Annotated in this window: 90 protein-coding genes (2 of these 90 cut by a window edge); 42 read left to right on the top strand and 48 right to left on the bottom strand. The window is 43.2% G+C overall.

The window, feature by feature from the left end:
- Positions 1–96, bottom strand: partial view of a cupin-like domain-containing protein gene (locus tag GVN16_RS15825; protein WP_166564885.1) — the start only. It extends 759 nt beyond the left edge of the window; the window shows 96 of its 855 coding nt (coding positions 1–96); its start codon is at positions 94–96; its stop codon lies off the left edge, out of view.
- Between the two features lie 312 nt (positions 97–408).
- Between GVN16_RS15825 and GVN16_RS15820 the strand changes: the two genes are divergently transcribed.
- From GVN16_RS15820 to GVN16_RS15810, 3 genes are all read left to right on the top strand, one after another.
- Positions 409–2,307, top strand: a complete 1,899-nt coding sequence (locus tag GVN16_RS15820) for a beta-N-acetylhexosaminidase (protein WP_166564884.1) — start codon at positions 409–411, stop codon at positions 2,305–2,307.
- 246 nt (positions 2,308–2,553) lie between these two features.
- Positions 2,554–2,853, top strand: a complete 300-nt coding sequence (locus GVN16_RS15815) for a hypothetical protein (protein WP_166564883.1) — start codon at positions 2,554–2,556, stop codon at positions 2,851–2,853.
- Positions 2,850–3,506 (top strand): ATP-binding cassette domain-containing protein, encoded by a 657-nt coding sequence (locus GVN16_RS15810; RefSeq protein WP_166564882.1) that lies wholly within the window; start codon positions 2,850–2,852, stop codon positions 3,504–3,506. Before GVN16_RS15815 ends, GVN16_RS15810 begins: the two co-directional genes overlap by 4 nt.
- Positions 3,507–3,609: 103 nt before the next feature.
- On the opposite strand, the gene GVN16_RS15805 is transcribed toward GVN16_RS15810, so the two are convergent.
- A complete protein-coding gene (locus tag GVN16_RS15805) occupies positions 3,610–4,239 on the bottom strand; it encodes a porin family protein (RefSeq protein ID WP_166564881.1) in 630 nt (209 codons plus the stop codon).
- Between the two features lie 28 nt (positions 4,240–4,267).
- Positions 4,268–4,984: an OmpA family protein gene (locus GVN16_RS15800; protein ID WP_166564880.1), complete on the bottom strand. Its 717-nt coding sequence runs from the start codon at positions 4,982–4,984 to the stop codon at positions 4,268–4,270.
- 369 nt (positions 4,985–5,353) lie between these two features.
- On the opposite strand from GVN16_RS15800, the gene GVN16_RS15795 reads away from it, so the two are divergent.
- Together GVN16_RS15795 and GVN16_RS15790 are read left to right on the top strand one after the other, a co-directional pair.
- Positions 5,354–5,623 (top strand): hypothetical protein, encoded by a 270-nt coding sequence (locus GVN16_RS15795; protein WP_166564879.1) that lies wholly within the window; start codon positions 5,354–5,356, stop codon positions 5,621–5,623.
- Between the two features lie 42 nt (positions 5,624–5,665).
- Complete coding sequence (locus GVN16_RS15790; protein ID WP_166564878.1) at positions 5,666–6,619, top strand: hypothetical protein; 954 nt, start codon at positions 5,666–5,668, stop codon at positions 6,617–6,619.
- 155 nt (positions 6,620–6,774) lie between these two features.
- On the opposite strand, the gene GVN16_RS15785 is transcribed toward GVN16_RS15790, so the two are convergent.
- Both GVN16_RS15785 and GVN16_RS15780 read right to left on the bottom strand, forming a co-directional pair.
- Positions 6,775–7,833, bottom strand: coding sequence for a PA0069 family radical SAM protein (locus GVN16_RS15785; RefSeq protein WP_166565061.1), 1,059 nt, complete (start codon positions 7,831–7,833; stop codon positions 6,775–6,777).
- 231 nt (positions 7,834–8,064) lie between these two features.
- The gene (locus GVN16_RS15780; RefSeq protein WP_166564877.1) at positions 8,065–8,541 is read right to left on the bottom strand and encodes a hypothetical protein; all 477 of its coding nucleotides are present in this window, start codon (positions 8,539–8,541) and stop codon (positions 8,065–8,067) included.
- Between the two features lie 261 nt (positions 8,542–8,802).
- Between GVN16_RS15780 and GVN16_RS15775 the strand changes: the two genes are divergently transcribed.
- Positions 8,803–9,711 (top strand): DUF4382 domain-containing protein, encoded by a 909-nt coding sequence (locus GVN16_RS15775; RefSeq protein ID WP_166564876.1) that lies wholly within the window; start codon positions 8,803–8,805, stop codon positions 9,709–9,711.
- A gap of 114 nt (positions 9,712–9,825) precedes the next feature.
- On the opposite strand, the gene GVN16_RS15770 is transcribed toward GVN16_RS15775, so the two are convergent.
- Positions 9,826–11,214, bottom strand: a complete 1,389-nt coding sequence (locus GVN16_RS15770; protein WP_166564875.1) for an ATP-binding protein — start codon at positions 11,212–11,214, stop codon at positions 9,826–9,828.
- A gap of 324 nt (positions 11,215–11,538) precedes the next feature.
- Here GVN16_RS15770 and rpoN point away from each other — a divergent pair, with 324 nt between their 5' ends.
- From rpoN to GVN16_RS15745, 5 genes are all read left to right on the top strand, one after another.
- Complete coding sequence (rpoN, locus tag GVN16_RS15765; protein WP_166564874.1) at positions 11,539–12,999, top strand: RNA polymerase factor sigma-54; 1,461 nt, start codon at positions 11,539–11,541, stop codon at positions 12,997–12,999.
- 13 nt (positions 13,000–13,012) lie between these two features.
- Complete coding sequence (locus GVN16_RS15760) at positions 13,013–14,455, top strand: sigma-54 dependent transcriptional regulator (RefSeq protein ID WP_166564873.1); 1,443 nt, start codon at positions 13,013–13,015, stop codon at positions 14,453–14,455.
- A 2-nt stretch (positions 14,456–14,457) separates the two neighbouring features.
- Positions 14,458–15,624 carry an ATP-binding protein gene (locus tag GVN16_RS15755; protein ID WP_166564872.1) on the top strand — a complete coding sequence of 389 codons (1,167 nt, stop codon included), beginning with the start codon at positions 14,458–14,460 and terminating at the stop codon, positions 15,622–15,624.
- A gap of 68 nt (positions 15,625–15,692) precedes the next feature.
- The gene (locus GVN16_RS15750) at positions 15,693–16,457 is read left to right on the top strand and encodes a mechanosensitive ion channel family protein (RefSeq protein ID WP_166564871.1); all 765 of its coding nucleotides are present in this window, start codon (positions 15,693–15,695) and stop codon (positions 16,455–16,457) included.
- A gap of 67 nt (positions 16,458–16,524) precedes the next feature.
- On the top strand, positions 16,525–17,970 hold the full coding sequence (locus tag GVN16_RS15745) for a hybrid sensor histidine kinase/response regulator (protein WP_166564870.1): 1,446 nt from the start codon (positions 16,525–16,527) through the stop codon (positions 17,968–17,970).
- Between the two features lie 3 nt (positions 17,971–17,973).
- Here the strand turns inward: GVN16_RS15745 and GVN16_RS15740 are convergent, their stop codons facing one another.
- Positions 17,974–19,221: a NupC/NupG family nucleoside CNT transporter gene (locus GVN16_RS15740; RefSeq protein ID WP_166564869.1), complete on the bottom strand. Its 1,248-nt coding sequence runs from the start codon at positions 19,219–19,221 to the stop codon at positions 17,974–17,976.
- A 367-nt stretch (positions 19,222–19,588) separates the two neighbouring features.
- On the opposite strand from GVN16_RS15740, the gene GVN16_RS15735 reads away from it, so the two are divergent.
- Positions 19,589–21,985 (top strand): alpha-L-rhamnosidase C-terminal domain-containing protein, encoded by a 2,397-nt coding sequence (locus GVN16_RS15735; RefSeq protein WP_166564868.1) that lies wholly within the window; start codon positions 19,589–19,591, stop codon positions 21,983–21,985.
- Between the two features lie 37 nt (positions 21,986–22,022).
- On the opposite strand, the gene GVN16_RS15730 is transcribed toward GVN16_RS15735, so the two are convergent.
- From GVN16_RS15730 to GVN16_RS15705, 6 genes are all read right to left on the bottom strand, one after another.
- Positions 22,023–23,468 carry an efflux transporter outer membrane subunit gene (locus GVN16_RS15730; protein ID WP_166564867.1) on the bottom strand — a complete coding sequence of 482 codons (1,446 nt, stop codon included), beginning with the start codon at positions 23,466–23,468 and terminating at the stop codon, positions 22,023–22,025.
- Complete coding sequence (locus tag GVN16_RS15725; RefSeq protein WP_166564866.1) at positions 23,455–26,607, bottom strand: efflux RND transporter permease subunit; 3,153 nt, start codon at positions 26,605–26,607, stop codon at positions 23,455–23,457. The genes GVN16_RS15730 and GVN16_RS15725 overlap by 14 nt, the downstream gene beginning before the upstream one ends.
- 9 nt (positions 26,608–26,616) lie before the next feature.
- Complete coding sequence (locus GVN16_RS15720) at positions 26,617–27,747, bottom strand: efflux RND transporter periplasmic adaptor subunit (RefSeq protein ID WP_166564865.1); 1,131 nt, start codon at positions 27,745–27,747, stop codon at positions 26,617–26,619.
- A gap of 182 nt (positions 27,748–27,929) precedes the next feature.
- Positions 27,930–28,259, bottom strand: a complete 330-nt coding sequence (locus GVN16_RS15715) for a hypothetical protein (RefSeq protein WP_166564864.1) — start codon at positions 28,257–28,259, stop codon at positions 27,930–27,932.
- 177 nt (positions 28,260–28,436) lie between these two features.
- Positions 28,437–30,005 (bottom strand): carboxypeptidase-like regulatory domain-containing protein, encoded by a 1,569-nt coding sequence (locus GVN16_RS15710; RefSeq protein ID WP_166564863.1) that lies wholly within the window; start codon positions 30,003–30,005, stop codon positions 28,437–28,439.
- 130 nt (positions 30,006–30,135) lie between these two features.
- Positions 30,136–33,063: an FAD-binding and (Fe-S)-binding domain-containing protein gene (locus GVN16_RS15705; protein WP_166564862.1), complete on the bottom strand. Its 2,928-nt coding sequence runs from the start codon at positions 33,061–33,063 to the stop codon at positions 30,136–30,138.
- A gap of 283 nt (positions 33,064–33,346) precedes the next feature.
- On the opposite strand from GVN16_RS15705, the gene GVN16_RS15700 reads away from it, so the two are divergent.
- The 7 genes from GVN16_RS15700 to GVN16_RS15670 all read left to right on the top strand — a co-directional run bounded on the left by GVN16_RS15700 (position 33,347) and on the right by GVN16_RS15670 (position 48,374).
- On the top strand, positions 33,347–36,373 hold the full coding sequence (locus GVN16_RS15700; RefSeq protein WP_229244200.1) for a TonB-dependent receptor: 3,027 nt from the start codon (positions 33,347–33,349) through the stop codon (positions 36,371–36,373).
- A 21-nt stretch (positions 36,374–36,394) separates the two neighbouring features.
- Positions 36,395–37,888 (top strand): RagB/SusD family nutrient uptake outer membrane protein, encoded by a 1,494-nt coding sequence (locus GVN16_RS15695; RefSeq protein WP_229244199.1) that lies wholly within the window; start codon positions 36,395–36,397, stop codon positions 37,886–37,888.
- Positions 37,889–38,098: 210 nt separating this feature from the next.
- Positions 38,099–38,650: a hypothetical protein gene (locus GVN16_RS15690; RefSeq protein ID WP_166564861.1), complete on the top strand. Its 552-nt coding sequence runs from the start codon at positions 38,099–38,101 to the stop codon at positions 38,648–38,650.
- An 82-nt stretch (positions 38,651–38,732) separates the two neighbouring features.
- Positions 38,733–42,026 (top strand): VCBS repeat-containing protein, encoded by a 3,294-nt coding sequence (locus tag GVN16_RS15685; protein ID WP_166564860.1) that lies wholly within the window; start codon positions 38,733–38,735, stop codon positions 42,024–42,026.
- Entirely contained in the window at positions 42,027–45,359 is a 3,333-nt protein-coding gene (locus GVN16_RS15680; protein ID WP_166564859.1) for a VCBS repeat-containing protein, read from the top strand. It begins immediately after the preceding gene.
- Positions 45,360–45,371: 12 nt separating this feature from the next.
- Complete coding sequence (locus GVN16_RS15675; protein ID WP_166564858.1) at positions 45,372–46,901, top strand: oligosaccharide flippase family protein; 1,530 nt, start codon at positions 45,372–45,374, stop codon at positions 46,899–46,901.
- 21 nt (positions 46,902–46,922) lie between these two features.
- Positions 46,923–48,374 (top strand): UDP-N-acetylmuramoyl-L-alanyl-D-glutamate--2,6-diaminopimelate ligase, encoded by a 1,452-nt coding sequence (locus GVN16_RS15670; RefSeq protein ID WP_166564857.1) that lies wholly within the window; start codon positions 46,923–46,925, stop codon positions 48,372–48,374.
- Here the strand turns inward: GVN16_RS15670 and GVN16_RS15665 are convergent.
- Positions 48,371–49,363 carry a YpdA family putative bacillithiol disulfide reductase gene (locus GVN16_RS15665; protein ID WP_166564856.1) on the bottom strand — a complete coding sequence of 331 codons (993 nt, stop codon included), beginning with the start codon at positions 49,361–49,363 and terminating at the stop codon, positions 48,371–48,373. The genes GVN16_RS15670 and GVN16_RS15665 overlap by 4 nt on opposite strands.
- Before the next feature lie 453 nt (positions 49,364–49,816).
- Between GVN16_RS15665 and rseP the strand changes: the two genes are divergently transcribed.
- Together rseP and GVN16_RS15655 are read left to right on the top strand one after the other, a co-directional pair.
- Entirely contained in the window at positions 49,817–51,145 is a 1,329-nt protein-coding gene (gene rseP / locus GVN16_RS15660) for an RIP metalloprotease RseP (RefSeq protein WP_229244198.1), read from the top strand.
- 46 nt (positions 51,146–51,191) lie between these two features.
- A complete protein-coding gene (locus tag GVN16_RS15655; protein ID WP_166564855.1) occupies positions 51,192–51,701 on the top strand; it encodes a DUF6702 family protein in 510 nt (169 codons plus the stop codon).
- A gap of 9 nt (positions 51,702–51,710) precedes the next feature.
- Here GVN16_RS15655 and GVN16_RS15650 read toward each other — a convergent pair whose 3' ends face one another.
- Together GVN16_RS15650 and GVN16_RS15645 are read right to left on the bottom strand one after the other, a co-directional pair.
- Complete coding sequence (locus GVN16_RS15650) at positions 51,711–54,338, bottom strand: carboxypeptidase regulatory-like domain-containing protein (protein ID WP_166564854.1); 2,628 nt, start codon at positions 54,336–54,338, stop codon at positions 51,711–51,713.
- A 22-nt stretch (positions 54,339–54,360) separates the two neighbouring features.
- Positions 54,361–55,158 carry a GLPGLI family protein gene (locus GVN16_RS15645; protein WP_166564853.1) on the bottom strand — a complete coding sequence of 266 codons (798 nt, stop codon included), beginning with the start codon at positions 55,156–55,158 and terminating at the stop codon, positions 54,361–54,363.
- A 722-nt stretch (positions 55,159–55,880) separates the two neighbouring features.
- On the opposite strand from GVN16_RS15645, the gene GVN16_RS15640 reads away from it, so the two are divergent.
- From GVN16_RS15640 to GVN16_RS15630, 3 genes are all read left to right on the top strand, one after another.
- On the top strand, positions 55,881–56,222 hold the full coding sequence (locus GVN16_RS15640; RefSeq protein ID WP_166564852.1) for a helix-turn-helix domain-containing protein: 342 nt from the start codon (positions 55,881–55,883) through the stop codon (positions 56,220–56,222).
- A 259-nt stretch (positions 56,223–56,481) separates the two neighbouring features.
- Complete coding sequence (locus tag GVN16_RS15635; RefSeq protein WP_166564851.1) at positions 56,482–56,964, top strand: MarR family winged helix-turn-helix transcriptional regulator; 483 nt, start codon at positions 56,482–56,484, stop codon at positions 56,962–56,964.
- A gap of 37 nt (positions 56,965–57,001) precedes the next feature.
- On the top strand, positions 57,002–57,439 hold the full coding sequence (locus tag GVN16_RS15630) for a hypothetical protein (protein ID WP_166564850.1): 438 nt from the start codon (positions 57,002–57,004) through the stop codon (positions 57,437–57,439).
- A gap of 5 nt (positions 57,440–57,444) precedes the next feature.
- Here GVN16_RS15630 and GVN16_RS15625 read toward each other — a convergent pair whose 3' ends face one another.
- The 6 genes from GVN16_RS15625 to GVN16_RS15600 form a co-directional block, all read right to left on the bottom strand.
- The gene (locus GVN16_RS15625) at positions 57,445–59,106 is read right to left on the bottom strand and encodes a S41 family peptidase (protein WP_166564849.1); all 1,662 of its coding nucleotides are present in this window, start codon (positions 59,104–59,106) and stop codon (positions 57,445–57,447) included.
- 118 nt (positions 59,107–59,224) lie between these two features.
- On the bottom strand, positions 59,225–59,677 hold the full coding sequence (locus GVN16_RS15620) for a Rid family detoxifying hydrolase (protein ID WP_166564848.1): 453 nt from the start codon (positions 59,675–59,677) through the stop codon (positions 59,225–59,227).
- Between the two features lie 15 nt (positions 59,678–59,692).
- Complete coding sequence (locus tag GVN16_RS15615; RefSeq protein ID WP_166564847.1) at positions 59,693–60,025, bottom strand: L-rhamnose mutarotase; 333 nt, start codon at positions 60,023–60,025, stop codon at positions 59,693–59,695.
- A 30-nt stretch (positions 60,026–60,055) separates the two neighbouring features.
- Positions 60,056–60,838: an SDR family oxidoreductase gene (locus GVN16_RS15610; protein WP_166564846.1), complete on the bottom strand. Its 783-nt coding sequence runs from the start codon at positions 60,836–60,838 to the stop codon at positions 60,056–60,058.
- A gap of 17 nt (positions 60,839–60,855) precedes the next feature.
- Positions 60,856–62,418 (bottom strand): aldehyde dehydrogenase (NADP(+)), encoded by a 1,563-nt coding sequence (locus GVN16_RS15605; RefSeq protein WP_166564845.1) that lies wholly within the window; start codon positions 62,416–62,418, stop codon positions 60,856–60,858.
- A 5-nt stretch (positions 62,419–62,423) separates the two neighbouring features.
- Positions 62,424–63,260 (bottom strand): fumarylacetoacetate hydrolase family protein, encoded by an 837-nt coding sequence (locus GVN16_RS15600; RefSeq protein WP_166564844.1) that lies wholly within the window; start codon positions 63,258–63,260, stop codon positions 62,424–62,426.
- Positions 63,261–63,359: 99 nt separating this feature from the next.
- Between GVN16_RS15600 and idi the strand changes: the two genes are divergently transcribed.
- On the top strand, positions 63,360–63,881 hold the full coding sequence (gene idi, locus GVN16_RS15595) for an isopentenyl-diphosphate Delta-isomerase (protein WP_166564843.1): 522 nt from the start codon (positions 63,360–63,362) through the stop codon (positions 63,879–63,881).
- A gap of 3 nt (positions 63,882–63,884) precedes the next feature.
- Here the strand turns inward: idi and GVN16_RS15590 are convergent, their stop codons facing one another.
- From GVN16_RS15590 to GVN16_RS15580, 3 genes are all read right to left on the bottom strand, one after another.
- Entirely contained in the window at positions 63,885–64,529 is a 645-nt protein-coding gene (locus tag GVN16_RS15590) for a response regulator transcription factor (RefSeq protein WP_166564842.1), read from the bottom strand.
- Between the two features lie 2 nt (positions 64,530–64,531).
- Positions 64,532–65,329, bottom strand: a complete 798-nt coding sequence (locus GVN16_RS15585) for a sensor histidine kinase (protein WP_166564841.1) — start codon at positions 65,327–65,329, stop codon at positions 64,532–64,534.
- 651 nt (positions 65,330–65,980) lie between these two features.
- On the bottom strand, positions 65,981–66,535 hold the full coding sequence (locus GVN16_RS15580; RefSeq protein ID WP_166564840.1) for a hypothetical protein: 555 nt from the start codon (positions 66,533–66,535) through the stop codon (positions 65,981–65,983).
- A gap of 242 nt (positions 66,536–66,777) precedes the next feature.
- On the opposite strand from GVN16_RS15580, the gene GVN16_RS15575 reads away from it, so the two are divergent.
- Positions 66,778–67,074, top strand: coding sequence for a LytTR family DNA-binding domain-containing protein (locus GVN16_RS15575; protein WP_166564839.1), 297 nt, complete (start codon positions 66,778–66,780; stop codon positions 67,072–67,074).
- A 107-nt stretch (positions 67,075–67,181) separates the two neighbouring features.
- Here GVN16_RS15575 and GVN16_RS15570 read toward each other — a convergent pair whose 3' ends face one another.
- From GVN16_RS15570 to GVN16_RS15560, 3 genes are all read right to left on the bottom strand, one after another.
- Complete coding sequence (locus GVN16_RS15570) at positions 67,182–67,946, bottom strand: succinate dehydrogenase/fumarate reductase iron-sulfur subunit (protein WP_166564838.1); 765 nt, start codon at positions 67,944–67,946, stop codon at positions 67,182–67,184.
- 89 nt (positions 67,947–68,035) lie between these two features.
- Complete coding sequence (locus GVN16_RS15565) at positions 68,036–70,012, bottom strand: fumarate reductase/succinate dehydrogenase flavoprotein subunit (protein WP_310587438.1); 1,977 nt, start codon at positions 70,010–70,012, stop codon at positions 68,036–68,038.
- Between the two features lie 41 nt (positions 70,013–70,053).
- On the bottom strand, positions 70,054–70,833 hold the full coding sequence (locus GVN16_RS15560; RefSeq protein WP_166564836.1) for a succinate dehydrogenase cytochrome b subunit: 780 nt from the start codon (positions 70,831–70,833) through the stop codon (positions 70,054–70,056).
- A 320-nt stretch (positions 70,834–71,153) separates the two neighbouring features.
- On the opposite strand from GVN16_RS15560, the gene GVN16_RS15555 reads away from it, so the two are divergent.
- Positions 71,154–74,006: a gliding motility-associated C-terminal domain-containing protein gene (locus GVN16_RS15555; RefSeq protein ID WP_166564835.1), complete on the top strand. Its 2,853-nt coding sequence runs from the start codon at positions 71,154–71,156 to the stop codon at positions 74,004–74,006.
- A 74-nt stretch (positions 74,007–74,080) separates the two neighbouring features.
- Here the strand turns inward: GVN16_RS15555 and GVN16_RS15550 are convergent, their stop codons facing one another.
- The 3 genes from GVN16_RS15550 to GVN16_RS15540 all read right to left on the bottom strand — a co-directional run bounded on the left by GVN16_RS15550 (position 74,081) and on the right by GVN16_RS15540 (position 78,326).
- Positions 74,081–75,259, bottom strand: a complete 1,179-nt coding sequence (locus GVN16_RS15550; protein WP_166564834.1) for an acetyl-CoA C-acyltransferase — start codon at positions 75,257–75,259, stop codon at positions 74,081–74,083.
- 130 nt (positions 75,260–75,389) lie between these two features.
- Positions 75,390–77,798, bottom strand: coding sequence for a 3-hydroxyacyl-CoA dehydrogenase/enoyl-CoA hydratase family protein (locus GVN16_RS15545; RefSeq protein WP_166564833.1), 2,409 nt, complete (start codon positions 77,796–77,798; stop codon positions 75,390–75,392).
- Between the two features lie 33 nt (positions 77,799–77,831).
- Complete coding sequence (locus GVN16_RS15540; RefSeq protein ID WP_166564832.1) at positions 77,832–78,326, bottom strand: DUF4442 domain-containing protein; 495 nt, start codon at positions 78,324–78,326, stop codon at positions 77,832–77,834.
- A gap of 187 nt (positions 78,327–78,513) precedes the next feature.
- On the opposite strand from GVN16_RS15540, the gene GVN16_RS15535 reads away from it, so the two are divergent.
- The 8 genes from GVN16_RS15535 to GVN16_RS15500 all read left to right on the top strand — a co-directional run bounded on the left by GVN16_RS15535 (position 78,514) and on the right by GVN16_RS15500 (position 86,582).
- Entirely contained in the window at positions 78,514–78,879 is a 366-nt protein-coding gene (locus GVN16_RS15535; RefSeq protein ID WP_166564831.1) for a MerC domain-containing protein, read from the top strand.
- A 272-nt stretch (positions 78,880–79,151) separates the two neighbouring features.
- Entirely contained in the window at positions 79,152–80,183 is a 1,032-nt protein-coding gene (locus GVN16_RS15530; protein WP_166564830.1) for a rod shape-determining protein, read from the top strand.
- Positions 80,184–80,282: 99 nt separating this feature from the next.
- On the top strand, positions 80,283–81,134 hold the full coding sequence (gene mreC, locus GVN16_RS15525; protein WP_166564829.1) for a rod shape-determining protein MreC: 852 nt from the start codon (positions 80,283–80,285) through the stop codon (positions 81,132–81,134).
- Between the two features lie 8 nt (positions 81,135–81,142).
- A complete protein-coding gene (locus GVN16_RS15520; protein ID WP_166564828.1) occupies positions 81,143–81,661 on the top strand; it encodes a hypothetical protein in 519 nt (172 codons plus the stop codon).
- A gap of 10 nt (positions 81,662–81,671) precedes the next feature.
- Positions 81,672–82,862 (top strand): serine hydrolase, encoded by a 1,191-nt coding sequence (locus tag GVN16_RS15515; RefSeq protein ID WP_229244197.1) that lies wholly within the window; start codon positions 81,672–81,674, stop codon positions 82,860–82,862.
- Positions 82,863–82,912: 50 nt separating this feature from the next.
- On the top strand, positions 82,913–84,238 hold the full coding sequence (locus GVN16_RS15510; protein WP_166564827.1) for a vanadium-dependent haloperoxidase: 1,326 nt from the start codon (positions 82,913–82,915) through the stop codon (positions 84,236–84,238).
- A 214-nt stretch (positions 84,239–84,452) separates the two neighbouring features.
- Positions 84,453–84,887, top strand: coding sequence for an Hsp20/alpha crystallin family protein (locus GVN16_RS15505; RefSeq protein WP_166564826.1), 435 nt, complete (start codon positions 84,453–84,455; stop codon positions 84,885–84,887).
- A gap of 162 nt (positions 84,888–85,049) precedes the next feature.
- Positions 85,050–86,582, top strand: coding sequence for a trypsin-like peptidase domain-containing protein (locus GVN16_RS15500; protein ID WP_205748884.1), 1,533 nt, complete (start codon positions 85,050–85,052; stop codon positions 86,580–86,582).
- 64 nt (positions 86,583–86,646) lie between these two features.
- Here the strand turns inward: GVN16_RS15500 and GVN16_RS15495 are convergent, their stop codons facing one another.
- The 8 genes from GVN16_RS15495 to GVN16_RS15460 form a co-directional block, all read right to left on the bottom strand.
- On the bottom strand, positions 86,647–87,309 hold the full coding sequence (locus GVN16_RS15495; protein ID WP_166564825.1) for a porin family protein: 663 nt from the start codon (positions 87,307–87,309) through the stop codon (positions 86,647–86,649).
- An 88-nt stretch (positions 87,310–87,397) separates the two neighbouring features.
- The gene (locus GVN16_RS15490; protein WP_166564824.1) at positions 87,398–88,240 is read right to left on the bottom strand and encodes a hypothetical protein; all 843 of its coding nucleotides are present in this window, start codon (positions 88,238–88,240) and stop codon (positions 87,398–87,400) included.
- A 143-nt stretch (positions 88,241–88,383) separates the two neighbouring features.
- Positions 88,384–89,217, bottom strand: coding sequence for a translation elongation factor Ts (tsf, locus tag GVN16_RS15485; protein ID WP_166564823.1), 834 nt, complete (start codon positions 89,215–89,217; stop codon positions 88,384–88,386).
- A gap of 98 nt (positions 89,218–89,315) precedes the next feature.
- A complete protein-coding gene (gene rpsB, locus GVN16_RS15480; RefSeq protein WP_166564822.1) occupies positions 89,316–90,230 on the bottom strand; it encodes a 30S ribosomal protein S2 in 915 nt (304 codons plus the stop codon).
- A gap of 138 nt (positions 90,231–90,368) precedes the next feature.
- Entirely contained in the window at positions 90,369–90,755 is a 387-nt protein-coding gene (rpsI, locus tag GVN16_RS15475) for a 30S ribosomal protein S9 (protein ID WP_166564821.1), read from the bottom strand.
- Between the two features lie 32 nt (positions 90,756–90,787).
- The gene (rplM, locus tag GVN16_RS15470) at positions 90,788–91,231 is read right to left on the bottom strand and encodes a 50S ribosomal protein L13 (RefSeq protein ID WP_166564820.1); all 444 of its coding nucleotides are present in this window, start codon (positions 91,229–91,231) and stop codon (positions 90,788–90,790) included.
- A 386-nt stretch (positions 91,232–91,617) separates the two neighbouring features.
- Entirely contained in the window at positions 91,618–92,019 is a 402-nt protein-coding gene (locus GVN16_RS15465) for a nuclear transport factor 2 family protein (RefSeq protein ID WP_166564819.1), read from the bottom strand.
- Positions 92,020–92,228: 209 nt separating this feature from the next.
- Complete coding sequence (locus GVN16_RS15460) at positions 92,229–93,386, bottom strand: 2-isopropylmalate synthase (protein WP_166564818.1); 1,158 nt, start codon at positions 93,384–93,386, stop codon at positions 92,229–92,231.
- A gap of 213 nt (positions 93,387–93,599) precedes the next feature.
- On the opposite strand from GVN16_RS15460, the gene pyk reads away from it, so the two are divergent.
- Positions 93,600–95,054: a pyruvate kinase gene (pyk, locus tag GVN16_RS15455; RefSeq protein WP_166564817.1), complete on the top strand. Its 1,455-nt coding sequence runs from the start codon at positions 93,600–93,602 to the stop codon at positions 95,052–95,054.
- A 34-nt stretch (positions 95,055–95,088) separates the two neighbouring features.
- On the opposite strand, the gene GVN16_RS15450 is transcribed toward pyk, so the two are convergent.
- Complete coding sequence (locus GVN16_RS15450) at positions 95,089–95,985, bottom strand: sterol desaturase family protein (protein ID WP_166564816.1); 897 nt, start codon at positions 95,983–95,985, stop codon at positions 95,089–95,091.
- A gap of 210 nt (positions 95,986–96,195) precedes the next feature.
- On the opposite strand from GVN16_RS15450, the gene GVN16_RS15445 reads away from it, so the two are divergent.
- Together GVN16_RS15445 and GVN16_RS15440 are read left to right on the top strand one after the other, a co-directional pair.
- Positions 96,196–97,302 (top strand): alpha/beta hydrolase, encoded by a 1,107-nt coding sequence (locus GVN16_RS15445; RefSeq protein ID WP_166564815.1) that lies wholly within the window; start codon positions 96,196–96,198, stop codon positions 97,300–97,302.
- A gap of 19 nt (positions 97,303–97,321) precedes the next feature.
- Positions 97,322–98,791: a M17 family metallopeptidase gene (locus GVN16_RS15440; protein ID WP_166564814.1), complete on the top strand. Its 1,470-nt coding sequence runs from the start codon at positions 97,322–97,324 to the stop codon at positions 98,789–98,791.
- An 86-nt stretch (positions 98,792–98,877) separates the two neighbouring features.
- Here the strand turns inward: GVN16_RS15440 and GVN16_RS15435 are convergent, their stop codons facing one another.
- Complete coding sequence (locus GVN16_RS15435) at positions 98,878–99,510, bottom strand: DUF1080 domain-containing protein (protein WP_166564813.1); 633 nt, start codon at positions 99,508–99,510, stop codon at positions 98,878–98,880.
- Between the two features lie 552 nt (positions 99,511–100,062).
- Entirely contained in the window at positions 100,063–100,476 is a 414-nt protein-coding gene (locus GVN16_RS15430) for a hypothetical protein (RefSeq protein WP_229244196.1), read from the bottom strand.
- Between the two features lie 133 nt (positions 100,477–100,609).
- Here GVN16_RS15430 and GVN16_RS15425 point away from each other — a divergent pair, with 133 nt between their 5' ends.
- A complete protein-coding gene (locus GVN16_RS15425) occupies positions 100,610–101,461 on the top strand; it encodes a winged helix-turn-helix domain-containing protein (RefSeq protein ID WP_166564812.1) in 852 nt (283 codons plus the stop codon).
- 90 nt (positions 101,462–101,551) lie between these two features.
- Here GVN16_RS15425 and GVN16_RS15420 read toward each other — a convergent pair whose 3' ends face one another.
- Both GVN16_RS15420 and GVN16_RS15415 read right to left on the bottom strand, forming a co-directional pair.
- On the bottom strand, positions 101,552–102,610 hold the full coding sequence (locus GVN16_RS15420) for a phosphoglyceromutase (protein ID WP_166564811.1): 1,059 nt from the start codon (positions 102,608–102,610) through the stop codon (positions 101,552–101,554).
- Between the two features lie 57 nt (positions 102,611–102,667).
- Positions 102,668–103,231, bottom strand: coding sequence for an HD domain-containing protein (locus tag GVN16_RS15415; RefSeq protein WP_166564810.1), 564 nt, complete (start codon positions 103,229–103,231; stop codon positions 102,668–102,670).
- Positions 103,232–103,467: 236 nt separating this feature from the next.
- On the opposite strand from GVN16_RS15415, the gene GVN16_RS15410 reads away from it, so the two are divergent.
- On the top strand, positions 103,468–104,253 hold the full coding sequence (locus GVN16_RS15410; protein ID WP_166564809.1) for a protein-glutamine glutaminase family protein: 786 nt from the start codon (positions 103,468–103,470) through the stop codon (positions 104,251–104,253).
- A gap of 63 nt (positions 104,254–104,316) precedes the next feature.
- On the opposite strand, the gene GVN16_RS15405 is transcribed toward GVN16_RS15410, so the two are convergent.
- The gene (locus GVN16_RS15405) at positions 104,317–105,546 is read right to left on the bottom strand and encodes a hypothetical protein (protein WP_166564808.1); all 1,230 of its coding nucleotides are present in this window, start codon (positions 105,544–105,546) and stop codon (positions 104,317–104,319) included.
- Between the two features lie 82 nt (positions 105,547–105,628).
- Here GVN16_RS15405 and GVN16_RS15400 point away from each other — a divergent pair, with 82 nt between their 5' ends.
- Positions 105,629–107,143, top strand: a complete 1,515-nt coding sequence (locus tag GVN16_RS15400) for a glycosyltransferase family 39 protein (RefSeq protein ID WP_166564807.1) — start codon at positions 105,629–105,631, stop codon at positions 107,141–107,143.
- A 17-nt stretch (positions 107,144–107,160) separates the two neighbouring features.
- Here GVN16_RS15400 and GVN16_RS15395 read toward each other — a convergent pair whose 3' ends face one another.
- The 3 genes from GVN16_RS15395 to GVN16_RS15385 all read right to left on the bottom strand — a co-directional run bounded on the left by GVN16_RS15395 (position 107,161) and on the right by GVN16_RS15385 (position 114,844).
- Positions 107,161–109,722 (bottom strand): phosphocholine-specific phospholipase C, encoded by a 2,562-nt coding sequence (locus GVN16_RS15395; RefSeq protein WP_166564806.1) that lies wholly within the window; start codon positions 109,720–109,722, stop codon positions 107,161–107,163.
- A 317-nt stretch (positions 109,723–110,039) separates the two neighbouring features.
- On the bottom strand, positions 110,040–111,632 hold the full coding sequence (locus GVN16_RS15390; protein WP_166564805.1) for a SusD/RagB family nutrient-binding outer membrane lipoprotein: 1,593 nt from the start codon (positions 111,630–111,632) through the stop codon (positions 110,040–110,042).
- 26 nt (positions 111,633–111,658) lie between these two features.
- Positions 111,659–114,844 (bottom strand): SusC/RagA family TonB-linked outer membrane protein, encoded by a 3,186-nt coding sequence (locus tag GVN16_RS15385; RefSeq protein WP_166564804.1) that lies wholly within the window; start codon positions 114,842–114,844, stop codon positions 111,659–111,661.
- Between the two features lie 367 nt (positions 114,845–115,211).
- On the opposite strand from GVN16_RS15385, the gene GVN16_RS15380 reads away from it, so the two are divergent.
- Positions 115,212–115,343 carry the 5' portion of an HAD hydrolase-like protein gene (locus tag GVN16_RS15380; RefSeq protein ID WP_166564803.1) on the top strand. 615 nt of this gene lie beyond the right edge of the window, so only the first 132 of its 747 coding nucleotides appear in the window; it begins with the start codon at positions 115,212–115,214; its stop codon lies beyond the right edge, outside the window.

Genomic DNA, 115,343 nt, shown 5'->3' with positions numbered 1-115,343 from the left:
ATCCGTAAAAACAACGGGACGTTTTGGTTTAAGGTAATTTTCGATGAATTCCTCGCGGCTCAGATTACTTCGTCTGTCTATGGGTAATAGCTGCATAAAATATAATCATGAAAGTTCTACAAATAAGAAAAGTAAGATATTCATTGTACTCTGTACTTCTTTAAAAAACCATTCCGGTTAGAAAATGGTTTCAAGACAGCCTCCAATTCTTTTAATTTCCAAACTAAAGCGATCTGCTTCTTTTGTAAAATGATATTAGTCAACTTTTTCTTTAATTAACCTAATTAACGCAGCAGGAAGGGAATTGTTATTTTTAAAAAAATTTAAAAACTAGCCATTGCTTTTCGAAATAAATCATTATTTTTGGTTAACAAATTCAATCTTTACCCGTAATTATTTCAAGCATTCATGAAGAAAATTCAACTCATTGTCCTCTTGCTGGCATTTGGAGCAGCCCGTGCTCAGAATAATCCAATCCACATTATTCCTCAACCTGTCGAAGTTCTGACCCGGTCCGGGAGTTTTACTTTAAATAAAAATACAGTTTTTACATACGATAAGCCTGAGAGCAAGTCTTATGCTGAGGCCCTTTCACAAAAACTCAGCCTTGTGAGCGGCTTTAACCTGGCGGCAAAACAGGCTAATCCGGGGGCTGCCAATGCTATTGCGATAAGCCTCAATACTGCTGAAAATACACAGCTGGGAAGCGAAGGATACGCCCTGGAAGTGACACCTAAAACCGTAAAATTATCTGCCAATCAAACTGCCGGATTATATTATGGGGTTCAGACCTTGCTTCAGTTGTTTCCGAAAGAAGTGGAAAGCAAGTCGGTGGCGAAAGTGGCCTGGACTGTTCCTGCGGTTAAAATTACTGATTATCCGCGTTTTAGCTGGAGAGGGATCATGCTCGACGTGAGCCGTAATTTCTTTGTGAAAGAAGACGTCAAAAAATACATCGATGAGATATCAAAACTGAAATACAACGTTTTTCACTGGCACCTGACCGATGATGAGGGCTGGAGAATCGAGATCAAATCATTGCCTAAACTGACAGAAGTGGGAGCATGGCGTGTACCCCGTTCGGGCCATTTCGGCAGCAGGCTGCCTGCCCCTAAACCGGGTGAAAAAGCGACTGTCGGAGGTTTTTATACCCATGAAGATATCCGTGAGATCGTTAAATATGCAGCGGAAAGAAACGTGACCATTGTTCCTGAAATAGATGTACCGGGACATAGCATGGCGGCTATTGCGGCTTATCCTGAGCTGAGTACCAAAAAAGACCCGAAAACTTTTGTTAACCCCGGCATTTCAATTGCAGACTGGTACGGCAACGGTACTTTTAAAGTGAATTTTGAGAATACCCTTAACCCGTCGGATGAGAAAGTGTATGAGTTTCTGGACAAGGTATTCACAGAAGTGGCAGATTTATTTCCGGGCAAATATATCCATGTGGGGGGTGATGAATGCTACAAAGGCTACTGGGCGGCAGATCCGGGGTGCCAGGCACTCATGAAAAAACTGGGCATCAGACATGTAGAAGACCTTCAGGGATACTTTATGAACAGGGTGGAAAAAATACTTAAAAGCAAAGGCAAGAAATTTCTGGGCTGGGATGAAATCCTGGAAGGCGGCATCTCTCCTGAAGCGACACTGATGAGCTGGAGAGGTGTGAAAGGAGGAATTGAAGCCGCACATATGGGCCATGATGTGATCATGACACCGACTACATTTGCCTACATTGACTATAACCAGGGAGAGAATTCGGTTGATCCGCCTATTTATGCCGGTTTAAGACTCAGCAAAAGCTACAGTTTCGAGCCCGTTCCTGATGGGGTTGATCCGAAAAGAATCCTGGGTGGACAAGGCAACCTCTGGACGGAGCAGATTCCTACACTGAGGTATGCGGAATACATGACCTACCCGCGTGGATGGGCTTTGGCTGACATTTTCTGGTCGCCGAAGGAATCAAAAAACTGGGAGAATTTTGTAAAGAGAGTAGAGACCCATTTTGAACGTTCGGATATCAAAGAAGTCAATTACTCAAAAGCGATGTACGATGCGATTGTGAAAACTTCTGTCAATGACGGAAAACTGACGCTGACCCTTGAATCGGAAGTGCCGGGTCTGGACATTTTTTATTCTATTGATGATACGATGCCGGACCAGTTCTCAACAAAATTCGACAAGACTGTTGAGCTACCGGACGGGCCGATAACCCTTCGTGTGGTTACTTACAGGGCAGGAAAACCTATCGGACATTTAATTACTTTGAAAAGAGCAGAACTCGAGAGACGAGCCGGAAGATAATATTTGATTAGGTTAGATTGCAAAGCCGTTGTTGGGATCAGAAATGACTTGATAACGGTTTTTGTTTTTGGGAGAAATCTTAAAGTTTCTTAATATGCTCTTCAGCAGGATAATACCGGTTTTGCGAAGCGTATATTTATGGGAGAAAAGGGGTACGGAAGCCGGAGAATGCACGAAGGGAAAAGAAATGTTTTTTCGATGCCCGGCGGTCACGGCATATCCGTTTTTCCAACGCGACCAAAAACTATGAAGAAAATAAGACTGATCATTACCTTTTATTATAATTTCCTGTTTGTTTCTTCGGTAATCACCTACTGTTGTTATGATATCTTCAAAAGATATGGTGTGGTTACCTTCTCCTCGCTGTTCTGGTTCAAGGTATTCACACTCGGGATCATCTACTATTTTACGAGTTCGTATAAGCAGAAGGAGTTTTATTATTACCAGAACCTCGGTCTTTCAAAAAAGTTGCTGTTCACCGTTACCTTCAGTTTTGATTTCATCCTGTTTCTTACCATTTTATACCTACTTTATCGCAGCCAATGAAGCATATTCTTGAAGCCGATGGCATTTCCATGGAGTTCAGTAACAGGAGTATACTGTCAGATATTTATCTCAAATGTGAGACCGGCAAAGTGACGGGCCTGCTGGGCAGGAACGGTGCCGGGAAAAGCTGCCTGATGAGAATCATTTACGGTCAGATGAAAACAGACAACAGGTCTGTGAGATTTGACAAGGTTTATAATATCCTGGGGTGCAACTCCCCACACCTGATAAGCTACCTTCCGCAGTTTAATTTTATTCCCGGATCGTTGAGCCTCGAAAGGATATTTTCTGATTTTGAAGCAGACTATTCCGGTCTTGAAGCGTTTATGCCCGAATTTGCAGGGCGTCAGAAAACGGCCATTAAGACGCTTTCAGGAGGAGAGCGGCGGTTGATAGAAATGTATGTGATCCTGACCTCCAAAACCAGGTTTGTACTGATGGACGAGCCGTTCACCCATGTAATGCCCTTACACATCGATAAAATCAGACAACTGATCCTTTCTGAAAAGGAAAACAAAGGCATCCTGATTACCGACCACATGTTCAGGCAGGTGGTAGATATCTGCGACGACCTTTACGTGCTTGTCAACGGCAAAACTCACCTTACCAAAGATATAACTGACCTTGAAAGGCTTGGGTACGCACACTTGTGAGAAACACAGACAAGGGAAAACGGTTTTCTCTACCCGATACTCATTAAAAAAGCCACCGGGATCATCCCGGTGGCTTTCTGAGGTATATATTAACTTAAACAATTTAAAACGCAAACCCGACGGTGAAAAGGAAGAGGTTTCCTTTGGCGGCAAACTTTGAAGCAGTTTGCTGGTCGTTGTAATCAATGTTGAATACATCGTTGACATTTCCTTCATACCTCATATCCAGGTTGATTCTGCCGATATCAAACCCTACACCAGCCTGGTAGCCCAGGATGGCCTTACTGAAAGCCGGTTCATTTTCTTCATTGAAGTTATCTTTAAATTTACCATCCTGGTTGATCAGGAAAGTGGCTACCGGTCCGACATTCAATCTGACCACATCACCTATTTTACCCCCCACCAACACCGGGAAATCAAGATAGGTAGAACGATAATCAATGGTTTTTTTGGTGTCAAAAAGTGCACTTTCAAAGACGGTCAGTTTACCTCCTTTGGTTGATATCATGATCTCCGGCTGGATAAAGAATTTATTTCCGAAACGGGCAAATACACCCCCTGTGAAACCTACTGAACGGGTTTCGTCATTTTCAAAATAAGCCTGGCCTTTGCCGTCACTTTTAATCTGTGATAAATTGGCACCGAACTTGATCCCGGTCGTAATCTTCTTGTTTTGTGCAAAGGCACAGTTGACGCTCAATAGGGTAACGAAAGCAATAATGAGATTTTTCATGATTTTGAAAATTTAGTGGTTTATGTTATTAATTATTCTGTGAGACGGATTCTTCTGATTTAGCTGTTTTTTTCAACTTGTCGTTGGCCACGATAGCCATCTCCACTCTTCTGTTTTTGTCACGTCCCGATTCTGTGTTGTTGTCAAAAGAAGGAGCTGATTCTCCGTAACCTTTTACAACAAGACGGGTGCGTTTCACACCATTGGCAGATAAAAAATCAGAAACAGCGTCTGCTCTTTTTTCAGAAAGCCTCAGGTTATAGGCTTCTGTGCCTGTATTGTCTGTATGGCCTGCTACCAGAATTTCGGTATCAGGATATTCTTTTAATGTGGCAGACAGTTTCTCAAGACTGCTTTTAGACTTGGCTGATAAATTATAAGAGTCGGTTGCAAACAAAATACCTGAGTCCATTGTGATTTTGATACCTTCTCCCACACGTTCAACTTCCGCGGTATTGCCGAGTTCCCTTTCCAGTTTTTCAGCCTGCTTGTCCATATATCGTCCGATTACCGCCCCGCCGATGCCGCCGACAGCAGATCCGACAATGGCATAAACAGCTGGATTTTTAGATTTTGAGCCAATGGCCGCTCCGGCTGCTGCTCCTGCTCCCACACCGATGAGTGCTCCTTTTTGTTCTCTTGTCAGTTTTTTCAAAGAATTACAAGACGACATCAGGAAGATGGTGGCCAGTATCATCATAACTTTTGAAAAGCTATGGGTCGAAATTTTTCTTACAGTGGTCATAAGTGTTATTATTTAGGATATGAAAATTTTAGAGTCCGGGTAATGGTGTGTCGCAATTACCCTTGTTTATCAGAAGACATAATGCTTCCTCTGCATTCCCTGTTAAAACATCCGTTCCGCTGGAGTGAATTTTTGAATACTCTAAGCATCCAAATAAGGTTTGCCACGTACTAGTAGTAATAAGCTCTCAAATAATCAGTCATTTAGAAACAGGATGGTGTGGAATTGTGGAATTTCAACAAAAATCCACAAAGTGGGGAATTTGTTTCGCATTTTTTGGGGAAAAGGGCTGGGTTTTTCACAGGAACATTATTTTTTTCCCTTAAAGCGTAGACAATTTGATGTTTTGAGTTTTAAATCATAATCAAAATGAAGGCGACAGGAAGAATCTTTTTAGGACTTGGGATCGTATCGGCGGCAGTGGCTGTAGCTTCCTGGAGGAAGGGCCGGCAGACCCGTTACGAGTCAAGGGTGCTGAACAGAATCTCTGATTATAAAAATGATCCCGCAGCTTCCATTTATTATGACGAAGAATCCGACACATACACCATCTCCAGAAATATATTGAAAGGTTTTCTGGATAAGGTGACCGAAAAAGGAGAAATCTGGATTAATCGTCTGCAGAACAGAAAGGACTGACCACTAAAATAAATCACAATTTTAAATTAAACTAGCACAATCATGAACACGAATGAAAGTAACAGATCTGCATGGCTGATCGGAGCGTTAGGTTTAGCATTTACAGGAGCATTGGCCTACGGTGTTATAGAGCACCAGAACGCAAATGAGTACACTACGAAAAATACAGTTGCCAAGGCCAGGATTGATTCCTTAAATACTGTAAGAAACGAGTTGAGAGATGAAGTGGAGACGTATTCAGTGAAGTTGGTTGAGAAAACTAAGAATATTGACGAATTAACCGCAAAACTTGAAAGTGCTAATGCTTCAATTGCTGAGAAAAACAGGCAACTGAACAGGCTGAGAAATGAGTTCGCCGGGTTGAAAACGCTTTCTGAAGATCAGAAACAACAACTGGCCGCTGTAGAGACTCAGTTGGCTGAATTGACACAGATGAAACTGGCACTTGAAGAAGAGTTGAAAAATATTCCGATTCTTGAAGAAAATATTGCTCAGCAGAAACAACAGATCTCAGAATGGGAAACTAAATATGGTACGCTGACCAATGATTATAACGGATTGCAGGCTGAATTGAAAGAAGTGATTTATGAAGCTCCGGCTGACCACTTCAAAGTAGAATCTGCAAAAGGTAATGAAAAACTTACCGCCAAAGCGAAAAAGACAAAAAATGTTAAAGTTTCATTTACCATTCCGACTTACCTGAAAGAAAGGGTAAAAGATCAGCAAACGGTTTACTTAAGTCTTGTTAACGAGAAAATGGAGCCGCTGAAAAATTGGAATGAAGAAGTAAGTGTTAATTCAATAGAAAAAACTATACCGGTACAGGTGCATGCTACCCAGGTAGTAGATTATGCCCAGGGTTCAAATGTAGTCACCTTTGATGTGCCGGTTTCAGAAAAGCTTAAAGCGGGTGTTTACACCGCTAAAGTTTATACAAAAGATGACTACCTTGGTTCTGTGGAGTTCAGATTAAGGAACAGCTTTTGGTTTTTTTAGTAGTTAGGGATAGGGTCAACTTAAAACCACCTCATTTTATGGGGTGGCTTTTTTTGCTTAAAAACGCCGGATAAAAAATAACCCCGGAAAATTTCCCGGGGAGATTTAACATCTAACCCTAAAAAAACCTAAAGATTTTACCTTTAGTCATGTGGTTAAAACAAATTCAGTTGCCCGTCACGGATAAAACCCGAAGTATTCATAGGAGGGAGCCTCCGGTCTTTCATGTATCTTTCCCTGGCTATCCTGTGCATTGATTTTATGTTTTCAGCCAGCGGACCTTCTCCCGACATCCTCAATCCGAACCGTGAATCGTTGAGTTTGCCGCCGTGGCATTCCGCAATCTGGTGAAGCACTTTGTCGGCCTTGTCCGGAAAAGCCGTGCGGATCCAGTCTTCAAAGAGTACGGCAATAGAACCGTTCAGCCTTACCACCGTGTACCCCGCAAAAGCTGCCCCGGCATTTGCTGCGGCTTCAACCAGCTTCGGGATTTCATGATCATTCAGTCCAGGTATGATCGGGGCGGTCATGACGCCCACTGGAATACCTGCATCATACAGTTTTTTCATGACTTTCAGTCGCCTGTCTGCGGTAACCGTCCGGGGCTCCATGGCCTGCCGGAGTTCCTCGTTGAATGTGGTGATAGAGAAAAGTACCTGTACCAACCCCAAATCCGCCATTTTTTCAAGCAGATCAATATCCCGGAGTACCAGGGCGTTTTTGGTCAGCACACCGACAGGATTCCGGTATTTAAGGCAGACTTCAAGAATCTGCCTGGTGATTTTAAATTTCTTTTCTGCGGGTTGGTAGCAATCAGTATTTCCTGAGAGGCTGATGGGTTTACAGACCCAGTTTTTGGACATGAATTTCTTTTCTATCAGCTCTGCAGCATTCTTTTTGATCATTATTTTAGATTCAAAATCTATCCCAGCAGAGTATCCGTAATATTCGTGTGAATTGCGGGCATAACAATAAATACAGCCATGCTCACAGCCCTGGTATGGGTTGACATACAAAGCCCCCCGCATATCCGGACTGTCCGTCACGTTGATTACTTTTTTGGCATTTTCAACCAGGTATTTGGTTTTGATTTTCGGAGACGGGAACTCATCATCTTCCAGGTAAGCGTCCTCATCCGGCTCATACTGGTTCGCAAGAAACTTGTTGGCGGCATTGAATTTTGCCCCCCGTCCTTTGTGCCGGCTGTCTGAAATGTTCTCCAAAATTTATCCCTTTTTTGTGACTGCTAAGATAAAGGAATGATTTCATTGCTAAATTATTAACCATTATATTGCTAAATAAATAAGCATAAAAAGGAAGGTGTTTTGTTGGGTAATTTTTTGATTACCAAGTTGTTGTGGTTATTTGACGGAAGTTTGCAAAAAAAAATGAGAAGCTGTGTGGACAACTTCTCAGGTATATTGACAAAGACAAATTTAGTTAAATCATTTGAAGGGCAAACGGAGCGTCAGACCGACATCGCCTACAAACACACCGGGGTTCCGGACGATGTTAAAGACCGGTTTCCAGTCCAGACTCATGTTGAATGGAATTTCAGTAAAAGTATATTCAATCCCCAGGATACCATCGACACCGACAGTAAAGCCGTTGCGGGTTTCATCATACCACCATCCTCTGCCATGGTACTCATCCCAAACTCCAATATGCCCGCCGGCACCGTAATACCATCTGAATCCGGGAGTACTCAGAGCCCTGTCATGAACCTCATAAAGTAAGGCGGCGTTTACGCCGTTTCTGTATCCGCTGATAATCCCCTCAAGGGCTATTTTTGAATTTTTATTGTGTTTGATGCTTAGTCCGTACCCTCCGTTAAAACGGATACCCACTGCCGTTTTATACTGCGAAAACCCCGAAAATGAAATCAGCATCAGTAATGCGGCGATAGTTAAGTTTTTCATCATTGTACTGTTTATGGTTTATTAATAGTTTTCCTGAAAAGCAAAAAAATCATTCCATATCAATCCGATCGGCTTTAAATGATTTAAGTCGTAGAGATTTTTAGACAAAATTGCTCGTTTCTCCGCACCAATGGCTGTTGGACGGAAGGTACAGGTTTTTTGGATGGAAGATGAAAACGCATTTAAACTAAAGAAAACTTAAAACTCATGAAAAATTTATTTAAGAATCCTAAACTCTTTTTGATTGGATTATTCATTTTTCCAATGATTTCATGTGAGGACAATGGCGGAGATTTAAACCCGTCCGATCCTGACGCAAAAAAGGGAACGCTTGCCTTTTCTATTACAGATGCCCCGGTTGATAATGCTGATGTATCAGCGGCATTTGTGACAATTACTGAAATAAAAGTGGACGGAAAAGTTTATGAAGGATTTAAAGGACCTAAAACAATCGACATTTTGAGTTTACAAAACGGTAACTCATTACAGTTGGGAGAAGCCATGGTAGGAGCAGACTCTTACTCTAAAATTGCCCTGGTTATTGATACCGAAACAGACCAGAACGGGGCGAGCCCGGGTTGTTATATCGTTAAAGCCGGAGGCGTAAAGGATAAACTTGAGCTGGCCGGAAACGCTAAAAATGAAATAGAGCTTAACGCCAAGAACTTTGTAGTGGAATCAGAAGGAAAAACAGAGATCATCATGGATTTTGACCTTCGTAAAGCGATCAAACACAAAAATAATGACTATGCTTTTGTAACGGCCGGCGAGTTGAAATCTGCCATTCGTGCAGGAAACAAGCAGGCTACGGGTACTATCACGGGTAACATTTCTAACTTCTCTGCACTTTCTGGCCAGGCTGTGGTGTATGCCTACAAAAAAGGGTCATTCAACAAAGAAGTGGAGGCCAAAGGACAGGGAGCAAGTGAAATCAAATTCAGTAATGCCGTAACAAGTGCTAAAGTTGATGGAGGAGGAAATTTCAAATTATCTTTTCTGGAGGCAGGTGAATACGAGATACAGGTGGCAAAACCTGAGTCGGAGACGAACGCAAATCTGAACCTTAACCTGGTGCTGGACATTGAAAGTGCCATAGATCTGAAAAGCGTAGCCGTAAAATCCAATACCCAGACGAGTGTTTCTCTGAAGTTAAAAACAATTTTAGGCTTGTAATATACATAGATCAGCCACTAAATTCCACATCTTTTTCACACGACATCTTATAACTTTATAGCCATTCTTTATAAATTAGGCCGGGACTCAAGCTTGTGGGTTCCGGCCTTTCTTTTATTCAGCTTCCTGTTTCGGAAAATAAAGCAGAAACTTGGCTCCTTTGTCTTCTTCCCCGTCGGCTTCTATAAAACCGTTGTGGTTTTCCATTACCCGCTGACAGATCGATAAGCCGATCCCTGTGCCTGTGGTGGTCTGCTTGGTTTTTTCAAGCCTGCCGAAAATCGAGAATATCTTGTCTTTATACTGATTATTAAAGCCAATTCCGTTATCAGAAAAGGTCACAAGGTCATATTTATATTCCTCTGAACCTTCCCATTTTGAAAAATCCTGTCCTTTTATTTTAATCACCACCTTGCGGTTGGGAGAATGAAACTTCAGGGAGTTTGTAAATAAATTGGTAAAGAGCTGGTTGAGTTCAGATTCAAAACCCGTGATCACTGGCAGGTTGCTCATTTCTATTTTCACATGTTTTTCTTTGATCTCTTCTGCAAATTCTGATTTTACGTTTTCAATGACTTTGCTGACATCCACTTTTTCAGGGCTGATTTCCGAGCTCAGTAACCTTGAAAAATTGAGAAGGTCATTGATGAGGAATGTCATCTTTTCTGCAGAGTTATTGATTTTCTCAACAAGTTCTTTCGGCTCTTTTTCAAGTTTCTCAGCGTGCCTCTGGAGAAGCCGGTCGGTAAATATCCTGATCTTTCGAAGCGGCTCCTGAAGGTCATGGGAGGCTATATAGGCATATTGTTCCAATTCCCGGTTCGACCGGTTGAGGTGCTCAATGTTTTCTTCCAGCAATAACTGTGTTCTTCGTCGTTCCGAAAGCTCTTTGGTAATAAAATAAAAGGAAACGGAAATGAGGGCGATGGCAACAATAGAAGTTAAAAAGAGCAGCAGAGGGGTATATTTTCCCTGGTCTTCTTTGATCTTAAGGCTGTTCTGGATTTTATTGTTTTCATGATTTTCCATTTTAGTCAGTATCGTATTCAGTTCTTTACTGATGGTTTCATGTTTGGAATATAACTTACGTTGATCCGGCTTATATTTGGCGTTGAGGGTATCGTTGATGACCTCCATCATGAGGCTGTGGATTTTTTCTTCCGAATGTCCGTTGAGTTTCTCCCCGTAAGCATTCTGCACGGGGTCTTCCGTGGTGATGTCAAGCATTTTTTCAACCGATTTTCTCAGAAGGATTTTTTCAGAGAGAAAGGTGTCGTAAAATTCAGGTTTTTTCGTAATCAGGTAACTCCTCTGGCTGGCCAGAAGTCCCCTGTGGGCTGATTTGATTTCAGAGATGGTATTTAGAACCCTGTAGGAGTGATCCACGATTCCGGCATAATTCCTGAATGAACTGAACCGGTTATAGGTAAAGAAGCTCATAATGATCAGGATAGACAGGGAAATGCCAAAAATAAGGTTGATTATTTTTTTACTCAGAATCATAGAATCTTGTTTTTAGTAAGAAGTATTAAAACCTGGAATACTGTTTTTTGGTCTGGGTTTTCATTTTGATGAAAAAATTGCTCAGATTGGGAAATAAAAGACCCAAAAATACTCAATAGTTTCAGGAAAAATGACTACCTTTAAAACTCTCATTATTTGTAAAATGCTGATATTCAACAAGATGACTTTATATAAACGATCATCTGTCCGGAAATGGTATTTCTGGCCTCTGTTTTGAATAACTGATTTTATGGATTTGTGTATCAAAATTAACATAAATTCAGGAAAGATTCCTACGATTGTGTTAAACCTTACCATTAAGATATGTTGAATAATAGCCAGATTCAAACTTTAAAACAGACGCTTAAGATTAATCCTCAGCAGATTCAGTTTCTGAATTTTCTGTATCTTAACTCACAGGAGCTTGAAGAGTATGTGTCCAATGAACTGGAAGAAAATCCTTTCATAGTAGAAGACGGTAAGAAAACCGAGGAGATTGCCCCGGTGGAAGACTTCAGATCAGACGACGGACTCGAGAGCAGCAGCATGAAAGAACTGGATTGGGAAAACAGTTTCAGCCCTGAAGAATACGATTACGGTATACCTCAATACAAAACAGCAGATAATAATTATGATGGTGAATCTGACGACTACCGTTTCGAGGTGTCTGATGACAGCCAGGGCATAGCAGATGAAGTCAGACAAAACCTGATTGTGATTGACCTGACAGAAAGTGAAAAACAGATAGCGGATTTCCTTTTAAACTCTGTTGACGACAAGGGCTTTCTGAATGCCAGCGTAGAGCAGCTCACCGATGATATTTCTTTCTCGACCGGTAAGTTTTTCAATGAAGATGAAGTGTCAAAGGTCAAAAGCATCATCAACAGGCTTGATCCTGTAGGTTTTGCTTCGACTGATCTGAAAGAATATTTATTACTCCAACTGGCTGAAAAGCTCCGCCAGGGAGAAGAGGTGGAAGACGCCATTAAAGTCCTTGAACAGGCTTTTGAAAAGTTTGTCAACCGCGAGTATGCAGATCTTCAGGCTTCTTTTGGCCTGAAGGAAGAAGAGCTGAAAAACATCATTAACCAGATTTCGGCTTTATCGCCGTCTCCGACATTCGGGAAAGATACCAGCAAAGGTTTCTCAAACAACCCGACCATTATTCCTGATTACGTGGTGACGATTGAGAACGGCAAACCTTCCGGCCAGCTCAACAATCCCAAGAATTATTTCTTTGCCATCAACGAAAACTATGCAGAAGAACTGCTGAAGCACCCGGACTCAAAAACAAGAGAATACGTCAACAATAAAGTCAAATCGGCCCTGTGGTTTGTAGATGCCATACGCCAGAGAGAAGAAACCATGACAAAGGTGATCAAGGCTTTGGTTTATCTCCAGTCTGACTTTTTTGTTTCCGGCGAAAATCATCAGCTTAAACCCATGGTACTGAAAGAAGTGGCCGACCTTATCGGTATGGACATTTCGACGGTGTCGAGGGTAACCAGCTCAAAATATGCCCAGACCCCTTTCGGACTGATCAACCTTCGCCTGCTGTTCTCAGAAGGCATTAAAACCGATGACGGAGAGATGATCAGCAACAAGGAAGTTCAGGACAAGGTAATGAAACTGGTGGAAACCGAAGATAAGTCAAGCCCTTTAACAGACCTTGATATTCAGCAGATGTTAGAATCAGAAGGCATCACCCTGACCAGGCGGACCATCACGAAATACCGATTGTTTTTAAATATCCCTTCCTCAAAATTAAGACGAATACTCAATTAAAAGACCCCCGAGCATGAACAAATCTAAAATACTAGTCATTGATGATGACGTAGACATCTGTCTGCTGATGGAGAGATTTCTGACCAGAAATGGGTTTGAAGTCACCACGGCCCAGTCGGGAAAACGCGGACTGGAGATCCTCAACGATCTTGAGCCGGACCTTGTGCTGACCGATTTTAAACTCGGTGATATTAACGGGGCTGAATTGCTCAGAAAAGTAAAAGAAAAGTACCCTTCGGTGCCGGTGATCATCATCACGGGGTATTCAGACATAAAAGTGGCCATCAATGTCATGAAACAGGGTGCTTATGATTACGTGACCAAGCCCTTGTTTCCGGATGAGATCCTGATGACGATCAGGAAAGCGATGGAAAACAAACCTAAAGAAGAAGAAACTTATACTTCTGCCGGGGAGGTGGTTAAGCCTAAAGCCGTTAAGGTAAAAAACAGCAAGTCGGGATACATATTCGGGGAAAGCCTCGTGTCCAGGAACCTGATGAAGCAGATTGACCTCGTAGCCCCTACCAACTTCAGTGTGATCATTTACGGGGAAAGTGGTGCCGGTAAAGAGGCGATTGCCCGTGAAATCCATAACAGGAGCAACAGGAAGGACCAGCCGTTTGTGGCGATGGACTGCGGGGCCATGTCAAAAGAACTGGCCGGCAGTGAGCTTTTCGGACATGAAAAGGGATCGTTTACCGGTGCACTGAATCAGAAGATCGGACATTTTGAACTGGCCAATGGAGGTACGCTTTTCCTGGATGAAGTTGCCAACCTTTCTTACGATATCCAGGTCTCATTACTGAGGGTTGTTCAGGAAAGAAAAGTAAAAAGAATAGGGGGTACCAAGGAAATTGATCTGGATGTCCGTATCCTGGTGGCCAGTAACGAAAAACTACCTGAAGCCTGCCGGGCCGGTAAGTTCAGAGAAGACCTTTACTACAGGTTCAATGAGTTCAGCATGGAGGTGCCGTCTCTGAGAGACCGCGGTGAAGACGTGATGATTTTTGCCCATTTCTTCCTTGAAAATACCAACAGGGAGCTGAACAAAAATGTGAAAGGATTTTCAGAAGAGGTGGTTGACTGCTTTCTGAAATACCCGTGGTACGGAAACCTCAGGGAGCTCAACAACGTGGTAAAAAGGGCAACACTGCTGGCTGAGAGTGATACCATAGACACCCGCTGTCTGCCGTTTGAAATCACCAACCATACCAGACTGATGTTTGTCGACAACCTGAGCCCGGTAGCCCCGAGGCAGGAAGCACCGGTTCAGAAAGAACCCGAAGCGGTCGTTCCGCAAGCCAGACCTAACCTGAAAGAAGCGGCCAAGGAAGCCGAATATGAGATGATCTTCCAGGCCCTTAAAAAAGTTAATTTTAATAAAACAAAAGCTGCCAAATTACTGGATATTGACCGTAAGACCTTATATAATAAAATGAAAAATTTAAATCTCTGACCTTGAAAAACGTTACACATGCTGATACTCAGGGAGAACTCCCTGACAGACTGACAAAAGAATTATTTGATCAGTTGCCTTGGTTTGTGATGGTTTTTAACGTGCAAACCAATATGATGGTCTTTAAGAACAAGACCTATAATGACTGGTCCGAAACGACCGGAATTCAGACGGTTTTTGATTTACCTGTTTACTTATTTGATTTGTATCACAGGTTTCCGGAACAGGCTGAGGTGATACAGGAAATCAAACCGGCCGGTCACGGGAAGTTTATTTTTAAATGTAATTTCAGAAAAACGGAAGAAAACCTCCTGTTGATTACGGCAGAAGAAGTCAGCCAGATCGTTAATGACCAGGTGACGTTCAAAAAGAGCCATGAAGGGTTTTATACAACAGTAAAGAGAGAACCGAGACTAAAAGGCAAAGACGCCAGCCAGAAAATACAGGAGCTTAACCGTTCCAATTCCGAGCTGGAGCATTTTGCTTATGTGGCGTCACATGACCTTCAGGAGCCGCTGAGAAAAATCCTGGCGTTCGGGGAGAGGCTGCAGAAAAAATTTCAGGCGGAGCTTCCCGACGACGGCAAACTGTATCTTGAAAGGATGATGTCGGCCACACAAAGGATGCGGATCCTGATAGATAATCTGCTGACCTTGTCGAGAGTGTCCAGAAAACCGGAGGAGCATGAAGATATTGATTTGAATGACTTACTCGATGACATCAGAGTGGACCTGGAAATGCAGACTGCCGACAGGAACGGTAAAATAGAATATTCGGGACTGCCGGTATTACACGGAAACAGGACACAGTTGCAGCAACTTTTTCAGAACCTGGTCAGTAACTCGCTCAAATTCTCAAAATCCGGTGTGCCGCCTCATATTGTGGTCAGTTCCCGTCCGGCTGAGACTGCCGAGTTGACTGAAACCGAACTTGACAATGCCCAGGATTATAACTGCATCGAGATCAGGGATAACGGAATAGGATTTGAACAGAAATATGCAGAAACCATATTCAATGTTTTTCAGAGGCTTCATGGCCGTTCAGAATATGAAGGCACCGGCATAGGGCTGGCTATTTGTAAAAAAGTAGTAGAAAATCACAGAGGGAAGATTTCAGCCAGTTCTGTTCCCGACGTAGGAACGACCATCAGCATATTTTTCCCGGCTTAATTTTTCACGAACCATTAATTTACATGGATTATTTTCTGATATTAAAGCAACGACTTGAACAAATAAAAATGGGATTGATCAAGATGGTCCCGGAAATGATTCTGGCCACACTTTCTTTTGTTCTGATCCTGGTCATTGCCAGGATGCTCAAAAGGTATACACGACTTTACATTTTAAGGAAATCGGATGATCTTCTGCTGGCTAATTTTCTGTCAAAAACGCTTTTTACCGTCATCATTATTTTTGGCACAGTAGTGTCGCTGGGTGTGATGGGCTTGTCTGGTACTGTAACCAAAATCCTGGCCGGGGCCGGGTTATCAGGCTTTATCATCGGATTTGCCTTTAAAGACATCGGGGAGAATTTTCTGGCAGGGATATTACTGGCTTTTAAAAGACCTTTCAGAATCGGGGATCTCATTGAGACGAACGGACTAAGCGGCACGGTCTATGATTTTAAACTCAGGGAAACGCTGATCAAAACACCGGATGGCGTGGATGCTTTCATCCCCAATTCGATCATCATCAAAAATCCGCTGAAAAACCATACTGTCGACCACCTGTTCAGGAAAGAATTCAGCCTGGGGATAGATTACCGGGATGACATCAATAAAGCTGTCGAAATCATCAAAGATATTGTAAAAAACACTCCTGAGATTGAGAAAGAGCCGCGGGAAGCCCTGGTTCTGATATCTGAATTCGGTGAAAAGTATACGGTTATCAAAGTCCTTTTCTGGCTGAAAACGTCTATCAGCGGGGGCAAGGTACAATCAGAAATGATGCGTAGAACACTTGACAGACTGAAGGCCGAAGGGTATAATTTCGACAGAAAATAATGAATAGGCCGGCCGGACAAACTTCGGTGAATTGTTTTGCGTATTATTGTACTTTAATCAAAAAGATATGATCAAAGATGCCAAATCCCTGAGGGTTTTGCTGGTGGATGACGACGAGGATGATTATTTTCTGACGACAGATCTGTTGTCGGATATCAGGAATCTGAAGTTTGAAGTTACCTGGGCCAAATCTTTTAAGGAGGCTGTCGAAACCATCGCCCCTAATAAATACGACCTGTTTATCTTTGATTTTCTTTTGGGTGCCCAGACAGGCATTGACCTCCTGGAAATTACAAAAGCCAAGGGATGTGAGGAACCCGTTATTTTGCTTACCGGCAAAGGCGACCAGGACATCGACAACCTGGCTGTAGAAATAGGAGCGTACGATTACCTGGTTAAAAGCGACCTCAGTCCTGAAATACTGGCCAGAAGTATCAGGTATTCACTGAAGCAGGCTGATACCCTCAAAGCCCTGAAAGGAAGCGAGAAAAAGTACCGGACCGTTATTGAACAATCCAAAGACATTATTTTTATTGCCGACTCTGACTTCAATGCCATCAGCATCAGTAAGTCGGTTGAATTTCTGCTGGGCTATACCCAGGAGGAAGTATACGAACTGAGGTTTTTTGATCTCATCTCTGATGCCAAAGGCACCCAGGAGGTGAGTGAATTAATTTCGGCAGGAGAGGAGGTGATCAACTTTCCGGTGGTTATTAAAAGCAAAAGCGGAGAACTCAAGCATTGCATGCTTACCTGTGCCCTGGAAGACAGCCTGGAAAAAGACTGGTTTATTCACGGTATCATCATTGACCAGACCGACCGCCTGAAAGCCGAAAAGGCGACACTGCTTTCTGAAAAAATGGAAGCCACGGCCAGGTTGATGAGGACACTGGCACATGAAGTCAGGAATCCGCTGACCAATATTACCCTTTCTGTAGACAGCATAGAATCCGAGATTTCGGATGAATACCTGCTGACCTACCTGGAAATTATCAAGCGGAATTCATTGCGAATAGACGGGCTGATTACCGAAGTACTAAATTCTGCGAGACAAAAGGACATTGAACTGACCCCTACCCCGGTTCACCGGGTTATTCTTCAGGCGGTAGACGACGTGCTTGACAGGGCCAGGTTAAACGGCGTGTTCATTGCCAAGGAATTTGAAGATGTGGATACTTTACTGGCTCTTCATGAGGATAAGCTGAGGATCGCTTTCACCAATATCCTGGTTAACGCTATCGAGGCTATGAATGGAGTTCAGAACCCGGCCATCTCTATCCGGACGGAAAGGCAGAATAATCTCTTTAAACTGATCATCAGAGACAATGGCGTCGGGATGGACAAAGAGCAACTGTCAAGGTTATTCGAACCTTATTTCACGACCAAAAATAACGGTATAGGTTTAGGGCTGGCCGCTACGCTGACCATCCTGAAAGCCCACAATGTAGACATAGAGGTTGACTCAGAGCTGAACAAGGGCACGACTTTCAGGCTGACGTTTTCTTTGAAATAAACCTTAGAAAGAAAGCAGCAATCCGGCGATAGTGGCTGACAGATAACTGGCCAGTGTACCGCAGATCAGGGCCTTAAAGCCCAGCTTGGCCAGGTCGCTTCTGCGGCTCGGGGCAAGTTCGCTGATACCTCCTACCTGGATGGCAATAGAGCTGAAATTGGCAAATCCACACAGAGCAAAACTGGTGATTGCCAGCGTTTTCGGGTTAAGCGTATCTTTTAATTTAACGAGATCAAGGTAAGCTACGAATTCATTCACCACCATTTTGGTACCCATCAATGAGCCGGCTACTTCAATATCGGCAGCAGGAACACCCATTACATACGCAAAAACAGAGAAGAATTTACCCAGGATAAAATTCATGCTCAGGTCGGTTTGTCCCCAGCCGTAATATCCGACTCTCCACAAACCTGCGTCGATCAGGTAAATAAGGCCGATAAAGCCGATCAGCATGGCCATAACGTTCAATGATATTTTCAGACCTTCTGCAGCACCGGAGGCAATAGCGTCGAGCAGGTTCACGTGTGTTTTTGCTGTATTTAATTTTACTTCGCCCAGGGTTTCTGATTTCTGGGTTTCAGGCCATACGATCTTGGAGATCACCAGGGCTCCCGGAGCGGCCATTAAGCTGGCGGCAAGCAGATAAGGAGCAGGAACACCCAGGGAGATATAAACGGCCATGACACCCCCGGCAATACAGGCAAAACTACCTGTCATGGAAGAGAGTAATTCACTCATGGTCATGTTTTTAACGTATGGCTTGATCATGATCTGGGCTTCAACCTGACCTACAAAGGCACTGGCTACGTTAGACAGGGCCTCAGCACCACTGATGCCCATCAGTTTTTTCATGCCTTTAGCCAGGAGCGAAACGACACGCTGCATGATACCGAGGTGATAGAAAATGTTGACGATAACCGCAACAAAAAGGATTTTGGCGGTGACATCGAAAAAGAACACAAAGGTGTTTTCAGCTCCGAAAGCATCACCCATGAGGTCTTTTCTGTATAGCGGGCCGAATACGAACTCTCCGCCTTTTTCAGCTTTGGATAATACTTTATTGATGACCTGGCCCAGGTATTGAAAGACGGCCTGTCCGGTTTCGGTTTTGAGGATGAATACAGCGAGTACAAATTGTAATAATAATCCAATTCCAATGGTCCTGTAATTAATCGCTTTTCTGTTATTTGACATCAGGAAAGCTATTCCAAGAATAACTACTATGCCAATAAGGCCTGTAAAACGCTGCATCTGAAGTTTTGTTAAATTAAGTCCCGAAATAAACATTTTTTTCTCAGAAATTACGAGAATAGTCAATGTTTTTGTTGTTTTTCATCGCCATTCCTTCAAAAAACAGGTATAAAAGCCGATAAATTGTATTTTTAGAGTTGACCGCCGGATGGTATGTGATATTTATGGGCACGAAAAAGAGGTATTGATACGACTCTCTTTTTTACCGGAAGCACCACTTCGGGTTTCCCGAATACTTCTTGGATTTGTCCAGTTTCATGATCTGCACCTTATTAAATTAGGCGTTGACGTAGAGTTTGATTCTTGAATTGTTTTTATATTTACATCCGGCTGTTTTTCAGCGGCTTAATATTCAACCCCTGTTAAAATGAAAATATTACACATTACCCTGGCCTTTTGCCTGTTTTTCGTCATTAAACTTGCTGCCCAGAAAATAGCCCCGCCTGTATTGCAGCAAACCTGGGACGCCCACTGGATCAAAGTACCGGGTCAGCAGGACCTTGAGTTTGGTGTGTACCATTTCAGGAAATCATTTAACCTGACGACCCAACCCTCTGAATTTATCATTCATGTGTCGGCCGATAACCGGTATAAATTATATGTCAACGGAGAATTTGTGGGCCTGGGGCCTTCCCGCGGGGACCTCTTTCACTGGAATTTTGAGACACTTGATATCTCTTCGTATTTAAAGCCGGGTGATAATGTCATTGCGGCTGTGGTGTGGCAGTTTGGCAAGGAAAGGCCGATGGCCCAGATGACCTTCAGCACCGGGTTTATCCTGCAGGGCAATTCTCAGAAGGAAGCAGTATTAAACACTGATCAAACCTGGAAGTGTTACCGAAACAATGCCTACGCCATTCAGAAACCCCAGATGACTTACACTTACTATGTGGCCGGGCCCCAGGAGGAGGTCAGTTACAGTCAGTATCCCGCCAATTGGGAGATGAAGGACTTTGACGATTCAGCCTGGGCGTCTGCCCAGAAAACCAGTAAGGGCCTGCCTAAATACGGAGCCGACTGGACAGAAGCATTGCTGCTCGTACCCCGTGAAATCCCTGCGATGGAAAGGGAGGAAATTTCTTATAAAAAAATGAGGTATGGAAAAGGAATGAACGTGCAGGACGACTTTCCTTACGAATGGGCAAGACTGGACGTACCTGCCAACAGCAAGGTAGAAATCCTGATTGACCAGGAAGAACTGGTCAATGCTTACCCGGCATTTGAGTTCAGCGGAGGGAAGTCCTCTTCCATATCATTACAATATGCAGAGTCGTTTTTTATTGATGAGAAAAGCGGAGACTGGCGTGCGGAACAAAGGAAACCTAACCGCAACAGCGTAGGAGAGGGTTTCAGGCTGGTAGGCCCTAAAGACAAAATCTGGTGTGACGGCGGAAAAGGCAGGACCTGGGAATCGCTCTGGTACAGGACGTTCAGGTATGTTAAGCTGGAGATTGAAACCAAAGATGAGCCTTTGGTGATCACCAACTTCAGAGCTATCCAGACAGGATATCCGTTTAAAATGAATGCGAAGCTGGAATCCGGAAACCCGGAGATTGATAAAATGATGGCCATCGGTTGGAGAACCGCCCGGCTTTGTGCTACAGAAACTTACATGGACTGTCCGTATTATGAGCAATTGCAGTATGTCGGCGACTCGAGAATTCAGGCCCTGATCTCTTACTTTAACTCCGGAGACGACCGCCTGGCCAGAAATGCCATCAAACAATTTGACCAGTCGAGACTGGCAGAAGGTATTACCCAAAGCCGTTTTCCGAGCTACGTACCGCAGCAAATCCCTCCTTTTTCTTTGTGGTGGATCGGGATGGTTCACGACTTTTATAAATACAGAAACGATAATGAATTCGTAAAAAGCATGCTTCCCGGATCAAGGGAAATTCTCCGGTGGTTTTTTAAATTACAGAAACCCGATGGGACCTTAAACAAAGTACCTTACTGGAATTTTACAGACTGGTCTGAAGACCCCGACTGGCAGGCAGGAAGAGCCCCTTACACTGCCAAGGGAGAATCATCCGCCCTGGATTTCCAGTTGCTCTGGGCTTTGCAGAATGCCCTGGAACTGGAGCAGCGGTTTGGCTCGCAGGAGCGTGTGGCAGAGTACAGTAAGAAAATAGCCCTGCTGCAAAAATCTGTGAAGGCAATTTACTGGGACAAACAAAAAGGCATTTTCAGCGATACCCCTGAATTCAAACATTATTCACAGCATCCTAATGCCCTCGCAGTACTGACCGGAACTGTTACGGGAGAAGAGGCCAAAAAACTGATGCGGAACATTCTGAAGGATAAATCACTGATGCCTTGTTCGGTTTATTTTAAATATTACCTGCACCAGGCGGCTAACAAAGCCGGGGTTGTGGATGATTACATGGTCTTGCTCGATGAATGGAGACAGCAGATGGATAATGGTCTGACTACCTGGGCTGAGCAGTTTGAACCTTCCAAGACCCGGTCAGACTGCCATGCGTGGAGTGCCCATCCTAACATTGAGTTTTTCAGGATTATGCTGGGTATTGATGCCTCCGCACCCAATTTCTCGAGAGTCCGGATACAGCCCCGCCTGGGAACACTGACCAAAGCCTCCGGAAGCATTCCGCATCCGAAAGGCGAAGTCAGCGTTGATTATCTTAAAGACAAGACCGGGCTTAGAGCTAAAATAAAACTGCCGCCGGGAGTAAGCGGAGAGTTTGCTTTTGCGGGCAAAATATATCCGTTGAAACCTGGGGAAAATAACCTGACAGCGAAGTAATGAAAACCGGGGCATCCGATCTGGAGCCCCGGTTTTTTTATAAGGCTTTATTCCATCCGCCACCCAAAGATTTGTAGAGGCCAATAACGGCGTTAAACTGTTTCTTTTTCAGGTTGATCAGTTCAATCTGTGACTGCAAAGCGTTTTTCTGGGCGGTGATTACCTCCAGGTAAGTGGCCCTGCCCGACTTGAAAAGCTCGGAAGAGGTTTCAATGGAGACTTTAAGAATGTCCACTTCTTCGGCCTTCAGGTCATACATCTGGTTGGTGTTGTCAATGAGGTTCAGATAGTTATAAACCTCCGTAAAACTGTTGACCACCGTTTTCTGATAGTTGATGTAAGCTTGTTTTTGTTCCGCTTCAGAAGCCATCAGGTTGGCGATGATCGCCCTTCTGTTGAGCAGGGGAGCGGTCAGTCCGCCGGCGAGGGTATAGGCAAAAGAAGCCGGTTCAAAAAGGAGAACGGCTTTGAACGCCTGAAGACCCATCGTCGCATTGATATTTAAAGAAGGATAAAAGGCCGCCTTGGCTGAAAAAACATCAGCATTGGTGGCCATCAGTTCCATTTCTGCCTGACGGATATCGGGGCGGTTTGCCAGTAAGGCAGACGGCACCCCGGCTTTCATCTGCGGCGGGAGGATCTGGTCCCGGGAAAGGGCCGTCCTGTCGATAGCCTGGGGGAATCTTCCCAGGAGAAAATTAATGGTGTTCTCGGTTTCCACTATTTTCTGATTCACTTCCACTTTCAGGGCCTTTGAGCTTAGCAGCTGGGCACTCAGTAATTCGACACCCAGCTGGTTGGCTTCTCCGGCCTGCTTAAGTACCCTGACAATGTCCAGGGCCGACTGTTGCAGCCTGATGTTTTCTTCCAGGATATTACGCTCATTGTCAAGAATAGTCAGCTCAAAATAAGCCCCGGCCACCTCAGCTACCAGCGTTGTTCTGATCAGGTCACGGCCAAACTCCGTAGCTATAAACCTGGCAGCTGCCGCTTTTTGTTTGCTTTTCAGTTTACCCCACAGGTCAGCCTCCCAGGAGCTTTGCAGGCCCACAAAATAATCCGGCACCACAGGCCCCGGAATCTGCTGTTTATCCGAGATATTGTCTGAAAAACCGGTATCGTAATTCCCGACACCGTCGATGGTGTATTTACCGAACTTACGTTGCCCCAGCACCAGCGAAGCCGATAAATCGGGCAGATTGACGCCTTTCATGTAGCGGACACCCGCCCTGGCCAGTTCGATTTTCTGAAGGGCGGTCTGCAGATCAAAATTGTTGTGTAGTGCAGTATCGATCAGGGCTGTGAGTTTGTCGTCTCCGAAAAAAGACCGGGCCTCCGGCAATGAAGCAGAGCCTTCGGCAGACAGACTTCCATAAGACTTCGGCAAATGGAAATGGTCTGTTTTAACAGGCGTGACATTGACTTTACAGCCCCAGGAAAGGCCGGCGACCAGAACAATGATTAAACGATTATATTTCAGCATACTCTTCCTTGGTTTTTTCTTTTACTTTTTTCTTCCTTTTACTCTTCCCCGCAAAAATGACATACAAGCCGGGAATGATGATGACCCCGAAAACGGTCCCGAAAAGCATTCCTCCGGCCGCGGCTGTACCGATGGTTTTGTTACCGATCGCTCCTGCCCCGGAGGCCGACATCAGCGGAATAAGTCCGGCAATAAAGGCAAACGAAGTCATCAGGATAGGTCTGAAACGGGCCACGGCTCCGCCCACGGCTGCTCTGAGCAGTGTCCGGCCTTCTTTTTGCTGGAGGATGGCGAACTCGACGATCAGGATGGCATTTTTGCCGAGCAGACCGATCAGCATGACCATGGCCACCTGGGCATAAATGTTGTTTTCCAGACCGAAAAGATAGAGGAAGAAAAGAGACCCGAAAATCCCGACCGGAAGGGATAAAATAACGGGTAAAGGCAGCAGGAAGCTTTCATACTGGGCTGCCAGCAGGAGGTAAACAAAGATCAGGCAGATGATAAAGACATAAATGACCTGGTTGCCTGAAAGAACCTCTTCGCGGGTCATGCCCGACCATTCGTAGCTGTATCCCCTCGGCAGACTTTCTTTGGCCACTTCCTCAAGGGCTTTGATGGCGTCGCCACTGCTGTATCCATCCGCCGCCTCGCCGTTCAGCATGGCCGACACGTACATGTTGTACCTGGTCAGCTGCTCAGGGCCATATACTCTTTCTATCCTGCTGAAAATGGAGTAAGGGACCATCTCCCCGGCTTTGTTTTTGACCCTGAGTTTCAGGATGTCTTCGGGCTGTGCCCTGTATTTCGGATCGGACTGTACCATCACTTTATACATCTGTCCGTACAAGATAAAGTTGGTGGCATAGAAACTCCCGATCAGCGACTGCAGGTTGCTCATGGCATTATCAACAGAGATCCCTTTTTTAGCCGCCATTTCCTGGTCGATATGGATCAGGTATTGAGGAAAACTCGGATTGAAACTGGAGAATACTTCTTTGATCTCAGGTCTTTGTCTTAATTTCTCCATGAAAGATTCTGCGACGTCCGCTGTTTTCTGAAGGTTGCCCGAGCCTGTTTTGTCCAGAAGCCTTACCTCAAAACCACTGGCGTTTCCGAAGCCGGGTACTGCCGGTGGAGGGAAGAACTGTATCTCCGCGTCTTTGATGTGTTTGGTTTTCTGCTTCAGTACTTCAATGATATCGTCCGCCGTGGCTTCCCGGTCTTTCCAGGCTTTGAGGTTGATCGTACTCATCCCGAAAGAAGCTCCGACCCCGTCGGTCATCATACTGAAACCGGAGAGGCTGGAAATGGACTCCACTTCCTTCAGTTTCTGGGCAATGGCGTCGATCTCGTTCATGACTTCCTCTGTCCGCTCAAGCGTGGCCCCGACCGGGGTGGTTACGTTGGCATAGATGGTGCCCTGGTCTTCTGTCGGAATAAAACTGGTAGGCAATACGCTACCGACGCCCCAGGTAGCCACGCAGAATACTGCGAGGGTAAGCACGGTCACCAGCCTTCTGTTGGCAATAAGCCTCAGCAGGTATTTATAGCGGTCAGACAGGTTATCATAAGCTTTGTTGAAACGGGCAAAGAACCTGGTCAGGATATTGTCCTTTTTTGGCTTGAAATGAGGGTTTTCAAGCATGATCGCACACAATGCCGGGGTCAGTGTAAGGGCATTAACTCCTGAAATGACAATGGAAATAGCCATGGTTACTGAAAACTGGCGGTAGAAAACACCCACGGGGCCTGAAAGGAATGCCACAGGCACGAACACCGCTGACATTACCAGGGTAATGGCGATGATGGCCCCGCTGATTTCGCCCATGGCTTCTATCGTAGCGGCTTTGGGTCCCAGGTGCTTTTCCTCCATTTTGGCGTGGACGGCCTCGACGACGACAATCGCATTATCGACGACGATACCAATCGCAAGAACAAGGGCAAATAAAGTCAGCAGATTGATCGAAAAGCCAAATAAATGCATAAAAGCAAATGTCCCGATCAGCGAAACCGGAACAGCCAGCACCGGAATCAGCGTAGACCTGAAATCCTGCAGGAAAAGAAACACCACAAAGGCCACCAGGATAAACGCTTCGATCAGGGTCTTGATCACTTCATCTATGGAAGCATCCAGAAATCTCGAGACATCATAGCTGATGGTGTACGTCATGCCCGGAGGGAAGGTGGTTTCTTTCAGGAAATCGAGTCTTGATTTGATATTGTCGATCACTTCGCTGGCGTTGGAGCCCGGTCTTTGTTTCAATACAATCGCTGCGGAAGGTTTGCCGTTTTCTTTAGACAGGACGTCATAATCCAGCGAGCCGAACTCCAGGTCGGCCACGTCCTTCAGCCGCAGTAGTTCACCATTGGGAGAGGCTTTGATGACAATGTTTTCATACTGTTCCTTTTGAGTCATCTTGCCGGTATATCTCAGCACATATTGGAGCGACTGGGCCTGTCGCCCTGAGCTCTCCCCGATTTTCCCGGGAGCAGCTTCTACGTTTTGCTCTTTCAGGGCCGAGATGATGTCTTCTGCCGAGATTTCATAGGCGTCCATCCTGGCCGGTTTAAGCCAGACCCTCATGGCGTATTCCCTTGAGCCCATGATGTCGACAAAACCCACACCGTCGATCCGTTTCAGTTCGGCCAGTACGTTGATATCCGCAAAATTGTAGATAAACTTTTCGTCAAGAGAGGTGTCGTCACTGATCAGGTTAATGTACATCAGCATGCTGTTGACCTCTTTTTCGGTAGATACGCCGGCTTTGATCACCTCTTCAGGAAGTTCGTCAAGGACCGTCGTGACCCTGTTCTGAACATTCACCGCAGCTACGTCAGGGTCTGTTCCTACTTCAAAATACACCTGGATAATGCTGGTGCCGTCGTTGCCGGATACCGAGGTCATGTAAGTCATGCCCGGCACGCCGTTGATGGCCCTTTCGAGGGGAGTAACCACGGCCTTGGCACACACTTCGGCGTTGGCCCCGGTGTATTTGGTAGTGACGGAAACCGCCGGAGGAGCAATGTCCGGGTACTGGGTAATAGGCAGGCCGGTCATGGCCAGAAAACCCAGGAGGACAATAAAAATGGATATTACCAGCGATAAAATCGGCCGGTTGATAAAATTGGTCAGCATATTTTATAATTATTTACGGGTCTCCTCCATCAGTTCTTTAGAGATATCGTCTATCGCTACAAACTGCGGGGTGACCTCCATGCCGTCTTTGATGTTCTGAATGCCTTCGTAAATGATCCTGTCGTCAGGGTTCAGACCCGATTCGATGATGTAGAAATGAGGCATGCGGTTATTGGAGGTGACGGCCTGAGATTTTACTTTATTGTTTTTCCCGATCACATAGACATACATTTTGTCCTGTATTTCAAAAGTGGCCTTTTGAGGAATGATCATGGCATCGCGGTATTTTTTCAGCAGACGGATCTTCCCGCTGGCTCCATGTTTAAGGACTTTCTCAGGGTTGTCAAACCTGGCCCTGAAAGCAATGTTCCCGGTACTTTGCTCGATTTCCCCTTCTGTGGTTTCGATCCGGCCTTTGAACGGATGTTCCTCCCCGTTGGCCAGGATCAGGGTCACGTTTTTAGATTGCTCGCCGGCGTCTTTGAGCCCTGAAATGTAATTGAGATACTCCTTTTCAGAGACATCAAAGTAAGCAAAAACGTTGTCATTCTGGGAGATATTGGTCAGCAGAGTACCTTCTTCGATAAGGCTTCCTATTTTATTCGGGATCCGGTTGACGATCCCGCTGAAAGGGGCCCTGATCTGGGTATAAGCCAGCTGTATCTGGGAATGTGTTTCGTTGGCCTGGGCTTCTTCCACTTTTGCCTTGGCAATTTCCACCTTGTTTTTGGCCAGTTCCAGTTCGGTGTTTGAAACGACGTTCTTTTCAACCAGCTGCCTTACATTTTTCAGGTCAAGTTCGGCGGCCTTCACTTCAGCCACCGCACTTCTCAGCACAGCCTTTGCTTTGGAGACATCCTCGTTGAGTCCCGGGTTATGAATGCTGAAAAGGACCTGCCCCTGTTTCACATATTTGCCTTCGTCGATGAAAATTTTATCGAGATACCCTTTGACACGTGCCCTGATCTCCACATTCTGGACAGCGTTGATTTCGGCCACATAATCGGTATATAAAGTAGTATCGATGACTATCGGAGACGTTACAGGATAACTGTCCCTTTCCACGGTCTTTGTGCTTTCCTTGCTGGCACAAGAAGATATTACATATAGCAGTAATATGCTTATGATGAGGCGTTTCATGTATTTCTTTGGTTATGAATTAAATGGGGATATTCTAATTTAAATATTGAAAAGTACTCCTACAAACGATTGTTAGAAACTCCAAGCTTTTTGTTTGAATAATACAATACAAAAAAGGTTTTTGCCGGCAAGACCTATAAATCATGCTGGTTCAGGGAGTTGGCGTAAAATAAAATTGGGAATTATGCAGTAAATGCAAAATCGGGAGGAGGAGAATTCAAAGACAGCAGGACATAGTAATCATGTATGCCTGAAGGGAAGTTATTTTTGCTTTCTAAAACTTCCAGGATGATGACTTTAGCCTGGTAAACAATGACGCAGTCTTCAGAGAGCTCGTCACCGATGCTTTGCAGTTCGGGGTGTGAACTGCAGTCTGAGGCATAGATTTCTTTTTCTGTCGTTTCTTTTCCGAAAGACTCAATTAAACGGCACAGATCATTTCCATAATAGCTGCATGCAGCAAAAATGGAGAAGAAAATAAACAAACGGATATTTGAAGTAAATCTTTTCAAAAACGTTGGATGCTCTGGTATATCTGAATAACTGACAGGAAACAAAGTTAATACAAATGCACCAAAGTTGCAATATGTGGGGCAACCCAGACAGGGGAAAGGGCACTTTTTGTCGATAAGATAACATTTTAAGAAAATGGCGGTCAGCTTACCGGTAAAGATATCTGAATTTAAACATTACTTCAGGACTTCCACTATAATGGCCCCGGCGGTTTTTTCCGTAGCCGGATAAGCATTCATCAATCCGACCTTCCGTATTTTTTTTATGTCGACAGATTTCAGGGCCAGGCCAATGGTCCCTTTATCACACAAAACCTGGTTATTGAGAATAAGACATGGCCATTTGGACGGATCGTCTTTGAAATAAATGCCCAGTTCTCCCGTAACGGTATCAAAATTTACACCAATACCGGGGATTTCACCGATAAGAGCGGATATCGAACCGGCATTTCTTATGGTTTCTGAAGGCACTTCATAACCCGGTTTATTTATCGGTGCAGACGTCCCCAAACTGTCTGTCTCTGGTACATCGTGCTGATTTTTTTCAAATGAAAATGACAGGGAGGCTCTGTCGGGCAGGGTGTCTCTCACAAAACCTCTGGGTCTGATTTCTTCAGGATTAAACGCTTTTTCTTCCACCGGGTCTTGTTCGTCAGAAAGGGGACGGTTGGGTTGATAGTCATATGGCAGCATATCTGCAAGGCCCTCCCTCCCCCAGTAATTGTGTAAGAAAAGTCCGTTCGGCATATTGATCCAGCCGTAGCGGTTAAAAGCCAGGAAACGCCTCGGCAGTTCCATTTGGGAGAATTCAAAAGGGGAATCGGTAAAAAGACTGTTTCTCTGGGGCCTGTCTTTCAGGAATACCAGCAATGGAAAGCGGGTGTAAAAATAGAACTCCGTTGAATCCTGGTTGACCCTCACAAAAGAATGCTTGTCTGTCTGAAACAGTCTTTTATTTTTGATTTCTTCAGAAACCTGGAGCTTGAATAAGAATTTTGTCCGGACCTCGGGATTGTAGTAGATCTCAAAACGTTCGTCATCAGGATTTTCTATCATGCTCACCAGGAAGTCACGGAAAGAGTTTTTATAGGCGGTTAAGCGGTTCTTATTCCACTTTTTCTCTTCTTTTTCGTCTTTTGGCGTCAATTGAATAAAATACTTGGTATCGATGTAGTTCGTGCTTCGGCCGTCTGTCTCTAAACCGAGGATGGAAATAATGATTTTGTATCCCAGGGCCTGGTTGTAAATTACCAGCGGGGCCCGGGTAGAAGCCACGATTGTTCTTTTGTCCCGCATCGTAAGCTCCACATCTTCGGGGTTTTCAATATGACAATTGCCTGAGAACACAGACTCACCAAAAAGGGCCCTTCTGAAGATATTCCATTTTTTTCGCCACTGTGAATCCTGTTTCGCTTTAACAGTGATCTCTTTCAGCAGCTTATTTTCGTCAAGGATGATAGTCGCTGAAATATTTTTTGCCACTCCTTTGTAACTGATTTTCTTTTCGTCAAAACCAACTCTCGAGATGATAAGATCAAAGCTGGTCAGCTGGGCGGGAATTTTTATTTCAAACCTGCCCGAAGTATCGGTCAGGCAATACGAAGAAGTATTATGAATGTAGACATTGGCAAATTCAACAGGCAAGCCCCTGGAATCAGAAACACGGCCACTGATTTTCAGATGACCGGTTTGACCCGAGCCTTCGAAGGCGAGTAAAAAGTAAAAAATGAGAAGAAAAAGTCTCATCCTGCTATGTTTAACACCAGTTTAGGTAATTTACTTTTTTTGAAACGGATCAAGGTGTCGCCTTGCAGGAAACCACTTCTTAGTTCAGTTCAACCTCTTAACACAGCCGGAAAATACGCCTCCTGCAGAATTAAGACAGGGCTTCCCACAGGATTTCGATCGGGTGCAGAGCCTTCCTGTGGGTTCCGTCATGAATCTGGTGTCTGCAGCTCGTTCCCGGAGCGGCGATGATGACTTCTTCAGGCTGCTGTCTGATGGTTGGGAAAAGCACAAGCTCACCGATCTTCATAGAGATCTCATAATGCTCTTTTTCATAACCAAAAGAACCCGCCATACCACAACATCCGGATGGAATCAGGTGTACTTCATAATTGGCAGGCAGCGAAAGCATTTTCTTGGTAGGTACCAGCGAACCGACTGCTTTCTGCTGGCAGTGACCATGCAGTTTTATCAGTTTTTTGTCTTGCCTGAACTGCTCTTTCCTGATGTTCTTTTTATCAATTTCCCTCGCAATAAATTCGTCGATCATCAGGGTGTTTTTAGCCAGTTTTGCAGCGGCTTCAGCCAGGTTTTCATCCACTATCTCCGGGTATTCATCTCTGAATGTCAGGATGGCCGACGGCTCAATACCGATCAGCGGCGTTTCTTCTGTGATGATGTCTTTCAGTGCCGTGACATTCTTATTGGCCAAAACTTTGGCATCGTCCAGCATACCTTTGGAAAGAAATGCCCGGCCTGAAGCAGAATGTTTGGGAAGCAACACTTCATATCCAAGTTTCTGAAGGGTTTTAACGGCCGTGATCCCGATTTCCACATCATTATAATTCGTAAATTCATCACAGAAAAGATAAACCTTGCCGTTTTTGAATTCCTGAGAGGTATTTGTCTGCTGACCGAACCAGTTTTCCAGGGTCTGGGATTGCAGGAGCGGCATGGTGCGGTCAGGGTGAAACCCGACCACGGTGTTGGCGATGCGGCGTAAAGGGGCATTTTTGAAAATCAGATTGTAGCCCCATGGCACATAAGAAGCTATTTTGGATAAGCGGCTGAAGTTCCCGATTAATCTGGAACGCACAGGCACTCCATTGGTTTTCTGATATTGGTACAAAAATTCCATTTTGAGTTTGGCCACGTCTACATTTGACGGGCACTCTGACTTACAACCCTTACAGGCCAGGCAGAGATCCATGACTTCCTTGATCTCTTTACTGTCAAAGCGGTTTAGTTTGTCAGACTGTGTCAGGGTTTCTCTCAGAATATTGGCCCTGGCCCTGGTCGTATCTTTTTCGTTACGGGTAGCCATAAAACTCGGACACATGGTGCCGCCACTCAGGTGGGTTTTACGGCAATCGCCCGACCCGTTGCATTGCTCGGCATGTTGCAAAACATCCTGGTCCTTGTACCGGAAAGCCGTTTTAAACTCCGGCGTTTGTTGCCCGGCTTCATAGCGGAGAAACTGGTCCATCGGAGGTGTATCGACGATCTTATTGGCATTAAAGACATTGTTCGGATCCCAGACTTTCTTCAGGCCTTTGATCAGGGCGTAGTTCTTTTCACCGATCTGCTGTTTGATAAATTCTCCTCTCAGACGGCCGTCGCCGTGCTCGCCTGACAGTGAACCTTTATATTTTTTGACAAGGGTCGAAATCTCTTCCGCAATCAGCCTGAACTGCTGATGGCCCTCTCTGGTCTTTAAGTTAATGATGGGTCTGAGGTGCAGTTCTCCCGAACCGGCATGGGCATAATGCACCGAGTACATGTCGTTTTTAGCAAGAATTTCATTGAATTCCCTGATAAAATCCGGAAGGTCATTGACATCCACAGCCGTATCTTCAATGACTGCCACCGCTTTCTCATCGCCCGGCAGGTTGGACAGGAGCCCGAGGCCCGCTTTTCTCAGCGTCCATACTTTTTTGATATCATCACCATATAACACCGGGAAATGATATCCATAACCTACGGCCCTCATTTCAGCTTCCATTTCTGCGGCCAGCCTTTCCACTTCTTCTTTCGAATCCCTGGATATCTCTACACAAAGGATAGCCATAGGGTCACCTTCCACAAAGAACCGGTTCTGCATTTGTTCTTTGTTGGCTTTGGTACACTCTAATATATAATGATCCATCAGCTCAACGGCCGACGGTCTGTATTTAAGGGCAATCAGGTTGGCATGCAGGGATTCATCTACACTCCTGCAGTGAATTGCGACCACACCCTGAAATTTAGGGGGCAGCGGATTGACATGAATTTTGATTTCTGTGATGAACATCAGTGTACCTTCAGACCCCGCAATGAGCTTACAGAAATTGAAGGCTTCACCTGAGTTTTCAGAGAAAATCCGGGTCTCCAGGAGTTCGTCTATGGCATATCCGGTATTTCTTCTGTTGATGGTTCTTTTCGGGAACTGGTCTCTTATTTCGGCCTGGTTTTCCGGTTTGGAAAGCGTCTCAAAAATGTGCTGGTAAATCCGGCTTTCAAACGGATTCTGTGCCGAAGGTTTCAGCTTATTTCTGAAGGAATCTTCGTCGAGGTTACTGAATTCTACAAAACTTCCATCGCTCAGAAAGCCTTTTACTTCCATCAAATGGTCTCTTGTACTGCCGTAAACCACTGAATTGGAGCCACATGAGTTGTTTCCCACCATGCCGCCTATCATGGCTCTGTTGGCCGTGGAGGTTTCAGGTCCGAAAAATAAACCATGAGGTTTCAGGGCAATGTTCAGTTCGTCGCGGATAACACCCGGCTGAAGCCGTACCCATGACTCTTCCTTATTGATTTCAAGGATTTTCGTGAAGGTTCTTGATACGTCTACGACGACACCGTTACCGACCACCTGGCCTGCCAGAGAGGTCCCGGCTGTTCTGGGGATGAGGGTAACACGGTGAGAATTAGCAAATTTAATAAGAACAGCGATGTCATTCTCTGTTTTGGGAATGGCTACTGCAACCGGCATTTCTCTGTATGCAGAGGCATCGGTGGCGTATAAAGTCCTCATTACCTGATCAGTGTGAATTTCACCTTCAAAACTTTCTTTTAATTTTTCTAATTCCCTAAGCATTCCCGGATAATTTCAATTTGAACCTCAAAGATAAGTTGTTGAAATATTTAATTTCAGAAAAGCGGGATAAGAATTTGATTTTAAGAATAATCTCCGGTAAATGAAGGCTGAAAATTGGATTTATCCTGAAAAAAATTTAATAGCTTTTTTTGGACTTTACTGTTTTCTTTTTGTAGTTTTGAAGGCTGAACTGTGTTTTATTCAATTTTAAGTGAATTAAGTATTACACGTGGGAGGCAAGTAGTTGTATAATATTTCCTATTTTCAATTAACAAAATAACCTATGATTAACAAGTTTTACCAGATGGGTCAAAAGAACTTTGACGCTGGAACGATGGCATTGTACAAAAAGACGATGACATTATTTACCATCCTATTATGTATGACTTTTTCTGTTTTCGCACAGGACATTACCGTGTCGGGAAAAGTTTCTGATAAAAAGGGTGAAGGTCTTCCGGGTGTTACCGTCCAATTAAAAGGTACAAGTAAGGGTGTTTCTACTGATCTTGACGGAAATTACAAGATTGCCGGCGTTCCGGGAAATGGAACACTAGTGTACAGTTTCGTCGGTATGACGCCTCAGGAAGCTGCCATTGGTGGCCGTACTACCGTTAACATTACGCTTTCTGATGATGTTACCGCATTAGAAGAAATCGTGGTAGTTGGTTACGGTACTGTGAAGAAAAAAGACGCTACAGGTGCAGTAAGTGCGATCGGCACAAAAGATTTCCAGAAAGGTATTGTGACTTCTCCTGAACAATTGATGCAGGGTCGTGTGGCCGGTGTTCAGATTTCACAATCAAACGGTGAGCCTGGTGGAGGAATCAATGTGCGTATCCGTGGTACGTCATCTGTATTCGGTGGTAACAACCCTTTGTTTGTTATCGACGGAGTGCCATTGAGCGGCGAAAATACCTCAAGTGGTAACGATGCGAGTGGTGTGGGTCGTCAACCTGCCAAAAACCCTCTTAACTTTCTGAACCCTGATGATATTGCAAGCATTGACATCCTTAAAGATGCCTCTGCTACTGCTATTTACGGTTCAAGAGGTGCACAGGGTGTGGTTTTGATCACGACCAAGAGAGGAAAAGGTAAAGGAACCCTTGATTATGGTTATTCATTGGGGATAAGCAACATCACTAAAAAATATGATTTGCTGAATGCTGCTGAGTATAAAGCTGCGGGCGGACAGGATCGCGGAAGCAATACTGACTGGCAGGACGAATTGTTCAGAACAGGTTATACCAACCAGCATAACCTTTCTTACGGAGGTGGAGATGCAACTGGTAACTACCGTTTCTCTCTGGGTCATCTGAACCAGCAGGGTATTATCCTTAACTCTGCTCTGAAAAGATACAGTTTAGGATTCAGCGGTTCGAAGAAATTCATCGGCGACAGATTAACGATCGGAAGCAGCGTTAACCTTTCAAGTACCACTGATAATGGTGTGCCTATTTCTGAAAACGTTGGTTTCAACGGCGATTTGCTGGGTAGTATCCTGAAATCAAACCCTACATTACCGATCTACACTACAGTAGACGGAAAGCAGGTGTTGAACCAGCCGGGACAAACCGAACCGAACCCGCTTGGATTTATTCAGTTGTCAAAAGATTACACTAATTCTCTAAGAGCTTTAGGTAATATCAATGCTGAACTTGAAATTGTTAAAGGATTGAAGTTCAAAACTGTTTTAGGTTTTGACAGATCTTTCTCAAGCAGAAAGATGGCGACTTCAAGAGATCTGATCATTGAAGCGAATGCCAACATCGGTAGAGCTTACATCAGAGATATCGAAATCAACAACCAGTTGTGGGAAAACTACTTTACCTATGACAAGGAGTTCGGTTCTGTAACTTTGAATGCTTTGGCGGGTTATTCTTATCAAAGCTTTGATTTCTATAGCAAGAACGTGGCAGCGGCTAATTTCCGTACCAGCGATCTTAACCTGATGATCAATAACATTGCTTCTGCCAACAGCGGTAATGAAGGCGGATCTGTTATTCAGAACTCTTCTTCTGAAAAAGATGAACTACAATCTTATTTCGGCCGTGTTAATTTAGGCTTCGGTGGTAAATACCTTTTAACTGCCACACTTCGTGCGGATGGTTCTACAAGATTCGGTGGTAACAACAAATATGGTTACTTCCCTTCGTTCGCTGCCAAATGGAGATTGATCGAAGAAGACTTCGTTCCTAAAAATGTATTTTCTGACTTGGGTCTTCGTGTTGGATATGGTGTTACCGGTAACCAGTCAATTCCTCATAACCTTTATGACAGAAGAGACCGTTACGGAAACTGGAACATCAACAGTGGTGCAGATAACATCGAAGGTGGTGGATTGAACGCCATTGCGTTTAACAACCCTAACCTGAAATGGGAATCAACTGCAGCGTTTAACGTCGGACTTGACTTTGCCATCCTGAAAAACAGGATCAGCGGTAGTTTTGAATTCTATGAGAAACATACTAAAGATCTTTTATTCAACGTGGTTTCTGCTCAGCCTGCTCCGACTCCGTTTACCTGGAAAAACCTGGATACAGATATTCAGAACAGAGGGGTGGAATTGTCATTGAACGCTACGGTGGTAGATCAGAAAGATTTTTCATGGGAAGTTCTATTCAACATCTCTCATAACAAAAACCTGATCAAAAACCTTGACGGTTTTTATGATACAGGTGAGATCAACGGACAAGGTCTTTCAGGTGCATTTGCTCAGCGTCTTGCACAGGGACAACCACTGTTTGCTTTCTTCCTGAGAGAATTCGGAGGATATGATGCAGAAGGTAATTCAATCTATCCTAAGGGTGACCTTCAGCAGTTCCTTGATGGTAAAGGGCCTCTTCCTACAGTAACCGGTGGTTTGACAAACAACTTCAAATACAAAAACTTTGATTTAAGCTTGTTCTTCAACGGTGTTTTCGGAAACTACCTTTATTCGAACACTGCCAACGCATTCTTTACTGCAGGTTCACTGGCTAACGGCAGAAACGTAACCAGGAATGTTGTAGGTAATGGTGAAGGAGCTTTGAACGCCCCTGACGTGTCGACCCGTTTCCTTGAAAAAGGTGATTTTGTAAGACTTCAAAACTTGACATTGGGCTACAGAGCACCTATCAAGAATACCAAAGTATTTTCTGGAATCAGATTATTTGTTACCGGACAAAACCTGTTAACTTTCACAAAGTATAGCGGACAGGATCCGGAGGTAAGCACCAATAAGTCTCTTAACGGAATTCCTTCTTTTGGAATTGACTATACAGCCTATCCAAGAGCGAAGACCTGGACCATTGGAGCTAATTTTTCATTTTAAAAACTATAATAATCACTTGAAATGATGAAAATAAATAAAATATATAAAGTTTTAGGAGTGGGCCTTGGTTTGGTTTCATTCACTGCTTGTACCGACCTTATTAATGATGAGAAGGATTCTGTTGTGCGTGAATCGGAAAGTGGCGGATTTACTCCTGGTAACCCGACTGAACTTTTAGCATCGGCTTATGTTGATTTGGGTGCTTACACGGATCAGAACAATATTTATGCTTTGGGTGCTCATACTTCAGCTGAAATGATCCCTCCGACCCGTGGTGTTGACTGGGGTGATAATGGTGTATGGCGTACTCTGGATGCCCACACCTGGGATGCAGGTCACCCTGCCGTAAGAGATACCTGGAACCAGTTGAATCAGAGAGCTTATAAACTGACTGAGATCCTGGCTTCCAATCCAACTCCGGCACAGGCCGCACAGGCTAAGTTCCTGAGGGCTTTCCATATGTTCCATGTGATGGATTATTACGGACAGGTTCCTTTCAGAGAAGTTACCCAGGGTGTTGATGACCTGCCTAAGGTATTGACCCGTTCTGAAGCTTTTGACTTTATCGTTAAAGATCTTGAAGAAGCTCTTCCGGTATTGGCTAATGCCGGTCCGGCTCCTCAGAACGGTGTTGCCAACAAAGCAGCAGCTAACTTCCTTCTGGCTAAATTGTACCTTAACAAAGGAGTTTACAAAGCAGCTAAACCTGAAGGTCCTTATACTTTTGACAAAGCTGACATGGACAAAGTGATTGGCTATGCTAACGCAGTTGCTGCTTCGGGATACGCTTTAGAAAGTGACTACTTCACTAACTTCTCGACTACGGCTTCTAAAGAAATCATTTTCGTGAGTCTTGAGGCTACACCTCAGAACCGTTGGTTCATGACTTTGCACTACAACCAGAATCCTTCGGGATGGAACGGTTTTGCTACTTTGGCTGACTTCTATGACACTTTCGAGAAAGGTGATTCAAGAATCGGTATGCCGGCTAAAGGTAACGGTAAAGAATTCTCAGGTATCGGACACGGATTCCTTATCGGTCAGCAGATTGACGACCAGGGTAAAAACATCATCGATACCCGTTCTTTGAAACCGCTTTCTTTCACCAGAGACGTGCCTTTGGCAGGTGCTGCTACAGAAAAAGGAATCAGGGTTATCAAGTATCACCCTTCAACTGCAGGAAAATACATCCTTATGCGTTATGCCGAGCTTTACTTAATGAAAGCTGAAGCTATGCTGAGAGGCGGAGACAATGCAGGTGCCCTTAAGATGATCAATGATCTGAGAACACTGAGAAAAGCCTCTGCTTTAGCTTCTCTTACCCAGGACAACCTTTTCGCTGAGATTGGCCGCGAATTGTACTGGGAAGGTGGTAAAAGAACGGTGGAAGTTCGTTTCGGTAAGTTTACCAACGGAACCGGTGCTCAGGTTAAAGAAAACTTTACAGTGTTGTTCCCTATCCCTTCTCAGGCGATGGTATCTAACCCGAACCTGAAACAGAACGAAGGATACTAAGAACTTTCATATATCTGATACAGACAAAAATGCTCGATTATTCGGGCATTTTTGTTTTTATACAGGCTTTTGAACGACTATATTGTACCGGTTTGGGTTTAATACTCAGATCTTGCTTAACATGTCTGCAGATGCAGCACATTTTTTCTGATATTCGCGTTATTACTGATAACACGCCATTTTGTTAATAGTTTTTGAGTTTATCTTGATATGAGGATTATAAGTTTTTTGCTGATTTTTGTTCTTTTTAATTCATGCAGATTAAAGAAAGATTACAAGAAAGAGTTTGAATTGCTGAGGCCCGGTGAGGCCCGTATCAGCGTAAAGATTGATAATCAATCTTTTTATCCGGAGGAAAGTATTTTTAAAGGGGAAATAAGTATTTTTGATACTTTTTTCAGGCTTAATGTATTTGACCAGTTTGAGAGTAATGTCGTGATCAGTTTCGGGGGGCAAAACTGGTATAAGGAAAAGCCTGTCCGGAAACAGGTGTTTATAGACAACCAGGTGGCCGCCAGTGTATTGATAGGTAAGCTGCAGCAGGATGATCATACCAAAGGAATTGGCTACCTTATGACCGAAGGTGAAATTACGGTAGAGGCATTGTCGGAGGAAAAGATGATCATGCACCTGAAAGGAAAGGTGGGACGCTATGAAGTGCAGAGAGAACCTGAAAAATGGAATGAAATGGAGGCGACTATACTTTATAAAAAACCTGATATGAAAATTCAGGCCACCAATAAAAAGGACATTTTTTACTGAAAATTAATCCGCACATCACGATAGAAGATTTTTGAACTACTTTAACACTATAATAACCTTGAGAAACTATCTGATAATTTTCATGATTATTGTTTTTTCACAAGCTTGTAAAAACGATAATCAGAATGTGCTTTTTGAGCAGCTCAGTGCTGAAGATACAGGAATAGATTTTCAGAACACCGTCAAGAATACCGAAGATTTCAACATTTTCAGCTATAGAAACTTTTATAACGGCGGCGGCGTGGCCACCGGCGATATCAACAACGACGGCCTTCCTGATGTTCTTTTTACTGCTAATATGGGATCCAACAAACTGTACCTGAACAAAGGTAATTTTAAGTTTGAAGACATCTCTGAAAAAGCAGGCATTACACAAAAAGGACAGTGGAATACGGGCGTAGTGATGGTTGATATCAACAATGACGGCTGGCTGGACATCTACATCTGCAATGCCGGGTATGACAAATGGAAGAGCGGTAAAGGAAACGCTTTATTTATCAATAACCATGACCTTACTTTTACTGAAAAGGCGGCCGAATACGGACTGGACGAAAAAGGCTATACCACCCATGCCGCCTTTCTGGATTATGATATGGATGGCGATCTCGATGCTTATATCCTGAACAATAGTTTTATTCCGGTCAATACCCTTAACTATGACAACAACCGCGAGCTCAGGGCGAAAGACTGGCCCGTAAAGGACTATCTTAAAGGGGGCGGAGATAAGCTGCTCAGAAACGACAACGGTAAATTTGTGGATGTGAGCGAGGAAGCAGGCATATATGGCAGTTTGATCGGGTTTGGCTTGGGGGTCACCGTCGGGGATGTCAACAATGACAACTATCCTGATATCTATATTTCGAATGATTTCTTTGAAAAAGACTATCTGTATATCAATCAGAAAAACGGGAAGTTCAGGGAAGAAATTGAACAAAGAATACCGCATACGAGCATGGCGTCTATGGGAGCCGATATGGCCGACATCAACAATGACGGCTATGAAGAGATATTTGTTACGGATATGTTGCCGATAGATGAGCATCGCCTGAAGTCAACCACATCTTTTGAAAATCACTACATATTCAACCTCAAGAATAAGAAAGGGTTTTATAATCAGTATATGCAGAACAGTCTGCAACTGAATAACCATGACGGCACGTTTTGTGAAATCGGTTTTTACGCAGGCGTGGCTGCCAGTGACTGGTCATGGGGAGCCCTGATGTTTGATGCCGATAACGATTCCAAAACAGATATTTATGTCAGCAACGGAATTTATCACGATGTCATTGATCAGGATTTTATTGACTTTTTTGCCAATGAGATCAATCAGAAAATGGTATTGTCAGGGGAGAAAGAGAAATTTGACAACATCATCAAACATATGCCTTCCAAGCCGATCGGGAATAATTTCTTCCTGAACAAAGGCTCATTCAGGTTTGAGGAAAAATCAACAGAGTCCGGTTTATCGACGCCTTCTTTTTCGAACGGTGCATCTTATGCAGACCTGGACAATGACGGCGACCTTGACCTGGTGGTCAATAATGTCAATCAGCCTTGTTTTGTGTATAAAAACAACACCGAGAAACTGAAACCTGAGAACCACTACCTGAAGCTTAAATTTAAAGGATCATCATCAAATGTCAACGCCATCGGGACAAAGGTGCAGGTGTTTGCCGGTGATCAGGTATTGACAAGGCAACTGAATCCCTCAAGGGGCTTTCAGTCGAGCACGGAATATGCCATGGTTTTTGGGATGGGGCCGGTTAAGCAAGTGGACTCTGTCCGCATCATTTGGCCCGACCTGACCTACCAGGTACATAAGTCGGTGAAAACAGATTCTACCTACAGTTATACAATGCAGGGAAGTAAACCCTGGATAAACACGATACCCCAGGCTTTTTCTAAGTCAGTATTTGCTGAAGTGTCTGATTTCCCGTTTGAAAAGCACCTGGAGAATGACTACGAAGATTATTATAATGAAAAGAATATCCCGGTTTTATTGTCGCGTGAAGGTCCCAAAGTGGCAGTCGGAGATGTAAACGGAGATAAGAAGGAGGATATTTATATTGGAGGGGGAGCCGGACAGGCCGGGCAGCTTTATCTTCAGACCGGGGCCGGTTTCAGGAAAACCGTTCAACCCGCGTTTGAACAATATGCCATTTTTGAAGATACGGCCGTTCACTTTTTTGATGCCGATGGTGACGGTGATCTGGACCTCTACGCAGGATCCGGAGGAAATGAATATGATCCGGGAGAGCGTTTGCTGATGGACAGAATTTATTTTAATGACGGACAGGGTAATTTTAAGATCAATGGTAAAGCATTGCCTTTAAACGGCATGAACACCGGGGTGATCATTTCGAATGATTTTGATGGCGACGGCGACCTTGATTTGTTTGTAGGAGGCAGAAGTTATCCGAGACAATATGGACTTAAACCCATCAGCTATATTTATCAGAATGACGGCAAGGGGATCTTTAAGGATGTGACCCAACAGGTAAACCCGGATATCCGGAAAATCGGAATGGTGAGGGCAGCCAGCTGGAATGACCTGAACGGAGACGGTAAAAAAGAACTGATCATTGCCGGTGACTGGATGAGTCCCAAAGTGTACGAGTTTAAGGGCGGCAAATTTGTTCCGCTGAAAACCTCACTGGATAACCTGTCAGGATTCTGGGGGGCCTTGCAGATAGCTGACCTGGATAAAGACGGTGATTTAGATATGGTTTTAGGTAATATGGGAGAGAATTTCCCGCTTAGTGTCGACCTGGAAAAACCTGCTAAAATCTGGGTGGGCGACTTTGACAACAACTCGTTCACCGATAAAATAATGACCAAAACCTATAAAGGAAAAGATGTGCCGGTTTTCTTAAAACGTGAAATGACAGAGCAGTTTCCTTTCCTTAAAAATAAGAACCTGAAGCATAGCGAATACGCCGATAAGACCCTTGAAGACTTGTTTGAACCGAAGGTTTTGAAACAAGCGTCAGTCAGCAGCGTTAATTTTATGAAATCTGTGATAGCGATCAATGACGGAAAAGGAAACTTCACCGTCAGCGACCTTCCGGTAGAAGTTCAGTTTTCTTGTGTCAATGCCATATTGGCTGATGACGTCAATGCTGATGGTTTACCGGATCTGATCCTGGGAGGAAACAACACCGGGTTTATTCCGCAGTTGTCCCGTCAGGATGCCAGCAGAGGGATTGTATTAATAAATAAAGGGAAAGACAAATTTGCGTACCTGCCCAATAAAGACTCAGGATTCACCATGACGGGAGAAATACGTGATTTGGCGACAGTAACGGTTAACAAACAGAAATATTTTTTAAGTTTAATCAACGACCAGAAGCCACGGGTGTTTAAAATCAACAGATAGATGCTAAAGAAAACATACTTGATTTTTAGCTCCGTTTGTTTGATGATGGTGCTGAATGGCTGTAAAAACAGTGCGAAAACCGAAGCGATGTTCCGCATGCTTGATCAGGATAAAACGGGGATTTCGTTTGTCAACGAACTGAAGCCCTCACCGGACCTGAACATCTTCAACTACATGTATTTTTATAACGGAGGGGGAGTGGGTGCCGCTGATCTTAATAATGACGGTCTGGCCGACCTGGTTTTTACGGCAAACCTAAAAGACAATAAGTTATTCCTGAATAAAGGCGGACTGAAGTTTGAAGATGTCACCGAAAAATCAAACTTTAAATCAGCTGACCTTGGCTGGTCAAACGGCGTGTCTATCGTCGATATCAACCAGGACGGCATGCTGGATATCTACATTTCACAGGTTGGCAATTTCTTAAAACTCAAAGGCCATAACCTGTTGTATGTTTGCCGGAAGATCGAAAACGGAATACCGGTTTATGATGAAAAATCAGCAGAGTACGGACTGGACCTTGTGGGTTTCGGGACCCAGGCTGTTTTCTTTGATTTTGATGCAGACGGTGACCTGGACTTTTTCCAGCTCAATCATTCTGTGCACCAGAACGGGACATTCGGGAAACGATCGGTTTTTGAGAATACTTTCCATCCGCTGGCAGGGGACAGGATTTTCAGAAATGATGACGGCAAATATGTGGAGTTCACAAAAGAAGCGGGTATTTACAGCACCGCCCTTGGATATGGATTAGGGGTAGTGGCCGGAGACGTTGATTTTGACGGATATCCGGACCTTTATGTCGGTAACGATTTTCATGAAAATGATTATCTCTACATCAATCAGAAAAACGGAAAGTTTAAAGACGAAATAGAGCAGCGGATCAAACACACCAGCAGGTTCAGCATGGGGGTGGACATCGCCGATATAAACAACGATATTTTCCCTGAGATTATCTCCCTGGATATGTTGCCCTATCAACCCGAAATACTGAAGCGTTCGGAAGGGGAAGACGCTTATTATAATTTCAGATTTAAGCTTCAGCAAGGTTATAACTATCAGTTTGCGAGAAATAACCTTCAGCTGAATAACAAAAACGGCACCTTTAGTGAGATCGGTCTGTTTTCAAATATCCATGCTACCGACTGGTCCTGGTCATCGTTGTTTATGGATTTTAATAATGACGGCATCAAAGACCTGTTTATTTCAAATGGAATAAACAAACGGATGAATGACACGGATTATATCAATTTTGTTTCTAACGACGAGATACAGCAAAAGATTGAGGATAAGAAATTTGATGAATCGGATATATCATTGGTTGACCTGCTTCCCGAGGTCAAAATACCTAACAAGTTTTTTGTCAATAATGAATCTCTGAAGTTTGAGGAGCTGACCACCCAGGTGGAAGGCAACAGGGATTCTTATTCCAACGGAGCGATTTACGCCGACCTGGACAATGACGGGGATCTTGACATTGTGACCAATAACATCAACGAAAATGCTTTTTTGTATGAGAACCTTTCTGATCAACACAAAAAGGGGAACAAAGCCCTTCATGTTGACTTGGAAGGTAGCAGCAAAAACAGGAACGCCATAGGTGCTAAAGTCCTGGTTTTCGAAAAAGGCAAGACGCTTTCATTTGAAAAATTCCCGGTTCGCGGGTTTCAGTCGTCGTCGGAGATTCCTCTGACTATCGGATTGGGAAAGAACCCGGAGGTTGATTCCATACTGGTGATCTGGCCTGACAATACGTTCCAAAAGGTATCGTACGACAGTGCTAAAGTAAACCTTAAGATAACTTATGCTCCGGGCCTGCCGAGGTTTGACTATGAGGGTTTCAAAGCGAAGATGCTCGCTGATGAACCTCAGTTTGAGGAAATTACAGGGCAGGTGGGTTTAAACATCAGTCATAAAGAGAATTTCTTTAATGAATTTGACCGTGAAGGACTGATCCCCAACCAGATGTCGACAGAAGGCCCGGCATTGGCGGTAGCAGATATCAATCATGACGGACTGGAGGATATTTTCTTTGGCTCATCCAAGTGGGAGAAAAGCAGGGTTTTCGTTCAGACTCCGCAAGGTAAGTTCATTGAAAAAGCTCAGCCTGAACTGGCAAAAGACAGCACCTTTGAAGATGTGGATGCCAAGTGGGTTGATGTTAATAATGATACCCATCCTGACCTGGTGATCGGTGCCGGGGGCAATGAATTTTACGGTAAATCGGAATGGCTCAGCCCGAGGGTTTATCTGAATGACGGCCTTGGTAACCTGGCGTTGAAGAAAGGGGCGTTCAAAGATATTTATTTAACAGCATCATGTGTTGAGCCGTATGACTTTAACGGGGATGGTTTCATAGATCTTTTCATAGGGGCCAGGTCTGTGCCGTGGGCTTACGGCAAAAAGCCCGATTCTTACCTGTTCCAGAATGATGGTAAAGGAAATTTCATCAATGTAACCGAAAAGATAGCTCCCCAGCTTAAAGGACTGGGATTTGTAAAAAAAGCAACCTGGGCTGATATTGACAATGACCGTAAATCAGAATTAGTGGTGGCATTGGAATGGGATGGTATTGTCTCTTTCAACCAGAAGTTTGAGAAAAGCTACCTGACCGACAAAAAAGGCTGGTGGAATTTTGTTTTCCCGGCAGATATAGACAATGACGGGGATGTGGATTTTGTGGCAGGTAACCTGGGACTGAACAGCCGGCTAAAGGCTTCAGATGCCGAACCTGTGAGAATGTATGTCAACGACTTTGACGAGAACGGCCGCCTGGAGCAGATCATCACGTATTATATTCAGAACCGGGAGGTGATTTTTGCAGATAAAAAGGAAGTCGAAAAGCAATTGCCGTACGTCAAAAAGAAATACGTCTTTTCCCGGGATTTTGCCAAGGCGTCATTGAAAGAGGTTTTCGGGGCGGATAAGATAGATGCTTCGGAAGTTTTTGAAGCCGATTATTTTTCAAATGCCGTTTTGATCAATGATGGAAAAGGCAAATTCACCTTAAAAGAACTGCCTGATAATATGCAATATACCCCATACCTGGCCGCTGAAGTGCTGAATAAAAACAAGGGCGGACTTCCGGATTTACTGATGGCCGGGAATTTCTTCGACTGCAATATTCAGTTGGGACAATACGATGCTGATTTCGGAAAACTCCTGATCAATAAAGGAAGCGGCAATTTTAAAGCTTCTGATTTTGGAAATCTGAGAATTGACGGACAGGTAAGACAAATCAAAAAAATCAACATTGCTAACCGAAAATGTTTTTTATTTGTAAAAAATAACGGGCCTCTGATGATTATAGCCGAAAAGCAGCCTGTTTTATAGAGAACATTTTAAATGAGCGTTTTAAAGAAATTAGCTGGCGACACCGTTTTATACGGCCTGAGTAGTATTGTGGGCCGTTTATTAAACTGGCTGCTCGTCATTGTCCATACCCGTATTTTTGAGCAGCCGAGGCTGCTTTCAGACAATGCCCAGTTGTATACCTTTGTCATTCCGCTCAATATCATCTTTACTTTCGGGATGGAAACGGCGTTTTTCAGGTTTGCTTCTGCCAAAGAACACCGGCAGTCTTACTACAACCAGATACTTACCTTTATCATCATCTTATCGACTTCCTTATCAACTCTGTTTATCCTTGGGGCTACACCGATTATCAACGCCCTGAACTACCCGGGCAAAGAACGCCTGATTGTCTGGTTAGCCATTATTATTGCGGTCGATGCCGTTACAGCCATTGCTTTCGTGAAGCTGAGGGCAGAAAACAAAGCCAAAAAATTCGTGGCCATTAAGCTGATCAATATTTTCATTAACATCGGGCTGAATGTCTTCTACCTGATATTTTGCAACTATATCCTCAAAGGTCTGATCTTCCCTGATCTCAAACCTTTCGCGGCCTTTTTTTACAACCCGGCTATCGGGCCTGACTATATTGTCTGGGCCAATTTCATTGCCAGCCTGGTCACCTTATTGCTGCTTTGGAAAGAATTTGTCGGGTTCAGATTTACCTGGGACTGGGAAAAACTCAAGCCGGTTTTGGCCTATGCCTACCCATTACTGATCATGGGCCTGGCTGGCTCCATTAACCTGACAGCTGACCGTCTGATGTTCAGAGATTTGTTACCACCTGGTTTTTATCCCGGGTTCAGTGTCGACGATTCATTCAGTATTTATGCCCAGGTGTATAAGCTTTCCATTTTTATGACGCTGGTTGTGCAGGCTTACCGCTACGCTGCAGATCCGTTTTTCTTTTCTAAAATGGGAGATAAAAACTCACCGGAAATGATTGCTATGACCACCAAATGGTTTACCATCGCCTGTATCGTTTTATGGATAGGCGTCAGCTTAAACCTGGATTGGATCGGTCTACTGATCGGACCGACTTTCAGATCAGGCCTCCCCGTGGTTTCATTATTATTGCTCGGCAATCTTTTTATAGGAGTGTACGGCAACATCTCCATTTGGTACAAACTGACAGACAATACAAAATTCGGTACCAGGATAACGGTGATCGGTTTGGTCATTACGGTTGCCCTTAATATTGCCCTCATTCCTTTTATAGGGTATATGGGGTGTGCCATTACCTTTGCTTTGTCCTCTTTTGTGATGGTCTGGCTTTGCTATTATTACGGACAGCAGTATTTCCCTGTGCCTTACGAAACCGGAAAGATCATTGCCTACCTGATCGGGGCAGGATTAATCATTCTGGCCAATACACAAATCAATATCACCAGCTATTATCTGTCTGTTCCTTTTCACATGATCGTGGTCCTGCTTTTCATGGCCATCATCTACTGGGTGGAAGTCAGGATGAAACCTGAACCCCCTCAGGAGGAAATTTTGTATGACAAAGACTTATTCGGTTAAGAATCCCCAAAAATCAATGTTATGTTACTAAGTGACGTTCTTTATAAAATATCATTAATATCTGTTTCAGGGAAAACGGACTTTTCCGTAAGCTCTATCGTATTTGACTCCAGGCAAGCAGGCCCCGGAAGTCTATTTGTAGCCATACCCGGCACGCAGGTAGACGGCCATGATTTTATACCTAAGGCCGTCAGTTCGGGTGCTGCAGCGATCCTTTGTGAGCGTTTACCTGAAATACTGGAAGAGTCGGTAACTTACGTGCAGGTAGAAAATGCTGCCCGTGCGATGGGATTTGCGGCCAGCAATTTTTACGACAGCCCCAGTTCAAAATTAAAACTGGTGGGCGTAACCGGCACCAACGGCAAGACTTCTACTGCTACCATTCTGTTTAGTTTATTCAGAAAGCTCGGTTACCGTTGCGGATTGCTTTCCACCGTACAAAACCAGATAGAAGATGAGGTAATTCCCTCGACACACACCACGCCCGATTCTGTGAAGATCAATGAGCTGCTTCAACTGATGCTTGACGGTGGATGTGTGTTTGTATTCATGGAGGTCAGTTCTCACGCGGTCGTTATGGAGCGTATTGCGGGTCTTACTTTTGTGGGTGGAATATTCACCAACATTACCCAGGATCACCTTGATTTTCACGAGACTTTTGATAATTATATAAAAGCTAAAAAAGGCTTTTTTGACCAGTTACCTGCTACTGCTTTTGCTCTCACCAACGCTGATGATCGCAACGGCAAAGTGATGCTGCAAAACACGAAAGCCGAAAAGCATTCTTATTCATTAAAAAGCATCGGAACCTTTAAGGGGAAGGTACTGGACTGTGGCCTTTTTGGTTTGCAGATGGAAGTGAACGGACAGGAAGTCTGGTTCAAACTCATCGGTAAGTTCAATGCTTATAACCTCCTGGCTGTTTTCGGAGCAGCTGTTTTGCTGGGAGAGAACGAAGAAGAGGTCCTGACCCAGCTGTCGGATATTAAGCCGCCTCCGGGACGATTTGAGCAGATCATATCCCCGGAAAAAATAGTCGGGATCGTTGATTATGCCCATACCCCCGATGCCCTGCAAAATGTGCTGGAAACCATCGCTGATCTGCGTGAAGGAAATCAGAAAATCATCACCGTAGTAGGCTGTGGAGGAAACAGGGACAAAGGCAAACGGCCTTTAATGGCTAAAATAGCCTGTGAAATCAGTGACTATGTTATCCTGACTTCCGACAATCCGCGTAACGAAGAGCCCGAAGACATCCTGGCAGATATGCAGGCCGGCGTACTCATTACCCAAAAAAGAAAGGTGGAAACCATCACAGACAGGAGAGAGGCCATTCTGAAAGCTGTAAAAATGGCTCATCCTGAAGACATCGTTTTAGTGGCCGGAAAAGGCCATGAAACCTACCAGGATATCAAAGGAGTGAAACATCACTTTGACGACAAAGAAGAGCTGTTTCTGGCTTTTGGAGGTTAATTCCGGTAAGCTTTCCGTCCTGAGATCGTCTCAATGATCTTTTCGGCATGTACACGCGAGTTTTCGATAAAAAGACTGTGGGTGTTCATGCCTCCGCAAACCACGCCCGCGAGGAAGATTCCCGGAAGATTGGTTTCCATGGTTTCTTCGTTGTATTCAGGCTTCAGGATCTCGTCGTCCGACAGGTTAATTCCGATTTTTTTAAGGAATGAAAGATCAGGCTGATAACCGGTCATCGCTAAAACACGGTCATTATGGATCTCAACTTCACCCTCCGGTGTATTGATGATGACTTTATCAGGCGTGATTTCTTTTATTTCAGAGTTAAAGTAAGCTTTGATTTCCCCCTCTTTAATCCGGTTTTCTATATCTGGTTTTACCCAATATTTTACCCTTGACCCGATTTCTGAGCCTCTTATTACCATCGTCACTTCTGCCCCTTTTCTCCAGGTTTCCAGGGCGGCGTCAACGGATGAATTGTTGGCCCCTACCACCACCACCTTTTGCATGGCGTAGAAATGCGGGTCTTTATAATAATGCGTTACCTTAGGCAGGTCCTCTCCGGGAACGTTCAGCAGGTGCGGAATATCATAGAAGCCGGTGGCCAGGATAACATTGGAAGCTTCATAGGTATGCTTTGACGTTTTAACTTCATAGCTGTCTGAGTCTTTTTTCTGCACTTCAGAAACCTTTTCAAAAAGCCTGATATCCAGTTGTTTGTGAATGGATACCCTTCTGTAATACTCCAGAGCTTCAGCACGGGTGGGCTTGGCCAGGTTCGAAACAAACGGAACGTTACCGATCTCGAGTCTTTCAGAGGTACTGAAAAAAGTCATGGTGGTGGGGTAATGATACAGGGAATTGACCAGGCAGCCCTTTTCAATGATAAGGTAGCTGAGGCCCGCCTGCTGACAGGCCAGACCACAGGCCATGCCGATGGGACCGCCGCCGATGATGATTACTTCTTTTTTTTCCGGATTATTTCTCATTATTAACAGATCATTACATTAAGATAAACTCCGGTTCAGGATAAAGAATTCCTCCGGACAGGCAATTTAATACCGGAAGCACAAGCTATTCGGAATATTTGCACGGACTTTCACTAAGTTTTAAGATAATAAGCGAAACCGCTTCAAATATTTTATTAATTTCAGGGTGTTCAATGTGACGGAATTGTTAGCATTAAGTAAGTTTTTCAAAGGGTTCGAACAAACTATACAGGTTTTGTGTTTGCTAATCACGGATTTTAACACATTTTTATAAAAATAAAGGATGATCTTAAGCCATGAATTAGATTTGTCCTTTTTGTTTGATTAATTTTGTGTTTAATCGGAGAGGTTTCTGGAAAGCAAATAAAGATTCGGAGGAGAGATAAGTGCCCATTTCTCATAAGTGAATTACAAAAGAATAAATAAAATATTGAAAGGGCTAAAAGACACATTATGGAAGGATTAATTATGGCCGCTCAGCTTTTGCTGGCACTGACGATTTTAGTTGGATTACACGAATTCGGACACTTTATTTTTGCTCGTATCTTTGGTATCAGAGTTAATAAGTTCTACATCTTCTTCGATTTCCTTTTCCCCCTGCCCAATGTCCTGAATTTTGCTCTCTGGAAAAAGAAAAGTGGTGACACTGAATATGGTTTGGGTTGGTTTCCGTTGGGAGGATATGTAGATATCGCCGGGATGATCGACGAAACCAAAGATTCTTCCCAGCTTTCAGCTATTCCTGAGCCTTATGAATTCCGCTCAAAACCAGCCTGGCAACGTCTTTTTGTGATGTTAGGTGGTATTATCGTCAATGTGATCCTCGGAATCCTGATTTACTGGGGCGTAAAATATACCTGGGGTGATGAAGATTTCTCGAAAGCAGAAGTGAATAAATTAGGCTATTATGCCTATCCTCTGGCCCAGGAAATGGGTTTTAAAACAGGAGATAAAATTCTTAAGATAAACAACGGTGATTTTGAGACTTACGGAGATGTCCGTGCAGCCCTCGCTACCGAGAATACTTTCTTTACAGTAGAGAGGGACGCTAAAATAGTAGAGGTGCCTATTCCGAACGAACTGATCAATCAGCTGGCGAGTAAAAAGCCTTTTCTTGAACCTATGCTGCCTTTCCAGGTGGATAAAGTAACGAAAGGCTCACCCGCAGAAAAAGCAGGCATGAAAGATGGTGACAAGATCGTCAGCATCGACAGCCTGCCGGTGACCTACTTTCAGAAATTCCAGCATCAGCTTAAAAGCTATGCCGGCAAAAAAGTTAACCTGGGTATAGAAAGAGACGGCAAACTGCTGAACATTTCTCCTGTAGTGGCTAAAGATTCTACTATCGGATTCAAAAATAAGTTTTTATTGACCTCAACCAAAAAGCAATACTCTTTGGGTGAGTCGTTTGTGAAAGGAGCAGGAGATGCCCTTTCTGTCATCCCGGCTCAGTTCCAGGGTTTCAGCAGAATATTCAAAGGCCATATTTCGCCTTCCAACGCCCTTAGCGGGCCTGTGGGTTTATCACAGATGTTTGGAGGCTATTGGGACTGGGAAAGATTCTGGACACTCACCGGTTTGTTGTCTATGGCCCTTGCTTTTATGAATGCCCTTCCTATTCCGGCTCTTGACGGAGGGCACGTAATTGTCTTGCTTTATGAAATGATCAGCGGACGTAAGCCTTCTGAGAAGTTCATGGAACGTACCCAGCAGATAGGAACATTCATTTTGCTGGCGTTAATGGTTTATGTTCTGTTTAATGATACGCTGAAGTTATTCTAAAAATATCAGATCCGGAGGAGCCGATCCTCCGGATTTTTCTTCAAAAATGCACCTGATCCTCAGCCTGATATTATTCTTTAATCCATTTGGAGACAAAACCCCTGCCTCCGGTGCCAGGCATGATTTCCACACCTCGCTTACAGAGATTAACTACAATCCTGCCTCGAAATCGCTCGAAATCACCATCCGTGTTTTTACAGATGACCTAGAAAGTGCCCTGATGAAATTCGGAGGTAAAAAGGTGTTCATCAATACCACCACCAAAGACAAACATGACCCGCTGATCGAGCAGTATGTCAGCAAGCATTTTGCTCTTTTGTCCCCTCAGAAAGAACTTAAAAAAGGAGAATACCTGGGCCGCGAAACAGAAGCGGACGCCACCTGGTTATACTACGAAATTCCCAACTGCCAGTCAATCAAAGGCTATACCCTGATGAACGACATCATGCAGGAACTTTTCGATGACCAGACCAACCTTGTCAATATCATCTACCCCAAAGACAAAAAAACCATCATCTACAACGCCAAGGTGAAGAGCTCGGTGTTTCCGTTTTGAGTAATTTTATTATAGTGAAAATCTGACCTTAAAAGTCAGTTGAGCAGGTCTTAAACGGTAAAAGGTTTCAATATAGCTGAATGTGCCGGAATTAACAGCCAACAAAGATTTCACGTTAAAAATATTAGTCCAGTTGAGCTCTAAATCGACTTTCTTTTTTCCTACAGTTTGCCTGCAAATTAAATCTGTAAACACGCTTTCGTAATGAGTGAAATTGTTGTTGTATAACTCATTGATTATAGCGAAATATGTATTGTCTTTCGGATTGATGTTGAGTTTTAATTCATGATTTTGTTGTATGATTTTCTGCCTGGGGACTCCAATAATAATGTTCTTAAAGCATGATAGTTTATAGCCATAATCAACACCAAACCAGCTGAGTGGCTGTGAAGATAATAAGAAGTTAGGGGTAAATGTCCTTAAATTAATCCTGGATAGCTCATTGTTTATAATCTGAACACTTTCTTGAGATGACAAAGATGCTGATAATGTCAATGTCGTTTTTATAGTTCTGAAATACTTTGCAAGTCTACCTCCCAGGGAATTGTTATTGTTGTAGTTTACTTTTTCGATGGCGTCTCTTTGAGAGCCCCCGTCTTCATTCAAATGATTTTCAAAAATAAGATTGTTCCTTCTTTTACTGTTGCTGAAATTAAGGCTTCCGAACGTAGAGTTTACCGGGTTCTTGTAACTTATCCCAACGCTATTAGTCAAAGTAAGAGTTTGCAATAAAGGAGCATCAGATCGGTTGATATCTCTGTAAGATGTCAGAATATAACCATAGTACATCTGATTTAAATCGCCAAAGCCATTTTTTGATCCGGATGAGAGATAAGTTGCCCAGAATTGGTTTAGCTGATAATTGATATTTAAGGCAGGCTCAAATGTTATTTTTTCTAACGACTCTCCTTTGTTCAAAACTTTATCTTTAATTTGGAAAGAATAAAAATGTACCGGAGTTTCTAATGAAACATTTAACCCACCCTTGCGATACCTTGATTGGAGATTTACATAGTACTTTTGATTCAACCAATTAAGTTGATTAGTATAGACATTCCCGAAGCTTTCAGAGGGTGAAGTAATGGCACTCTCCAGTTTTTGCTTTTCAACAATAAACCCGATTTCCGTTCCTATTGAAATTCTTTTAACTCTCTTCAGCCATTGAAGAGAATTGTCTGTAAAGAAGCTAGTTTGTATAACTTCTTGTCTGATCGTGTTTTTGAGACTGTCTTTACTTATTAATGGAGTAAATGATCCGGGACTTACTGTTAAGCTCTGAGGTGTTTTTTCAAATCCTGTTCTCGAATTAAGAGTGACAATCGACTTGCCAATCCTTAACAGATTTTTATAGTCATTGGAAATATTAAAAAAAGGATTTTCTAAGAGTTGGGTAAAGTCACCATTATTATTGGTTATCAGACCGGTTTGGTTATCCCAATAGGCTTTAGATTTTAAACTGTTCTTGAAGTATTTTTTTTTAGTATTTTTTTGTAAAGTTAAATCAGATTTAAGATTGTTGAAATGAAGTTTGTTGTATTTACTCTCAGTTAGGCGGATACTGTCTTCTTTTGAAGTAAAAAATAGTGTTTGGGTATATCCTTGCTGAATTTGAGTGTCGTTTGAATAATCGGCGATCAAACGGAGCTCTGTGTCTTTCTTTAGCGTTTTAAGGATATTTATACTTGCCAGGTGGCTATTGTTGTCAAGCCACCTAAGGCTTTTGAAAGAAGGATTGGAGAGTTGTTGTATACCAAGCCAGTCTTGTTTATTTTCGGGAGTTGGCAGTCCGTCTTTATATATACCGGGAGTAAGTCTCATCAATTGACTCGTATTGTTTTTACCAATGTTATTGGTCTGATAACTGCCTAGAAATTGTTTTTTTTTTGTAAAGAGCATAGGAGTCAGGTTAACATCCCAAAGTGCGGCAGGCAATCCGGTAGCCAGGCTTAACTGACCGGTAGTAGTTATATTCTTCTTCAGCTTTATATTCAAGGCAGCTTTGTTGGAAAGGACAAGACTATCCAGCATGCGAATGGGTTGATGATTCTCAATAACTTCAATATCCGTAACCGCTTCTGCATTTAGATTGTCATTAGCTATTTTGTAACGACCTTCCAGTAAATCCATGCCTTCAATATAATATTTATTGATAGGTTCGCCCTGGTAAAGGATCCTGCCATTTGGCTCGACCTCTATACCTGGTAATTTCCTTATGATGTCGGCAATTACTCTGTCATTCTTATTTTTAAAAGCTGAAACGGAATAAGAAAGTGTATCACCGTTTTTTTTGATGGGTTCTGGTTTTACTTTGAATTCTTTGAGTTCAAAAACACTTTCCTGAAGATTAAAATTAACTACCTGCGTTTCATTAGTAATTTTTCCGGTTACAGGAGAATAGCCTAAAAGTCTCACTTCTAAAGTTACAGAGTCTGCAAGGGATGAAAATTTTATTTCATATCTACCTTGTTTATCAGAAAAGCCATAGTTGAGGAAAGTATTTTTGCTAGATTCTGTGATCGTCAAAATTGCGTTTGAAATGGGGTTTTGGTTTTTGTCCTTTACTAAGCCACGGACTATTGTTTGAGAAAATGAACTCAAGGAGGTGTTAAGAAAGATGAAAATTGCAATGCAACGCATTCTTTGTTTATGGATTTTTAGTCTACTCCCTTTCGATAAAATTTGTTTTCTGCTTTCTGGGACCTGTCGATTTACTTATGTCACCTGAGGTAATAACCATGCCGGCGTCCGTAATCTGTTTTAATGGAGTTAAAATCGTCTCATTTTGCAATTTAATAAATTCTTTTTGGCTTACCTCAATTGCTTCGTTGTACAAGTAAGGCCTGCTTATTTTGATTTTTACAACTTTTTCAAAGCTTACCAATTCAAAATTAAAATGATTTTCTGTGTCAGATATTTTTACAATCATGCCTGGTAAGCCATAAAACTTGAATGGCCCATCAGGGATAGGGATTTCAGTAGTAAACCATGCTACATATTGTCTTCCGGCATATTTAGTAGTGGCCTTATGGCAAATCATATTGTTTAGTTTTAGGGTGTCCGAGTGTAGGTCCCACTTCAAATAGTTATTTTGATCATATTTATACTGAGATATTCCTAGCAACTGAAAAGTCTCGGTTCCTTTTTTTTCGTAATCTTTTTTTATGTAGGTTTTGAAGAAATTTTTTGAAGAAGTTTTCCGGAAATTGTCTAGTTCTGAGTACGGATCCAGATCTTTTTCATCCATCTGTATTAGAAGTGAGTCGACAATTAAGAAATTTTCTGTAACAAAAACAGATTCTCTATTATTAGATATTATAAGCAGTCCTTTTTCTTTTGATCTGTAGTTAAGATTGTTGGAGTTTGGAGAAAAAGTAATGTCGTATGTTACTTGATAATTTTGAGAAGAGCTTTCGAAATGAATAAATATAAATAGAAGAACGAATATGATAGACTTCATAATAGTTTTTGTACATGATAAAATGACTGATGCGTTCAGAAAAAAACAGTCAATTAATTAGCTGATAATTGTTGAGTTGACAGATAATTAATTGACTAAAGATTTGTTAACTAAATTCGCCGTTCGCACATGCATCTTCAATCCATTCGAGCATTCTGACGGCCTCACTCCTCGAATAACTTCTGCTAGATCGATCGCAGACAACTGCACCGCATGAAGACCCGAAGCAAGTCATGAGTAAATTCCGTTTGACAGTAGGCTTCTTTAGTTCGGGTAAAGATTTTGTCACTTTAGCTTCTTTCTTTGATTCTTCTAAATCACCTTTTCTTTCTGACTTAGCCTTAGAATTGGCAAAAACGGATGACATTAAACACAAGAGAAAACAGGTTAAAAGTAGTTTTTTCATAAATGTAGAATTGATAATTATAGTTGTTACAGAAATTTAAAGTAGCTGCCTAACCTTTCCCTACTAAGTTCTGCCAAAATTATATAGAGTTGTTTTTAGTTTAGTTGTCGAAAATGCACAGTAAAGTGCATGGGCAGCATAATATTTTGCTTGAAATGTTTTTTGACAGTAAATAGTGAGTGTAAAATAACCTCAGCACTAACCTTTTATAGCTGAAACGGAATTAAATGAGAATATTAAAAAGCGAATATTTGTAAATTCAGAAATTGAATGTAAGTTTGATGGAGTTACTGATAAATCAATACAACCCGGTAAAATGAAAATAGGAAACCAAATCCGCTCAATCAGGGAGAAAAAAGGAATTTCTTCCAAACAACTTGCTTCAAATCTTGATATAGACCTGTCTACTTTGAACAGGATTGAAAATGGTAAGATTAATAAGTTTGATCCGGAATTCCTCGAAAAAATTGCTCATTTCTTGGGCATAAATATCTCAGAACTTTTTGGGAAGGATAATACCTATAGGTCTTCAATTAAACAAGAGGCAATTGAGCAGTTTGAGAAGATTGAAGAGATATATGAAAAGTTACTCGCTGCTAAGGAAAAAGAAAATGTCGCTCTAAAAGAGCAAATACAAATATTAAAGACAAAACTTTAATGTGGAATGATGTTTCTTAATGAAAAGTGTGTCATTTTCTTTAAGTGAATATAGTGAGGTCGGTGTTTCCGTTTTGAGTAATATTCTAACAATCAGCCGATTAAATTTCAAGCTTATCATTTTACCAACATTTACTTTAAGAAAAGTCAGAATTGAAATTCCATTTCAATCAAAATATAATAGTATGCTTGCATAATATTAATAAATAGTTATTTTTGTGAGTGTATTAAAATCATTATAAGCGTTGAGAAGGGAAACGATGAAAAAGGAAAAGACCATAGATTTTCATATCAAATGGACGTGGCATGCAATTTCCAGAATGTATAATATTTATGCTGCTCCAAGCGACATGACCATGTCGATAGGATATGTTTTGCTGAATATTGACCAGGAGAAAGGAACTCCGGCTACTAAAATCGGTCCTTCAATCGGTATGGAACCACGAAGCCTGACCAGGATGCTGAAATCACTGGAAGAAAAGGGCTGGATTTATCGTGAAACGGATGCGGAAGACAAGCGTTTTGTCAATGTATTTCTGACCGAATTAGGTAAAAGCAAAAGGAATTTTGCCAGGGAGGGCGTGATCGCCTTCAATAAAAAAATACATGAGAGCATTCCTATGGAAAAGCTGAGTGTCTTCTACAGTGTCATCAATGACATCAAGGAAATCGTTGAAACCCAGACCAACGACTCCAAAGCCACAATAAATGGTTTTAAAGCAACAGAAGAAGTTGAAGTTTAAGACCGTTTTTTACTACTTTTGTAAAAAAACAATTCAATTGAGAAATAAATTAATCTTAGTCTTCATACTCGCCGCAAGTATTCAGGGATTTTCGCAGAGCGTTGTTTATTATCCTTTCAACTCTTTAATGTCGGTAAGTACCAATCCCAATAACAGAGTCTGGATGGATGTGAGGTTTCAGACCAATTCTTACTTTTCTTCATTAAGCACAGAGTTTTCCCCGATGGTTAACCTCAATAAAAATCCTAAGGCAAGGTTTTATGTAGGGGCGGGTGCCAAATTTAACTTCCTGAACGACCTGGCAGACAAAGATATTCTCGAAGGCTATTTTCTGAACATAGGGTTCAGGTCATCTCCTTTCGAAAAATACAAAAAAATTCAGTTTGCTTTTGAGCTCTCTCCTTATGCTGTATCCAATTTTGAACTGGGTATTTTCAGAACCCACCTCGGTATCGGATACAACTTTTCGAGATAACAATATTAGTTTTTGCTGAGCTTCAATGGGTTTTTGAATTCACCCATGGCCACCTTGATCATTTCATCTTCCTGGTTAACAACCTGGTAAAACTCATTGTTCAGGCCTTTCTTGGTGCTTTCTTTCCAGATATTCTTCGCCACAAGGGCTTTCATTTGTGAAATGATGAACGCTTTGGAAGCTTTATAGTCCTTTTCAGAGAATTTGGCCCCGCTCTTAACAGCCATGTTGTTCAGGTCTGTCAGCATCTTTTCTGACACGGCAAATGAATTCAGGTATCCGTTAAAAGTCATTTTCTCCAAAGCTTTCTTATTGTCTGAAGCATAGATAAGGGCATATTCACGCAGGATGTTCTTAGAGAACAACTCAACCAGGTATTTTGAATAATAAGAAGTATCCTGTGCTACAAAAATGTCAGGGGTGATTCCGCCGCCACCATAGACCGTCCGGCCGCCTTTGGTTTTGAACTTTAATTTCTGATTATTTTTAATGCTGTCCTTGACATAGAGCTCTCCTTTTTTCTCACGATCGTACATTTCCTCCATGTACCCTTCCATATTGCCTAACTCATAAGGTTTCTGGATACTTCTGCCACTTGGAATGTAGTATCTTGAAATGGTAAGTCTCAGTTCAGAGCCGTCAGAAAGCGTGATAGGTGCCTGAACAAGCCCTTTACCAAAAGTCCTTCTTCCGACGATGGTCGCCCTGTCATAATCCTGAAGTGAGCCTGAAACGATTTCTGCGGCAGAAGCACTGCCTTCGTCTACAAGAACCACGATCGAACCTTTTTCAAAGATGCCTTCAGTACCGGCAAAAATACTCTGGTTATTGGCCTTGTCTTTTCCTTTGGTATAAACGATAACATCATCACCGCCCACAAGTTCATCCACAATGTTGGTGGCCATTTGCATGTACCCGCCGGGATTACCTCTCAGGTCAATCAGAAGCTGGCTCATGCCCTGGCTTTTCAGCTGAGAAAGGTTTTGTTTGAATTCATCGTAAGTCGTTTCAGAGAAACGGTTGATTTTGATATACCCTGTTTTCTTATCAGCCATAATATAAGAGGCATCTATAGAAAACGTAGGGATTTTATCTCTTTTGACGTTGAAAATAAGGACGTCCTTAAATCCTTTTCTTTTGATATGCAGTTTGACATCACTGCCTCTCGGGCCTCTCAAGGTGTTAAATACCAGGGTGTTGTTCAGGTCTTTGCCACTTAGAGATACCTCGTTTGCTTTAAGAATGATATCGCCGCTCTGGATACCTACAGCCTCTGAAGGGCCGCCTGTCAATGGCGTAACCACAAAAAGCGTGTCATTGAAAATATTGAATTCGACGCCAATGCCGTCAAAGCCGCTTTTAAGCTGGGATTGTGCCATCTGGGCTTCGGCAGGCGGAAGATAAGATGTATGAGGGTCAAGCTTTTCCAGCATTTTTTCGATGCCGTAATCAGCCAGTGAGTCCGTATTGACTTTGTCGACATAGCTTTTGTCGATATACATCAGGATCTCCTTAAACTTGGCGGAAGTCTTCACCACATCGTCTGCGATGGGCTTACCACCGAAAAAAGTCGCTCCAAGAAAAATTCCTGCTACCAGGGTAATGGCTACCACAATAGGTAACCGCACTGTTTTTTTATCGTTCGAAATAGGCTCCTGATTATTCATTCCTTAATGATGAGATCTTTATATTTTCTTTTGAACACCATTTGCACCCGAAAAAGTTTAATGGTTCTGTAAGTAAATATAATTCGAAACCGTGCTTTTTATTTTATGGAACACGGATTTATTTTTTTCTGGGCGGTATTGCGGCAACAACGGCAATCTCAATGCTGGCCCCTCCGGGAAGATCTGCAACACCCACGGTGGTTCTGGCCGGGAAATCCACAGTAAAATATCTGCCGTAAATCTCGTTGATTTTAGCAAAATTCTTCAGATCTTTCACATAAATGGTCGTGTTAACGATATCTTTCAAGCCTGCTCCGGAAGCCTCAAGTATGATCTTGATATTTTCCAGGATCTGTACTGTCTCTGCTTCAAATCCCCCTTCTACCAGCTTTTTGGTCTCAACGTTCAGACCAATTTGCCCCGCCACGAAAACCAGCCCGTTGGATTTGACCGCCTGGCTGTAGGGAGCGATGGGAGTAGGGGCTTTGGTGGTTTTCACAATGGTTTTGTGCTGAGCCAGTGAGACAAGAGAAACCAGGCTCAGGAAAGAGCAGAGAATAATCGTTTTCATTATGTTTTCTTTGGTTTATGCTAAATTAAATATCTGTTTCATCAACATCCATTTTTCACCCGGCCCCGCACCCGGCAGTGCCTGCTGATATTTCCACATCAGGGTTTCCCATTCCTGTACCTTTTCATTGCCTTCATCCATTTTTGATTTGGCTTCAAAGCTGAAATCGTCAGTTGTGTCCATGATCATAAACAGCCGGTTATCAATCCGGTAAATCTGCATGTCTGTAATTCCGGATTCAACAATACTCTTGTGAATTTCAGGCCAGATGGACTCATGGTATTGTTCATACTCACTGATGAGCTGAGGGTCATTCTGAAGGTCCAGGGCAAAACAAAAACGTTTCATGATGATTACAGGATTAATAGTCAGTTCGGATTAAAGCAAGGCCCTGTCGAGATGAACATAGCCGCCATCTACATATACCATTTGTCCGGTGGTATGGCTTGATTTGTCAGACAATAAGAACACCACCATATTGGCGATTTCTTCCGCTGTGGTCATTCTTTTGCCTAAAGGAATTCTTTCGTTGATTTCGGCGAGTGTCTGCTCGGGATTAGGCAGGGTCTGGATCCACCTTTCATACAAAGGTGTCCAGCATTCAGCCACCACCAGGGCATTCACCCGGATGCCATATTTTAATAATTCAACGGCCCATTCCCTGGTAAGGGCATTCCTGGCTCCGTTGGCCGCAGCATAAGCCGACGTGCCTCCCTGACCTGTTTCTGCGGTCTTTGAAGTAATATTGACAATAGAGCCTTTTGATTGTTTCAGAGCCGGCAGGCAATGGTGAGCCATCAGGTAGTAATGGATCACATTTTTATGAAGTGAGGCCATAAACCTCTCGTAGTTTCCGCTTTCAAGCCCTACGCCATCATTGGCCCCTGCATTATTCACAAGTCCATGGATACGCCCGAATCTTTCCATCACCAGCCTTACCGCCTTTTCGCACTCGGCAGGTTCCGAAAGCTCAGCCTGTACCTGGAATCCGAATCCTCCGGCGGCCTGGATCGTTTCCAGGGCTTTCAGGTTATCATCCTCATTTCTTCCTACAATGACCGGAAAAGCTCCTTCAAGTGCCAGTTGTGAGGCTATTCCTTCTCCGATCCCTTTGGCTCCCCCGGTAACAATGATTACTTTTTCTTTAAGATTGAGATTCATTATCTTTTACGATTAAATTATTTTTGAAAATTGCCGTCCCACTTTCTCCAGATCTCCAAAGGGTTTCCGGTCTTCAGTTCATCAGGAAGCAATGCATCCGGCATATCCTGGAAACACACAGGTCTTGTAAAGCGGGTAATGGCAAGGGTTCCTACGGAAGTACTGCGGCTGTCTGTAGTGGCTGGATAGGGTCCGCCATGCACCATGGCGTGTGACACTTCTACTCCGGTCGGGAACCCGTTGATAATAAGTCTCCCCACTTTTTGTTCAAGGATTTCAAGAAGGTCTGCGTATTCTGTCAGCTCTTCTTCAGAACCATGAACCGTAGCCGTCAGGTGTCCTGAAAGCTTGGTAGCCATTTCCAGGAACTCTTCTTTGGAGTTTCCTTCCACCACCAGACTCGTCGGTCCGAAGATTTCTTCATCCAGGTGAGGATTGTCTTTGAATGTCTGGTAATTGGCATAAAGAATCACCGGTTCCACCCCGGTAAAACCTTCTGATTTTTTACCTGTACCGATAACTTCTGTATATTGTTTGAATTTTTCTATACCATTCTGATAAGCAGACTGAATGCCAGGAGTCAGCATGACGCCTCCCACCGTATCAGCTACTTTTTGTTTGAGATGTTCGATGAAAGCGGCATCTTTTTGTATCAGCAATATGCCTGGGTTGGTACAAAACTGTCCCACGCCGAGGGTTACCGATCCCAGGTAATTTTGTGCCAGGCTTTCGCCTTTTTCCTGAAGTGTTTTTGGCAGGATAAAGACAGGGTTGGTGCTGCCCATTTCAGCATAGACCGGAATAGGTTCAGGTCTCGCCGCCGCCGCATCAAAAAGAGATTTTCCTCCTTTGAAAGAACCGGTAAATCCGATGGCTTTGACAGATGGATGTTTAACCAGGGCCTGTCCGATTTCAATACCATCATCAAACAGCAGAGAGAAAACACCATCAGGCATACCTGTTTCCAGGGCGGCTTTCTGAATGGCTTTTCCTACCAGTTCCGAGGTGCCGAGGTGAGCCGGGTGGGCTTTGAATATGACAGGGCAACCGGCGGCCAGGGCTGAGGCGGTATCTCCCCCCGCCACGGAAAATGCAAGCGGAAAATTACTCGCTCCGAAAACACCCACAGGTCCGAGCGGACGTTCCATTGACCTTAGATCTACCCTCGGAAGTGGCTGTCTGTCAGGCAATGCCGGGTCTATCCTGGCATTGACCCACGAGCCCTCTCTGAGCAGTCCTGCGAACAGTTTTAACTGCCCGGTCGTTCTTCCTCTTTCTCCCTGGGCACGGCCTGCAGGAAGTCCGGATTCTGCGGTATATCTTTCAATCAGCGTATCTCCCAGGTTTTCGATTTCAAGGGCAATCTGTTCCAGGAAAAGAGCTTTTTCTTTACCTGATTTTTTCCTGTAAACTGAGAAAGCTTTTTCAGCCTTAAATACTGCCAGGTTTAATTCTTCAGCGGTAGCTTTGAAAAAAAGAGGGGCGAGGGTTTCTCCCGTTGTGGGATTCAATGCCTGGATGGCTACCGTTCCTTCCGAAAGTGAGTCGAAACCGATGATGTTTCTGCCTTGTAATTGCATGCTGTTTATTCTACGATGTTTTCTAAAGTGCCTATGTTTTCAATGGTAATTTTTACCACGTCTTTTGATTGTAAAGTAAAGGAGTCCGGTGGTACAATGCCGGTCCCGGTCATTAAAAAACAGCCGAACGGGAAAGAGCATTCTTTATAAAGATATTCAACCAGTTCCTTGTGTTGTCTCTTCATCTGATTGATCTGGATCGACTGATCAAAAACAGGTTCTCCGGCCCTTTCGATGACCAGGTTGATGACTGTTTCCGGTGAGATCGGAGTCTCAGGGACGTAAATGCATGGCCCGATAGCCGCACTCTTGTCATAAGACTTGGCCTGAGGTAAGTATAAGGGATTCTCCCCTTCAATATCCCTGGAGCTGACGTCATTCCCCACGGTATATCCTGATATTTGCCCGTCAGAATTAATGAACAGGGTCAGCTCGGGTTCAGGCACATTCCAATGAGAATCTTTTCTGAGTCGTATGGCCTGCAAGTGCCCTACCGTTCTGTAAGGAGTTGCCTTAAAAAATAATTCCGGTCTTGGAGCGTCATATACCCGGTCATAGAAATCGCCGCCTCCGGCATCTTTGGATTCTTCCATCCTGGCATTCTTGCTTCTGAGGTAAGTTACCCCGGAGGCCCAGATTTCCTGGGACTGGATGGGTGCTAGAATACTTCCCGGAAGACCATCCGATAAGGAGCCATTGGCTTTGGAAGAAAGTATTTCTTCTTTCAGCAGCTGATGAAGATCCGGGCGGTTGATGAACGCATCCCAATCTGTATGAGAAGACACGAAATATTGATTCTGGTCTTCAATGATTATCCCTTTTGTTGTTTTATAAATCCTCATGGTTGAATAAATTTTGAGGCAATTTATACAATTTTCACGGATTTCGAAACACTATCCGGCGTTTGAGCGTTTATATTCAAACAAACACTGTAAAGCCTGATGGATTCAGAAATCAAGATACCTGTAGTTGATGATCAAGATCAAATAATCGGATACGAAGAGAAACTTCTGGTACACCGGAAAGGTCTCCTGCACCGTGCCTTTTCTATCCTGGTTTTCAATGACAACGGTGAACTTCTGATTCATAAAAGGGCTTATAATAAATACCATTCTTCAGGATTATGGACCAACACCTGCTGTGGTCATCCCAATCCCGGCGAAAGCATGGAGGATGCTGTCAGCAGGAGGCTGGAAGAAGAAATGGGCTTTACCTGTGATCTTTTTTTCGGATTCAAATTTCATTACAAGACAACATTCGACAACGGGCTCACCGAAAATGAAATAGACCACGTCTACTTCGGGAAGTATAACGATGATTTTGTGGTCAACCCCGATGAGGTCGTTGATTTCAAATGGGTTTCTATGGACGAGGTAAGATCATCCATAGATAAAGAACCTGAAGCCTATTCCTACTGGTTTAAAGAGATCCTGGTTAATGAAGCTTTTGAGGAGGTTTTGTAAAATCTAGATCACAACCAGTCCGTTTCTGATCGCAAACATCACCAGGCCTACGCGGCTTTTTACCTCCAGTTTTTCGAACAAACTTTCCCTGTACCCGTCAATAGTGCGAGGTGAAACACACATTTTATCCGCGATTTCCTTATAGGTATATTCAGAACACGCCAGATGAATAAACTCCTCTTCCCTGGCCTGAAACTGCACCACAGGCTTTGTTTTCACTTTCTGGTTGGTCTTTATAGATTTGAGAAGTGTGTTGGAGACCAGGTCACTGTGAAAATACCCTTTCTGATGAATTTCGTTAAGAGCGAGTTTAAAATGAGACGGCTCACTGTCTTTCAGGAGGTACCCTTTGGCACCACATCTCAGCATTTTAATAATAGACTCTTCGTTGTCGTCCACGGATAACGCTATAGGGATGACATCGGGGTGGCTTTTGCAAAGGAGCTCAGTAGTTTCATATCCGTCCATGCCGGGCATATTAATATCAATCAGGGCTATGTCAGGAGGGGTTTCGTGCTGCAGACGGTTAATAAATTCGAGGCCGGTGCCGGCATCTATGGTGACCTGAAAGTTCTCGAACCGGCTGATAAGTTCTATAAGGGCATGACGAATAAGGGTATGGTCGTCAACCAGAGCTACCGTAGTCATTTTTATTGGGATATTTTGGGTATCATTAAATCAGTCTTTGTTCCGCTGCCGGCGGTACTTTCGATTTTGAATTCACCTCCCAAAAGTTTAGCCCGGTGTATGAGATTGGCCAAACCAGATCCATTGTTAAAACCTTTCAGTTTAATTTTTGATTCAAAATCAAATCCCGTACCGTCATCAGAGAGTTCTAATTTAAATGATTCAGGTGAATCCTGCAAGACAACCCACAGATTTTTTGCCTGGGCATGTTTCAGGGTATTCTGCAGCTGCTCCTGGAACATCCTGAAGACCACCAGGGCTTTTTGATTTTCCAGACCTGTCCCGGTCTGATTTTCTACAAATGAGGTTTTGATCAATCCTGCTTTATCAACCCTTTCCAGTTCAAACCGGATGGCAGATCCCAGGCCGTCATTCAGAATATTGTCGTTGTTAAGGGTTTTGGAGAGCGACCGGAGATCATTCAACGCAGCATTCAGATACTCCTTGGATTGCACAATCCTGAGGTTGTCAGGCAGGTCTTCCTGCAGGTTGTTCAGCTGTATTTTAACCAGTGACAGCATCTGCCCCACGTTGTCATGAAGCTCCCTGGAGATATCCTTCATGGTTTGTTCCTGTATCTCGTTTTGTGAAGTCAGGATTTCCTTTTCGAACTGGGCTTTGAGTTCGGTTTTTTCTTTAATGAGTTTAGCCTGTCGCCTTTGAAAGATAAATGCAAAAATGATAATCGAAACTGCAAGAATTAGTAGAATAACTATTGCTGCAAAAAACGTAAACAATATTTCAGTTTCTTTGAAATTCATTCCTTCGCTTTGCCTAGAGATTCTTGTTTGCTCAGAAAAGCTATTCCTAATAAGATGTATAGAAGGTAGTTAGTAAAAAATCTTACATTTCTAAATATTGCTCCAATATTCAGAATTTTCTCGGCAATAGCATTGTGAGTTCCCAGAATGAATAAATTTATGATGTTGAAGGTCATAAAGCCAATACTGATCCAAAATAAGGGGTAGTGCTGGAACGATGTTTTTTCTGGTTGATCTAACATTAGTTTCAAATATCGAATTCCAAATAAAGTGGATAAAATACAATTTAAAATGAATGTGTAGGAGCAAAATTCTGCCTTATAGTTTTGAATGAAAAAACTGTTGAAAAAAGAAAAAAGTATTAGTATGGCCGACAAAATGACAATCCATTTTTCTTTTACTTCTTTGTAATAGCAGAACGCCAAAATGGAAGCCTCGATAGGAAGGAAAATGTGATACACAAAGAAATTATTGCTTTCTTTATGACTAAAATAAGCCGCACACAATTCGCTTACTATTGTTATTGGCAGCAAGAGTAGCATTGTTTTGCTACTCTTGTTTAAAACGCTAAATTTAAGAATGCCAATTAGGAAGGCTAGCCCCAAAACTAAAAAATAAAAATAGTATAGAGTCATACTTATATGTCTTTTATTAATATTTAGCACCAACGAAAGTTGTTTCTTCGGGGCAGTTATTTTTACAAGGGTCAACATACTCCAGAATATTATCTCCTGGGTCGTTTAATTTTTTTGGTAAATTACACGGAGCTCCTGCCTGACCTAACAAAATCCGGTAGTATTTGCCATCTTTCTTTTCAAGGCCGGTGAAAATTAAAGTTGATTTTTTCTCATCTTTATCATACCCGAGTTCAACATAAATATGAGTCACTCTTTTAGGGTCATTTATGTAGCCCTGTTGTTGAAGCAAATAGTGGTTGACCATTCTAGCATCTAGAATCCAGCCATGTAGATCATCCGGCCACGAAATCAGTTTAGAATGATTGAAGCCCAAAGCAGACTTTAGCTTTTCCTTAAATCCATCTGCAAGCTTTTTTGCCTCTTCTCTACAAATTGGTTGAGTACCTCCAGTAAATCCATTTCGATTGAAATCCATCTGCAATGTAGAGCTTAAAAACAAGTATCCAATAACTATTCCTAGAATTAATCCAAAAATTAAGAAAAGAAAGGGGGTTGCTTTTTTGTTCATTTCATTAACTAGTTAAGGTTTATAAATTAATAATTTCCTGACAAAACTAGAAAGAATAAGGATATTATTATACGTGAAAAACACCCTATTAAACCAGTGAAAAATGCCTTTTAAATTTTCCTGAAAACTATCTTCTTTCTGATACTGCTAAATACGTGAAAAACACCCCCTCAAAAACCGTTTTTCAACGCTTACCCGGCTTTGTTTTATTGATGATATTTGGGTAATCAAAAGAAACCGTTATGACCTCAATCATATACCCTCCTGCTGCCGAAATCCTCTATCTGAGAGGCGAGCTGAACTATACAGAGTTTTATCTGAAAGATGGAAGCAGAATGGTTTCCAGTTTTACGCTGAAACGCCACCAGGAGCGGTTCGGCGGCTTTTTAAGAGTAAGCAAATCTCATTTACTTAACCCTGATTTTATCAGCTCTATTGAGTCCAAAGGCCGTACCAAAGAAGTGATCCTGGCCACAGGCTACAGGGTTCTGGTATCAAGACGCCGGAAGAGGGTAGTAGGTGGTTTTGACCTGGATTAGGTGCATTTTCCCCGCAAACAGATCGGATACCCCTAAAAATAAAAACCATCTCAAAGAAGCAGGATTCCTGCCACTCTGAGATGGTAATCTATTTAAAAGCAAGGTTATTAAGCCTCTGCTGTAGTCAAACTCGCACTTAAGAATTCTCTGTTCAGACGGGCAATGTTTTCAAGAGAAATTTCCTTTGGACATTCAGCTGCACAAGCTCCGGTGTTCGTACATGATCCGAAACCTTCGATGTCCATCTGGGCTACCATTTTCTTGGCACGGTCTTCACGCTCAGGTTGCCCTTGTGGCAACAATGCCAGCTGAGAAACCTTGGCAGAAACGAACAACATGGCAGAGGCATTTTTACAGGCGGATACACAAGCCCCGCAACCGATACAAGCAGCAGCGGCAAAAGCTTTGTCGGCGTCTTCTTTCGGAATAGGAAGTGAGTTACCGTCCTGGGCATTGCCTGTGTTGACTGAGATAAATCCACCCGAGGCAATGATCCTGTCAAAGGAAGATCTGTCTACCACAAGGTCTTTAACCACCGGGAAAGCAGCAGCTCTCCATGGTTCAACCACGATGGTATCTCCGTCTTTGAAGCTTCTCATGTGCAGCTGGCAGGTAGTAACACCTTCCAGAGGACCGTGAGGGCGACCATTGATATACATAGAACACATACCACAGATACCTTCACGGCAGTCATGGTCAAATGCGATAGGTTCTTTGTTTTCGTCTATAAGACGCTCGTTCAATACGTCAAACATCTCCAGGAAAGACATGTCTTCAGATATGCCGGAAACCTCGTGTGTTTCCAGTGAGCCTTTTACATTTTTATTTTTTTGACGCCATACTTTCAGCGTGATGTTCATATTACCTTCCATCTTACTTATAAAGATTTTAGAATTTTAAAATTTGAAGATCAATACCTTTTAACGGGCCTTTGATCTGTCGGTAATTTCATTTTTTGAACTTACTTATAACTCCTTTGAGCGATCTTGATGTTTTCGTAGATCAGAGGCTCTTTATTCAAAACCCAGTCACTTTCGTTTTTAAACTCCCAGGCCGCTACATACATATAATTTTCATCATCTCTTCTGGCTTCACCCTCTTCAGTCTGATACTCTTCTCTGAAGTGACCACCACAAGATTCGTTACGGTTCAGGGCATCCACACACATCAGCTCACCCAGTTCGATAAAGTCAGCCACACGGCCGGCTTTGTCCAGTTCAGGATTGAATTCTTCAATTTCTCCCATCACCCTCAGGTCAGACCAGAATTCTTTTTTAAGAGCCTGGATTTCAACGATGGCTTCTTTCAGACCTTTTTCGTTTCTGGCCATACCGCATTTGTCCCACATGATTTTACCCAATCTTTTGTGGAAGGATTCCGGTGACTGTTTTCCTTTGATAGAAACCAGTTTACTGATCCTGTCTTTTACCTGTTTTTCTGCCTCAACAAACGCAGGGTGGTCAGTAGGAATAGCTTTGGTCCTGATTTCGTTGGCCAGGTATGAACCGATGGTATAAGGAATAACGAAATATCCGTCAGCAAGACCCTGCATCAGGGCAGATGCTCCCAGACGGTTGGCTCCGTGATCAGAGAAGTTGGCTTCTCCCAAAGCATAAAGCCCCGGAACGGTCGTCATCAGGTTATAATCCACCCAAAGGCCACCCATGGTATAGTGTACAGCCGGGTAGATACGCATCGGAATTTCATATGGATTTTCGCCGGTGATTTGCTTGTACATATCAAACAGGTTACCATATTTTTCCTTTACAACCGCTTTCCCAAGTTCACTTATTAATTCTTTCGAAGCGTTTTCTATGTTGTTTTTGTTAACTTCTGCTTTACCGTAACGTTCAATGGCTGCAGCATAATCAAGATAAACGGCCATTTTAGATGTTCCTACGCCATAACCGGCATCACAACGCTCTTTGGCGGCTCTTGAAGCAATATCCCTTGGTACAAGGTTACCAAAAGCAGGATATCTCCTTTCAAGGTAATAATCCCTTTCTTCTTCAGGGATCTCATTGGCTGCTCTTTTATCGTCTTTCTGCTTAGGCACCCAGATCCTTCCGTCATTTCTCAAAGACTCTGACATCAGGGTTAGTTTTGACTGATGATCGCCGGAAACCGGGATACAGGTCGGGTGAATCTGCGTAAAACAAGGGTTACCGAAGAAAGCACCTTGTTTGTGGGCTTTCCAGGCAGCAGTCACGTTACTTCCCATGGCGTTGGTCGACAGGTAAAAAACGTTACCATAACCACCAGTACACAGAAGAACGGCATGGCCGAAATGTCTTTCAAGCTTACCGCTGATCAGGTCTCTGGCGATAATACCTCTGGCAACGCCGTCGATTTTAACCACCTCAAGCATTTCATGACGGGAGTACATTTTAACGGTACCCATACCCACCTGACGCTCAAGGCCGGAATAAGCTCCCAAAAGCAATTGCTGACCGGTTTGTCCTGCCGCATAGAAAGTACGCTGAACCTGCACACCACCGAATGAACGGTTAGACAGCATTCCGCCATACTCACGGGCAAAAGGTACACCCTGGGCAACACACTGGTCAATAATATTGGCTGAAACCTCGGCAAGACGGTGAACGTTTGACTCACGTGCACGGTAATCGCCTCCTTTTACAGTATCATAAAACAAACGATAAGTAGAGTCACCATCGTTCTGATAATTCTTTGCTGCATTTATCCCTCCCTGAGCTGCGATAGAGTGAGCTCTTCTGGGAGAATCCTGGAAACAGAATGCTTTTACTTTATAGCCCAGTTCGGCTAATGTCGCGGCGGCTGAAGCTCCTGCCAAACCTGTACCCACTACAATAATTTCTATATTACGTTTGTTGGCCGGGTTTACCAACGGAACCGTCGAACGATACTTTGTCCATTTTTCTGCTATAGGACCTTCTGGTGCTTTAGCGTCTAACTTGATTGTTCCTTCTGCCATGGTAAAATATATTTTCTACGCTTTAATTATTTGAAAAAGTAAAAATAGATAGGCATTGCCGCGTATCCGATCGGGATAAGGATGGCAAATAACCAGACACTTAAAAACTTAAACAGCGGATTGTATTTCGGATGATTGATCCCAAGACTCTGAAAAGCACTCTGGAAGCCGTGAACCAGGTGGAAAGACACTGAGAACATGGCCAATACATAGAATATCACCAGGAGGATGTTCTGGAAAGAAACCGAAACCACTTTGTAAAGGTCTTTTACGATGACGGTTTTTGTGCTTTCTGCCTGGTTGTAAGTTTCAACCATCTTGGTTTCCTGGCTGTAAGTCTCAGGCATCTCCGTCGTTACAACCTCTCCCGTAAGCAGGTTCTCGGTATACTGTACAAAAGGCAGGGTTTCGTTGTGATATTTATACCAGAAATCACCCATATGTACAACAATGTAAACCAAAAGGATTGTTCCTAAAACAGCCATGTTCCTGCTTGAAAAGGACGAAGAATTTTTAGTCACCACATAAGCCACAGGTCTTGCCTTACGGTTCTGGAACTCAAGATATAAACCCCAGAAAGCATGGAACAGAATGAAAAAGTAATTCCCGTAAGAAATGATCTTAATTAAAGGAAAGCTGGTCATGAAAACCGCATACTTATTAAAAGAATACCCGCCGTCATTGTAAAAGAGCTGAAGATTTCCGATCAAATGGACGACAAGAAAGGTACAAAGGAAGAGCCCCGTAAGAGACATAAGCACTTTCTTACCTATTGAGCTTGTTAAAGTTTTAGTTAGCCAAGACATACTTATAAATATTTGAGAATTAACTTTTTGGCAAAAAACAAGAGATACATTTTTGCTTAGAAAAGTACAATTTAATTTTGACGCATCAAAAGTAGATTACAAACTATTTAGAACCAATATAAAAAAGGCTTTTTTCAATTTAATTTAGCTTTTTTTCATATTTTCAAATATTATCCGTTTAATTTGGATTCAATAGTTTTAACAAACCGGCGGGCATTTGTGTTTTAAGTTTTTCTTCCTGTGTTTATTGATTTTTTAACACAGAATATTTGACCAAATGCTTCGTTACAATAGTTAATATAAATATCTGGGCTTTTTGCATGAAAAAAAGGAATTACATTTTAATATTATTACTTTTTGCTGGAATATTCCTTCCGTTTTTAAGTAAGGCCACCCACCTCAGGGCAGGCGAAATTACAGCAAAGAGGATATCATCTTCAACGCTCACCTACAGGGTGGTTCTAACGACCTACACAGATGAAATAAACGGAAAAGCTGCTAATGATGGTGAGAACGAGGTTAATTTTTACTTCGGGTTTTCTACCAACCAGGTGGTAGCGTTTAAAGTAAAAAGAACGGTAAAACAGCTGATCAGTACCACGACTGTCCGGAATGTTTATGATACGACGTTCACTTTTCCGGCCCCGGGCAGGTATACCATCAGTTGTGGTATTGTGAACAGGAATGAGAGGACGCTTAACCTCCCGCAGCCTTCTGAAAGTATAAGCTTTTTTGTACAGTCAACCATCGTAATCAATTCAAGTTTTGGTCTTAACAGCACCCCGGTACTCTTGAATATTCCGGTGGATTCTGCCGGTGTAGGCAGTAAATTCATTCATAATCCGGGTGCTTTTGACATTGACGGAGACAGCTTGTCTTATAAGCTGACTATTCCTCAGAGGGATAAAGGGAATGCTACCGGTATCGGGGAGTTTATTCCTAATTATAAGGACCCCAATCTTATAGGAAATAATCCTCTTACGGAAGCCGGGACGGGCCCGGCTACATTCAGGATAGATGCCCGGACAGGAGACCTGATCTGGGATGCCCCGCAGGTTCCGGGGCAATACAATGTCGCTTTTATCATTGAAGAGTGGCGAAAGGCCCCCGATGGTTCTTTCATTAAGATCGGAGAGATCATCCGGGATATGCAGATCATCGTTGTGGCAACGGATAATAAACGGCCTGAGCTGATCGTACCCCCTGATATATGTATAGAAGCAGGAAAGCAAGTCAAATTCAATGTAACGGGAACAGATAAGGACAACCAGGAAATAAGGCTTACTTCCTCAGGTGGGGTATATAATAAGGATGAAGCCGGTAAGTTCTTCAAGTTCATTGAGCCTGAAGCGGCTGTATTTGCAGTAAAACAATCAAAAAGCCCGGTTTCTTCAACATTCACCTGGAATACCAACTGTCTTCATGTCAGGGACCAGCCGTATGATGTGTTGTTTAAAGTGGAAGATTTTCCCGGAAGATTCAATACGCAGCTCGTAGACATTAAAACGATAAAAATTAAGGTGGTGCCGCCGAGGCCTGTCGGGCTTCTGGCTAAAGAATCTGACCAGGGAATTGATCTGACCTGGCAGAAATATGCCGCCTGTAAAAGCTCGGGCAAAATACTGATCTACAGAAAAGATGGTTGCAGTGGCCTTAATCCCGGCGAGTGTACTGTAGGTATGCCTGCTGCCTGGGGGTATAAACTGATAGGCACAGTAACCGGCGAGGATACTACCTTTATTGATAAAACTGTAAATAAAGGAGGGGTATACAGCTATCGCCTCGTTTCTGAAATTCAGGCCTCACAATTCATTGCTATTCAGAGTGCCCCGTCTACCGAATTCTGTATCGGCAGCGAAATCAAATCCGGAATGTCGGTGATCACCAACGTTTCCGTAGATAAGACCGAAACAGCTGCCGGTGAGGTAACTGTTAAATGGTCACGCCCGCTGGGCTTTTCGAAAGAAGCATTCAAAGGACCTTATGTGTACAAACTGTACAGAGCAACCGGCCTGGGCGGAGAGCAGTTCGAACTGATCCATACCAAAACCACATTGCTGGATAATCAGTTGGATACTGTTTTTGTAGATAAAGCTCTTAATACCAAAGATCTGGTTTATAAATATAAACTGGAGCTGTACACAGAAAATACTGTTCTTTACGGAACAACGCCTCCTGCTACTACTGTTAAGTTGTCAGTAAGTCCGGACGATAAAGTAACCCGTCTGTTCTGGGAGGCCAATGTGCCGTGGCTGAATGAGAATCAAACCCATAAAGTCTTCAGAGAGGATAAAACCAAACCGGGGGTATTTAACCAGATCGCCGGAGCAACTGTAGGTACACCGAATACTTTCAGTTATAATGATACCGGCAGGGATGCATTCCCCGGAGATGGTGACATTTCAATAGAATTGCAAAACGGTCAAACTTACTGCTATAAGGTAGAAACCATCGGGGTTTATGAGAAAATCCCTGGTCTTGGCATATTGATGAACTACTCACAGATTGTGTGTGCCACTCCTGCCGACCGATCTCCTCCATGCCCACCGGTACTTGTAGTTGAGAATACAGATTGTGAGACCATCACTTCCAAACAATTCTGTGAAGAGACCATTTTCTCAAACACATTGAAGTGGCAGACACCGCCGACCGCAAACGGAGCGGCTTGCAGAACGGATATCATCGCCTATAAAATTTATTATTCAAGATATGAAGGGCAGAAAAGGGTGCTGATTGAAACGCAGGATGCCGCACTTGGAAACCAGTATGTTCACAGGAAAAACAGCCAGGAAGGTTTTGCAGGGTGTTACACCGTCACTGCAGTGAGCAGCCTTGGTATTGAAAGTGCTGAAAGTAATATTAAGTGCGAGGACAACTGTGAAAATATTTCTTTCCCGAATGTATTTTCTCCGAACGGCGACGGACTGAACGACACGTTTTCTCCGATGAATTGTCCGGCTTTTGTGAAGAACATCAGCTATGAGATTTTCAATGCCAACGGAGCGAAAGTGGCCGAAGGTAGCGGAAGGGAAATGGACTGGGACGGTAAAAATAAATCGGGCAAGGATCTTGCTGCCGGAGCTTATTATTACCTGATCAAGGTGGAATTTGAAAGACTGGCAGAAACTTCTCCTACCGTTACATTCAAAGGATGGGTTAAGCTGATGAGATAAGAAAATTAATAAGAGACCAATAAAAAGCCCCCGGAAGTATCTTCCGGGGGCTTTTCTTGTTAAGGGCCTGAAACTTATTTCAGGAACTCATAAATTCCCGCAACACCCTGGCCACCTCCTACACAGGCGGTAACCATACCGTATTTCTGATTTTTTCTTCTCATTTCTTCGAACAACTGAACCGAAAGCCTTGCTCCGGTTGAACCCAGTGCATGACCAAGGGCAATGGCACCACCGTTCGGATTAAGGATCGACGGATCAATTCCCAGTTCTTTTACTACTGCCAGGGCCTGTGCCGCAAAAGCCTCGTTCAATTCGATCTGTTCGATGTCTTTCAACTGAAGCCCGGCTTGTTGCAGAGCCTTTGGAATAGCATAAACAGGACCTATTCCCATGATCCTCGGCTCACATCCGGCTACGGCGTATGAAACCATCCTGGCTATCGGTTCAAGGTTAAGTTCTTTCACCATTTTTTCTGACATCACAATCACGAAAGCAGCTCCGTCAGAAGTCTGTGAAGAGTTACCTGCCGTTACGCTTCCACCTGCTGCGAAAACCGGACGCAGTTTACTCAAAGCATCCAGGGTAGTATCAGCCCTCGGGCCTTCGTCTTTATTGACTATATATTCCTTGGTTTTCTTCTTTCCTGAGTTGGCATCAAAATAGGTCTCTTTCACAGAGATGGGAACAATCTGATTGTCAAATTTTCCTTCTGCCTGGGCGGCCAGGGCTTTGGTATGCGATTGAAAAGCAAAAGCATCCTGTTCTTCCCTGCCTATTTTGTATTGCTGTGCTACTTGCTCCGCCGTAAGTCCCATCCCGATGTAATAATCGGGGTGCTGATCTGCAATGTTGTAGTTCAGCGAAGTCTTCCAGCCCATGGTAGGTACCATCGACATAGACTCTGTTCCGCCCGCAATGATACAATCAGCCATACCGGCATTGATTTTTGCAGAGGCCATCGCAATGGCTTCCACCCCTGATCCGCAGTAACGGTTGATGGTGACGCCCGGAACAACTTTGCCTAATGCCAGTAATGAAATATACCTGGCCATCTGCATGCCTTGCTCGGCTTCAGGTACGGCATTGCCCACAATGACATCGTCAACCCTCGCCGGGTCAAGTGCCGGGACTTTCTCTAACATGAATTTTATAACATCGGCTGCCAGGTCATCAGGCCTGGTAAAACGGAGAGCTCCTTTCGGGGCTTTTCCGACAGCACTTCTGAATCCGGAAATTATATATGCGTTCATTTTATCTTTAATTTATGATCTGAAATACACATTCAGATGCAATGATGATAATTGGTTATCTGATTCTGAAAGACCAGGTATCGTTAAGTGAATAACAAAATCTTTTGGTGTTTCATTTAAATTGAGAAGGTTAATTTCTCGGAGGTTTCCCGCCGCTTAATAAACCCTGCATACGCTCCAGTGTTTTTCTCTCTCCGCAAAGTGAAAGGAATGCTTCTCTTTCCAGGTCAAGCAGATAATCTTCGGAAACGTTCTGTGCATAACTAAGATCACCTCCGCAGATGACATAAGCCAGTTTCTCAGCGATTTTCGCATCATGCTCGGTAATGTAATTGGCCATTTTCATAGAGGCAATACCCGCTTTGAACAAGGCGATACCCGCTTTACCCTGAACCTTGATGTCTGTTCTTTTGGTAGGCTGGGTATAACCGTTTTCAGCCAGCTCAATCGCAGATTGCTTCGCTTCGGCCAGCAAGCGGCTTCTGTTCAGGACAATCTGGTCACGGTTAGCCAGAAGGTAATTCATGTCCATCGCTTCCTGGGCTGAAGTCGATACCTTAGCCTGGGCAATGTTCATAAAAGCACCCTGAAGAATGTTCAATTCTGCATCGCCCGGCTGATAAAGATCCGAACATCTCACAGCCATTTCCTTGGTTCCGCCACCGGCAGGGATCAGACCCACTCCCAGCTCTACAAGGCCCATGTAAGTTTCTGCCGCTGCCACTACTTTATCGGCATGAAGGTTGATTTCACAACCACCACCCAAAGCCAGTGAGTGAGGTGCGGTTACCACAGGAATAGAAGAATACCTGGCCCGCATCATGCTTTGCTGAAACTGGGCGATCATCATGTTGATCTCATCAAAATCCTGCTCGATCGCAAACATGAACAACATTGCAAGGTTAGCCCCCGCAGAGAAAGCTTCCGAGCTGTCATTTCCGACAACCAGGCCTCTGAAGTCCTTTTCAGCTACGCCGTAAGCTCTGTTTAAGCCTTCAATCACCTCTGCACCGAAAGTGTTCATTTTCGAGTGGAATTCAACCCCCGCAATGCCGTCTCCAAGATCAAAAATGGTTGAACCAGCGTTTTTCCAGATCACATTTGAGTCACGGATGGTGTCCAGTATAATGAATGAACCGGTACCCGGAATTACTTTATAAGATTTGGTCGGAATGTCATAATATAGTTTTTTGCCGTTTTCTACTTTGTAGAAAGAAGGATTTCCGGCTTCGAGCATTTCGTAAACCCATGCTGCCGGCTTTTGTCCCTGCTCCTCCATCATTTTGACAAACTCACTTACGCCTACCGCATCAGCAGTAGCGAAAAGTCCCATCTGCCATCCGAAACCTGAACAGATCGCGTCATCAATTCTGAACAACTCATCGGCGATTTCAGGAATTCTGAAAGTTGCGTATCTGAATCCGTCTGCAAAAGTCTTTCTGTAGAATTCTCCTGCCTTGTCTGTACCTTTTAATAAGACGGCAAAGCGTTTTTTCAGGTCGTCAATTGATTTTGTGCCTTCAAGGGTTGCAAACTTAACCTTTTCGCTGGGTTTATACTCCATTGTTTTAAGGTCAAGGGCCAGGATCAGCGTTTTGCCTTTTTCATCCTTGGTTTTTTTATAGAAACCCTGGCCGGTTTTATCACCAAGCCAGTTGTTTTCAATCAGTTTGGCCATGGAGTCCGGCAGTTCAAAAGCCGATACCGACTCGTCCGTCTGCAAGGTCGCCTTTAAGTTTCTGCAAACATTGACCGTGGTATCCAGCCCCACCACATCCGATAATCTGAAAGTACCGGATTTCGGGCGGCCTACCACAGGTCCTGTAAGCTTGTCTACTTCTTCAACAGACAGACCGATTTCCTGTGCAGCCCTGATGGTTTGTACCATCGAGTAGATACCCAGCCTGTTGGCAATAAACGCCGGAGTATCTTTACACAATACAGTTTGTTTACCCAGGTAAAGGTCGCCGTAGTGCATCATAAAATCAATGACCTCGGGATTGGTCTTCGGACCAGGAATTATCTCGAGCAGTCTGAGGTATCTCGGAGGATTGAAGAAATGCGTTCCGCAGAAATGCTGCTGAAAATCTTCACTTCTGCCTTCCGACATCAGATGGATCGGGATACCCGAAGTATTGGATGAAACTAGCGTACCTGCTTGTCTGAACGCTTCTACTTTATCATATATCAGTTTCTTGATCTCCAGTTTTTCCACTACAACCTCGATGATCCAATCCACGTCCCTGATCTTCACCATATCATCATCAAAGTTGCCCAGCTTCACTCTGGAGACCGACTTCTGACTGTAAACAGGCGAAGGGCTGGCTTTCAGGGCTGCCTGAAACAGGTCGCCGACAATCCTGTATCTTACCTTCGGATGATCAATGCCCAATCCTGCGGCTTTTTCTTTATCGTTCGGTTCTTTCGGAACCATATCCAGCAACAATACCTCACAGCCAATATTGGCAAAATGAAGGGCAATTCTGCTCCCCATGATCCCTGCTCCGAGTACCGCTACCTTTTTTATCGTTTTTTTCATATGAATTAAGTATGTTATTGATCTGATGTATAATTATTTTTTCGTTTTCATGATCCAGGCCCATTGCATTTCTGCTTTGATGACTTCTTCCCCGGTTTCATCTGTTACCGTCACGGGTACAATTAATTCTCCTTTTTCAGAGTTCCTGATTTCCCGGATCTGTTCCTCATTCAGGCTGGCCGTTGCTTTCTGGTTTCCGAGGCTTCTTTTGATAAACTTGATGGAAAGGTTTTTCATCAACGGAAGCTTGTCGTCGGGAATGTTCATTCCTACTAAAATACCGGTGGCAGTTTCTGCCAGCAAGGTAGTGGCTGCTGCATGAATCTGACCTATATGATTTTGAACTTTTCTTTTGTTGTGAAGTGTGGCCGTCAACTGCCGGCAGCTGAGTTTTTCAAAATGAATGCCTGCTGTGCCTACGAGTTTAACGGTTTTACCAATAATATAGTCAATCACCAAAGGCCTGATGAAAGCGGGAAGGAGACGAGTCTTTTCTAAGTTTCTGTTAAGGTTGTTATTAAACTCCATATATTATTTCAAATATATTATGCAAGCATAACATTTACAAAGCTAAACCCTTTATTATTATTATGCAAGCATACTATTAAAAAGTTTTTTGAACCAAAATATTTGCAATGATGTTGCGTAAAAGTATTATATTTGCATCTTCGTTGCAGCACATTATATGATCAAGAAATTAAAACAACATTCACATTTGCTACATAAAGCGGGTCTCTGGCTTTCGTTTTTATGTTTGGTGCATTGTCTGGCCACTCCATTTGTGCTTACATTGCTTCCTTTGGTAGGTGAGCGGTTTCTGACGGAGACCACCGAATTTTACCTGATTGGTCTCAGCCTGGCAATTGGATTATTTTTAATGGTCAAAGATTACAATGTTCATAAAAATATGATCCCGCTTATACTTTTATCTGTTTCTGTCGTTTTAAATTACACAGGATTATTTTTGGTCTCGCATGAGCTCGAAAAATATTATGTAGTTTCGGGAGCTTCCGTCATGGCGGTTTCTTACGTGTTTAACTGGTGGAAACATCGCACTTTTTGTTCAGATCACGCTCACTAAACCACCGGAGAACTTTATTTGGCACTACCTCTACAAATTTAAAATCGACGATGATTCCCGATGGGATTTTGAAATGTCTGAATAATTATGTGCTTCCTGTTCAGACAGCTGAAAAACCGCTAAAAGAGTCAAAATAATTGTATTTTTTTTATTTTTTGGACCGATTTTTTTTCAAAAAGCAAAAGAAGAAAAATTAGTTTATTACAAATAAATGAAAATATTAATCGTAGATTTGCAGTTAAATAATCAAATCTTATTAACCAAAAGCTTAAATGGCTGGATTTTTTAGTTTTTTAACAAGCGATATTGCTATAGATTTAGGGACCGCCAACACCCTGATAATATATAAGGACCAAATTGTTGTCGACGAACCTTCTATCATCGCCCTTGATAAAATTTCAGGGAAGGTTTTAGCGATTGGCCATAAGGCCATGCAGATGCACGAAAAAACCAACGAGAACATTAAAACCATACGTCCTCTTAAAGACGGAGTAATCGCTGACTTTACTGCTGCTGAATTGATGATCAGGGGAATGATCAAGATGATCAATACCGGTCGCAACTGGTTTTTCTCTCCTTCACACAGAATGGTTATTTGTATTCCTTCAGGTATTACCGAAGTAGAAAAACGTGCTGTCAAGGATTCGGCTGAACATGCCGGTGCAAAAGAAGTATATATGGTACACGAACCTATCGCTGCGGCCATAGGTATTGGTATAGATATTGAACAGCCTAACGGCTCAATGATCGTTGATATCGGAGGGGGAACCACCGAAATTGCGGTTATTGCCCTTTCAGGAATTGTGTGTGAAGCTTCAGTCAGAATTGCGGGTGACTTGTTTACAAGAGACATCGTGGATTATATGCGTCGTGAGCACAACCTTCTGATCGGTGAGCGTTCTGCTGAGTTCATTAAGATACAGGTGGGTGCTGCTTTGCCTGATCTTGAAAACCCTCCGGCCGATATCGAAATCCGTGGCCGTGACCTTATGACAGGTATTCCGAAAGAGATCAAGGTTACTTACAGTGAGATCGCTTATGCCCTGGATAAATCAATTTCGAAAATTGAAGAGGCCATCATGCGTGCCCTGGAAATGTCGCCGCCGGAACTTTCAGCGGATATCTACGAAAACGGGATCTATCTGACAGGTGGAGGAGCTCTTTTGCACGGTTTGGACAAGCGTCTTGAAATCAAAACCAAACTGCCTATTCACGTCGCCGACGATCCTTTAAAGGCTGTCGTAAGAGGCACAGGAGAAGTACTTAAGAACATTGAAAAATATCAGGCTGTGTTGGTTCAGTAGTCTTTTCTGAAAGAACCATCCTATCCATAAAATTAAAGGTATCCTTTTATCATGTAATCGGATACCTTTTTTAAAATTTAAGCGAATCCCAAATTAAGTATGTCACAATTACTTCGTTTAATTTATAAAATCAGGAACTTCTTCTTATTTGTTTTTCTGCAAATAATATGTTTTTATTTGATCCGGCACAACAGCGTTTATTGGGATGTGACATTTTTTAACAGCTCCAATACCTTCGCGGCAAAATCTTTGGAGCTTACTTACAATCTGAAAGAATATTTAAACCTGAGGACTGTCAACAAACAACTGGCCCATGAAAATGCCATGATGAGACAGCAGCTGACCAAGTTTCAGCAAAACCAGGCTCCGGCGGGAATTCCTTATACAGCAGATTCTGCTTTTGCGGGGAGGTTTGAGTTTAAAGTGGCCAAGGTGGTGGGTAACACCGTTAACCTGGCAGATAATTACATCACTATTGATAAAGGCAGGAAAGACGGTATTGAGCCTGGAATGGGAGTCATTTGTCCGCAGGGAATTGTCGGCCAGGTAATGTCCTGCAACGATGATTTTTCTATTGTGTATTCTATTCTCCACTCCAAAACCACGGTTTCCTCGGAGGTCATCAATCAGCAGTTAAGAAAGGAAAATAACTCGGCCCTCGGTATTGTTAAATGGGGAGGGGTTTCTCCTAGCATTCTTCAGCTGACCACTATTGACCGGTTCAAACCAGTCAAAAAAGGAGATTCGGTTCTGACGTCTGAGCAAAACTCTATTTTCCCGTCCAAAATAATGATTGGCCGGATTAAGTCTGTGGAAGCAGGCTCAAACGACGCGTTTTTTAATATTGACGTTAAATTATCAACAGACTTCTCCAGCTTGATTTATGTTTATGTGGTTAAAAATAAACTGATCAAAGAACAGGAAAAAGTCGGTTCTAATCCAATTGAATAAGTATTTTAATGAATACAAGGGATCTTTTCAAAATAGGAACATCATTTGTCTTATACTTACTGCTGCAAGTATTTATCATCAGAAATCTCGTTTTCTTTGATGTGGCATTTTGCTTTGCGTATATATCTATTATTTTGTTTTTGCCTAATAATACACCAACGGGCCTGCTTCTTCTTTTCAGTTTCCTGGTAGGATTGTTTATTGATATCTTTTATAATACGGCCGGTATTCATGCTTCTGCCTGTCTTGTGCTCGGTTTCAGCAGAGGATATATTCTCAGGGTGCTGTTTCCTACCAAAGGTCTTGATGCAGAGCTGGTAGTCTCACTGGGAGGTATGGGTACTGAGAGGTTTGTCAGGTATATTCTTGTCATGACTTTTCTGCATCATTCCTATTTGTTTTTTATAGAAGCCGGATCACTCAATTTTTTCCTTAACACCAGTCTTAAAATCGTAGCCAGCGTCTTGTTTACATCATTTGTGGTGTTTCTTCTCCATGTATATTTCAGAAGTCTTCAAAATTCTTAATTTTCGTTTAATGGGTTTATTCAGGGTACTGTGTTTATTTATGTTGTCCGGTTTTCTTTGGATGTGTCGCGAGGATACTTCCAAAACCAGCTCGGTGAAGGTCGATAGCGTAGCCATTAAAAAGAAACTCAAGAAGATAAGCAAGGAGATCAATGCAGAGAAAAAAGCCAGAGAGATAGAAGAAATCATGCTGGGGAAAGTGAAGGCAGGATTCAACGGCAATGTCCTGGTAGCTCAGAAAGACGTCATTATTTATGAGAAATCATTCGGAATGGGTGTTTTTGAAGATACCGTGAGGCTTAATTCAGGTTCCAAGTTTCAGCTGGCATCGCTTTCAAAGACCTTCACGGCTGTGGCGGTGATGAAGCTGGTAGAAGAGGGGAAGCTGAGCCTTGATCTTTCTGTAAAAGATTATTACCCGGAATTTCCCTATGAAGGGGTATCTGTCAGGAGCTTACTGAGCCATCGTTCGGGCTTGCCTTATTATCAATATGAATTTGATAAAAAAGTAAGGAACCAGAAGATTTATCCTACCAACCAGCAAATGATGTCGTGGTTTGCGACAGAGAAGCCAACCCCGAGAATGATGAATTTCCCGGATCATTTCTTTTCTTATAATAACACCAATTACGCTGTGTTGGCGGCACTGGTAGAGAAGGTCAGCGGGATGTCTTTTGATGAGTATCTCCGGAAGAAAATTTTATTGCCCATCGGCATGAAGAATACTTTTGTGGCTACGACAAAAAACGACAGCATCAACATAGGCAGAACTGTCGGGTACCAGAACGGCAGAAGGCTTCAGAAGGACTATTACGACGACATTACGGGAGACAAGGGCATTTATGCCACCACGCCCGATTTGTTTAAATGGTATCAGGCCCTTAAATCAGAAACACTTTTGTCGAAAGAAAGCCTTCGTGAGATGTACACCCCCAGAAGTTTCGAATATCCAGGTTTACGTAATTACGGCTATGGTTTCAGGCTGTGGGTCAATGATAAGCAACAGACTGACTATGTGTACCATACAGGCTGGTGGAAAGGCTACAATACCATTATGTTTTTTGACCTGAGAGAAGATTTCGTGATCATTCTTTTGAGTAACAGGTACAACAGGAGCGTTTATAATATCAAGGAGATTATCAACGTATTACACGGAAAAAACAAAACTACGACAGTTGAGGAGAGTATTTTAGATCAATAGTAATGAATGTTTTAGTATATTTGCTTATCTATCTAAAATTATAAGCCCTCATGAAAAAATTATCTTTTTTGTTGTTAGTTCTTGTAACACTTTCATGTCAGAAGAAAAAAAGCCCTGAAGAATACGGTAAGATTACAAACAATCCTGAGTTTTATCACGGCACTTTTGAAAAACTTACCGATGTCATTATACATGATATATTTTCTCCGCCGGTAGCTTCCAGAATTTACTTATTAACTACACTTGCAGGCTATGAAGCCCTTGTGCCGGGAAATCCTGAGTACAAGTCTATGGCCGGGAAATACAAGGACTTTACGGCCCCGCCTCAACCGGAAGCCGGGAAGGAATATTGCTATCCGCTGGCCAGTATCAAGGCGATATTTACCGTTGCAAGGAAAATCACCTTTACGGTAACGAAATACGATGAGTTTGAGAATGGTGTCTACAAGCAATTCAAAGATGCCGGTGTTCCTGAGGATGTATTTGAGAGATCGGTAGCCTATGGAGAGGCTGTTGCGGGGCATGTCATGGAGTATTCGAAAAAGGATAATTATGCAAAGACCAGGGGACAGCGTTATACTGTGAAAAACGAAGAGGGTAAATGGGTACCTACTCCGCCGCAATATGCTGATGCGATGGAGCCTTACTGGAATACCATCCGTACGGCTATCCTGGATTCAGCCAACCTTTTTCCGGCAGCACCGGTAATTCCTTATTCAAAAGATAAAAACAGTCCGTTCTGGAAAGAACTGATGGATCTTTATAATATCGGTAAAAACCTGACGGAAGAACAAAAAAGCACCGCCTGGTTCTGGGATGATAACGCCTTTGTCATGAATGTACAGGGGCACGTGATGTTTGCCAATAAAAAAATGACGCCGGGAGGACACTGGCTGGCCATCACCCGCACGGTTTCACGCCAGGAAAAGGCTGACCTGATGAAGTCTGCGGAGGCTTATCTTTTGGTTTCAGCAGCTTTGTATGACGGGTTTATCAGTTGCTGGTATGAAAAGTATAAATCAGAAAAAGTAAGGGGAGAGACGGTTATCAACGCTGAGATAGATCCGAAATGGATGCCTTTCCTTCAGACGCCGCCATTCCCGGAATATACCAGCGGACACAGTACGATCTCGTCTGCTTCTGCAGAGGTGTTGACGGCTTTGTTTGGCGATAGGGTTGCTTTTACGGACTCTACTGAATATAAATACGGACACGGGGTAAAGAAATTCAATTCTTTCAGGGAAGCTGCGGAAAATTGCGGGATCAGCCGGATTTATGGCGGGATACATTATAAATCAGGATGTAATGAGGGACTGATTTGCGGAGCAAAAATCGGGAAATATATTATCCTCAAAACCAAGAATAAGGAAATATAACTGAGAAACAACAGATATATAAAAGCCCTTCACTGACAAAGTGGAGGGCTTTTTTATTAGACATTGATCAAGTAATGACAAAATGGCATTGTTTGTTTCTGCAGAATTGATAAATCCGGCCATTTTGTCTTCAAAAATGTATTGGTATTTTTTTTGATCATTGGCATGACATAGTTATTTATTAAAAATGTCAAACATTAAAACAAAAACAGATATGAGTACTTTAGTAAGAAATTTCGGTGGCTATCATGCATTTCCAGGTTTGGTTAACGGTTTGCTAAACAATTTTGAAACCCTGGCGACAGAGTCAGCAAAGAAAACCGTTCCTGCTGTCAACATCATCGAAGGAGATGATAATTTCAGGATTGATTTTGTAGTACCCGGTTTCAAGAAAGATGATTTTAAAGTGGTGGTCCACGAAAACAGCCTTAAAGTTTCGACTGAGAAAAGTGAGGAGAAGGAAGAAGTGAAGGAGAAATTCACTCACAGGGAATTTAACTACAGCTCATTCGAAAGAGTCTTTAAATTGCCGAACACCGTAGACGGAGATGCGATTGAGGCGTCTTATGAAGATGGGATTTTAAAAATTTCAATTCCTAAGAAAGAAGAAGCTAAACCAAAAGAACAGCGTTTGGTTTCAGTAAACTAATGCTTTTTCATAACGACGAGACACTACGCTATTTTGGCGTAGTGTCTTTTAGTTAATGTATGTTAATTATTGCCGGCCAATCTAAATTTTATTTAAGGAATTTGCGTTTTAATTCAGATAGAAAAATAAATTTGCGTAGAAAATTTAATTTAAAGAAAAGCTATGATAAATAATCAATGGAAAACCGCCCTGATTGCCGTGACCGCCAGTGTCGCAACTATTGTAGGTTATAAAGCGATAGAAAAGAGAGAAGGTGATGTTTTTTTGAAAGAAGCCCCCTCTAAAGGTATCAACAGCCTGGTGAATTATGCCAATATGCCGGTTGGCCAGCCAGGTGATTTTACTTATGCGGCCAGTACATCTGCCCCCGCTGTTGTGCATATCAAGGCTAAATCTGAAAGACAGATGAGGCAGAGGATGCCATCCATATTTGAAGAGTTTTTTGGGTTTGATGAAGGTGGTGGAGGAGGTATGAGAAGCCAGCAACAGGAGTCATCAGGTTCAGGCGTTATCATTTCAGAAGATGGTTATATTGCTACCAATAACCACGTGGTTGAAGGAGCGAGTGAACTGGAGGTTGTGACTTATGATAAGAAATCATATACGGCTAAAGTCATAGGAACCGATCCGTCGACAGATATTGCGGTGATAAAAATAGAAGAAACCAAACTTCCGGCGATAGTTTTCGGAAACTCAGATGAAGCGAAAGTGGGCGAGTGGGTATTGGCTGTAGGCAATCCTTTTAACCTGGAATCTACTGTAACTGCCGGTATTATCAGTGCCATCGGTCGTGACATCAGTATCCTTAAGAACAGAATGCAGATGCAAAGAGAAGGGGAACAAAGAGGAGATTCTCCGATTGAATCCTTTATCCAGACTGATGCGGCTGTAAACCCTGGTAACAGTGGTGGGGCTCTGGTTAATCTTAATGGTGAGTTGATCGGTATCAACACGGCGATTGCTTCTCCAAACGGAGCCTATGCAGGATATGCCTTCGCGGTGCCTTCGAGTATCGTTAAGAAGGTGACAATGGACCTGGTTAAATTCGGGAATGTGCAGAGAGGATATCTGGGTATTCAGCCTGTAGAGTTGAATAATAAAAACTATAAGGAACTTGATTCAAAATTGACATCCGGTATATTGATTTATGATTTGCCGGGAGAAAGTGCTGCTAAAGCCGCAGGTTTGAAAAAAGGAGATGTTATTCTCAAAGTGGATGGCATTGAGACCAAATCAGAGCCTAAGTTCAGAGAATTGATTGCCAGAAAAAGACCAGGTGAAAAAGTCAATATTCAGGTGAACAGGGATGGCTCAACCAAAAATGTAGAAGTAACATTAAGAAATAATGAAGGCGGAAGCGGGATCCTTAAAAAACCGGCAGTAACAACCGCGACTGCTTTTGGTAAGCTTGGTATCGAAGTAGAAGAAATTTCTGATAAAGAGAAAGCCAAGATCGGAGTGAGAAACGGAGTCAGAATTACGTCGATCAGCAGCAACGGTTTTATAGCACGTGATGCTGAAAATATAAGAGAAGGCTTTATCATTACCAGGATCGGTAATGTAAAAGTAAATTCTATCGCGGATGCAAAAAATGCTATTGCTGAAGCCAAGAAACAAAATGAAGAAGGAGTACTGATCTGTGGAGTGTATGAAGGCCTTAACAGAAACTTCTGTGAAGGTGTGGCGATTGAGTAATATCAGTACTTGTTTTTGTTGCAAATCGGAGGGGATGCTTTAGGGCATCCTCTTTTTTTATAAGTTATTTTTTGAAAGGAATCATGTATCCTGCTGAGAAGATTAACCCTCTCGATTTGAAAACAGGATTTGAGGTATATTGATTGTCTCTTGCATCGTTGGACAAACCATGCTGATATCGGATGTCAAAGACAATGTTTCCATCTTTTTTAGTGAGCTGAAGGTTTGAACCTACATTTATGTTGAGGGTGATCCTTTTCATATCATTATCAAAGCTAAGTTGATTTACACGTCTGTAAGATTGTTTGTCGGTCTCTCCACCATATATATATCCATTTATGGCATAACCCATACCTGGTCCAAGAATGAATTCTAATTTTATTTTCGAAGTGGTTACTATGTTTAACTTAGCGAGAAATGGAACTTCCAGATAAGATAGTTTCATAATCTCCGTATAATTTATATATCCTCCGTGCAAATTGGCTTTTATACCTTTTTGGATAAAGCTGAATTCCGGTTGAAGTGAGAGTTTATTTTTGATTGGTATTTCAATCGGAAGAGAAAAACTTGTCATGAAGCTCTTCTCAAACTTTGAACCGTGATACCTCATATTATAAGTTTTGCTCCATCCCATATTAATGCCTGGCCTTAAACCAAAGGTTGCTTTCTGAGCAAAAGAAGAAAATGACAAAATTGAAAGTGATAGTGAAAGGATGTGTTTTCTCATGAACAATGTCAATAAAAAGTACGACAGAATATTTTTTGGCTATGTCTGATAGTTTTATCTCTAAAGAAAGACGGACTTGATCCCGGCGTTAGCTTTTAACGGCTTTGAAATCAGAAGAGCTATAAATCAAAAATAATATCACCGGAATCACAAAATCACCCATCCTCTCAATGGTTTCAAAGATATCAATGGGTTTACCGGCAAAGGGGAAGATGAGTTCTGTACCAAGTTTGTATACCAGGATAAAAAGCATAAGACCCGGGATCCGTGGTTTAAGGAGCACCAGAAAGCCGAGAAGTATTTCAAATGAACCGAACAGACGGAAATTGGTGATAGAAGGGTCAAGTCCGAGGTAATTGAAGTGCTTGATCAGGACAACACTTTGCTTGAATACCGTCAGTCCGCCGTGGCCTGCCAGAAGACTGAAGAGGCTGATTCTGAGTGCGAGCTCCGCGGTTTTCAGCTGTGCCGGGCTGAATGATGTCAAAGGTTTCAGTTTTTCAAACCATTCTGTTTTCGAGGTTGGAAAACCGTGCAGTAATAAGAAAGTCAGCGGAACACCGTAATTTCCGGCTCTTTCAAAGAACTCTGACATCCCCATGGCTGCCGAAGGCCTGAGCATGGCCGTAAACAGCGTCCAGAACGTGGCCCAGGCCAGCAATGCTCTCGTAGGGTAGACAAAACAGATAAGGCCGATCAGGATGTCCATGGTGCCGATCAGCGGCATGATAAAGAAAGCGGGAGACCTGTCGATAAAGAATACATCAAAAAACGGTAACCAGCCTTCCTTGGTTACAATGCCCCAGAAGCCATGGCCTACAAAGCAACCCAATACACCAAAACGCAACAGAAAGAACACCTTGTCTTCAAGGGAAGAGGCTGAAGAGAAGGGATTCGTCCAAAGTTTCGTGTTAATGGCAGGTTGAGTCATATTGTTTTTTGTAAATTTCTCGGGGTACAAATATCAGGAAATCACAGAAATTAAACAAGGATAGTTTATATTCATTCTAAACTATATGCAAAAAAACCGGAAGGGTCGCCTTCCGGTTTTTCTGATCTATGCTATTCCGGAAATTATCCGATCTGAATTCTTTTGAAAGAAGAGATTTTCAAACCTTTTACAGTTTTTTCAAGCAACTGAGCGATAGTTACAGAAGAATCTTTAACGAATTCCTGGTTCAACAAAGTAGATTCTTTGTAGAATTTAGCCAGTTTACCCAATGCGATTTTCTCCAACATAGCTTCAGGTTTTCCTTCCTGACGAGCTTGTTCTTTTCCGATTTCGATTTCTTTTTCAACAACGGCAGGATCAACGCTGTCTTTGTCAAGACCAACCGGTTTCATCGCTACGATCTGCATCGCTACGTCTCTTCCAAGTTCAGTCAAATCTGTTCCACCTGTGTTTTCAAAAGCAACGATAGCGGCTGCTTTCTGGTTAGAGTGGATATAAGCAACTACCTGCTCACCTGTAATGGTAGAGTAGTCAGAGATAACCAGTTTTTCACCGATTTTACCAACAAGCTCAGTGATGTTTTCCTGAACAGACTGGCCATCTGCAAGCGTTGAAGCCAAAAGGGCGTCAGTATCTGCAGCGTTATTTTTAACTGCTGAATCCAGGATATTATTGGCAAGGTTTTTAAAGTCTTCAACTTTAGAAACGGGCTCAGTTTCACAGGCGAAAGCTACTACTTTAGCTTCTTTTCCATCCGCACTTACATTGACTAGAACGACACCTTCAGATGTAGCGTTGTCAGCACGTTTGGCAGCAACTTTTTGACCTGCTTTACGAAGTATTTCTACTGCTTTGTCGAAATCTCCTTCGGCTTCGGTAAGGGCTTTTTTACAATCCATCATACCTGCACCTGTCAGTTGACGTAGTTTGTTCACGTCAGCAGCTGTAATATTCATTGTATTATTATTTTGTTAATTTTTATGTAAATTCTACCTTAAAATGAACAGCCCAAAGCTAGAGCTTCGGGCTATTCTATTATCTTAAAAAAGTTTTATTAAGCCTCAGTTTCATCCGCAGACGGAGCTTCAGCTTCAACAGCAGGAGCAGTTTCGGCAGCTACTTCAGTAGCAGGCTCTTCAGCAGCAGCTTCTGTTTTAACTCTTTTCCTTTTACCACCTTCTTCAGATCCTTCTTCAGATCTGTTAACTACCGCACGGGCTCCGTCAACAGCTCTTTTAGCATCTTCTTCGTCCTGAAGGGCAGCTGATTCTTTATCTTGTTTTCTGTCGATGATACCTTCTTCGATCGCTTTACCGATAGCAAGGGTGATCAAAGAGATAGATTTGTAAGCATCGTCATTGGCTGGAATCGGGTAATCCACGATTTCAGGGTTTGAGTTGGTATCACACATAGCGATAACAGGTATACCCAGACGTTTTGCTTCGGCGATAGCAAGGTGCTCACGTTTGATGTCAACGATGAACAAGGCAGCCGGAAGTCTCGAAAGATCAGCAACACCACCCAGTAAACGCTCCAATTTGATACGCTCACGATCAAGCATCAGCTTTTCACGTTTTGCGATGTTCTTGGCAGTAGCTTCATCAGAAAGCATTCTTTCGATGTTGCTAAGTTTTTTAAGTGATTTTTTGATAGTCGAGAAGTTGGTTAGCATACCACCTAACCATCTTTCTGTTACGAAAGGCATTTTAAGACGTTTCGCTTCTTCAGAAACTATTTCCTGTGCTTGTTTCTTGGTAGCCACAAACATGATTTTACGACCAGAGCGAACGATGTTTTTGATAAAGCCCTGAGCTTGCTCAAGACTTGTAAGGGATTGGTTCAAATCAATGATGTGAATCCCGTTTTTCTCCATAAAGATATACGGAGCCATTCTCGGATCCCATTTACGGGTAAGGTGACCGAAGTGAACACCTGCATCTAATAGATCTTTGTACTGAATCTGTGCCATTGCGATAGTTTTTTAAAAGTAAATAAATTGATTTGCAGCACAGTACATCGGGCACGATAAGTACTGTCTGGACGAAATATTCGAAAATGCATTGTATACAAACTTCTGAAGCCTGTATACAACACATTGAAATACGAATTAACGTTTAGAGAACTGGAATCTCTTACGAGCTTTACGGCGACCGTATTTTTTACGTTCAACCATACGAGAATCACGGGTTAAGAATCCTTCTTTTTTAAGAGGACCTCTGTTTTCCGGATTTGCTTCGCATAAAGCACGGGAAATAGCCATTCTTACGGCTTCTGCCTGACCTGCGATTCCTCCACCTCTTACGTTGACTTTCACATCAAATTTTCCTGTAGAATCAACCACACCGAAGGGTTGGTTAAGGATAATCTGAAGAACTTCAGTTGGGAAGTAAGTTTTAAGATCGCGACCATTGACAGTAACATCACCGTTGCCCGCTTTCATGTAGATACGAGCCACAGCTGTTTTTCTTCTTCCGACCGTGTTGATTACTTGCATTTTATTTCTAAATTTTTACAGTTCAAATAAAATTATAGTTCGATTGACGTTGGTTGTTGAGCCTGATGAGGATGTTCAGCACCTTCATATACATAAAGGTTGGTAAACAACTTGCTTCCCAAACGATTTTTAGGGAGCATACCTTTGATGGCAAACTCAACTACTCTTCTTCCGTCTTTTGCCATTAGCTCACGAGGGGTAGCAAAACGCTGTCCGCCCGGATGACCAGTGTGACGTATGTATTGTTTGTCGGTCATTTTTTTACCGGTCAAACGAACTTTCTCTGCGTTGATGACAATAACATTGTCTCCGCAGTCAACATTAGGGGTAAAGTTTGTTTTGTTTTTACCTCTAAGAATATTTACGATCTGGCTGGAAAGACGGCCCAGAACTTTGTCTGTCGCATCTACCACCACCCAATTTTTATCAACAGTTTCGCGATTCGCTGAAATTGTTCTGTAACTTAATTGATCCACGATGAATAAATTTTACGTTTTAATAATCAATTTAAGAGTTAATTCACAAGGGCCTCCCAACTGGCTGAGCTTGTGTTTTAGCTCTCGATTTCTTTAAGTTCAAGGTGCTAATTCTAAGCACTTAAGACGATCCGGAATTACCATCTCCTTCAACTTCGCATTACCTTTTTTGAACGGGCAGCACAAATAAGGTTGTATTTGGGGCTGCAAAGATAGGAATTAATATTTATGATTACCAATATTTTATAAAAAAATCAGAGGAATTTTTGTAGCATAAGCGGCATGCTATCAGCCGTAAGCTTCAGGGGGGTGAATTGAGCCGGTTAACCTGAATCTTCCTGGTCAAAAGCTTATAGCTTAAGGTTTACAGCTCATTGCCTCACAAATCACTTATAGAGCTTTGAAAAGAACACGTCAACGATCTGCTGATTTTCCGGAAAATTATGAACCTCAGCAATTTTGCCGTTTTCAATCTTCCACAACAGGCACGACATATTGTTTAAATTTTCCTCGCCCTCCAGGTTGCTCCAGTTTCTGTGGCAGTCAATAACAAAATTGTCGTTTACTCCTATAACAATGGGTTCCGCCCTAAAATGTCCTTTATGCAGTTGCTGGAAATATGTCAGGACTGCCTTAACACCCAGTTTTGTTCCGCTCAGCGGGTGGGTTCCGGGAATGTGCCATTTGATATCCTCAGCGAGGATCCTGCCGATTGCCTCAGTGTCATTCGTTGAATAGGCTTTGAAAAAGTCATGGATCAGGGTAATATTCGGATGAGATTCCATCATTTATGTTGAATCAGAAGGTTGATAATACATTTGGAAGAATTGACCTGTGAGAAGGTTCAGGCAATGAAAAAGCTGTTTCCCGCATCTGAAGAAAGTTTCTAAATGCGGGAAATGATCTGCTTTATACCTGCTACGGAGAGAGTAATTTTAACGGGTCCTTTGATACCTGGGCTCAGCTTTGAAATTCATCCCCGGCTAAACCGTTGTTTTCAAATGGTAATTTCAAGTTCTTTCATTAACACGACCAGGTCTCTGTCATTGACTTCCTTGATCCTGTCGGCCAGTTCAAGGAACTGTACATAAATGACATCCAGTTTGTCTTTATCAGTGCTATATCCCAGAAGCTCGAGTCTGTGTTTGATCGCATGGCGGCCGCTTCTGGCAGTAAGTACGATATCGGATTTGTCGATACCTACTTCCTGAGGTGTCATGATCTCATAGTTTTCAGAATGCTTCAGGAACCCGTCCTGGTGGATACCTGAAGAGTGAGCGAAGGCATTGCGGCCTACGATGGCTTTATTGGCCTGCACCGGCATTCTCATGGTTTTAGAAACCAGGTGACTGATAGGGGCCAGCATTTCACTTTTAATATTGGTATAGAAACCTAGGTCTTTGTGCACTTTGAGGGTCATGGCTACTTCTTCAAGTGAAGTATTACCGGCACGCTCGCCGATACCGTTGATGGTTACCTCCACCTGTCTTGCACCCGCCCTTACCCCTGCAATGGTATTGGCTGAGGCCATGCCGAGGTCATTGTGGTTATGCATAGAAAGGATGGCTTTATCTACATTGGGTACATTGTTCATCAGGTAGTCGATGCGGTCGTACATCTGGTGAGGCAAGACATATCCTGTAGTGTCCGGAAGATTCACGACAGTAGCACCGGCCTTGATGACGGCTTCTGTCAGGCGGGCTAAAAACTCAAGGTTGGCCCTGCCGGCATCTTCAGCATAAAACTCTACATCTTCCACAAATCGTTTAGCATATTTTACTGCTTCCACGCCTCTTTCAAGAATATCGTCATGGTTGCTGTTAAATTTGTACTTTATATGGATATCGGATGCTCCGATGCCTGTATGAATTCTTGGCTTTTTTGCATGCTTTAAAGCCTCTGCAGCCACCTCAATGTCGTTTTTTACGGCCCTTGTCAGACCACATACCGTGGCATTCTGCACCGCTCTTGATACCGCATCCACAGCTTTGAAATCACCCGGGCTGGATACCGGAAAACCTGCTTCAATGATATCAACACCCAGTTTATCGAGTTCTACTGCCAGCATTACCTTCTCTTCAAGATTCAGTTGACAACCGGGAACCTGCTCGCCATCCCTTAATGTAGTATCGAAAACATAGATTTGTTGACTCATAACGATAGATGATTATAAAATTGATAAATCTTAATACCATACAAATGTAGGACAAAAACAATTTTATGTAAAATTTTTGAAGCCGCTGAAGCGTAAAAAGGAATAATATGCCATGTATTTTTAAACAAACTGAAATTTTATTCTGATAGTCTGGACTAATGTTTTTAATTTTGCAGCTTTCCAAAGCCAAAGACTTTAATAATCTCTTGATAAATGAATAAAAGAACCAAGATTGTTGCGACAGTAGGTCCAGCATCAGAAAGTGAGGAAATGTTAATCGCTCTGGCGAAGGCCGGGGTTAATGTTTTTCGTTTGAATTTTTCACATGGTACACATGAAGACCATTTGGAAAGAGTAAAAAAAATCAGAAAGATCAATGCCGATTACGGTTTCAATTGTGCTATTCTTCAAGATCTTCAGGGACCGAAAATCAGGGTAGGTGAGATGGAAGGCGGTAATGCCGGTGTAGAGCTGATTGCGGGAAACAAACTGGTTTTCACCAATGAAGATGTGGTAGGAAATGCCCAGAGAGTAAGTACTCCTTACAAAGGAATGTACCAGGATGTGAAACTTGATGAGCGTATCCTGATGGACGACGGCAAGCTTGAAGTGAAGGTTATCGGTGTGGATAAAGAGAAGCAGGAAGTAACCACAGAGGTTGTTTACGGTGGATTATTGAAGCAGAAAAAAGGTGTTAACCTGCCAAGTACAGACATTTCGCAGCCTTCTGTAACCGACAAAGACTGGAGAGATCTTGACTTTGGCCTGGCTAATGATGTGGACTGGATCGCTCTTTCTTTTGTACGTACAGCTAAGGAGATCCTGGATATCAAAGAATATATCAAATCAAAAGGCAGCACTGCCAAAGTGATTGCCAAAGTAGAAAAACCGGAAGCGATCAAGAACATGGACGAGATCATTGCCGCTACTGATGCTGTGATGGTGGCCCGTGGTGACCTTGGCGTGGAAATGCCTTCTGAGGAAGTACCGGTAATCCAGAAAACACTGGTTTATAAGTGTAACCTTGCGGCTAAGCCCGTAATTGTTGCTACTCAGATGCTTGAAAGTATGATTGACAATCCGCGTCCGACGCGTGCAGAAGTGGGTGATGTGGCCAATGCCGTACTTGACGGAGCTGATGCTGTGATGCTCAGTGCAGAAAGTGCTTCGGGTAAATATCCTATCCTGGCTGTTGAGACCATGACAAAAACCATCGAGCAGGTTGAGCAATACGGAGATGCTTCAAGATTGTATTTCAGACACCATACAAGGGTAAGTTTACCTGACTATGAGTCTAAAGACAAAGACAATGATAATGTGATCATGATGGGGTCAAGACTGGCAAGGGACCTTAATGTAAGTGCTCTGATTGGTATTACTACTTCAGGCTATACCGCCGTAAGGTTGTCACACCACCGTCCGAAATCCAATATTTACATATTTACAGGTAATGAGAAGCTGAAAACACAATTGAGCCTTTACTGGGGTGTTGAAGTGTTCTCTTCTGAAAACCTTATTGCAAACAAGGAGCTGGAGATTGTTGAATCTGCCAAGGAGTTTTTGGTAAAAGCCGGTAAACTCAGCAAAGGCGATAAATTCATCAATACACTAAGTGTTCCGATCATGAAAGATAACCGTACCAATACGGTAAGATTAGGAGTTGTATAAAATCATTTCTTCCTTATAAAAAACAAAAGCCCGGTTATCTGACCGGGCTTTGTTGTTTCTGAAGTTCTTCTCTGAGTTGTATGCTGGTTTTACTCCGGCCGTCATGAGACCATCCCGGCGGGTTAAAAACATATTTAAATGCCGTCTTCATATCCGGGGAGTTTTTAACATCCCTGAAAATGGCTTTCCATTCATGAAAAATAGTGTTGAGAATAGACTTATCCTCTATTTTGGTGGTAAGGCCGTATTTGATCGGAATCTCTTTTACTTCTTCCTGGAAAGTGCCGAACATCCTGTCCCAGATGATCAGGAACATCCCCAGGTTTTTATCAAGGTATTCAACATTTGATCCGTGGTGTACCCTATGGTGCGAAGGTTCGACGAGGATATACCCCAGCCAGCCGAATGAATTGATATAATTGGTATGAACACAAACACCGTATAACTGCGTGATGGCATACATCAGGATGATATCTGCCGGATGGAAACCCATCAGGGCTAATGGTATGAAGTAAATGAAACGGTACACCGGCTGAAATACCGATGAGCGGAACCCGGCTGTCAGATTGAAATATTCGGCAGAATGGTGGGTCACATGCATGGCCCAGAAAAACCGGCAGTAATGATCCACATAATGAAGCACATAAAAGGCAAGGTCCTGCAGCAGAAGCAGCATGAACCAGTAAAGATAAGGATTGGAAATGACACCTATTTTGTAATTGTAAAACCATAGCAGGACTACAACATACACTCCCCTGAAAAGCAAATCAATACCTCCGTTCAGGATCATCATGACGGCATTGACCAGAGATTCCTTAAAAGAATAGTACTTCCTGTGCTGCCAGTTACTGATAAATATTTCCGAAAGGATAAGGATAGCATAAAGCGGGGTAGAAAGCTTTATGATGGTTTGTTCCAGTTCTAAAGACATAGATCAAATGTTTGGATAGAGAATCAGATGAACCACAAAATTAACAATTAATTCATTCAATGATCATTTTAACGTAAAGTTTGAATTTCTTTGTACTTTTCAGATGTATAATTAAATCATAACGGGGTGATTCCCTGTACGTTTCGAGATTTATTACCGATCTTCAAAAAAATCAATAAATTTGCACTGTTAACCATCTCTAATGATAAAATGAGTGAGAGAAATCAACTGTGTTTGGAACTTACCACTCCGCAAGATGATGACAGGCCTGTCTTTATTTCAGGCAATTTTTGTGAGTGGCATCCTGACGAGCCCAAATTTGAAATGACCAAAGTGGCCAAAGGAAAATATAAATTTGTCTTTTCTTCAGAATTACAGAGATCAGAAGCAATAGAATACAAATATACCCGTGGTGGCTGGGACCACGTGGAGCTGGATAATTATGGAAATCCGGGTCTTAACAGGCTCATTCCCCTAAAACCTGCAAAAGTACAGGATTTTGTGCCCCACTGGAGAAACTTCGGCTCAACAGCCTTTATCAAAAGACTGATGCCGAAAATCGAACTGGTGTCTGAGGAGTTTGTAATCCCGCAGTTAGGCAAGTCAAGGAAGGTCAATATCCTTCTTCCTCATGATTATGACAGCAGCCCCGAAAAAAGCTATCCGGTACTTTACATGCAGGATGCTCAGAACCTTTATGGTGAGGGCTCTGTGTATGGTAACTGGGAAATAGATAAGCGATTGTCATTGCTGGCCAGTCAGCAGAAGGGTGATGTGATCGTGGTGGCGATTGACCATGGAGACGAGGACCGTTTTGTGGAATATTCGCCTTATAAGAGTGTCCAGAAAGGCAAAGGGCAGGGGATGAAGTATGCCAATTTTATCGCCAAGACCCTGAAACCATATATCGATAAAAACTACAGGACGAAGCCAGAACGGCAGTTTACCGGTATCGGGGGTAGTTCGATGGGAGGCCTTATCAGTATTTATGCCGGGTTTATGTATCCCGAAACCGTTGGGCGTCTGATGGTATTCTCGCCATCACTTTGGGTTTCCAATAAGATATATTTTGATGCGGTTGAGTTTTTTAACCCGATTGACACCAAAATCTATTTATATGCGGGAGGCAAAGAGAGTAAGTTTATGCTTCCGAATGTCAACAGGCTGAAAAGTACAATCGAAGGCCAGGGGTTTGATGCTTCGAAACTGGAGATTCATGCCTCGGTAGATCCGAAAGGAGAACACAAGGAAAAACGCTGGGGGCAGGAGTTCCCGAAAGCCATTGAATGGATGTTCTTTGGCGATTCAAAATCATAAAAAAATCAATTCACTCATCATGAATATAAAAACAGGGACTGAAATCTCAGCCCATTCACCCATCGTTGTTATTCCTTTTTCTCAGGGGGAACTTCTGGAAGGACAGCTGACAGCCGTGGCGGCTTTTGCCGGAATGAAGCCGGAGATTGTCACCAAGGAATTTAAGGCTGAGGCTAAAGAAAGCCTTTTGCTTTTTAAGCAGGATTCAGGTCAGAAAATATACTTGCTGGGACTCGGAAAAGCTCCAAAGTCTGCAGATTTCATTAAGATTTTCAGGTCGTTTTTTTATCATAAAAGAAATGTTTCTGATGCGTCTGTGGCTATTGATCTGGTCAGTGGTCAGCTGGAGGATGCTGCTGAATTTGTGGTCAACGGATTATTATTGGCTTCATATAAATTAGGGGCACAGAAAACACACAGGGATGACAAGCCGGATTTTTTCAAGTCGGAATTTGACGCAGAACTGATAGTAAGTACTGAAAAACAATCGGAAGTGGCTCAGGCCGTTAAGGCAGGGGTGGAGACAGCAGAAACGCAGGTCAGGATACTCGCTTTGGTAGATGCCCCGGCTAATTACAAAACCCCTCAGCAACTGGCAGATTTCGTGCTGGAGTCAGGAAAAAGCTTTGGATATAAGGTGGAGGTTTTTGACGAAAAACAGTGCGAAGCCTTAGGTCTTCATGCTTTGCTGGCGGTTGGGAAAGGCAGCATTGAAAATCCCCCTAAATTTCTGGTCCTCGAATATAAAGGTGGTGAATCAAAGACCATAGGCCTGGTAGGCAAAGGCGTTACTTTTGATACCGGAGGAGTGTCGCTGAAACCCGGTGACAACATGAATTACATGAAGTCGGACATGGGCGGTGCGGCGGCTGTAATCGGGACCATTGAACTGGTTGCCAGGTTAAAACTTCCCGTCCATATTGTCGGTGTGGTGCCGGTGACCGAAAACTGTATCGACGGGCTGGCGATCAAGCCGGGGGATGTCATCGGGTCATATGCCGGGAAAACCATTGAGGTGATCAATACGGACGCTGAGGGCAGACTTATCCTGGCGGATGGATTGGCGTATCTGAAAAAGAACTACAATCCTGAAGTGATGATTGACCTGGCTACGCTAACCGGAAACTGTATCATGGCTTTGGGTTACGCGGCCTCGGCTTTGTTGTCGAATAATGATGCATTGGCTCAGCAACTGATTGATGCCGGCCAGGAAACCGGGGAAAAAACATGGAGAATGCCGCTCTGGGATGATTATAAGGACATGATGAAGTCTGATGTGGCAGATATTAAAAACCTTTCTTCTGCTCCTATTGCAGGTGCGATTACCGCGGCCAAATTCCTGGAGACATTTATCGATGAACATCCCAACTGGGCTCACCTGGACATTGCCGGGGTGGCTTTCGGAGATTCGGAATATGGCAGTATGAAATCAGCGACGGCCTACGGGATCAGGTTGCTGAAAAACTGGATTGTGAGGCATTATTTATAAAATAAGAACCGATTAAGGTATCACCATAAAAAAACGGGAAAGACCTCTTAAATGAAGTCTTTCCCGTTTTTTGTTATCGCACCGGATCAAGGCAAGGGCTTAACATAAATGTCCTTGAAATATACCTTGCTTTTAGGATCGTGTCCCTGAAGGGCGAAGGTGCCTGCATCAATTCTGCGGCCTCCTCTGTTTTTAGGCAGTTCGGCAGGCTCGTCATATTCTACGGCTACTTTGTCGTTGATTTTGATGGTCACGTGCTTGTCTTTCACAATGATGTGCTCTGTATACCATACATTGTCTTTTACAAGCGTATCTTTCACGTCCTGGATGTTATAAAGGCTGCCGGTTCTTCTCCAGTCGGTGTGTGAGTTATTGACCTGTACTTCATAGCCTTTCGCGGGCCAGCTGCCTTGCTGATACTCGGTATGAAAGTAGATACCCGAGTTAGAGCCGGGAGTGGTCATGACCTGTGTTTTAAATTCGAAATTTTTGAAACTGTGGTTGTTAACCGGACCATCATAAAAGAGGTGAGCTACCGGTCCGTTGACAACAATGCTGCCGTTTTCAATGCTGAAAGTGGAGGCGTTGTCGCCCACTTTCCATCCGGTGAATGTTTTACCGTCAAAAAGTGGAATCCATCCTTTTTTTGATTTTTGGGCATAGCCATGGACGTTGGCCAAAAGAAGTACAAGTGACAATAAGCTTATTGTTTTTCTCATGATCGTTTTTATTGATTTACGGAGGTTGAATATTGGATAACAATTTACGAAACTAATTTTAATTCGCAATTTAACGTTTCAGATCTTGTCGATTTACCGGGGAAATGAGAAGGTATGAGGAGGGTTTTCAGATACCTGAATGACGCTGAAAGATGCGTCATTCAGGACCTTGTTTATGTGCATGGCACTCATTTGCGTATGTGAATTTAGTTAATGCAAATCTATGGTGATTTAACGATTCGCAATAGCGTAGAAATACGTGTTTTTTCGGAATGTTAGCATATACGAAAATGAAAATATAAGAATGAGCAGAGGAAATTATTTCTGTTTCGAAATGGATTCTCTTTTTTAAATAGAAATTAATAGTCTCTTACGGTTTTCAGATTAAGATGATATACTTATTTCTGGAAGGTTCAGTGGTTTAAAGTTATGATGAGTTAAGACTTTGAACCAGTGTAAAAGTGCGGGTTTTCAGATTAGAATGTTAAAGAAGAGGGTTAAGTGAAAACTCATCTCAGGAGACAAACCACCCCTGAGATGAAAAACGTGGTGTCAGTTGACCAGAATCTCATTATGAGGCAGAGAAAACTCGGCATTGAGTGTCAGCAGTACAATGTGGTCTCCTTTTTTGCATTTTGATAAAATGGACTTGATGTCTACTGCTGTGTATTCGGCGTCAGAAAACATCGTCAACGTGCCTGTGTTTTTGTCGCGGATAGCTACCTTGAAAGTAATTTTATCAACGGCTTTGCTTTCTACAGAAGACAAATCTACAGTGTTGACGGTGAGATTGCCGGAGGTTGCGTTCGAAATCTCGCACTTACCCTTGTCGGTGTATTCGCTGACCACCATCTTGTTGTTCAGAAAGGCAGCGGAGCAATTTGAAAAGGACTTTTGAGCAAGTGAAATCTGACTGAAACCCAGGGCTAGAATGGCTGTGAAAAGCCAGTTGGTCTTTTTCATCATTTGAATTTGTTTTGATTGATTAATGGTTCAAATGTCGTAACCTGCTCACTGACAAGCGTAAAAGAAATGTAAAAAAGTGTAAAAGCAGATGCAAAATCTATTTTCTTAGCAGATTTTGCTCTACATTTGGGATATGAAACTGACTATTTACATCTTGTTTTTTTCGGGTTTAGCCTTCTCGGCCAGTACACTGTTACCGAAGGACGACAGCGTGTTTTTAGAAAAAAGAGCCGAGCTGGTCGTCAGGGAAATCGGGCATCATTTGCTGCTCATTTCCGGTGATTCCTCTTCCAGGATTCTCCCTGTCAAAAAGTATGGGGAACACACTTTCAGGCTTGCGTTTCAGAATAAATTTTCTTTCATGCCGGATACTTTGGTCGCAGTTGTTCACAGAAGACTGAAGGCCGCAGGTTTGCCCCTGGATTACCGTGTCAGCGTGCTGAATTGCGGAGTCTCACAGCTGGTCTTCGGCTATGAGATGAACACAAAGAAAGGGGATGTATTGCCTTGTATCGGCCGCAGTCAATCGGAAGATTGTTACGTGATTGATATTGAGTTTATAGAAAACGAAGTGAGTGTAATAAATGGGAAAAACGTCCTGCTGATTACCTTGTTTTCTGTAGTGATGCTCGTTATGTTTTATGCCCGGAAAAGACTTAAAAAGCCTGTACCGGAAGAAACAGAGCCTTTTCTGATGATCGGGGCCTACACTTTTTATTTTGAAAAGAAGCTCCTGAAAAACAAGCAGGAGACCGTTGAACTGTCTGATAAGGAATCCAAAATCCTTCATATTTTTGCCAGGCATCAGAACGAAACGGTTGAAAGGGACAGGTTGCTGAAAGAGGTCTGGGAAGACGAAGGCATTTTCGTGATTGGCCGCAGCCTCGATGTTTTTGTATCCAAACTCAGGAAAAAACTGCAAAACGATCCCCGTGTCAAAATCACCAATATTCATGGAAAGGGGTATAAGCTTTGGGTGGAATAAGCGGACTATTTAATAACTTTCAAAGGTCATCTATATGTAGGAACAGGTAATATCCTGTAAATCCAGTAATCCACTCCAAAGCCTGTAAACCTACTTTTTAAACGCACTTTCTATTACTTTCCCGATTTCCTTTCCGTTGGTAAAGTCATAGCCCAGAAACTTTGCGGCCGTTTTAGCTACCTGATTCTGATATATGGTATCCTGGGAAGTCATTTCACCCGAAGCCGGTGTGTCAGGGCCGATTACCGCGGTCCAGATCTGATAACAATCGGCTATTTTCTGCCCGTGGCTGGTCCACTGAGTTTTATTTTTATCTCCTCTGCCATGATCAGTGAGGATGATGAAGGTGGTCTTGTCTTTATATTGAGGCGTATTCTGGCAATAAGTCCATAAGTCAGAGATGAATTTATCTACCGTATTGGCGGCAAAAAGATACTCGTCGTATTTGGCCTCATGGGCAAACTCGTCGGTTTCATCAAATGCCAGGAAGAATGCCTTGGGCTTATTCTTTTTGATGTACTCTTTGGCCAGGTAATAAGTAACAAAATCATGCCTGTTGCTGGCCAGGCTGGGGTAAGTGGACTGAATCTCGTTCAGTATCTTTTCCGTTTCGCTGACGTTACCCGTGACTTGCTCCAGACCCGCATTAACCGGAATACCACTCCTTTGAGAATTGATGATATAAGGGAAACAATCCCAGGTGGCATAAGCGGCGACTTTGCCTTTTAGGGCTTTTTGCTGATTTAAAAACTCGAGCACCGATACGTTTGCATTCCAGAGTTTGTCATTGGACTTGACGCTGTCGTCGGCAAAACCCGTCAGGATTTCGTTGTAGCCTGGATAGGAAAACCAGTATGGGTTCATGAGGTTGGCTTTATTACCCAGCCACCTGTTTCCGTATAACTGACCTTGTTTGGCGATTGTGTTCCAGAAAAAAGGCATAAGTTTTTTCCTCCGGTTTTCCAGGGTGTCAGACCAAAAGGTTTTGACCAGCTTCTGGCGGTCTCTTACATATTCCTTTTTGTTTAAGAGGGCCGAATCTGCTCCGCCGAAGAGTTCCTGCCATCTGAATCCGTCGGTGGTGATGATGAATACGTTCTCCGTTTTTTGTTGTGCAGCCGCTTGCCCGGCAATGAAGATCAACAGCATTAATGCTGTTGTTTTTACAGATATTCTCATGAAATATAAGGTCAGTGTTTTAATTTCTCAGGCGTGAACGAAACTTGATTCACAAAGCTGAAGGAAATACTGAAGATCAGGCGTTTCCTTTCCGACTACTTTGGCTTCATCGTCCCACAGCCTCAGGTTAATGATGTCTCTAAAATAAGGATTATTTTCGAAAATGACGGCTTCTTCGAGGGTCATTTTACCACCCTGGAACTCAAGGGTCACTTTACTCGCTTCTGAAAGGGCCATGTAATAATCAGGATTGGAAAAACAAAGGTATCGTTTCGCATTGACGTGGTTTTCTGTCAGCAAAATGATTCTTTCTGAGAACCCGCTGTTTCTGAGCCAGTCGGCAGCGGCTTCTTCATGGTCTTTACGGCCGTAACCGTTCATCTGGTCTGCCTGATCATCTTCCAGGAGATGCCCGATGTCATGCAGAAAAGCGGCGATCTGGACTTCTAAACTTGCCCCGGATTTTTTGGCCAGCATAGCGGCCTGGGCGGCATGTTCAAATTGTGTGACTTTTTCGCCGAAATATTGCTCATTACCGCCTTTGAGGAACAAGCTTTCTATTTCTTTTAAGACCTTTTCTGAAGTTTCCATAAACGTATTTCAGGGTTAATTGAATTGGTTTCAACCTTAACTGAGGGTTGATTAACCGGGTTATTTCAGGACTACAAAAATAGGGCCTGAAAATATCGGGGATGTTATCAGTAATTCAACAATTTGTTAAGTTTTGGGGGTCGGACCCGCTCACGAATATTTTACAATTCCTTAATTGATTTTTTGACGACATACTTCCTTAAGTAGGGTACTTTTGATTTGTAAATAATCTTTCAATGCTGACGCTTAAAGAAGCTGTACCGGAGTTGGCTTTCCAACCGGTTTTTGACGAAATCAGAAGGACATTGTATCCGGTTTACCGGTATCTTCAGGGCAATTGTCACTGTAATGCACACCTGGCTTCTCTTATCCTGAGAAGCAGGGGAATTGCACATAAAAAGATCTGGATTTTTGCACCGTCCAGATATTCCGTCAAATCGAATGAATCATTCAGGATCTATGACCGCAACCAGATTTCGCCTAACGGCTGGATCAACTGGGGTTATCATGTGGCTCCGATGATCAGTATTGAAGGCAAAGACTTCATTTTTGACTATAACTTTTCCGAAACATCTCCTCTGAGCCTTTCGGAGTGGCTGTCTTATTTTTGTCTGAATAAGTTCAAATGCGTCATTGAGGAGGCAGATAATTTCCTTTTCTATACCCGTCTGGAAGATGAAAAACAGGTATTTGACAACAGTTTCTATCCTCTGGAGGGAGAGTGTCTTGAAAACGGCTGGCTGGAAAAGGGCCTGGCAGTGAACGAAACCGCTCTCACCATGTACCAGGATTGTTATCTGAATGCCCTGAATAATGGCGGAAGTAAGGAGCTGCTGGATGATTACAAACAACTGATCGGCCGGATCCTTAATTTTGAATGCGTTTTTCGTGAGCGGGGTTTTAATAAACGGATGACCACCGAATTTCAGACCCGCCATCAGGATCTCATCCGTTACTACAGGGGTGTTTATGAGGACAATGTCGCCAAGTGGAAAAAGGTCACCGATTGTTACAGACCGTAAGCAGCGTGCTCAGACACGGATGAATAAAAAGGGTTTCGGAACAGAAACCCTTCTCTATCGGAATCAGGAATAAACAGGCTGTCTTCTTTTCAATCTGAATCCACCACCGGTCATTTTCGGCCGGAATCCTGTCAGCCACATGATCATTAAGGCGATGGCAAGATAGAATAAGGTCCGGTGAAAATAGGTTTTGGGGTAATTGATCACCGGGCTGATGTGAGAGACCAGCCCGGGCTTTTTATCTGAATATCTGACGAGGGGATTAGTAAACAGTGATGATTCTTCAGACTCAGCCACCAGTCTCATGTATTGGCCGTTTTTCGGAAAAAAGACTGTTCCTTCCGACTGCTGCAAGGTCTGAAATACTTCGCCATCGAGGATTACTTTTATCACAATGGCTTTGCTTCCGAAATCAAAGTGGACGGAATCGCCTATTACCTTCAATTGCTTTATACTCAGATCATTTATGCCGTTTTTGGTGTTGATGCCGTAGTTTTTACCCTCCAGCAGGCTTTTCGTCATCTGGTTATTTCCGGGTAAAGTCACATAGATTTCATTCCAGATTTTATGCGTGGGTTCATTATGAATGTCGTGTGTATCATCATTGGCCAGTATCCAGGACAGCTTACCTGTTTTCAGGGCAGCATCCCATTCTTCTTCGGAAGTACGGTAGTGATTGAGGACTTCAGTAAAGTGGTATCCTGTCAGTTGCTTCATGTCTTCTGTGGAGTGGCCTTTCATAAAATTGGGATGGGCCAGAGCCACCAGGGCGTCGTTGTCGCGAAGCCTGTTGATGATGTCCTGTTTTTGAGAAAGGTTTTGAAATAAAGGATAATCAAAGTACTCGACCGAGGAAGGGTTGATGGCCAGTTTGTGAGACTTCATCAGGTTGATGCCATGTTCATAAACCGCGAAATTTTTATTGAGCGGATCGGTCGCAAAGTAATTGGAGATGCCTGCAAAAGCGTAACCTTTCTTTTGGTAGGAGTCCAGCAACTCTTCAGAAGAATTATGACCGTTGGTAAGTCCCCCCCAGGCTTTTGAATGGGCATGAAAATTGGCTTTGATGACCTGTCCTTTTACTTCCTGGTAGGGGTTATGGATGTTTTCTCCTCCAAACGGAGTGGTTTCAGGAAAGTCAAAAACAGTGGTTTGGGTATAAAAACACAGGGCTGATGTCAGCACCCAGCCTACAGTTGCTAACAAAAACTTAACAATGAATTTCGGGATAAATAACAGAAATTTGATCTTCTTTTGAAGGCTTCTGTCAAGCGTCAGTGATGTAAGAGACATAATTGATCTGAAAATGAATTCAAAGGTATTTAGCTGTAGCCAAACAGGCTTTAAGCCCGTTTTATCAAATCTTTAAGTAATTATGACGTCGGTTCCTGTGAACAAAATCCTCCTGTTTTTGCTTGTCTTTATCAGTCTTTTTTATGGCTTGAATGCCCCGCTTTTTGATGAAGACGAAGGGTTTTATGCAGAAGGTTCCAGGGAAATGCTGGCCAACAACGAGTTTGTTACCATCACCGCCAACGGTCAGCAGCGTTATGATAAGCCGCCTTTGGTGTTCTGGATGGTAGCCGGCAGCCAATGGCTCTTCGGGGCCCGGGAATGGGCAGTGAGGTTACCGTCTGTGATAATGTCGCTGGCGTTGATTCTTTTGATGTGCCGGTTTTCAAAAGAATATTCCGGGGTGGAATCATCCGGTAAACTGGTCGTCTTCTTCGTTGGGTCCGTTCAGTTATCCATGATCAGCAAGGCGGCCATTGCCGACGCCACTTTACAGTTTCTGCTGGTTTCGGTGATGCTGAATCTGTGGAGGTTTATCCATCATGAAAAGAAAAAACACCTGGTGCTGGCTTATGCAGCAGCGGGTCTTGCTTTTCTGGCTAAAGGCCCCGTAGCAGTGCTTATTCCTGCAGGGGTAATTTTGATTTATGCACTCAGATTTAAAGAATGGAAACTGATATTGAGGCTCCTTCACCTGCCTTCCCTGCTCTTGTTTTTCCTGATTGTCATTCCCTGGTTTTACCTGTGTTATCAGAAAGTTGGTTTTTTTGTGATGGAGGATTTCTTTCTGAAGCACAACGTCGGACGGTTTACCAATGCCATGGAAAGCCACGGAGGGAGCTGGTTTTATTATATCCCTGTCTTTTTTCTGGGGCTTATCCCCTTTGCGTTTGTTCATTTTAAGACTCTGCTGCAATGGAAAGCATGGAGAAGTGACCGCCTGAACTTTTTTCTGGCTGCCTGGTTTATCCTGGTTTTTGTGCTTTTCTCTGCCTCCGGCACCAAACTGCCTCATTACATCCTGTTGGGCTATGTCCCTTTATTAATGATGAGTACCGGGCGGAATACAGAGATGGAATGGAAAGGCGTGCTGTTTTCCGGCATATTCCTGGTGGCCGTTTTTGTGATAGCCCCGCTGGCAGCCCCCCGGTTTTCGGACATGATCAATGACGACTATGTAAAGGCCGTTATCAAAGGTTCTGAGGAGGTTTTCGATGCTAAATACTATTTTGTGATGGTTGCACTCTTAACCTTACTGGGAGTAACATTGTTTTTTAAGTCGCTGAAAAACAAAATGATGATAAGTTCATTGGTGGTGATCCTGGCATTTAATACGTTCTTTATTTATTACGGGAAAATCCAGCAGGAGCCTGTGAAAGAAATCGCATTGTTTACCCGGGAGATGAAAGAGAAAATCGTGATGCCCAATCATTACCTGCCAAGTTTTTCTTTTTATGCCGGGAGGATTTGCGACATCAGGCGGCCACTGGCGGGAGAGCTGGCTTTCGGAAAAATAACAGATTTTAAAAACCACAAGATCCTGATCATCAGAGAGAAATACGGTGTTGGCCTGGTAAGAATACAAAAGCCGGGCTGAACCCAGCTTTTGCTATATCAAGCGATGGCTTTGCCCATGGCGGGGTCAGTGAAGCCCGGGTTACCGGTTTCCACATGGCCGGCATATCGTGCTTCAAAACCTTCTTTTCCTGTAACTTTTACGCTGAAGTCATACCAGCCAAAGCTTTTGGTAAGGTCAAGCAACACAGTGGCCTGGCTTCCGGCTTTAATGGTTTTGGTATGGTTTCCGTAATTATAGGCATGGTCTGTGATTTCGACCGTCATTGTTTCGGCACCGGCAGGGTTGATCATCTGGAGCTCAAGGTTCCCTGTCAGACTTTTCTTATTTGTTTTTCCCCTCTGGTATTCAAAGTTTAGTTTGATGGCAGGGTCTGCGGCAGTCCCCTTAAATTCTCTGAAGAATCCGTTAGGGCCATAAACCTGGAGATGATAGCGGCTGTTTTCAAAGTCTGAAACCGGCCATTGGTCTTCAATCTGGTCACCGGTGGCTACTGCGTAGTTCCAGACCTTTACCGGCTCAAAACCGGCGTTGGTTTTGTATTTACCCGGAGCATACACAATGAAAGGAGCCCCTTCTGATTTCTTTCCGAAAATCTCATCAGACGCCTTGAACCTGATTCCGAAAGTCTTTTTCTCGGCAGATAGACCACCTTCCACATAAAACTGGTAAGGCAATGCGGAGGCTGCCCTTACACCACTTTCCTGTTTCGGAAGTATGGACGCGTAAGTGGCATCCTGGTTGATTTTATCAATATCAGTTTTGCTGAGTGTCTTAAAATTGGACGGCAGGTTTTTGAATTTGGCCTTATGAACGGTCTCGATAAAAGAAGTTCTCTGGACAAACTCAGGCAAGCTGATTTTTTCTCCGTTATAAGGCTTGAAAACAGAAGTCAGGTCACCGCAAACCGTACGTCTCCAGTTGCTGATATTGCTTTCCCTGATTTCCTTCCCTGTTTTTTTGCTCAGAAACTGCTCTAGGAACTGCAGGATCGAAGTATGGTCAAAAATCTCGGAATTGACTACCCCGCCACGGCTCCACGGGGAAGCAATAAGCAACGGCACCCGGTATCCAAGTCCGATCGGGCTGGAACGGGAATCTCTTTCCGGGTTTTCTCTTTTGCGTTTTAACTCCTGGGCCAGACTTACCTGTTCAACAGCGGCGTCAATGCCCTTAGACACTTTTCCGGTGTGAGGGATATTCGGATCAGGGGCCACATAAGGTGGTACGTGGTCAAAATACCCGTCATTCTCGTCATAACAAAGGATGAAAATGGTCTTTTTCCAGACTTCCGGATTTTTGGTAAGGATATCCATCGTTTCAGACAAGTACCAAGCTCCATACCATGGAGCTCCCGGGTGATCTGAGAAGTTTTCAGGGGCTACAATCCATGAAACCGCCGGTAGTTTACCACCCGAAACGTCTTCCCTGAACTGATGAAGCACGTCTCCTTTGGGCACTTGTACTTCTCTCGGTGTTCCGTTATCATCATATTTGAGTGTCGTCAATTCGTGATAATGCGGGTCGTTGCGGTTGGTCGTAAAGGCTTTTTTGTGAATATTCTTTTCAAAATCGCTCAGGTTTTCAAATTTCTCCGGTTTCCATTCCTCCAGGTCGTTGATCACGATTTTCAGATAATTCTCCTTCTGAGAAATTTCCCTCTGTGTTTTTTTATAGTCATCTGAAGCTTTGTCTAAAGTCTCCAGTTTTGTTTTCAGGGCAGCGATCTGCTCAGGCAACACCTTCTCCATTTTCTGGATAAAAGGGTAGTATTCTTTGTGAAACCTCACATGATACTGCTCAAACCATTCGATAGGATTATCTGTAAAATTCGCCAGCCATGAATCTTCTTCTCCTTCAAGTCCGGTAGGCAGACTTATTTCATTCTGGTATATTCTCCACGATATCCCGGCTTCTTCCAGTCTTTCCGGGAAGGTCTTCCATTTGGCCAGTTTGTCATAATCCACGTCTTCGTTTTTGACATTGGCTTTTGATTCCGGATTTTGCTGCTCACGGATGGTCCCGGTCCATAAATAAAGACGGTTAGGCGTTGTGCCTGTCAGCGACGAGCAGAAGTTCTGGTCACAAACAGTAAAGGCATCTGCCAGGGCATAGTAAAAAGGAATATCTTCACGGTCGTAATAACCGAGGGTAAGCGGCATTTTTTTGAAGTCTTTGTTGCCCGACTGTTTAACATCCAGCCATTTGTCGTATTTACCGTGGTTACGGGCGTCAACCTGGTTTTCCCAAGAGTGGGGCAGGGAGCTCATCCAGGTGGCTTTGGTGTCTTTAAGGTCCAGTCTGAACGGGGCAAAAGTTTCACCGGCAGCATTGGTCTGCAGCCAAACCCTGTTCTGGTTGGGCAGGTTAATGGCCCTCGGGTCATTAAAGCCTCTGACCCCTTGAAGGGTGCCGTAGCAGTGGTCAAACGAGCGGTTTTCCTGCATTAATATCACCACATGTTCAGCGTCCATGTAGGTACTTCCTTCTGCAGGATTAATGGCCATAGCTTTTTGTATGGAAGGAGGAAGCATACCTGCCAGTCCGGCTCCTCCGGCCAGCATGGCGGCTTTCTGAATAAATTCTCTTCTTGTTTCCATAGGTGAAATGCCGGGAATTCCGGCCTGAAGCATTAAATTTTAAGATTGTAAACAGACCGGCAAGTTATCTAAAAATAAAAACAGGAACAATGGCCTTTTATTACTTTTATGTAAACTAAATGAGATACCCCGGAAGGACTGAAAAAGACTATTGTATCTGAACAGAAAGTGAATAAACATCAGCCAAAACGAAAAAAGCGAGGAAGAAGCCTTCCCCGCTTTTGAATCATTTATTAACCTAAACTATAAGAGAGATCTTTAAGAAAGGAAACGAGAAGTCCTCCTTTTTCCTTTCTCCATTTACCGTTCTCCGGCTCTTATTTCAGAAGCCAGATTACTTCATTGATATTGTCTTTTCCGGCAAACTGGCTGTCAATAGCCTTTTTGTAATTTTCAGGATTGGTAGTGATCTCAGAGATCGGATATTGCCAGCGAACGGCAATCCTGCCTGAGTTACCTGTTCCCACACCTGTATAGAAGGTAGGGAATCCTGTTCTTCTCCAGTTGAAGTATGCTTCCATACCTGAGTTCATGAAGAAAGCCAGGTATTTCTGAGTAAGAATGTTTTCCAGACCGCTGTTGTCAGCTTTGTATTTCACATTGGCTTGTGCATAGTAAGTATCGAAGTCAAAATTGACAGTGAAAGTGGCAAAATCAGAAGCTTCGCGACCACCTGTTTTTGAATAGGTCATGGTATTTACACCATTGGTGATGCCATAAAAACCAAGGGATGCCTGAATACCTTTTTTGTACCAGTCCTCAGCACTACCAGTTGCCCAGCCTCTGTGGTAAGCTTCTGCAATGTTGAAACACATTTCAGAATAACCTACGATGGCGGTGTTTTGTCCTATATAATTGGTATAAAACCTGTTCCTGTTCTGGAATGAGTATTTACCCGGTGCAAATCCCGCTCCGTTGTTTACTCCTGCATTGGAAGCCATATCGGCCAGGTCTTCGCCTGAGCTTGCTCCGATGTAAGCAGTGTAATCAGAAGGGAGTTTACCGCTTTTCAATTCGAATCCGGCCGGCTCACAGGTTCTCATTACCCTTGGGTCCTTTCTGTCTACCAACGGCTGAACGTAGGCTTTAGCCATGTTCTGACGCGTAGCATCGAAACCGAAGTTATCCGGGTTAGAAGGATATTTGTTGAAATTGTTCGATACAAACTGAAGGCTTTCGTCAGTTGAAGTCAATAAAGGATATTTGGCAGGATTGCTTACGATCTGGGCAAATTTGGTTTTAACAGCCAGGTCGGTGTCGCTGTCTTTTTTGCTCAATGTCAACAAGATTCTCAACTGGAATGCGTTGACAGCCTTCTGCCATTTTTTAAGGTCTCCGCCATAATAGAAATCACCGGTGATGGTATTCTGACCTTTGGCGATTAGGGCCGTCAGGTCAGTGTTTGATTCCTCCAGCCATTTCAGGATCTGGATGTAGATGTTTTTCTGGCTGTCATAAGCAGGCGTTGTTTCTGCAATGCCTTTCAAAGCCTCAGACAGAGGCAGGTCCCCTACTTTTTTGGTCATCTGGTCATAATAAAAAGCCCTGAAGAATTTACCCAAAGCAGAATAAGGGTTAACAGCATCAGCACCGGAACGAAGGGCTTCTTCTTCCATTTTGATCACGTTTTTGATCGTGAAGAAATGGTTGTTCATCTCTGTCCAGGTATATTCGTTCGTCGCATAATAGTTATAGTTCGAACAGAAATACTGGTTCCAACGCATCTCCGCACTGAAAGGCCGGCCGGTGCTGTTGTAAAGATCATATTCAACACCCTGAAGGATCAGGGAAGCGGGTACGTTGACAGGTCTGTTGGGGTCTTTTTCAAGATCCTCGAAAGATTTTTCGCATGAACTGGCTACCAGGAGCAGAACTACAGAAAAAACGGATATTAATTTATTTATTTTCATTTTCTTGTCTTTAAAATAATGGGCGATTAGAATGTCAGGCTGAAGTTGATACCATATCTTCTGGTAGACGGTGTCTGAAGACCCGACCCTCCGTCAGTGATGTACTGGTTAAGATCGATGTCCTTCTTCTCCGCGAAATACAGCAGGTTTCTGCCCACCAATGAAACTGATACATTCTGGATGTTTTTACCGATCCACTCTTTAGGAAGTGAATAACCTACGACTACTTCTCTCAGCATGCCGAACGAACGGCTCATCAGGTTACCCTCATCCGTGTTGTAATAACGGGCTACATAATCCTGAAGGAATTGCTTGGTGGTGTTCGGAGCATAAGTAAGCTCCGCATAGTTGGTAATCTTACCCGCTGCATCAAAGTTGATAGAAGCACCATTGGCTACCTGAACACCCTGACCTACGTAAGTTTTGTTACCCAGGAAATCCTGGTATCTCGCTGTAGCCATATCGCCCTGAACCAATGCGATGTTACGACCACCTCTGAAAGTCTGACGCTGAATGTAGTTAGAGATCACACCACCGATACGGCCATCAAACTGGAAGCTCATGCTGATGTTTTTGTAAGAAAACTTGTTGTTGATACCAAACACGAACTTAGGATTGATATAACCAAGAAACTGGGGAACGGGAGTTGTAATCGGACGGCCGGAGGCGTCATTAATGATTTGTCCTTCCGGCGTTTTAGCAAAAGCCGTACCATAGAATTTGTCCATACGGTCACCTACTTTAAAGAACCTGTTCAGGCTTTCAACACCCGGATAGATCTCTGTAAGTCTTTCCTGGTAAGTAGAATAGTTGGCTACGATATCCCAGTTAAATCCTGTAGCGTTTTTGATCGGAGAACCTGACAATGATATTTCCCATCCTTTTTTCTGGGTTTTGATACCGTTTACCAGGGCCGAGCTATATCCTGAAGTAGTCGAGATCGGAAGAGAGAAGATTCTAGGACCTTCATCCGAGATGAAATACGTCAGATCAAGACCTAGACGGTTCTGAAGGAATTTTGCATCAAAACCTAACTCTGTCTGAGAGGTAGAACTTGGCTGCAGACCAGGGTTGTTCAATCCGTTGGTATAATATGCCGACGGCTGGTTGTTATAAGAGAACGGCGTGGTATAAACTGCAGAGTTCTGATATGACGGGCCATCATAAGGAGAGTAGTACTGATCTCCGTATCCAAGCGGGTTACCATCACCCAAACTTGGGGTAGTACCGATGGTTGAGCGGGTCAGACCGTCTTTTACGTTCGCATATGAACCTCTCAGTTTCAGGAATGAAATTGCTGAAGGTAAAGGCAGGTAATCTGTTAAAGCTGTCGAAAGGGCAACCGACGGATAGAAGAACGTATTGTTTCCTTGCGGTAATGTCGAAAGCTTATCCACACGGCCTGTAGTAGATAGTGTCAACAGGTTTTTGTAGGTAAAGTCAGCAGAGTAATAAGCTGAGTTAACACGCATCGCCGAGTTGAAGTTAGCTGTTCTTACAGGGTTGGCCGAGTTACTGAAGTTATACAATCCCGGAACGTTCAGGTAATCGGTTGATCCGTACTGAGAGCTGTATTCAAAAGTTCTGATGTTACCACCCGCCCAGATTTTAGCGTTGAAATCTTTGAAAAGATCTTTGTCGAATTTAACAAGTATGTCGGTGTTGTTTTCGAAAAGCTTGCGTCTGTCTTCACGGTAGTCACCTCTTCTCTCGTCACGGCCATATGAACCGGCTGAGTACGGGAATTTCTCGCTTCTGAACAAGTCCCAGGTAGTCACCTGAGTTCTTAACATCACGTCAAGATAATCGGTAACATTATAAGTCATGGCGGCCTGTCCGATGATGTCAGACTTCTGGTGTCCACGCAACCACTCGTAACTCATGAAGTAAGGGTTGTTGTAACGTTGGTATTCTGCATAAATCTGCTGAATGCCTTCTTTGCCCGGTTGCCAGTAGTTACGCATGTCGTCTACGTCCCAGTCAGCACCTGCCCACAACACCATGTTGTAAATGATTGAGTTCGGACCGTAGTTTACATCCGGAATATTCGGAGTGTACTGACGGTTGTATTGCAGACCCGATTCAAATTTAAGTCTTTTCGAAAACTGGTAATCCGAAGTCAGGTTGAAGTTCGTGATGTTCAGTTTAGTATTTGGAACAATTCCCTTCTGATAAGTATGAGAAGCAGAAAAGCGAAGATTATATTTATCTCCTGAAGAGGATACAGAGACGTTGTTGGTTGAAAGGATCCCTGTCTGAAGAAACCTCGTAAGGTTGTCTTTTCCTCTTGCGATATAGGGTGTAGGGATTCTCTGGCCTGTAACAGGGTCAATCGGGCTGTCATACTGAGCGATAGGCTGACCGTCGAATTTAGGGCCCCAGCCACCGTCATAATCACCGTCATTTAATCCGCCACCTTTACCATCTACAAATGAATAACGGCCGTGGTCACCAGGGCCATATTCGTCCTGTACTTTAGGGATGGCATAAAAACCATTATCCAGCATGGTAGATGAATTGACATCCACTGAGAATCCTCTTTTATCTTTAGAACCTCTTTTGGTTGTGATCAGGATGGCACCGTTTTTACCTCTGAAACCATAAAGGGCAGCCGCTGAGGCACCTTTCAGAACAGAGTAAGTTTCGATATCATCAGGGCTGACGTTCCAGGTATCAGAGTTGATAGGCACACCGTCAACAACGAACAGAACCTCAGAGTTACCTCTCAATGAGATATTTGGTTTTCTCAGCAATTCAGGCTGGGCTCCGATGGTTAAACCGGCCACTTTACCTGCCAGTGCGTTGATCGCATTCGGCTCTCTTGCCTTGATAGTAGAGGCACCGTCAACACTCTGGATAGACACCCCGATTCTGCGGGCATCCTTTTTAATACCAAGGGCTGTTACCACCACTTCACTCAAGGCTTTGGAATCTTCAATCAGCGTAACATTGATGATAGATTTGTTTCCTACAGTAACTTCAGCAGAAACATAACCGATAGAAGAAAACACAAGAACCGAACCTGAATTCGGAACGATGATTTTGAAAGAACCGTCAACACCTGTAGAGCTACCAGTCTGCGTGCCTTTCAGTAAAACGCTGGAGCCGGGAATCGCCTCCCCTTTGTCTGATTTGACAGTTCCGGTAACAGTGGTCTGAGCGAAGGTCTGAAATCCGGCAAAAACCATCAGAACACACAGAAGTCTGCTCATGGATTTGCCAAATAGTTTGATTTTCTTTGGTAAAGTTTGGTACATATACATATGATTATTTAGTGTTTTTGCACATGAATCTGTAAGGGTTTACACCCATTCATTTGCGGACACAAAATACGAGTATCAATAAAAACTAATCATTAAGGAAAAGTAAACTGTTCTTAAAGTTCTCTTCTCAAAAAAGCCCGGGATTTAATATTGACATAACATAGTTTCGGTATAATACCTATTAAAGGGAGTAGGCAGCCCGGAGGTTAGTGGTTTTCTGAAATTTAAATATTCCTTAACATTGGAAACCGGAGTTTTCTTTCTTTAAACAGGATATTTGCGAGCTGGATTTTTCAGTGAAAACCGACATACAGGAATGAATAAAATTAAACTCGTCGTATTTGATATGGCCGGAACGACGGTCAGGGACAACAAGGAAGTAGAAACCTGCTTTGCCGAGGCCTGCAGCCAGACCGGGCTGGTAGTTTCGGAGGAGCGTATCCTGGCT

Origin of the sequence: Emticicia sp. CRIBPO, from assembly GCF_009905725.1 — a bacterium.
Lineage (GTDB): Bacteria > Bacteroidota > Bacteroidia > Cytophagales > Spirosomataceae > Leadbetterella.
Note: the sequence above shows the minus strand (reverse complement) of the source record. Positions and strands in the feature narration are given on the sequence as shown.

What these genes read in the sequence shown, in the direction of transcription:
- GVN16_RS15435 (WP_166564813.1), bottom strand. Translation starts at nt 99,510, where the DNA reads ATGAGAAAAACAATAAGCTTATTGTCACTTGTACTTCTTTTGGCCAAC.
- GVN16_RS15500 (WP_205748884.1), top strand. Translation starts at nt 85,050, where the DNA reads ATGATAAATAATCAATGGAAAACCGCCCTGATTGCCGTGACCGCCAGT.
- GVN16_RS15410 (WP_166564809.1), top strand. Translation starts at nt 103,468, where the DNA reads ATGCTGACGCTTAAAGAAGCTGTACCGGAGTTGGCTTTCCAACCGGTT.
- GVN16_RS15800 (WP_166564880.1), bottom strand. Translation starts at nt 4,984, where the DNA reads ATGACCACTGTAAGAAAAATTTCGACCCATAGCTTTTCAAAAGTTATG.
- GVN16_RS15770 (WP_166564875.1), bottom strand. Translation starts at nt 11,214, where the DNA reads ATGATTCTGAGTAAAAAAATAATCAACCTTATTTTTGGCATTTCCCTG.
- GVN16_RS15600 (WP_166564844.1), bottom strand. Translation starts at nt 63,260, where the DNA reads ATGAGGATTTATAAAACAACAAAAGGGATAATCATTGAAGACCAGAAT.
- GVN16_RS15815 (WP_166564883.1), top strand. Translation starts at nt 2,554, where the DNA reads ATGAAGAAAATAAGACTGATCATTACCTTTTATTATAATTTCCTGTTT.
- GVN16_RS15545 (WP_166564833.1), bottom strand. Translation starts at nt 77,798, where the DNA reads ATGAAAAAAACGATAAAAAAGGTAGCGGTACTCGGAGCAGGGATCATG.
- GVN16_RS15450 (WP_166564816.1), bottom strand. Translation starts at nt 95,985, where the DNA reads ATGTCTTTAGAACTGGAACAAACCATCATAAAGCTTTCTACCCCGCTT.
- GVN16_RS15550 (WP_166564834.1), bottom strand. Translation starts at nt 75,259, where the DNA reads ATGAACGCATATATAATTTCCGGATTCAGAAGTGCTGTCGGAAAAGCC.
- GVN16_RS15505 (WP_166564826.1), top strand. Translation starts at nt 84,453, where the DNA reads ATGAGTACTTTAGTAAGAAATTTCGGTGGCTATCATGCATTTCCAGGT.
- GVN16_RS15585 (WP_166564841.1), bottom strand. Translation starts at nt 65,329, where the DNA reads ATGAATTTCAAAGAAACTGAAATATTGTTTACGTTTTTTGCAGCAATA.
- GVN16_RS15810 (WP_166564882.1), top strand. Translation starts at nt 2,850, where the DNA reads ATGAAGCATATTCTTGAAGCCGATGGCATTTCCATGGAGTTCAGTAAC.
- GVN16_RS15605 (WP_166564845.1), bottom strand. Translation starts at nt 62,418, where the DNA reads ATGCAATTACAAGGCAGAAACATCATCGGTTTCGACTCACTTTCGGAA.
- GVN16_RS15425 (WP_166564812.1), top strand. Translation starts at nt 100,610, where the DNA reads ATGAAACTGACTATTTACATCTTGTTTTTTTCGGGTTTAGCCTTCTCG.
- GVN16_RS15775 (WP_166564876.1), top strand. Translation starts at nt 8,803, where the DNA reads ATGATTTCATGTGAGGACAATGGCGGAGATTTAAACCCGTCCGATCCT.
- GVN16_RS15655 (WP_166564855.1), top strand. Translation starts at nt 51,192, where the DNA reads ATGCACCTGATCCTCAGCCTGATATTATTCTTTAATCCATTTGGAGAC.
- GVN16_RS15390 (WP_166564805.1), bottom strand. Translation starts at nt 111,632, where the DNA reads ATGAAAATAAATAAATTAATATCCGTTTTTTCTGTAGTTCTGCTCCTG.
- GVN16_RS15725 (WP_166564866.1), bottom strand. Translation starts at nt 26,607, where the DNA reads ATGCTGACCAATTTTATCAACCGGCCGATTTTATCGCTGGTAATATCC.
- pyk (WP_166564817.1), top strand. Translation starts at nt 93,600, where the DNA reads ATGAATAAAAGAACCAAGATTGTTGCGACAGTAGGTCCAGCATCAGAA.
- GVN16_RS15430 (WP_229244196.1), bottom strand. Translation starts at nt 100,476, where the DNA reads ATGATGAAAAAGACCAACTGGCTTTTCACAGCCATTCTAGCCCTGGGT.
- GVN16_RS15690 (WP_166564861.1), top strand. Translation starts at nt 38,099, where the DNA reads ATGAGGATTATAAGTTTTTTGCTGATTTTTGTTCTTTTTAATTCATGC.
- GVN16_RS15530 (WP_166564830.1), top strand. Translation starts at nt 79,152, where the DNA reads ATGGCTGGATTTTTTAGTTTTTTAACAAGCGATATTGCTATAGATTTA.
- GVN16_RS15745 (WP_166564870.1), top strand. Translation starts at nt 16,525, where the DNA reads ATGATCAAAGATGCCAAATCCCTGAGGGTTTTGCTGGTGGATGACGAC.
- GVN16_RS15705 (WP_166564862.1), bottom strand. Translation starts at nt 33,063, where the DNA reads ATGCTTAGGGAATTAGAAAAATTAAAAGAAAGTTTTGAAGGTGAAATT.
- GVN16_RS15590 (WP_166564842.1), bottom strand. Translation starts at nt 64,529, where the DNA reads ATGACTACGGTAGCTCTGGTTGACGACCATACCCTTATTCGTCATGCC.
- GVN16_RS15400 (WP_166564807.1), top strand. Translation starts at nt 105,629, where the DNA reads ATGACGTCGGTTCCTGTGAACAAAATCCTCCTGTTTTTGCTTGTCTTT.
- GVN16_RS15740 (WP_166564869.1), bottom strand. Translation starts at nt 19,221, where the DNA reads ATGCAGCGTTTTACAGGCCTTATTGGCATAGTAGTTATTCTTGGAATA.
- GVN16_RS15440 (WP_166564814.1), top strand. Translation starts at nt 97,322, where the DNA reads ATGAATATAAAAACAGGGACTGAAATCTCAGCCCATTCACCCATCGTT.
- GVN16_RS15730 (WP_166564867.1), bottom strand. Translation starts at nt 23,468, where the DNA reads ATGCTGAAATATAATCGTTTAATCATTGTTCTGGTCGCCGGCCTTTCC.
- GVN16_RS15670 (WP_166564857.1), top strand. Translation starts at nt 46,923, where the DNA reads ATGTTACTAAGTGACGTTCTTTATAAAATATCATTAATATCTGTTTCA.
- GVN16_RS15520 (WP_166564828.1), top strand. Translation starts at nt 81,143, where the DNA reads ATGAATACAAGGGATCTTTTCAAAATAGGAACATCATTTGTCTTATAC.
- GVN16_RS15495 (WP_166564825.1), bottom strand. Translation starts at nt 87,309, where the DNA reads ATGAGAAAACACATCCTTTCACTATCACTTTCAATTTTGTCATTTTCT.
- rpsB (WP_166564822.1), bottom strand. Translation starts at nt 90,230, where the DNA reads ATGGCACAGATTCAGTACAAAGATCTATTAGATGCAGGTGTTCACTTC.
- idi (WP_166564843.1), top strand. Translation starts at nt 63,360, where the DNA reads ATGGATTCAGAAATCAAGATACCTGTAGTTGATGATCAAGATCAAATA.
- GVN16_RS15570 (WP_166564838.1), bottom strand. Translation starts at nt 67,946, where the DNA reads ATGGAAGGTAATATGAACATCACGCTGAAAGTATGGCGTCAAAAAAAT.
- GVN16_RS15720 (WP_166564865.1), bottom strand. Translation starts at nt 27,747, where the DNA reads ATGAAACGCCTCATCATAAGCATATTACTGCTATATGTAATATCTTCT.
- GVN16_RS15385 (WP_166564804.1), bottom strand. Translation starts at nt 114,844, where the DNA reads ATGAGCAGACTTCTGTGTGTTCTGATGGTTTTTGCCGGATTTCAGACC.
- GVN16_RS15635 (WP_166564851.1), top strand. Translation starts at nt 56,482, where the DNA reads ATGAAAAAGGAAAAGACCATAGATTTTCATATCAAATGGACGTGGCAT.
- GVN16_RS15555 (WP_166564835.1), top strand. Translation starts at nt 71,154, where the DNA reads ATGAAAAAAAGGAATTACATTTTAATATTATTACTTTTTGCTGGAATA.
- GVN16_RS15700 (WP_229244200.1), top strand. Translation starts at nt 33,347, where the DNA reads ATGATTAACAAGTTTTACCAGATGGGTCAAAAGAACTTTGACGCTGGA.
- mreC (WP_166564829.1), top strand. Translation starts at nt 80,283, where the DNA reads ATGTCACAATTACTTCGTTTAATTTATAAAATCAGGAACTTCTTCTTA.
- GVN16_RS15560 (WP_166564836.1), bottom strand. Translation starts at nt 70,833, where the DNA reads ATGTCTTGGCTAACTAAAACTTTAACAAGCTCAATAGGTAAGAAAGTG.
- GVN16_RS15620 (WP_166564848.1), bottom strand. Translation starts at nt 59,677, where the DNA reads ATGAAAACGATTATTCTCTGCTCTTTCCTGAGCCTGGTTTCTCTTGTC.
- GVN16_RS15580 (WP_166564840.1), bottom strand. Translation starts at nt 66,535, where the DNA reads ATGAACAAAAAAGCAACCCCCTTTCTTTTCTTAATTTTTGGATTAATT.
- GVN16_RS15735 (WP_166564868.1), top strand. Translation starts at nt 19,589, where the DNA reads ATGAAAATATTACACATTACCCTGGCCTTTTGCCTGTTTTTCGTCATT.
- rseP (WP_229244198.1), top strand. Translation starts at nt 49,817, where the DNA reads ATGGAAGGATTAATTATGGCCGCTCAGCTTTTGCTGGCACTGACGATT.
- rpoN (WP_166564874.1), top strand. Translation starts at nt 11,539, where the DNA reads ATGTTGAATAATAGCCAGATTCAAACTTTAAAACAGACGCTTAAGATT.
- GVN16_RS15640 (WP_166564852.1), top strand. Translation starts at nt 55,881, where the DNA reads ATGAAAATAGGAAACCAAATCCGCTCAATCAGGGAGAAAAAAGGAATT.
- GVN16_RS15710 (WP_166564863.1), bottom strand. Translation starts at nt 30,005, where the DNA reads ATGAGACTTTTTCTTCTCATTTTTTACTTTTTACTCGCCTTCGAAGGC.
- GVN16_RS15645 (WP_166564853.1), bottom strand. Translation starts at nt 55,158, where the DNA reads ATGAAGTCTATCATATTCGTTCTTCTATTTATATTTATTCATTTCGAA.
- GVN16_RS15780 (WP_166564877.1), bottom strand. Translation starts at nt 8,541, where the DNA reads ATGATGAAAAACTTAACTATCGCCGCATTACTGATGCTGATTTCATTT.
- GVN16_RS15615 (WP_166564847.1), bottom strand. Translation starts at nt 60,025, where the DNA reads ATGAAACGTTTTTGTTTTGCCCTGGACCTTCAGAATGACCCTCAGCTC.
- rpsI (WP_166564821.1), bottom strand. Translation starts at nt 90,755, where the DNA reads ATGCAAGTAATCAACACGGTCGGAAGAAGAAAAACAGCTGTGGCTCGT.
- GVN16_RS15420 (WP_166564811.1), bottom strand. Translation starts at nt 102,610, where the DNA reads ATGCTGTTGATCTTCATTGCCGGGCAAGCGGCTGCACAACAAAAAACG.
- GVN16_RS15685 (WP_166564860.1), top strand. Translation starts at nt 38,733, where the DNA reads ATGATTATTGTTTTTTCACAAGCTTGTAAAAACGATAATCAGAATGTG.
- tsf (WP_166564823.1), bottom strand. Translation starts at nt 89,217, where the DNA reads ATGAATATTACAGCTGCTGACGTGAACAAACTACGTCAACTGACAGGT.
- GVN16_RS15405 (WP_166564808.1), bottom strand. Translation starts at nt 105,546, where the DNA reads ATGTCTCTTACATCACTGACGCTTGACAGAAGCCTTCAAAAGAAGATC.
- GVN16_RS15575 (WP_166564839.1), top strand. Translation starts at nt 66,778, where the DNA reads ATGACCTCAATCATATACCCTCCTGCTGCCGAAATCCTCTATCTGAGA.
- GVN16_RS15465 (WP_166564819.1), bottom strand. Translation starts at nt 92,019, where the DNA reads ATGATGGAATCTCATCCGAATATTACCCTGATCCATGACTTTTTCAAA.
- GVN16_RS15790 (WP_166564878.1), top strand. Translation starts at nt 5,666, where the DNA reads ATGAACACGAATGAAAGTAACAGATCTGCATGGCTGATCGGAGCGTTA.
- GVN16_RS15515 (WP_229244197.1), top strand. Translation starts at nt 81,672, where the DNA reads ATGGGTTTATTCAGGGTACTGTGTTTATTTATGTTGTCCGGTTTTCTT.
- GVN16_RS15415 (WP_166564810.1), bottom strand. Translation starts at nt 103,231, where the DNA reads ATGGAAACTTCAGAAAAGGTCTTAAAAGAAATAGAAAGCTTGTTCCTC.
- GVN16_RS15395 (WP_166564806.1), bottom strand. Translation starts at nt 109,722, where the DNA reads ATGGAAACAAGAAGAGAATTTATTCAGAAAGCCGCCATGCTGGCCGGA.
- GVN16_RS15805 (WP_166564881.1), bottom strand. Translation starts at nt 4,239, where the DNA reads ATGAAAAATCTCATTATTGCTTTCGTTACCCTATTGAGCGTCAACTGT.
- GVN16_RS15675 (WP_166564858.1), top strand. Translation starts at nt 45,372, where the DNA reads ATGAGCGTTTTAAAGAAATTAGCTGGCGACACCGTTTTATACGGCCTG.
- GVN16_RS15490 (WP_166564824.1), bottom strand. Translation starts at nt 88,240, where the DNA reads ATGACTCAACCTGCCATTAACACGAAACTTTGGACGAATCCCTTCTCT.
- GVN16_RS15695 (WP_229244199.1), top strand. Translation starts at nt 36,395, where the DNA reads ATGATGAAAATAAATAAAATATATAAAGTTTTAGGAGTGGGCCTTGGT.
- GVN16_RS15460 (WP_166564818.1), bottom strand. Translation starts at nt 93,386, where the DNA reads ATGAGTCAACAAATCTATGTTTTCGATACTACATTAAGGGATGGCGAG.
- GVN16_RS15820 (WP_166564884.1), top strand. Translation starts at nt 409, where the DNA reads ATGAAGAAAATTCAACTCATTGTCCTCTTGCTGGCATTTGGAGCAGCC.
- GVN16_RS15665 (WP_166564856.1), bottom strand. Translation starts at nt 49,363, where the DNA reads ATGAGAAATAATCCGGAAAAAAAAGAAGTAATCATCATCGGCGGCGGT.
- GVN16_RS15680 (WP_166564859.1), top strand. Translation starts at nt 42,027, where the DNA reads ATGCTAAAGAAAACATACTTGATTTTTAGCTCCGTTTGTTTGATGATG.
- GVN16_RS15540 (WP_166564832.1), bottom strand. Translation starts at nt 78,326, where the DNA reads ATGGAGTTTAATAACAACCTTAACAGAAACTTAGAAAAGACTCGTCTC.
- GVN16_RS15795 (WP_166564879.1), top strand. Translation starts at nt 5,354, where the DNA reads ATGAAGGCGACAGGAAGAATCTTTTTAGGACTTGGGATCGTATCGGCG.
- GVN16_RS15510 (WP_166564827.1), top strand. Translation starts at nt 82,913, where the DNA reads ATGAAAAAATTATCTTTTTTGTTGTTAGTTCTTGTAACACTTTCATGT.
- GVN16_RS15750 (WP_166564871.1), top strand. Translation starts at nt 15,693, where the DNA reads ATGGGATTGATCAAGATGGTCCCGGAAATGATTCTGGCCACACTTTCT.
- GVN16_RS15650 (WP_166564854.1), bottom strand. Translation starts at nt 54,338, where the DNA reads ATGCGTTGCATTGCAATTTTCATCTTTCTTAACACCTCCTTGAGTTCA.
- GVN16_RS15445 (WP_166564815.1), top strand. Translation starts at nt 96,196, where the DNA reads ATGAGTGAGAGAAATCAACTGTGTTTGGAACTTACCACTCCGCAAGAT.
- GVN16_RS15760 (WP_166564873.1), top strand. Translation starts at nt 13,013, where the DNA reads ATGAACAAATCTAAAATACTAGTCATTGATGATGACGTAGACATCTGT.
- GVN16_RS15610 (WP_166564846.1), bottom strand. Translation starts at nt 60,838, where the DNA reads ATGAATCTCAATCTTAAAGAAAAAGTAATCATTGTTACCGGGGGAGCC.
- GVN16_RS15625 (WP_166564849.1), bottom strand. Translation starts at nt 59,106, where the DNA reads ATGAATAATCAGGAGCCTATTTCGAACGATAAAAAAACAGTGCGGTTA.